We start from the raw sequence: 111647 nt of genomic DNA, 5'->3' as shown, positions 1-111647 counted from the left end.
CGGTGGCCGCCGTTGCCGCCTGGTACCCGCCCACTGACCTGGTCCACATGGGTGGACAGGCCCTGCCAAACGCCGTCGCCACCGCCGACGATCCCGGCTCCCGCGAGGCCCTCCTGCTCGGCGCGCAGCCCGCGGACGCCCCGGACAAGGCCGCAGCTGCCAGCCCCCTGACTTACGCGGGCGAGCACGCCCCGCCGTTTTTCCTGGCCCACGGCACCGCCGACCGGTTCGTCCCCGCGGCGCAGTCCACCACCATGGCCGCGGCGCTGGAAGCCGCCGGGGCCGACGTCGAACTTCTCCTCATTGAAGGCGCCGACCACATGTGGTCGCTGCCGGACCAAAGTCCGGCCGCGGCGCAGAAGGTCCTGGACGCCACCATCGATTTCTTCCGCAGGCAAGCCCAGGCTTCCTGACTCCTGAACCCGCCGGGCCGGCCTTCGCCGTGTCCGGGCAGACCTGAAAGGCTCCACATGCAGTACATCGGCATCAACCACAGCGGGGAATCCTGGGCAGCGGCCCTGGTGGAATCGCGTGTCTTCCCGCTGGCCCCCGTCGCTGAGTTCTGGGCGGACGCCGCCGGCTGGCAAGACAAGTCTGTCTCCCTGACGTCCGGCGCCGCCGGCGATTCAACAGCCAGTGCCTCGGCGTCCGACGCCGGCAGCTGGCTTGAGCGCGGCAGCGTCACCGAGGTGCCTCTCGTCCCCGCTTCGGCGCGGGTCATCTGCGTCGGCCTGAACTACAAGGCGCACGTTGCAGAAGGCAGCTACAAGGACCAGGAACTTCCGCCGTACCCCACGCTGTTCGGCCGCTGGACCGCATCCCTGTCCGTGGGCAACGTGCCGGTCCCGGTCCCTGCCGGTGAGGACGGCCTGGACTGGGAAGGCGAAGTGGCGGCGTACATCGGCCAGCGCGTGGAATCCGCGGACGGGGCTGAAGCCGGCGACGCCGTGTTTGGCTACTCCACCTTCAACGACATCACCGCCCGCCGTGCCCAGAAGCTCACGTCGCAGTGGACCCTGGGCAAAAACGGCGACTTCACCGGCCCCCTGGGCCCGCTGGTCAGCCGCGACGAAGTGGGCGACCTTCGCGACGGCCTCCAGGTGCGCACGCTCGTGAACGGCGTCGAAGCCCAGAACGGCAACACCCGGGACATGATCTTCTCCGTGCCGGCCATCATCTCGCTCATCAGCCAGACCCTGACCCTGCACCCGGGTGACGTCATCGCCACCGGGACCCCGGAAGGCGTGGGCTATGCCCGGACCCCGCAGTGGCTGCTTCAGCCGGGCGACACTGTCGAGGTTGAGATCGAGAAGCTCGGTACCCTGACCACCCCCGTCGGCGACATCTCACTGCGTGGCCGTGCCTGATGGCCACCCAGCAACAGGCTTCCCCTGATGCGCTGCCGGGGGAGGCAGAAGTACTGATCGCAGGCGGCGGTCCCAGCGGGCTCTTCCTCGCGCTGGACCTGGCCTCGCGCGGCATCCCCAGCGTGGTGATCGAGCCCCGGACGTCGGTGGATCCCACCCGGCCGCGGGCCAAAACCACCAACGCGCGGACCATGACGCACCTGTGGCGGCTGGGGCTCGCCGACGCGCTCCGGAACGCCGCCCCGCTTCCTGTGGACTACGCCCAGGACGTCACCTTCTGCACCGGCCTCACCGGCCCCTCAGCCCACGAACTCCGTACTTTCCGCAACGCGTTCCAGCTGGTCCCGGGCCGTTATGGTCCGCAGCCCGAGTGCGGCCAGCAGGTCCCGCAGCCGGTCCTGGAGGAGGTCCTCCGCGCCGCGGTTGCCGAGGCGCCCCTGGTCACGCTGTTGACAGGCTGGCACGTCCAGGACGTCGCTATGCATTCCGGCAGCCCCTCCACCGTTACTGCAGCGGACGACGCCGGAAACACGGTCGCCGTCACCGCCCGCTTTGTCGTCGGGGCCGACGGCGGCTCATCGGCCGTGCGGCGCAGCCTGGGCATCCGCCTCGACGGCGGCTCCGCGGCCCTGTCCAACATCAGCATCATGTTCCGGTCCAGGGACCTGGGCTCCGCGATCACCCTGCCGCCGGCCGTCCAGTACTGGGTGGTGGGCACGGAGGCCGCCGGGATGGTGGGCCGGATGGACCTTTCCGATACCTGGTGGGCCATCATCCAGGGCGTGGACGCCTCCGCGGCGGAACAGGCTGCCAACAGCTCATCGGCGGACGGCGCTGTTGCCATGGTCCGCCGGCTTGTCGGAGCAGACGTGGACGTCGACGTCATCGCCACGGACCCATGGACGGCGCGCATGCTGCTGGCCCCCGGCTACGGCCGGGACGGAGTCTTCCTGGTGGGGGACGCCGCGCACCTGAACCCGCCATGGGGCGGGCACGGCTTCAACACCTGCATCGGCGACGCCGCCAACCTGGCCTGGAAAATCGCTGCCGCCCTCTCCGGCTGGGGCGGGCCCGGGCTCCTGGACAGCTACGGGCTGGAACGCCGCCCCGTAGCGGCCAGGACCATCCGCGAGGCCGAATCCAACGGCAAGGCACTGGCCTACCACTTTGCCGATCCTGCCCTGCGCAGCGACGGCGACGACGGCCACCGCGCCAGGAAGGCCGCCCACCAGGCGCTCGCGGTGAAGCAGAGCGAGTTCGACTCGCTGGGACTGGTGCTTGGCTACGCCTACGGCGATTCCCCGCTGGTGGTGCCGGACGGGTCACCCGTGCCCGCCGAAGACCCCATCCGCTACGTGCCGTCGGCCACCCCGGGTGCCCTGCTCCCGCATGCGTGGCTGGACCCGGCCACGTCGGTGTACAGCCTCCTTGGCGCCGGCTTCACGCTGCTGGCCGACGCCGGTGCGCTGGGCTTGGTGCCGGAGTCCCAGGCCTTTGCGCCGGTGCTCGACGCCGCGGCCCGGCAGGGCATCCCGGTGACCGTCGCCGCCGTCGGGCCTTCCGACGACGGGACGCCGATGGCCGACCTGTGGGGCGCAGACGCCGTGCTGGTCCGTCCGGACCAGCACGTGGCCTGGCGCGGCAGCTCGGCCGAAGCCGCAGCGGCTGCGCTCGCCGTAGCCGCCGGCTGGGGCGCCGCCGGCCAGCCTTCTCAGGACGCGCCTTCACAGCCCGCCGCGACGCAGCCGGCCACATCCCAGGACACCGAAAGGAACGCCCGTGTCAGCGCCGTCATTCCGTGATTTCCTCTTCGCCCCGGACCACCCGCGGGTGGCCGAAATCCGGGGCCTCAACGCCCGCGAGTATGCCCAGGCGGCCACAACGGACTCCTTTGCCGGCCCCATGATCGAAGGCTGGAAGAAGCTGTACCCGCAGCCTTTCAAGGGCATCACCAACGACGGCGTCCTCCGGCCCGGGCTGTATCCGCTTGGGCCTGCGCGGGCCGGCGAAGAAGCCCCGACGGCGGCGATGGTGGCGGCTGCACGGAAGTTGCTGTCTGCCGCGACCCTGGATGAGGTGTCCCGCGTGAGTTATCCCGTGGACGCCCCCGAATGGCAGAGCTGGGCCAACCCGGAGTTTATGCAGCACGACACCGGGCTCCGCCTGGACGAACTGGACCCCGCAGTCCGCGATGCCGCCCTTGCCGTGGTGGAGGCGAGCCTCAGCCCGGCGGGGTTCGGGCTGGTCCGGAACCTCATGCGGATCAACGGCTTCCTGGGGGACCTCGTGGAACTGCCACTGCTGATGAACGAGTTCAGCTACAACTTCGCCCTGTTCGGCGATCCGTCCGAAACTGCGCCGTGGGGCTGGCAGCTGTTCGGCCACCACGTGGCCCTCAACTGCCTCGTCGCCGGCACGCAGCTGGTGATCTCGCCCGTTTTCCTCGGCGCGGAACCGGACGGCATCGACGCCGGACCGCACCGGGGCGTCAAGGTCTTCAAGGAGCGCATCGCCCTCGCCCGGCAGCTGATGGGCGTCCTGCCCGACGGCCTGCGGGGCGAAGCCACCGTGTACGAGTCAATGGTGGACCCGGCCATGCCGGACGGGCGGATCCACCCCGGCGATGAGAGGCACCTGGGTGGCTGCTTCCAGGACAACCGGGTGATCCCCTACGAGGGCATCCTGGTCAGCTCCATGCCGCCTGAGGCCAGGGCTGTCCTCGATGACGTGGTGGAGGACTTCATCGCGTACCTGCCGGACGGTCCCCGGACGGCCCGCCGCCGGGAAATCCAGGAGCACTACGGTGACACCTGGTTCAGCTGGATCGGCGGCTGGGCGGAGCCGGAAGCGTTCTACTTCCGGCTGCAGAGCCCCGTGCTGGTCCTGGAGCTGGACCACCACACCGGCGTGTTCCTCAGCAACGACGAACCCGCGCCGTTCCACATGCACACGGTGGTCCGGACCCCCAACGGCAACGACTACGGACGCGAACTGGTGAAGCAATTCCCGGCCCACTAGAAACGGCAACGCGGGGTCACTTCCGGCCCATCAGAAGTACTTCTAAGGGCCGGAAGTGACCCCGCGTTGCATTAAAACCAGGTGGCTACTGCTTGCCGTACTTGCGGTGGACCGCCTGCTTGCTCACGCCCAGGCATAGGGCGATGGCTTCCCAGGACAGTCCTGCCTGCCGGGCCTTGCGGACCAGCGATGCCTCGGTCCTGCCCACTTCCTTCTGCAGCTCGGCCACGGCGTACAGTGCCTCCGCGGGTCCTTTGCCGTCCATCGACGCAACGAGTGTTTTCATCCGTTCCACCTCCATTCGTCAACATTAGTTGACGCCGAATGGTCCGTCAACATATGTTGACGGACCATTCCTGTTTCACGCTATGAGGGTCTGCGGGCTAGGAGATTTCCAGGGCAGCCCGGCGTTGCGGCGGCGGGCCCACCACGGTGAGGTCCATCTCGGCCTGGGCGCGGCCGAAGCCTTCCATGTCCATGTACGGCGTGCCGCCTTCGGTGTACATGTAGTCCTCGGTGGGCTTGTTGAAGTACTCGAAGAAGCCGTTGAAGACCGACGGCGTCAGGAAGCCCACCATCTGGGTGTTGTGCGAGTCGAAGGCGAACGAGTGCACGGTGCCGGCCGGGGCATGCACAAAGTCGCCCTTGGTCAGCAGCATTTCGCGGCCGTTGGCGTACAGCCACATCCGGCCCTCGGTGCACAGGAAGTTCTCCGTGTGCTCCGAGTGGAAGTGCAGCGGAATGTACGGCGACTTGGCACCCTTGGTGTGCACCGCGAAGTAGTTCGAGCCGGTGTTGGGCGGGCGCGACAGGTACGTGAACATGGTCTGGTAGCTGGCCAGGCGCTCACCCTCGTGGGCACTAAGAAAGTAGGGGCTCTGGGTGGCGGGGAGGCCGGCGTCGTGCTTGAACGTGGGCGTGACGCGCTCCACGTCGGGGAAGGTGATGCCGAACTCGGCGCCCACCTCGGCCTGCTCCTGGAGGCTGGCGGAACGGCCCGCGTGGACCGGCGGAACATGCGAATCGATGGGTGTACCCACGCGCTCGTAGTAGGCCTCGGCGCCGCCGGGTGTCATCCAGTTCAGGAAGCGGGTGTAGTGGCTGGCCATGCGGTAGGCGTGCGGGGTTCCCGGCGGAATGACCACGGAGTCGCCGGGGGTCAGGATGCGGCTTTCGCCGGGCAGCCAGACGTGCAGGATGCCGTCGAACACGTAGAGCGTCTTGTGCTCCACCTTGTGGCTGACGAACGGCGATTCCGCCCCCATGCCGCCGGAGATGTAGGCAGCGCTGAAGATGCCCCCGGTGTCCGCGGCGCGGGCGATGACGGTCACCAGCTGGCCGTTGATCTCGTAGCGGGCACCTTCCCCTGAGGCCATGTAATACGGCACGGCCTCGCCGGGCAGCGCATTGGCCACAGGGAGCTGCTTGGTCATTTCCTCAACGCTGAGGGACATTGGTTCCTTCTTTCCTGTCAGTCTGCTGCGACCAGTCTGCTGCGCAGAAGCGTGGTCACCAGCATGACTGGCCCGGGCAGGCCGCCGCGAGCCCGGTTTTCATTGGATGAAAACCGGATTCGGAGGCGTCCGGGCTGGGCAGTCGGCTCAGAGCACGACGGCGGCGGCCGCTGCCGCCCGTTCGCTCACCTCAGCGTTGCTCATTTCGGTGTTGCTCACCTCAGCGTCGTCAAGGTTCGCCGCCAGCTCCGCTGCCGTGGGTGGATTCGCGCCAGGCCGGCGCACGGTGATGGCGGCTGCCTTCGACGCCGTCTGCCCGATGGAGGTCAGGACGTCCCGTCCCAGGCCCTCGGTGCGGCGCGACAGCAGGCCGTAGATCAGGGCGGCCATGTAGGAGTCGCCGGCGCCGATGGTGTCCGCCACAGTGGACCGGATGGCGGGGATGAAAAGCTGGGTGGCGGGCGTCGCCAGCAACGATCCTTCCCCGCCGCGGGTCACCACCGCCAGCCCGGCGCCCAGGGTGAGGATCCGTTGGGCGGCGGCCTCGAGGCTGACCCCGGGATACAGCCAGGCGGCGTCCTCGTCGCTGAGCTTGACCACATCGGTCAGCGGAACCAGGTCCTCGAAGATGTTCCGTGCCTGCGCCTGGCTCCCCAGCAGCGCGGGCCGGATGTTCGGATCGTAGGTGACCAGGCACTCCCGGTGCGACTGTTCCAGCAACGTCCGCACCGCCGTCGCGCCCGGTGCCAGGAACGTGGCGATGGAACCAGTGTGGAGCACCCTGGGCAGGTGGGCGGGGGCGACCGCCGGCAGGTCCCAGCTGATGTCGAAGTCGTAGGTGGCGGAGCCGTCCGCGGCCAGGGTAGCCGTGGCGGACGCGGTTCGCGCGGCGGACTTTGAACCCGGCAGGAGTTCGACGCCGGCACGTCGCAGGTGCGCCTCGATCGCCTCGCCGCGGGCGTCGTCGCCCAGGGCCGTCAGCAGGGCGGTGGACACTCCGAGCCGCCCCAGGCCGTAGGCCACGTTCATTGGTGAGCCGCCCGGATGCTCGATCGGGCCAGCGGGGGAGGCGACAACGTCAACGAGTGCTTCGCCGATGACGATGACGTCGGGGGCAGACGGCGGCGTCGCGGACAGGGGGCTGGGGGAGTTGCTGTGCACGGGGGAGCCTTTCATGGGGCCGTCCGCGGGCCTGGTGCAGGCCCGCGGACGGAGGGTGGGGATATATCGGGTGGTGACCCTGGGTGGTGCTGGGTCAGGCGGTACGGTCAGGCGGTGGCCGCACCGGTCATGATGGCCACTGCGTCGGTCATGGTGTGGGACTGCGGCGTGATGGTTGCCGCGCACTTGCCCAGGCGCTGGATGTGGATCCGGTCGGCCACGTCGAACACGTGCGGCATGTTGTGGCTGATCAGGATGACTGGCAGTCCGCGGTCCCGGAGGTCCCTGACCAGCTGCAGGACCTGGTTGGACTCCCTGACGCCGAGCGCCGCCGTCGGCTCATCCAGCACCACAACTTTGGAGCCGAACGCCGCGGCCCGGGCCACTGCCACGGCCTGGCGCTGGCCGCCGGAGAGGTTCTCCACCGGCACCGTGACGTCCTGCAGCGTGGAGATGCCCAGCCGGGTCAGCTCTTCCTTTGCCTTGCGGCGCATGCCCTTGGTGTCCAGGACCCGGAAGATGCTGCCGAGCGGTCCGGCCACACGTTCCTCCCGGCCGAGGAACAGGTTGGAGGCGACATCGAGCGCCGGTGAGACGGCGAGGTTCTGGTAGACGGTCTCGATGCCGTGGACGCGGGCGTCCTGCGGGCGCTTGAAGTGGACCGGCTGTCCGGACACAAAGAGCTCGCCGGAGTCTGGAACCTCGGCGCCGGTGAGGCATTTGATCAGGGTGGACTTGCCGGCGCCGTTGTCGCCGATGATCGCCAGGACCTCGCCGGGGTAGAGGTCCAGGCTGACGCCGTCGAGCCCCACCACCCGGCCGAAGGTCTTGACCAGGTTCCTGGCCTGCAGGATGGGCTGGCGGACCTCGGTGCCGGTGGGTTCCAGCTGGGAAGCGGTCATGATTTCACCTTTCGGATCCACTGGTCGATGGACACAGCGATGATGATGAGGACACCCACGGCGAGGGTCTGGTACAGCACGTCCAGGCCGGCGAGGGAGAGCCCGTTGCGGAACACGCCGACGATCAGCGCGCCCAGGAGGGTCCCCCAGACCGAGCCGCGCCCGCCGAAGAGGCTGGTTCCACCGATCACGACGGCGGTGATGGAGTCCAGGTTCAGGTCGACGCCCGCGTTGGGGCTGGCTGCGTTGGTCCGGCCGATCTGGATCCAGGCGCCGATGGCCAGGACGGCGCCGGCGGCGAGGTAGACGCTCATGAGCACTTTGTTCACGGCGATGCCGGCCAGGCGGGCGGCTTCTTTGTCATCGCCGACTGCGTAGACGTGCCGGCCCCAGGCGGTCTTGCCCAGGATGAACGCGATGGCGATGTAGAGAAGCAGCATCACCACGACGCCGGTTGAGATCCGGACCGGGCCCACCGGGAAGGTGCTTCCTGTCCAGGTCAGCAGGTCCGGCATTGCCGAGCCGCGGACTGTCGCTCCGCTGGAGTAGAGCAGAGTCACGGCGATGAAGATGTTGAGCGTGCCCAGGGTGACGATGAACGGGGGGAGCCGGAACCTGGTAACCAGGAACCCGTTCAGGGCGCCGGCGGCGAGCCCGACGATCAGGCCTGCGAGCAGCGCAACGGGTGCCGGCAGGCCGTTGTTGACGGCGAGCTGGGCCACGACCATTGAGGAAAGGATCATGACGGCCCCGACGGACAGGTCGATGCCGGCGGTGAGGATGATGAGGGTCTGGGCGATGGCGAGGGTGCCGACGACGGAGACCTGCTGGGTGATCAGGGACAGGTTTTCAACCCGCAGGAACCTGTCATTGAGCAGTCCAAACACAACGACGGCGATGAGAAGGACGAGGGCGGGGCTGACGGCGGGGTAGCGGTGCAGGATGTTGCGTATCCGGCTGAGCGGCGTCCTGCGGTCGAGGAATTCTTCTGCCAGGTCCGTCTGCTTCCCTGCGGCGGGCGGACCGGCGGTCTGTTGCTGGGTCACGGCTTCTCCTGCGATCGTTCGGCCCTCTTACTTGCCCCAGCAGATGTTGCTGGCTTCAGTCGTGGTGATGCTCTTGACGCCGTCTGCGGGCTTGTCCGTGACCAGCTCAACGCCGGTGTTGAAGAAGTCCAGGCCCGCGGAGTTGGCAGGCTTCTTGCCGGTCTTGGCAAGTTCGACGATGGCCTTGACACCCATTTCGGCCATCTTGACCGGATACTGCTGTGCGGTGGCGCCGATGACGCCGGACTTCACGTTGTCCACGCCGGCGCAGCCGCCGTCTACAGAGACAATCAGGACGTCCTTCTCCTTGCCGGCGGACTTCAGGGCTTCATACGCGCCCGCTGCGGCAGGCTCATTGATGGTGTACACAACGTTGATGTTGGGGTTCTTGGACAGCAGGGTCTCCATGCCGGTACGGCCACCGTCCTCGGCGCCCTGGGAGGCCTGGCTGCCGACGATCTCGTACTCGCCGCCCTTGCCGCCGGTGTACTTGCCGGTCTTGGCTTCGTCGCCGTTCTTCTTCTTGTCGGCGGTGTCGATGCCGAGTCCGGTCAGGAAGCCCTGGTCGCGGTTGTAGTCGACGGAGACAACCTTGTCGTCAAACAGGTCCAGCAGGGCGATGGTGGCCTTCTTGCCGGCAAGCTGGGTTGCGGTCCACTTGCCGATCAGCTCGCCGGCAGCGAAGTTGTCGGTGGCGAAGGTGATGTCCGCGGCGTCGGCGGGGTCCGGCGGGGTGTCGAGGGCAATGACAAAGAGTCCGGCGTCCTTCGCCTTCTTCAGGGCATCCACCACGGACGGGCCGTTGGGCGTGATCAGGATGCCCTTGTCGCCCTTGGAGATGGCGTTTTCGATGGCCTGGATCTGGGTGTCCTCGTCGCCGTCTGCCTTACCGGCGGCGAGCTTCAGGTCAACGCCGTCTGCCTCGGCCGCCTTCTTGGCGCCTTCCTGCATGGAGACGAAGAACGGGTTGGACGTGGTCTTGACGATCAGCGATACGCCCACTTTTTCACCGGAGGCGGTACCGGACGTGGCGGGGGAGTTTCCCCCACAGGCGGTGAGGCTCAGGGTGCCGAGGGTCAGGACTGCGCCGATCGCCAGCAGGCGGTGCGACAGGGCGGGTGTGGCTTTGGAAGTCAACATTGAATCTCCTGTGTTCGTGGCACATCCCGTGCCTGACAACGATGTCAGGCATCATGTAATCAGCGTCACAGGGTAGAGTCAAGACAAATTCGATGATGAAGGGCGAGTTAATGACAACGATGTCGAATCGTTACCAAGCGGACTCCGCGAAGGGCCGGCCCACCATGCGCCATGTCGCAGCACTGGCCGGAGTGGGCATCAAGACTGTCTCCAGGGTGATGAACGACGAGCCGGGTGTTTCCGAGGCCACCCGGCAAAGGGTGCTGGGGGCATCCCAGCAGCTGAACTACCAGTTGGACATGGCGGCCGGGAGCCTCCGCCGCACAGGCCGCCAGACGCTCTCCATCGGGCTGCTTTTGCCCAGCGTGGCGAACCCGTTCAGCAGCGAGATCCACCGCGCAATGGAAGACACGCTGGCCGCACGGGGCATCGCTGTGTTCGCGGCCAGCCTGGATGATGACCCCGAGCGGGAGAAGTCGCTCGTGGCTGCCTTCCTCGGCCGGCGCGTGGACGGCCTGGTGCTGACTCCCATCGCCCGGAGCCAGTCGTACGCCATCCCGGAGCATTCCCGGGACCTGCCCATGGTCTTCATTGACCGCGAGCCGGTGGGTATCGATGCCGACGCCGTGGTGACGGACAACGCCGTCGGTGCGGCTCGCGCGGCTGCCCACCTGATGGCCCGCGGGCACACGAAGCTGGCCTACCTGGGCGACCGGCCGGACATCCAGACCGCCCGGGAACGGCGTCGCGGCTTCATCGAGGAACTGGGCCGGGCGGGGCAGTCGACCGCCGGCGTGCCGGTCCGCGAAGGACTCCACGACGAGGAATCAGCCCGGCTGGCAGCCTTGGAGATTCTCACGGGGGAGGACCCGCCGACGGCGATCTTCTCCAGCCAGAACCTCATCACGTTCGGCGTAATGCGCGCCCTGAAGGAACTGGGCGCCAGCCGCCGGGTGGCGCTGGTGGGCTTTGACGACTTCACCCTGGCGGACATAATGGAGCCCGGCATCACGGTCATCGCCCAGCACCCGGAGCGGATCGGCAAGCTCGCCGCGGAACGGCTGCTGGCCCGGATCGACGGCGACGGCGGCGCACCACAGACGTACGTCGTTCCGTCCGAGCTCATCCAGCGCGGCTCCGGTGAGCTCCCGCCGCCCGCGGGCTGAGCCCGGTAACTCAATCCATAGCAGGCCCAACCACCAGCAGATCCAAGCACCAGCAGACCTACCACCGCATATCCAAACGAATCCAGAGGGGACAACAATGACTAAAACGCTCTACGCCGAATTCACCGTCAAGCCAGGCAGCGAAGACCGGGTGGCGGAGATGATGCGCCAGTTGACCAACGAAGTCCGGCAGGAACCCGGGAACCAGCTGTTCCTGCCCTACACCCGGGAAACGAATCCCCGTGAGTACTTCGTGTTCGAGGTCTATGAGGACGACGCCGCCTTCCAGGAGCACATCAGCGCCGATTATGGCGCACGGTTCAACGGCGAGCTCGCCGACCTGATCGAAGAGGACGGCTCCATACTGACCTGGCTCCAGCCGGTCCACTGACCTGCACGGGCACCAATCCTGGGCTTGTCCGCGATTCCCAACCTTCAAGGAACGGATCCGCGGACAAGCCCGGGACGGATCAGGCTACTTCTTGACCGGCTTGGCTAACGTGCTGAACATCGACTGCGCCAGCGGCGTGACCGTGATCGACTTCAGCTGGGCCGTGCCGCCGTCGGCAAAGAGCGCCACCTGGCCAGCCCCCGCTGCAGGGAACACCTGGTCTGTGATGGTCCGCTGCCCGCCCTGGGTGAAGACCTCCACGGATGACCTGTCGAGGTACACGCGCAGGGTTACCGTCCCGTCAGCGTCCAGGGTGACGGGCGCCGAGTCCACCGAGGTGAACAACGGGTGGAAGCCGATGTCGCCTGAGTTCTGCCTGTCCACGTACACCTCGCCCGTGGTCCGGTCGTAGCCGATGACGGTTGCGGCGCTGCCGTTCCCCAGCACGGTGATTCCAGCCCGTGACGCGGTGCCCGGTGCGAGCGTGACGTCGATCCGCTGGACCTGGCCCCAGGCGGCCGCCGGAAGCGCGGCTGTTCCCGGTGCTATGTCCCGGGTGCGTTTCTCGGCGTAGCTGGGCTTGGCGGCAAGGTCATCTACCTGCTTGACAGCCTTCTGGGTCAGGCGCGGTCCTGCCGGAGTCTGCGTCAGCGCGACTTCCCTGGGCAGCGACATGGCGCTGCGCCACGGCGCGGTGGGGATGGCCTGCGCGTAGTCCCAGTTGTTCATCCAGCCCAGCATCACGCGTTTGTCCTGCGGCATGTTGGCGAAGGAGACGGAGGCATAGTAGTCCCGGCCGTAGTCCAGCCAGTCGTAGGTCTGGATCCGCGGTGTGGCCGCCTGCCCGGATGCTACGAACTCGTCCGCCAGGATGTGGCCCCAGCCGAAACGGTTGTTGTCCACCACCCTGATGCTGGCCTGCCGTCCCTTGAATTCGGCAACGTGCCAGGACGCCCAGTCCAGGACCTCACTGTTCGCGCCGGTGGCGGTCCGGACCACCTGTCCATCCACCACTAGGTTCACGGTGGTCTCATCCGACCGCGGCACCGCTGCCTGGTCGGTGAGCATCACGTGGTCCAGCGTCAGGTGGCCCCAGCCGCCGGTGGCCTGGTCCACGATCCGCAGCTGTGCCTCCTGACCGGCGAACTCGGAAACGTCCCAGCCCTTCCAGTTCAGCGCGCCGGCGTCGTCCCCGGCCAGGCTGCGCACCACGTTGCCGTTCACCAGCAATTGGACCTCCAGCTGCTGGCCCGTGCCTGCGGCCCGGTGTCCGCCGCCCACCACCATGCTCATGAAGTCCCGTGAGAGCGTGAACGACGGCGACGTCATGGTTCCCTGCCTGTCGTCGCCCGGTGCGCCACCGGTATCAAACGTGTTGATCCGCTTGGCGCCGATATAGAAGTCACCGCCGGACGTGGCGGGCTGGAACGAAGGTGCGAGGTCGGCGGTACCGGTCCAGCCGGCGTCGGCCATTGACGTTCCGTCCGGAACCTCGAAGCCGTTGAACAGGAGGTCGCCGGCCGGCGGGGTGTTATCCAGCTTGTCGGAGACGCGGGGGTGCTGGCCGCCGCCTACCAGGAAGTTGAGGTAGTCGCTGGTGACGGTGAACTGCGGCGATTCCGCGGTGCCCACGGGCCAGTCGCCGTCGTTGAAGGAGTTGATCAGGCCTGCCCCGGCAAATCCGCTGACCGTGTTCTGTCCAGGCAGCGATCCGGTGGCCGGAGCATCGCCGAACGGGCCGTTCTTCCAGTTTCCGGGCTCGTTGGCCACGGTCCAGCCGTCGTAGGTGCCGTTGTTGAAACCCGCGAGCGGGGTTCCGGCGGGGAGGGCATCGCTTGCCTTGGTTGTGTCGGAGGTGAAGGTGGTGCCGTCGAAGTCGCCAACAAAGTACTGCCCGGCCGATCCGCCCGCGACGCCGCCGGGGTTGATGTTGACCACCATGACCCACTTGATGTTGGCGGGGTCGCCGTCAACAGCCAGCGGGAAGAGGTCCGGGCACTCCCAGAGCCCGCCCGTGGCGTTCGCGGGCCCGAACTCGCTCAGGAGCGTCCAGTCCTTGAGGTTCCCGGATTTGTACAGCAGGACCTTGTGATCGGTGGCCTCGACGGCGGCCATCACCCAGTAGCCGCCGCCATCCGGGGTGCTGTACCAAAAGACCTTGGGGTCGCGGAAGTTTGCCGAGTTCCGGTTCAGCACCGGGTTGGCAGCGTACTTGGTCCAGGTCTGGCCGTCGTCCAGGCTGTAGGCCAGGGACTGGGCCTGCAGTCCCTGGTGGGGCGAGCCCGGCTTGTACGCGCTGGTGAACACGGCCACCAGCGGCGGGTTCTCCGCGGTTCCGAACCCTGAGGTGTTGTCCTTGTCCACCACCACGCTGCCGGAGAAGATGTCCTGCTGGTCATCGGTGGCGATGGCCAGCGGCTGCTCCGTCCAGTGCGTCAGGTCCTTGGACGTGGCATGCCCCCAGGACATGTTGCCCCACGCGTTTCCCGAAGGGTTGTGCTGGTAATACAGGTGGTAGACGCCCTTGTGGAAGACCATTCCGTTGGGATCGTTCATCCAGTTCTGCTTCGGTGAGTAGTGGAAGGCCGGCCGGTACTGTTCCCCGCCGAGGGGCGTTCCGGAACCGGCGGCGTCGGAAACGGTCCGTGCGGCCGGTGCGTGGGTTTCAGCAGCAGTAGTGGCCGCCGTGCCCCAGGCCGGGCCGGATCCGGCGAGTGTTGCGGTGAGGCTGAGGCCAGCCAGGGTGAGTGCCGAACACGTACGGACTGTTCGGGATGTGTTGATCTGCATGGATAGGGGTTGCCCTTCATCGCGCGTGCCTATTGGATAGACAACGTTGTCAGTGACAGGAACGGTATGGGATGTCCACAAGACAAGTCAACGGTGTAAAACAGTCATGTCCCGGTCTTGAAGCGGTCCGGCGCCGGCCCCTGCAATAATCGGAACCAACGTGTGTCCGGGTGCAGCGAAGCCCGGCGCGCAAGCAACAACGTGCAAAGCATCAATGTAAGTTCGGGCCCATCACACCAGGCGAGGCGGACATCCATGAAGGCTCCAGACCAGCAGTACGCGCAGTTCTCCGAAATGCCGGGTTCCCCCGGCGGCGGCGGGGCGGCCGGTCGTGGGCCAGTGGATCAGCACCTCCTGCAGCGCCTCGCGGACGCTCACGGCGTGGGTACGTCGTTCCATGGCTGGGACGGACTGCCGCACAGCGTCGCCCCGGCCACCCTGATCAAGGTCCTGGCCGCGCTGGGGGTCCCGGCGCATTCCGATGAGCTGATCGAGGCTGCCCTGGCCGAGGCGGAACTGGCGCCGTGGCGGCGGATGCTGCCGCCCGCCGTCGTGGTCCAGCAGGGTGAAACCGCGCTGGTTCCCGTGCACGTCCGGGACGGCGCCACTGCCCGTCTGCACGTGGAGCTCGAAACGGGCACCGGCGGGCCCGTGGACGCCGTCCAGCAGGACATCTGGGTGCCGCCGCAGGACGTGGACGGCATCGCCACCGGGCGCGCCACGTTCGCCGTGCCGGAGGGTCTGCCGCTGGGCTGGCACACGCTGCATGCCGAGTCCGACGGCGTCACCGCCCAGGGTGCGCTGGTGGTGGTTCCGGCCCGGCTCACCACCGCCGCGCCGCTGTTGGAGCGCCGCGGCTGGGGCCTGGCCACGCAGCTGTATTCCGTGCGGTCCAAGCGGTCCTGGGGGATCGGCGACTTCGCGGACCTGGCGGACCTGGCCACCCTCAGCGGTGCCCGCGGCGCCGACTATGTCCTGGTCAACCCGCTGCACGCCGCCGAGCCCGTCCCGCCGGTCCAGCCCTCGCCTTACTCTCCGTCCACGCGCCGGTTCTTCAACCCGCTCTACATCCGGGTGGAGGCCATCCCCGAGCTTGCCTACCTGAAGCCGCGCAGGCGGGCCGCGGTGGACCGGCTCCAGGAACAGGTCCACGGACTGAACAGGGACGCCGAGAAGCTGGACCGGAACGCCGTCTACGCGGCCAAACTCCAGGCTTTGGAACTGCTGTACCACGCCCGCCGCGCCCCGGCGCGGCAGGCGGCGTTCGACGAATTCTGCCGGATCTCCGGCCAGGGCCTGGACGACTTCGCGCTGTGGTCCGCCATCCGCGAGGACCTGGCTCCGGAGGATCCGCTCTGGGCCGATCCGGACTGCGCCCTGGGATCCCCCGAGGCCGAATCGCTGAGGGAAAAGCTGGCGGACAGGATCGGCTTCCACCGCTGGCTGCAGTGGATCTGCGACGAGCAGCTGGAGAACGCGCAACAGGCGGCACGCCGCGCCGGGATGCGGCTGGGCGTGGTCCACGACCTGGCTGTCGGCGTTGACCTGAGCAGCGCCGACGCCTGGACGCTGCGCGGTGTCCTCGCCCCCGGCGTCAGCGTGGGCGCGCCGCCGGACATGTATAACCAGCTCGGCCAGGACTGGAACCAGCCGCCCTGGCATCCCACCCGGCTGGCTGAGGCCGGCTACGCACCCTTCCGCAACATGCTCTCAACGGTGCTTCGGCACGCGGGCGGCATCCGCGTGGACCACGTGCTTGGCCTGTTCAGGCTGTGGTGGGTCCCCGCCGGCAACTCGCCGCGGGACGGCGCCTACGTCAAGTACGACCACGATGCCCTGATCGGCATCCTGGCGCTTGAGGCCCAGCGCGCCGGTGCCGTGGTGATCGGCGAGGACCTCGGCACGTTCGAGCCGTGGGTCCGTGACTACCTTGCCGCGCGCGGCATCCTGGGGACGTCCATCCTGTGGTTTGAGAACGACGGCGACTCGCCCCTTCCGCCGGAAAGGTACCGCACGCAGGCCCTCGCCAGCGTCAATACGCACGACCTGCCGCCCACCGCCGGCTACCTGGCCGGAAACCATGTGGCGCTTCGCAGCAGGCTGGGCCTGCTGGAGCGTTCCGAGGCGGAGGAGCTGGCGGAGCACACGGCCACGCTGGAAAAGATGATGGGACTGCTGCGCGAACGCGGGCTCCTGCCCGGAAGCGACGCCAGCGAGGAGCGCACCATTGTGGCGCTGCACCGCCTGCTTGCCCAGTCGCCGTCGGTCCTGCTCGGGGTGGCACTGGTGGATGCGGTGGGGGAGCGGCGGGTGCAGAACCAGCCCGGCACCACCGAGGCGCTGTACCCGAACTGGCAGGTCCCGCTGGGCGGTCCGGACGGAAAGCCGGTGTTCATTGACGACCTCCCCGCCAACGAGCGGTTCAACACTTTGCTGGCCGCAGTCTCGGAGGCGCTCTCATGAGCGCGGGGCCTGTACTCGTAGTCGGCGGCACCGGCATGCTGGGCAGCCAGGTTGCCACGGAGCTGCTCAAACGCGGAAAGCAGGTGCGGGCGCTGGTCCGTCCGGGCTCCGACGCGTCCCGGCTCGAAGCCGCCGGAGTGGAGATCGCACGGGGCGACATGATGGACGCCTGGTCGCTGCTGCTGGCAATGGAGGGCGCCGACGCCGTGATCACCTCCGCGGCCGGCTACACCCGGCACCGCAAGGGCGACACCCCTAAAACCGACACCGTGGGCAACACCAACCTTGTGGAGGCAGCCAGCCGCACGGGCATCCGGCGCTTTGTCCTGACCAGCATCCTCACCTGCGACCAGACGCCGCAGGTTCCGCACTTCTGGCACAAAAAGCTCACGGAGGACCGGTTGGAGCAATTGGGCGTCCCGTTTGTGGCGCTCCGACCCGGCGCATTCCTGGACCAGGTCACGCGGTTCGGCGGCGATCCGTTCAGGAAAGGACGGCTCACGTGGATGGGATCGCCCCGGATCCCGTTGACCTTTGTGCTCACGTCCGATCTCGCCGGCTACCTCGCGGAGGCAGTTGACCTTCCGGATCTCGAAGGCCGGCGCATCGACATCGGCTGGGACCGGCCAGTGGGCATGCAGGACGTCGCGGACATTGCCGGGCGGCTCACCGGCAAAACCCTCAGTGTCCGCACCGTGCCTGCCGGCATTCTGCGCGCGGCGGGAACGATGCTGGCACCGGTCAGCCCCATGGCCAAGGACCTCGCCGCCATGATCGAGTGGTTCCAGACCGGCCGCTATGTCGCGGACACCACCCTCCAGCGGCAGTTCTTCGGTGAGCCGCCCACTGCCGAGCTCGCCATCCGGCGGTTTGTCACGGGCCTGGGGCAGCCACTCAAGGGCTGACACTCGTCTACCACTGCCCCATCAAGCAACGCGGGGTCACTCCCTGCCCTTCCAAGGACTCATATTGGGCAATAAATGACCCCGCGTTGCTCTATGAAGGGGTTAGCCCGCCGTGAGCAGGTGGGTGACGTGGTCGTACCGGAAGGTGACCGGGCCGCTGTCGTGCGTGTAGGAGATGTCGCCGCCGTTGGCCATGCCGTCAGCGCCGTAGTTCAGTGTCCAGCTGCGGTTCAGCGCAGCCTTGAACTGATACGTGCCGGCCGGCAGGTCAGGCACAGCCAGTTTCCACACCATGGTTGCCGGGTCCAGGGTCAACTGGGCCTGGTCGCAGGCGGGATCCCAGTCGGCAGCGCAGCCGAGCTCGCTGTCCAGGCTGCCGGCGATGGCAACCGCCCCCGGCTGTTGCGAGGCGTATACGGCACTGACGACGTGCGTGCTGTTGTCGTAGCGGAACGTGACGGCCCCGCCTGGGTGGTCCAGGACGATGTCCGGCCCGTTGAGGACCCCGCCGGCGCCGTAGTTCACATCCCAGGTGCCGTTGAGCGCGGCCTTGTATTTGTACTGTCCGGCGGGCAGGTCAACGGTCAGCCGCCAGATCCTGTCCGCCGGATCGAGGGTCATCATGGCCTGCGGGCAGGCAGGATCCCATTCTGCGCACGCCATCTGCAGGTTCAGGTCCCCGGCCACAGTCACCGAGCCGGGCTGCGGCGCTTCCCCCACGAACACCGTCCGCGCTTCGCTGGCCACGCTGAAGCCGGGCCCCGTCATGGTGGCGCGGTACTGCACCCTCGTGCCGTCGGCCAGTTCCAGGGCCGCCAGGTCATCCACCACCGAATACACCGGCGAGGAATCGTCCGAGCCCACGGCCGTCCACTCTCCGCCGGCCACGCTGCGCTCGAAGGACACCACGTGGCTGGATTTCTCCGGATCGGCTGTGGCGCTGAGCTCCACGGAACCCTCCACGCTGCTGCCCTCAACCGGCTTCTGAATGGTCAGGACCGGCGCCGGAACCGACGCTGCCTTGGACGCGCTGGTGGCTGTGTGGCCGCCGTTGTCCAGGACGGTGGCCCGGTATTCGAGGGCGGTACCGGCATCCAGGCCCGCGACGTCGTGGAACACCTGGTAGGGGGCGGTGTCGTCGGTGCCGATCGGCGCCCAGCCACCGCCGGCTGTTTTCGCCTCGAAGGTGACCTCGTAGAACGAAGCACCGCCGACGTCGGCCGTTACCTTGATCCGGCCGTTGTCAGCGGGTGCCGCGGCAGGTTCCTGGAGCGCGACGGCGGGAGCGGCCTTGGAGTGCGGAATGCGGCCCGAGGACTGGTAGACGACGGCGGACAGCGGCGGTACGGTGACCGTCAGCTTCCCGTCCGCTGAGGTCTTGGCTTCCTCGGCGGCGGCGCCGTAAATCCGGGTGTACGTGCGCTTGTCGATGTAGGTGGGCACGTCCGCCGTCTGCGGCTGCTCGCTGTTGTTCAGGGCAACGACGTATTCGCGCTGGTCTTCGGAGTCCGTGCGCGAGAAGGCATAGATCCCGGGACCATCGGAGGCGTAGCGGTGCTGGTGGGCGCCGTCGCGCAGGGCCGGGTGTTCCTTGGTCAGGGCCGCGAGCTGGCTGATCTTGGCGTACAGCGGGTGGCCGGCGTTGAAGTTGTCGGTGGCGTGCGTGGCGTCGGTTCCCAGCAGGTCGTCGTCGAGGTACTCCGGAACCTGGCTGGCGAAGAGTGTCTGCCGGGCATCCTGGTCCCCGCCCGGGCCGGTGAAGCCCTGCTCGTCGCCGTAGTAGATCACCGGGTTGCCGCGGGAGAAATACATCAGTTCGTGGGCGAGCTGGTCGCGGGCCACCTGCTCAGTGTCGGTTGCCCCGGGGTTGTCGGCCGCGATGAAGCTGCCGATGCGGCCCATGTCGTGGTTGCCCAGGAAGGTGGGCAATTGGTAGACGTTGGAATCAGCGTCCGTATACCAGTCGTCTCCGGCGAAGAAGGTCTCCAGGGAGCGGGTGGCCTGGCCCTTGGAAGCGAAGCTGCGCGCGGCGTCCTGGAACGGGAAGTCCAGTACGGCCTGCATCTGGTTGCGGGTGGTGAACTGCGAGGTGAATGACTTGGACGTGTCGAAGACTTCGCCGAACATAAAGAACTCGTCCTTGCCCTGCGCCTTGGCGTAGCTGAGGACCTCCGGGCCGAATTCCTGCCAGAACTCGTTGTTGACGTGCTTCATGGTGTCGATCCGGAAGCCGTCCACGCCGAAGTCCCCGATCCAGGTCTTGTAGATCTCCTCCATGCCGTCCACCACTTTGGGGTTCTCGGTGAAGAGGTCATCCAGGCCGAAGAAGTCGCCGTAGTAGGAGTCCTCGCCCTGGAAGGTAGTGTCGCCGCGGTTGTGGTAGAGCGTGGGATCGTTCAGCCAGCTGGGGACTTTCAGGTTCTGTTCTGCCTCATCCAGGACAGGTGTGTACGGGAAGGACGTTGCTGCGTCGAGTGCCGGGAAAGCGTCAGTGCCGGCGAAGTCGCGGTCGTCGAACGCCTCACCTGCCGCGGTTTTGTAGGGCTCGGTGTCCTTGGAGACGTAGGGCTGGCGTGCGCCCTCCTGGTAGCCGATCACGTCCGCGGTGTGGTTGGTGATGATGTCGAAGTAGACCTTCATGCCGCGCAAGTGTGCCTCGTCAATGAGGGCCTGCAGTTCGTCGTTGGTGCCCAGGTGGGGATCAATCTGGGTGAAGTCGGTGACCCAGTAGCCGTGGTAGCCGGCCGACTTGTCCTCCGGCTGGACCGCCTTGTTCTTGAAGCTCGGCGTCAGCCAGATGGAGGTGGTGCCCAGGCCCTGGATGTAGTCGATCTTGTCCAGCAAACCGGTCAGGTCTCCGCCGTTGTAGAAACCCTTTTTGGTTGGATCGAAGCCGGACACCATGGGGTCGGTGCCCAGCCCGCCGTCGTCATTGGCTGTGTTCCCGTTGCTGAAACGGTCCGCCATCACAAAATAGAAGTTCTCGTCCGTCACCGGGGCGCGGAGTGAATGAAGGGCCGACGCCGACCCCGGGTCCTTGGGGCCCGGCGCCGCCTGCGCAGGGAGCACAGCAGTGGCGGCGGCCACGGCCGCGGCCAGGATGCCGGCAGCGGCGCGGAAGGGCACGGTGCGCAGGAGCCTTGTTCGGCTGGGCGGTGGGCAGGCTTGGGTGGCTGGATCGAGGCCTGGGGTGGAGCTTCTGGGGGTGCGGGAGTTCACGTCAGGAGACCTTCCTGGGTTAGCGGCGCTGCTGTACAGGCTTGCTGTAGGCAAGTGAATACTGCTCGGTGGTGGTCGGTCCGGCAGGATCCTCGAGGGGTGCTCCCGTGAACCAAGTCACAACTGTAAGCGCTTGCACTGAATAAATCCAGTGTTTAGGGAAGGTCGGAAAGCTAGTTCGCGGGCACCAGCGCGGTGGGTGACGGCGTCTTGAGGAGCTGAAGAACCGGCCCGGGCAGGCCGGTGGCCGGGTCCAGTTCGAAGGTTGCAACGTCGCCGGAGCGCTCGTGCGCCACGTGCAGCCACCGGCCGAGGACCAGGTGGTGCCGGGGCCAGTCGCCGCCGCTGGCGATGTTCCCGACCGGCGAGAGACCGGTGCCGTCCGGGCCGACCTCCAGGACGCTGATCCGGTTGGAGCCCCGGACTCCCACGTAGGCGTAGGTGCCGCCGGGCCCCAGGCAGATCTCCGCTGCGGAATCGCCCGGGAGCGCTCCGCCGGACGTTGCTGACCCGGTGTTCAGCAGCGTGAACCTGCCGTCTTCACCGGCGGCCACCACGAAGACCTCGATCGAGTATTCCGACACTACAAAGACGCTCCCGCTGGGGTGCTGGACCAGATGGCGTGGGCCGCTGCCCTCCGGGAGGACAACCTCATGGTCCGGCGTGAGCCCTTCTCCGGGGACGTAGTTCCAGATCCGCAGGGTGTCGTGGCCCAGGTCGGTGGTCATGGCCCGGCCGTCGGCAAGCATCAGGCTGGCGTGCGCCCGGCTTTGCCGCGGCTCGTTGGTGCTGAGGCTGTGGCTTTCGCTGTGGTGGGGATCAACCGACGGTGCTGCCTGGAACCGCCCTGTTATGCCGCCGTCGTGATCCAGTTCGTAGAGCAGTACCTGCCCGTCGCCCCAGCACGCGGCCATGAGGAAGCGGCCTGCGGGGTCAACGGCGACGTGGCAGGTGGCAGCACCGGCAGGCTGCGGTTCGCCGATCGGTTCCAGGCCAAACTCTCCGGTGCGTCGGAAGGCGCGGACCATCCGGCGCTGCTCGGCGACGGCGTAGACCACCGGCAACGTGGGGTGAACGGCAACGAACGACGGCGAATCGGCCGTGACTGCCGTCCCCAGCCATTCGAGCGTGCCGTCGTTGCTGGCCGCGATGGCGCCGATACCCTCTGCCTGGCCGCCGCCGTCGGCTGTGTACGTGCCGGTCCAGATGAGGGTCTGCTGCTCCGCGGAAGTCATGCGTTCCATCCTGCCAACATTTTGCTTCTGCGGCTGGATTGCGACGTCAGTTAGCATGGGAGTTCCAGTCAAGGCAGAAGGAGGTGAGTGAGATTACCGCTTCATCAGTTTCGGGTACTCCATCACCCTGCCGTTCGGGCCGCCAGGCTTAAATGACGCGCGGAGTGCCCCATCGGCTCACCGAAAGGCGTCCCATGCCAGCTCCTGAACTATTCTCTGATTCCCTCACATTTGGCCATGTTGTCTCTGCGCTGCGGGCAGCCGGCTGCGTTTTCGCCGAAGATGAGGCCCGCTTGCTCCTGTCCGAGGCCACCAGCACTCTTGAACTAGCCGAATGGGTGGATCGCCGCGTTGCCGGCGAACCCCTGGAATACATCCTCGGCTGGGCTGAGTTTTGCGGACTACGGATAGCGGTGGATCCCGGCGTTTTTGTGCCACGCCGGCGCACCGGGCTGCTGGTCTCCGAAGCGGTGACGCTTCTGCAGGAAGGTATCGCAACGGTTGGTTTCGCCACGGTTGATCCCACGACGGAAGCCCTCGCCGCACCGGCCGGCCCGCCGGCCACGCCGCGCACGCCCGGCACGCCGCTCACGCCTGCAGGAATTGTGGTGGATCTGTGCTGCGGATCAGGGGCAGTTGGGGTGGCGATTGCCTCCCGGGTGCCCGGCGTCGAACTCCACGCCGCGGACATTGACCCCGTTGCCGTGAGCTGCGGGCGCCGGAACGTCACCAGGGTAGGCGGGCAGATCTATCAGGGCGACTTGTACTCGGCGTTGCCTTCCAAGATCCGTGGGCGTGTTCGGCTCCTGGCCGTGAACGCTCCGTATGTTCCCACTGGCGCGCTGTACACCATGCCGCTAGAGGCAAGGAATTACGAACCGCGTATATCGCTCGACGGCGGCACCGACGGATTGGACCTCCACAGGCGGGTGATTGCGGAGGCCGCGGAATGGCTGGCTCCTGGCGGGCATCTCCTGATCGAAACGAGTGAACGGCAGGCGGCCGGAACCGCCGCGATTATGGCTTCTGCGGGTTTCGCCGCCCGGACTGTCCACTCGGATGAACTGGACGGAACGGTAGTCATCGGCTCGGCGCCGCGTCGTAGTCCGCGCGCGCCCGGCCACCATCTTTCCTAGGAGACTGCTGAATAAGCGGGATTGTGGGGCGGGCGGAACGCCACCAATGGGCCGTCTAGCGGCGTGTTCTGGTCAGTACCCTTGGGTGCGATAACGGGGTCGTTCCGCCCGCTTTGCGTACATTCTGCCCCTGATATGGGACGTCATCCAGTGGTTATTGAGTCGCCGGGGTCCGGTCGGTTTATCCCAGCGTCCATGATCCCTGGTTCACTCTCAGTCCCAGGGCGAGTAGGCGGCGCAGGTTTAGTCCGGCTATCCGTAGTTGCAGCCACGCGTTGTTCCGGCTGGTGCCGCGGTGCCGAACGCGTCGGTTGCCGCGGGTGAGCCAGGCGATGGACCGCTCGACCATCGGCCTGTGCCTGCGGTAAGCGTCCCGGAAGGCCGGGTCCGCGGCGCGTTGACGGTGCTCGCGCTGCAGCGCGTCGTGTTCGTGGAGATCGAGCTTGCGTCCCCGCGGTGAGGCGGTGCACCGGTGCCGGAGTGGGCAGCCGGTGCAGGCGGCACCGAACGTGACCCGCCGCTTGGCGGTGATCTTCCTGGTGATACCGTTCGGACAGGTCGCGGTGCCGGCTGCTTCATCGACGGTGAAATCGTCGAGGGTGAACCCGCCTTCGACGGCCGGGCGCAGCGGCCAGGGTTTGATCACCGGGGTATGCCCGGTGCGGGCAAGGGCAGCGAGCATTTCCCCGGAACCGTAGGCCGAGTCGGCCAGGACGTCCACGCTGTTGCCGGCGATCGTAGGATCCATGCCGATCAGCCGCGCACCGACGGCACTGTCGCTGTTCTCCGCTCCCGAGGCCTTGGTCAGCTCCGCAGCGGTGATCAGCCCGGTATCGGGCTCGATGACAATATGGGCCTTGAACCCGTCCTGCTGCCGGGACTGGGTTTTGTGCGCGTGCCTAGTGTCCGGGTCCACGGTGGAGATCATCCGGTCCGGGGCGACCTTCCGGGCGATACGCCACCGACCGTCGGTCCCGTCCGAGTCCTCGGCCGGTTCCACGTCCTGCCCGGCAACCAGTGCAAGCAGCGCGTACGCATCGGCCGCCCTGCCGTCCAAGGTCTCGGGACCGACCGCGGCCAACAGAGCCAGCGCATCCGTGATCAGCGCGGAAACCAGCCCGTCTTTGGCGTCCTGGTCATCCCAGACGATGTCCGGTTTGCCGGTGCGCGTGTAGTCATAGCCCGTGGCCTGGGCGGTCAGGAGTTCCTGCCCGCCAGGGACATCACGGCCGAAGCGGCGTATCCCCGCGATCAGCTGCGTAATGGTGTCCTGCCTCGCGACCGCGTCATCAAGAACCGTCGAATCCACAGCCCTCCGGCGCCTGCCCTTCAGCGCGCCGGTCTCGGCGACGACCTCCGCAATCGCTTCCATGATCCGGTGCGGATTCCCGGAACCGGCCAACCGCCTGCGCCAATACGTCAGCGTGCTCGGGTGTAACGCGGTATCAGTCAGCCCGTACCCGCACGCGGCCTTCCACCGCAGATCAAAGGTCAAAGCCTCCGCGGTCTCCCTGTCAGAGAGGCCCTGCAACGCCTGCAACACCAGCACCGACCCGATAACCGGCGCCGGAACCGACTGCCGGCCACGCCGCGACGGAAAGAGGTCCTCCATCATCGAATCCGGAAACAACCGCCCCCGATGCCTGGCCAGAAAAGCGAAGACACTGCCCGGAACCAACAACTCCCCGGCCAGCGCCTCCACATCCAAATACCCGCGTTGCGCATCCTCGCGTCCCTGCATAAGACCAGTCTTAACCACCAGGCCCGCGAGTCCAGCCGACCCGCCCACCCCGTGACTAATTCAGCAGTCTCCTAGGCCTTCCCGTTCCCGATTTCCCGCGCGGCCCGCGCCGCGCGCCCGCCGGGCACGGGTCGCACGTCTGGCACTGCCGGTGTCGACCGATCCCGGTTCCATTCTTGTTCGGGCGTTGCCGTTTGTTGCTGTGGGTGGTTATTCGCGGGGTGGCGGTGGGGGTTTGAAGTAGTGGTTTTGTTGTGGTTTTTGGGTGGGGTCGATGTGGCGTGGGGGTGTGTACCAGGGCACGCCGTTTTGGTTGGTGATGGTCCATTGTTCTTTGTGGACGAGGTGATGGTGGTGGGTGCATAGGAGTGCGCCGTTGTTGAGATCGGTGGGGCCGTCGTGGGACCAGTAGGTGATGTGGTGTGCTTCGCACCAGGGCGCGGGGGTGGTGCAGTTGGGGAAGGTGCAGCCTTGGTCGCGGGCTGTGAGGGCGGTGCGTTGGGCTGGGGTGAAGAGCCGGGTTTTACGGCCGAGGTCCAGGATTTCGCTGTGGGTGCCGAGGAGGGCGGGGATGATGTCGGCATCGCAGGCGATTTTGCGCAGTGTGGTGGCGGCGACGGGGCCGGTGAAGACGAAGGTTCCGGTCCCGGTGGCTGTTTCTTCAGGCGCGGCGTCGGTGCCGGGGTCGGGGAAGAGGTCTTGGTAGTTGATGGTGGCGATGATTTGGGGGCGGTTGCCGCCGGTGGTGGGCAGGGTGGTGGTGTTCAGGCCGGCTTTGACGGCGCCGATGATGCCGTCGAGTTGTTTCTGGGACCGGGTGCGGCGGTCCAGGTCTATCTCGTTGTCCTGCCAGATGTCCCCGGCGCCGGAGCCGCTGACGGTGCCCTTGTCAGCCCCGCTTGTGTCTGGGCTGGTGGTGCGGGGGTTGGTGGCGGTGTTCATGACGGTGAGGAGGTGTTCGTATTGGTCGGTGGTGGCGAAGATTTCGAGGTGGTGCAGGCCGTGGCGGGGTTTGCGGATGAACGCGCCCTGGGTGTGGCGGAGGGTTTCTTCGCTGGGTTCGGTGCCGTCGGCGTCGAGGGTGTCTGCCCAGCGGCGGGCGACGCGGGTGAGGAAGTCCGGGTCTGCGGTGGCGGCGGTGCGGGTGAGGTCCTGCTCGATCCGGGCGAGGGTTTCGGGGGTGGTCTGGTGTTGGAGCCGGTTCAGGGTGAGGCTGATGATCGTTCCGGCCCGGGATGACACAGCCGGGCTCGCGAAGGAAACGTCCGGCCCGCTTTCGTCCGTGTCTGTGTCCGGGGCAGTGCTGGTGTCCGTGCCGGTAGCCGTTTCGCTGTCGGGGGTGGTGCTGGTTGTTGGTGCCAGTCCTGCGGCGAGGTGTTCGCGGAGCGCGGGTGTGGTGTCGCCGGTGAGGGTGGTGGCGGGCAGGACGCAGTGGGCGAGGTGGAGGCGGCGGCGGGCTTCGCTGACACCGATCCGGAGCCTGACGCGGAGGAATTCTTCGGTGTTCTTGCACCCGTCATCGGCCGGTGACGGCGGAACCGTGCGCGCAGGGACCGGCGCCGTCCTGCCACCCGCGGAGGCGGCGGGCCAGGAGGTGTCGGTTTCGTTCAGGGTTTCGGTGCCGTTGTCCCAGCCTGTGACCCAGGACCGGGCGGATCTGGAGCGGGCGGTTGCTGCGTCGGTGATGGCCTGGGTGCGGGTGTGGTCCACGGCGCCGGCGCTGAGGATCTGCAGGTATTCCACGGTCCGGGAGAGTTCCTCGGCCATGCCGGCGTATTGCGCGGCTTCGGCGTAGTCGGCCATCGCCAACGCCCCGGGAGCCGCGATCGCCGCAGCGTTCACCACCGCAATGGCGTGGAGGAGTGCGCCGGCCCCGGCCCCGTATCCGCCGGATCCGGAAGCTTCGGCGGCCGCAATACTCGCGGCCGGTGCGGCAGCCTCAACGAGCCCGGGGGTTTCGGCGGTGTCCCGAAGCCCGACAGCCTCCGTGAAAGGAGTGCAGCTGACGCCCAGCCGTTCAGGCCGGTCGGCCCGGGCACCGCCGCCGAAACCGCGGCCGCTGGAAGCGCCCCCAACAGGCGAATCAGCACGATTTCGCACGCCGGCATGGCCGCCGTGCCCCGCGCGCTGAACCCTAAGAGCTTCCATAGAAACACTCTTCCAGAGGGGTACGACAATTAAGGTCCGCACCGATTCCGGTCCGGAGAACCCATCGGCGGGAAACGAAAAACCAGGCCGCAACTGGCCCGGCGCCGGCGCTGCCGTCGAACGTCAGACTCTTGGAAGCGCCCCCAACAGGCGAATCAGCACGATTTCGCAGGCCGGCATGGCCTCCGCGCCCCGCGCGCTGAACCCTAAGAGCTTCCATAGGAACACTCTGCCAAAGGGGTACGACAATTAAGCCCAGCACCGATTCCGCGCCCAGGAACCAACGGCGGGCCGGGCGACCCACCCGGGCGCCGCCGTCGAACGCTCCATGCGACTCAGCCCCGCCGCGGGAACCGGCACGCGAAAGTACGGCAGTTGAACCGCTGTGCTCCGCCTGCTGATCCGCAATGGCCTCCATAGGAATACTCTGCCAAGGGAGTACGACAGTAACGGCGCAGCACGAACCCGGGTCAATCCCGCAGCAGGTGTCCGGCCGCTCACCTGGGAATGGAGTTATATACGGAGGACATCAGCGCCGACATTTTGATGGTGCTCACCACGAAACTGAGGAAGACAACCCCGATCAGCACCCAAATTGGCGCGAGCCCCCGTCCCGGAGCAACCTTGGCCACGATCACCGAGCGGCCGATCACGTACACCGGGCCGCTGAGGAAGCTCCACGCCCAGTGGAACGGCCTGGTTACGCCGTCGCGTTTGAGCCGTTCGCTGTCGAAATAGGCCAGGAGAACAGTCGCCGCGTATGTCAGGAAGCCCGAGAAGACGAGGAGGAAATAGACCGGCGTGAAGATCGACGACGGGTCCACCGTTGGCCTCTGTTGACTTCCGACGTAAATAACACGGAAATCCGGGTTCCAAAACAGCAGCAGCACCATAGTCAGCAACGGGAGCAGCGTGATGATCCAAATGAGCGGATTATAGACCGGGGTTTCGCGGCTGATAAGCGGACGTTGGGGTGCGTATGGCGTATTCGCGTACGGATTGGTGTAGGCAGTCGGAACATGCGGCGTGCTGAACTGGTCGGTCCACGCCGAACCGTCCCACCACCGGAACCGCCCCGTCCCTGCAGGATCGGGATACCAGCCTGAAGGAACAACGGGGGCGCCGCCCGAAGTGCTCATTTTTGCCTAACCGTCCCACGCCTCGCGCAACGCACGGACTATCTGACTCTCATCACAGCACTCATTCAGCGCTTTGGCGAGAGGCAAAAAGGAGCTGCAGCTTGGGCTCCCGAAATGTGCCGTGCGGCATTGGAGCGTCCGTTGCGCCTACCAGCGGAAGCGCGGACGATGATTCCATGAGCGGAAAGTCGGCGAGCGAAAAGCCCGGTCCTTCACGACGACGGAAATGGACTATCGCGACGGTCGTTGCAGCGGTAGCGCTCGTGATTGGGTTTGTGGTGTTTAAGCCGTGGCTGCTCTTTGTGGACGTGCGGGTGGACGAGCAGCTCCCCATCGTTGCCAGCGCTCCCGCGCAGGCACAACCGACCCCGCCTACGCCCCTAACCTCGACGCCGGGCACGTCAACGCCGGGCACCCCACCATCAACAACTACGACGCCGACACCCACTCCCGCGGGCCCGGTACAGCTTGCGGCGGGCACCCTGATCAGCCATGAACACACCACCACGGGCACCGTCCGGATCGTCCAGCAGCCGGATGGTTCCAGGGTGCTCACGCTGGAGAACCTGGATACGTCGAACGGACCGGATGTGCATGTTTGGTTAAGCGCAGCCCACGTGGTGGAAGGGACGGCGGGATGGTTCACGGCCGGCTCGGCGGACTACTACGACCTCGGCATGATCAAGGGAAACCAGGGAAATCAGGTGTACCCGATTCCGGCCGACGTAGACCTCTCGAAGTACCCCGCGGTGGACCTGTGGTGCGTCCAGTTCAGCGTGTCGTTCGGGGCTGCCGAGCTGGTCACCTGAGCCCGCGTTTCGCGGCCACACCGTGAAACGCCGCCGGCCGCCGCGTCCCCCAAGGATCGCGACGGCCAGCAAGGTCAATCAGTTTTAGCACAGTTATGCCAAGAGCCTTCTACGCGGAGTAGAAGCAGCGTAACTTTTCGTCCGGAACGGTCCGGAACCGGGGGATCAGTCGCGCTTCGGGTCCACGTTGGTGGCCGCACCTGCGGGGGTTGCGCCGCCTTCATCGGACCAGTCCTGGCCCGTGGCGTCGTTCAGCGCGGGGTCCGAATGAACATCGGACGTGCCCAGGTTGACCGTTTCCGGATGCGTGCTGTGAGCCGGGACGTGGTCGCCGGTGCCGGGCGCGCCGGTGGAGGCGCCGACGTCGGACGTTTTGGCTTTGCCGTTGCTGGACGCTGTGTCGTGGTGCATGGCTGAGCCGATCACGGTTCCGGCGCGGCGGGCCGCCTCACCCAACTGGTCCGCCACCTCCGGAGCCTTTTCCTTGATGGCTTCCGTGGCGGCCGCGACCTTGTCCTGGACGGGCTTGCTGTCCCAAAGACCCGCTGCCTGGGCCTTCAGCTTGTCGTAAGCCGCCCGGCCGGACCGCGATCCCAGGACGTAGCCCGCAGCGATCCCGATACCCAAAAGAAGTTTGTTTTTCATGATGAACTCCTGCTCCGTGAGAAGGTTTTCAATCCGGTCCAGTGGCCGGGGGAAAAGAGAACCGGCCCGGGGATGTTCTCCCCAGGCCGGTCTCCTGGCTGGTGCCGCAGTTAGCTACGGACGCTGCGCTTGGTGATCATGCCATAGACGAGCAGCACGATGACCGCTCCGCCGATGGCCAGCAGCCAGGTCTGCAGCGAGAAGAACTCCTGCAGGCCGGTACCGAAAATCATTCCGCCAATCCAGCCGCCGAGGAATGCTCCTACGACGCCCAGGAGCAAGGTGATGAAAATGCCGCCACCCTGCTTGCCCGGGAGGATCGCCTTAGCGATCGCACCAGCAATAAGGCCGAGAATCAAGAATGCGAAAAAACCCATTTTGTCGTTCCTCTTCCTACATAAAGGAGGTACCCGGATCCCGGGGACGCTTCATCCTTCTGCCTCAATAGTAATCATGCTTACTATTGATTTGCCAACCCCATGGTTCGGAAGAGGGCTACTCCAAGCATGGTTCAGTGCCCGGTTAAGTCCGAATCGTTGCCCGCGCCGGGCCCCTCGTCCAGGATGGCTAATTCCGCTAGATCCTGCGGATCCAGGGCGAAATCGAACACGTCCAGGTTCTCCCTCATCCGCTCCGGATCGCCCGACTTTGGAATGACCACAAGTCCGTTCTGAACATGCCACCTCAATACGAGCTGCCCCGGCGTTTTGTCGTACTTTTCACCCAGTTGGGAGAGCAGCGGGGCGCCCAGCAGGCTTGCCCCGGAACCGCCCAGCGGGCTGTACGATTCGGTAACAATTCCGTGCCTGGCGTTGAACTCGCGTTCGGCCACGCGGGTGATCGCCGGGCTCAGCTGGATCTGGTTCACCGCCGGCACCACGTCCGTCTCGGCCAGCAGCCGCTCCAGATGGGCCGGTTTGAAGTTGGAGACGCCGATGGACCGGACTTTCCCCTCCGCCTGGAGCCGCTCGAACGTCTTCCACGTCGAGATGAATTCGTCACGGGAGGGGAGCGGCCAGTGGATCAGCAGGAGATCCACGTAGTCCAGCCGCAGCCGCTTCAGCGACCCCTCCAGCCCCGCAGCAGCCCGGTCGTGGCCCTGGAACTGGCCGTCCAGCTTGGTGGTGACGAACATTTCGCTGCGGTCCACCCCGCTGGCCCGGATGCCGTTGCCCACACCTTCCTCGTTGCCATATTTCACGGCGGTGTCGATGTGCCTGTACCCGGCTTCCACGGCGCTGACGACGGCGGCAGCCACCTGATCGTCGTCCAGCGGCCAGGTGCCGAGCCCCAGCTGCGGGATGCTGTAACCGTCATTGAGCGTGATGAGCGGTGAAAGAGTCATTTCAACAGTCTCTCGTGCTTTCGCCCTTCCTAGCCCTCGAATGCCCGGAGAATATTTCCGGCGCCAGAACGTGCCCCATGGGTTCTCCCCGCCCCGCGGTCTATTCCCCCACGCGATTCCAGGGGAAATGACCGCGCGGCGGGGAGAAGTTGCGCGCGACGCACCGTCTCACGCTCGCCCTGAACTGCGGGCCCAGCCGGTCAGCCGGTCGCTGAGGTCCATGAACTGCTGGTCCACGGCCTGCAGCTCAGGGTGGGCGTCGTACCAGTCCACGATCTCCCTGGCTCCGTCCGCGAACGGAATGGTGGCGGTGTAGCCCGGGACAAGGGACTTGATCTTGGTGTTGTCGAAAACCACCGAGTGGGACCGGTCGCCCAGCAGGTTGGCCCCCAGTTCGGCGCTGTGCGCGGCGATAGTTTCCGAGGCAACGTGGACCAGCTCGGGCTCGGGAACCCCGGCCGCCCGGGCGAACAGCCGGTAGATCTGGTTCCACGGCAGATATTCGTCCGAGGTGATGGTGTAACTCTCGCCCACGGCCTGGGGTCGGCCCAACAGCCCCACAAAGGCTTTGGCGAAGTCTCGGCTGTGGGTGAGGGTCCACAGCGAGGTCCCGTCGCCGTGCACCATGACCGGCAGCCCGGCCCGCATCCGGTGCACGTCCGTCCAGCCGCCCACCATGGCGATCTTGGTGCGGTCGTACGTGTGGGACGGGCGCACCACCGTCAGCGGAAAGTCCTCCGAACGGTACGCCGCAAACAAAAGGTCCTCGCACGCGATCTTGTCGCGCGAATACTGCCAGAACGGGTTCTTCAGGGGAGTGGACTCGAGGATGGGCAGCCGGGTGGGCGGCTTCTGGTACGCCGAGGCCGAACTGATAAACACATACTGCCCGGTCCGGCCGCGGAACAGCTCCATGCTGGCCCGCGCCTGGTCCGGAGTGAAGGCAATAAAGTCCGCGACGGCGTCGAACTCCCGTCCGCCCAGTACCTCCCGGACGGCGGACGCGTCACGCACATCCGCGTGCAGGACCTCGGCGCCGTCCGGCACCGGCCTGCCGGTCTGCCGGCCGCGGTTGAGGATGGTCAGCCGGTGTCCCAGCGCGACGGCGCGTTCTGCCGCCGCCGCGCTGATGACCCCGGTGCCGCCGATGAAGAGTATGCTCCTCGGCGCCACCGTGTCGGCCTCAGGTGCGAGTGGGGTCACCACGCGTAGTCTTCCGGGGCCGGGCGGTGCCCCGGGAAGATGTCATCGAGCCGCTTGAGCGCATCGGCGTCGAGCGTGACATCCAAAGCCCGGACGGCGGCGTCGAGCTGTTCCTGCGTACGCGGCCCCACAATCGGCGCGGTGACCGCCGGCTGGTGCAGCAGCCAGGACAGGGCGACGTCGCCCGGCGCGTGGCCCAGGTCGTCCGCGAAGTCCTCGTACTGCTGGATCTGGTCCTGGTGCTTCTTCAGGGTTTCCAGCGCGCGGCCCTCGGCGCGGCGGACTCCCTGGCGGACTCCCTGTTCCTGCTTCTTCAGCACACCGCCGAGGAGTCCGCCCTGCAGCGGCGACCATGGAATGAGGCCCAGGCCGTACTGCTGGGCGGACGGGATGACCTCCAGCTCCACCTCACGGCGGAAGAGGTTGTAGATGGACTGCTCGCTGACCAGGCCGGTGTAGTTCCGGCGCCGGGCAGCCTCCTGTGCCTGGGCGATGTGCCAGCCGGCGAAGTTGCTGCTGCCGGAGTAGAGGATCTTGCCCTGCTGGACGGCAACTTCGATGGCCTGCCAGATCTCGTCCCACGGGGTATCGCGATCGATGTGGTGGAACTGGTAGACGTCGATGTAGTCCGTCTGCAGGCGCTTGAGGCTGGCATCCAGGGCCCGGCGGATGTTCAGCGCAGAGAGCTTGGACTCGTTGGGACGGTCCGTCATGGTGCCGTACAGCTTGGTGGCCAGGACGGTCCGTTCGCGGCGCTCGCCGCCCTGCGCGAACCAGCGGCCGATGATCTCTTCCGTCCAGCCGCGGTGGCCGGTGCCGCCGTACACGTTGGCGGTGTCGAAGAAGTTGATGCCGGACTCCAGGGCCGAGTCCATGATGGCGTGCGCATCGGCTTCCTCGGTCTGGGGGCCGAAGTTCATGGTGCCCAGGCAGAGGCGGGAAACCTTCAGGCCGGAGCGGCCAAGGTGGGTGTACTGCATTGTGTGGTCCTTTGGTTTTGTCGGGGTGTTAGAGCTGGGTGAAGGAGGCGACGGCGGGATCGGAACCGATGCGCGCACCGGACTCCAGCGCCGTGATGGCCGCAAGTTCGTCGTCGCTGAGCGTGAGGGATGTGGCCGCGAAGTTTTCGCGGATTCGGGACGGGTCCACGGACTTGGGGATGGCGATGGTGCCCGCGGCGAGGTGCCAGGCGAGCACCACCTGGGCGGTGGTGGCGTTGTGCGCCTGCGCGACGGCGGTGACGGCGTTCCCGTTCAGGTCGCCGCCCTGCCCCAGCGGGCTGTAGGCCTCCACCGCGATGCCCAGCGAGCGGCACTTGGCGGCAAGCTCCGCCTGCTGGTAGCTGGGGTGCAGCTCGATCTGGTTGACCGCGGGCGGAACTTCCGCGGCTTCCAGCAGGGTGTCCAGGTGGTCGGCGAGGAAGTTGGAAACTCCGATGGCGCGGATCTGCTTGTTCTCGTACAGCCGCTCCATCTCCTTCCATGCCTGGACGTAGAGCCCCTGCGACGGGACCGGCCAGTGGATGAGGTACAGGTCCACATAGTCCAGGCCCAATGCCTTGCGGCTGTTCTGGAAGGCCTCCTGCGCGCGGCCCTGCTCGCCGTTGCGGAGTTTGGTAGTGACGAAGATTTCCTCGCGGGCAAGGCCGGAGGCGGCGATGGCCGCGCCGACGCCTGCCTCGTTGCGGTAGCCGGCTGCCGTGTCGATGTGGCGGTAGCCCGCAGCCAGTGCGTCCTCGACGATCCGCTGCGTGTCCTCCGGCGGAACCTGGAAGACGCCGAGGCCCAGCCGGGGGATGGTGACGCCGTTGTTCAGTGTTGTCTCCGGTGTCAGCTCTGACATGGGTGGCTCCTTTGCTGAAGTGATAGGTGAGAAAACGCTTTCGGAAGGGCTCTCCCATGAGCCTATGCACTTTTCCGCCGATAGTCAGCCCTTGACCCTGTCCCTGTTTTTCCTAGGACTGGCAGTCCTACCTTCGTTGTAGAAAGTGCCTGCCCGGGCCGTGCAGAATAGGGTGCATGGGTCAGAGCGCCGAGTTCGGAAAATTCCTGAAGGCCATGCGGTCCCGGCTGAGTCCTGAAGACGCGGGAGCGACAGGCACTTCCGGCGCGCGCCGCGTTCCCGGCCTCCGGCGCGAGGAAGTGGCGCAGCTGGCAGGCGTCAGCACGGACTACTACATCCGCCTTGAGCAGGGGCGGAACATCCACCCCTCCCGCACCGTGCTGGATTCGGTGTCCCGCGCCCTCCGGCTGGACACCGGCGAGCATGCGCACATGATGGACCTCCTGGAAAACTGCGCGGCCAGCACGCGTTCCCCCGGACCTGCGCAGGCTGTCCGTCCGGCGCTGCGCCAGCTCCTGGAGGCCGTGGGCGACGTCCCGGCCATGGTGCTGGGCCGCCGGACCGACGTCCTCGCCGGCAACCGGATGGCATTCCTTCTCTTCGCAGATTTCCAGGCCCTTCCGCCCCAGGAACGCAACCTCACCCGCTGGCTGATCCTCGACCCCGGCGCCCGGGAGCTCTTCCGCGACTGGAAGACCGTTGCAGCGGAAGCGGCCGGAGCGCTCCGCGTGGACGTGGGGCGGCATCCCAATGATGCGCAGGCCAACCAGCTGGTGGGCGAGCTCGCGGTCCACAGCGAGCACTTCCGCCAATGGTGGGCAGGGCACCGCGTGGCCACCCGGTCCGCCGGCAGCGTCCGGCTCCACCACCCCGCCGTTGGAGACCTGGAACTGAACTTTGAAAACCTTGTCCTGCCCGACGATCCCGACCAGGCACTCCGGGTGTACTCGGCAAAACCCGGCTCGCCGTCGTCGGACGCCCTTGCCCTGCTGAGCCTTGGTGCCCATGCCGGCGACGGTGCCGGGCCTGCGGAGCAGCCGGGGACTGCGGCCGCGGCGCCGCCCGCTGTCCCCGAAAACCGGCAGTAACTGCAGCCCTGTATCTCCAGGGCTGTACATTTGGCCAGCACAACAACAGGATTCTGGCCAGGAGCCCATTGGGATCGGATCGCGCCGTTCCTAGGCTGGAGGAACAAACTTTTCTCCACCAAGGATGGTCTCAACGATGAAACGCATCGCACTGCTCAAGGAACGCCAGGCCACCGCCGCCAGCAACGGCCGCACCGCCACAACCGGCTCCCACTGCCCCGCGTCCGGACTCTGGAGCCCCGAAGCTGACCCGCACACGGTCCTGTCGTTTTTCGAGGGCCACGTGTTCCCCGCGTTCGACGGCGTTCCCACCATCTGGCGCCGGCGCACCACAGGCATCGTCTCGTCGAACTGAAGTTAAAGAGTGATGGCCGCGTCCAAAGGACGCGGCCATCACTCTTAATACTCTGGCTGGTCAGCTTTCGTGGCGGAAACCGAGCTTGATCCGCACCTGCCAGTCGGCAACTTTGCCATCTTCGAGGTGACCGCGGATTTCCTTGACCTCGAACCAGTCAAGGTTGCGGAGCGTCTTGGCGGCCTCGGCGATCCCGTTGCGGACTGCAGCGTCCACGCCTTCTTCGGAGGTGCCGACAATTTCAGTAATGCTGTACGTGTGGTTGGACAACTTCGCTCCTCGTGATCGCCTTCGATTCCCGGTTGCGGGCCGTTCTCGAAGCCTAGTAGGACTTCAAGAACGTTGACCAGCCCCTAGCCGGATGTTCCGTTGAGAACCGCCACGTTGGCATAGCTGACATTCCGCCCGGTGGCACGGATGACATCGCCGTCCTGCGGGGTGTCGGAAGTGACGGTCAGGTCCCGCACCGTTGAACCGTCGGCAGCCACGACCAGGGTGACGCCTTCGCTGTTGGTCAGCACCACGTCCGCGGCATTTCCCGTTGCCCCGGCCAGGGTGACGTTGCGCCGGTCGCCCCAGATCATCGAGGGCTCGTGGTAGGTGCCGGGCTGGAGCAGCACGGTGACCGGGCCCGGGTTGTTCGGCGGGATCGCCCCGACGGCAGCCCGGATGCTGGCGAAGTCCCCGGTGCCGTCGAGCGCCACCGTGATGACCCTGCCTGGCGCAGGTTCCGTTCCGCCCAAGGGTCCGCCGAAGGCGCGGACCAGCGCAGGAACCGCCGTCGTGGGTGTGAGTTCGTAGGCGTACGCCGCGGCCGGATCGAAGGACTGGCCCCGTTGCTGGCCGGTGTTCCCGGTGCACTGTTCGTAGATATTGTCCCGGGCCACCAGCTCGCCTCCCGGGCCCTGGTGGTGGAGCGGATTCCGCACGTCCCGGAAGTAGTTGCCTTCCACCACCAGCAGGGCTGCGTTCCGCCCCAGCATGCCGTAGCTGGAGATGTTTTCGAGGTAGTTGTTGTAGACGTGGGACGCCGCGGTGTTGTCCAGGCTGGCATTGCGCTGGTGGGTGTTCCGGATCCAGTTGTGGTGCAGAGTCAGCCGGGTGACCACGTTCTGGGTCCAGCCCTCGCCCAGGGCCTTGTTGTGGTCCGCGAAGACGTTCCAGGACAGCGTGATGTTGTCGCAGTCCTTGCGGATGTCCACCAGGCCGTCGCCCAGGCGGGTGAAATACATGTGGTCCACCCAGACGTGGGTGCTGGTGTCCATCTGGATCCCGTCCCTGTCGTTGTCCGGGCGCTTCCCCACGAAGTCGCCGGGGATGTACGAGTCCCGGACCGTGAAGTTGCGGAAGATGACGTTGGAAACGTTGATGAGCTTGAAGCCGGCGTTCACCACCGCGGCTCCTTCCCCCGCCCCGAGGAAGGACTTGTTGGCAGTGACCGCCAGCTTTTCGTACTGCGGGAACACCAGCTCGCCGTGCAGGATCACCACCAGCGGCTCAGTGCTCCTGGCGAAGGCCCGGAGCTGGTCCGGGGTGCTGGCGTGGACCAGCCTGCCGCCCGCCCCGCCGGTGGTGCCGGCGCGGCCGTACGCCGCAACGCCGGCGAACCCCTGCGGCGCCTCAGTCCACGCCGTGCCGGCAGATCCGCCGCCGAGTGCGCGGTTGACGGGCAGTCCCGCTTCTGCAGAGCCGTTACTTCCGACGGCGGGACTCACGCCGCCGGTGTCCGCCGCCGTCGCTGCCGGGCTGAGCAGGCCGGACGCAACCAGCGTGCCAGCCGTCAGTCCCGCCGCGAGGAGGGTTCGCCGTCGGATGTCCAGGTCCGGTGACTCTGATTGTGCCTGCGCCATCTCAGCCACGTCCCGCCGGTGTCCAGTCGCCCAGGAAGGCTTCCTTGGTGAACGTGAGGGCATCCTCGGGTGTGAGCTGGGGATGGAACTCGTTGACGTAGGCGCCCGGTCCGCTGTTGTTGAATTCGGCGAACCGGCCCTCGGTCCAGGAGTGGCCGCTCATGTCGGACCAGCCCCGGACTGCGATGTGGCTGCCCAGGACGGAGTCGCGGATGACGGCCATCGGGTGGGCGTCCGGGTCGCTGCTGGCGAACCAGGGGCGGCCCAGGCTGACGGTCCCGGGGGCGGCGTCGGACGTGAGCGTGCTGTCCACGATCAGGAAGCCGTACGGGTTGGAGTTCTTGGTGCTGGGGGCCACGATGTAGCCGTTGTTGGTGTCACTGCCGCGGTCCAGCGAGTGGATGGTGCAGCCGTCGAAGACCGCGGTGCCGCGGCCGTAGATGAAGTCCACGTCCCCTTCGATGTAGCAGTTTTTCAGGTAGGTGCGGGCCGTGGCGTCGCGGCCGGTGGTGTCTGCGAGGTAGGTGTCCTGGTTGCCGAGGAACCGGGTGCCGTCAAACGTCACGCGGTCTGCCACGGATCGGACCGCGAGTGCCTGGCTGCCTCCGTTGGCGGCCTCGTCGTAGGCGTTTTCCACGGTGAGGTTCCGTACCGTGGTGCCCTCTGCCAGGACGTTGAGGGTGGCGCTGCCGCACGATCCCCAGGTGCCGCCGAAGAATTTCACGCCGTTGGCCGGGAGGTCGTAGCTGATGACGACGTCGGCCGGGTTGGCTGTGGCGCCCTGGATGGTGAGGTTGGGACGGTCTGCCCAGATGTTCACCGATTCGCGGTAGGTTCCGGGTTTGACCGTGATGGTGCGGGGCAGGGTGCTGCCGCTGGGGACGGATCCGATTGCTGCCTGGAGGCTGCCGAAGTCGCCGGTGCCGTCAAGGGCAACGGTGATCTCAGTGGTGTTGTTCGGGGCGTTGTTCTCCAGCGGCCCTGCGCCGGCGGCAACGAGCTCCGGAACCCGGGCGGCGTCGTCTTTCTGGTAGGCGTAGTACTGGGTGGGGTCGAAGGCTGCTCCGACGTTGTCCTTGCGGCCGCGGGTGCCGTTGAAGACGTTGTCCCGGTTCACCACTTCGGTGGCGGGGTCTTTGGCGACGACCGGGTCCTGGACGGCGCTGAAGCTGTTGCCTTCGAGGACCACCTTGGCGGCGTTGCGGCCCATCATGCCGTACTGGCCGATGTCCTGCAGGTAGTTGTTGTAGACGTGGGCTGCGGCCGTGTTGTCGATGCTGAAGTTGCGCTGGGTGGTGTTGCGGATCCAGTTGTGGTGGATGGTCATCCGGGTCACGGCATTGGCGGTCCAGCCGACGCCCAGGGCCTTGTTGTTGTCCGCGAAGACGTTCCAGGAGTACGTGATGAGGTCGGAGTCCTTGCGGGTGTCGATCAGGCCGTCACCCATGCGTTCGAACTTCATGTGGTCCACCCAGACGTGGTGGGTGGTGTCCAGCTGAAGGCCGTCGCGGTCATTCTCGGGGCTCTTGCCGTCCCAGTCACCGGGGATGTAGGCGTCCCGGACTGTGAAGTTCCGGAAGATGACGTTGGAGACGTTGATGAGCTTGAAGCCGGCGTTCACCACTTCGGCGCCGGCGCCCACCCCGATGAAGCTCTTGTTGGCGGCGACGGGAATCTTGATGTAGTCCGTGGCTTTGAGGGTGCCGCGGATGAAGATCACCAGCGGTTCGCTGGCTGCTGCATAGCCCTTGAGCTCTTGGATGGTGGAAGCGGTGACGATCCGGCCGGACTGGCCGCCGGTGGTTCCTGCCAGCCCGTAGCCGGGTAGGGAAGCGAAGCCGTCAGGCGTTTGCTTCCACATCGCCTCCGGGTTTCCCGCCGCGTCCGGGGTTGTCGCGGGAACCGGGGCCCCGGTTTGCTGGGCGGTACTGCCGGAACCGGCTGGTGCCGCGTGGGCGGCCGGGAGTGCCGTGAGGCTTCCCAGCATTACGACGGCGGTGGCCGCACCTAATAGACGTCGCAAACTCATGCAAAAACTCCTTTGTTTTTGTGCCCGGGCAGCCTCCAGCCCGGGCGCGTTCAATACGGGATGTTCACTAAGCAGTGTTCAGTCGGCGATGCGTGCGGAAAGCGTTGCGGGCGTTACTTGAGCCCGGTGGTGGCGATGCCGTTGATGAGGTACTTCTGGCCTGCGATGAAGAATCCGATGATGGGGGCGATGGACACCACGGACATGGCGAACATGGGGCCCCACATGCTTTGGCCTTCGGAATCCATAAAGGCGCGCAGCGCCAGGGGAACCGTGTAAAGGTCCTGGTTCTGGATGTAGAGCAGCGGGCCGAAGAACTCGTTCCAGGTGGAGATGAACGTGAAGATGGCGGTGGTGGCCATGGCCGGTACGCACAGGGGCATGATCACGCGCAGGAATGTCCGGAACGGTCCGCAGCCGTCGATCTGGGCGGCGTCGTCGAGCTCCTTGGGCAGTGCCTTCATGAACTGCACCATCAGGAAGATGAAGAACGCGTTGGTGGCCATGAAGTTCGGCACGATCAGGGGCAGGTACGTATCAAGCCAGCCCAGCTGGGAAAAGATGATGTACTGCGGCACCAGGAGCACGTGGCCGGGCAGCATCAGGGTTCCCAGCATCAGGGCGAAGAAGAGCTTCCGGCCGGTGAACTCCATCCGGGCGAAGGCGTAGGCGGCCAGGGCACAGGAGAAGATGTTTCCGATGATGGAGAACACCACCACGATCAGGGAGTTGATCAGGTAGACGTGGAACGGCTGGTTCAACGCCGTCCAGCCCTGTTCGTAGTTGCTGAAGTCCCAGTTTTCGGGCCACAGCCCCAGCTGGCGGAAGATGTCGTTGCTGGGTTTGAAGGAGCTGGAGATCAGCCACAGCAGCGGGTACAGCATCACCAGGCCTACCAGGCACAGGACCAGGTGGCGGGAGAAACGGGTGCCGGGGGTGCCGGTCAAGGCATCTTCCGGGGCCACGTCCTTCTTTTGCTTGTTTTTGGTGGGTAGTTCGAGGAGAGCCATTGCGGTTGCCTTAATTGTCGTAGAAGACCCAGAACTTGGACGCGATGAAGTTGATGGCGGTGAAAATCGCAATGATCATCAACAGCAGCCACGCCATCGCGGAGGCATACCCCATCTCGAATTCGGTGAAGCCCTTTTGGTAGAGGTACAGGTTGTAGAACAGCGTGGAATCAGCCGGGCCACCGGTGCCGCCGCTCATCACGTAGCCCTGGGTGAAGGTCTGGAAGGACCCAATGAGCTGCATGATGAGGTTGAAGAAGATGATGGGGCTGATCAGCGGGAGGGTGATGCTGCGGAATTGCCGCCACTTGGAGGCGCCGTCGATGGAAGCGGCCTCGTAGTACATTGCCGGGACCTGACGCAGGCCAGCCAGGAAGATCACCATCGGCGAGCCGAACGTCCACACGTTCAGGACGATCAGGGTGCTCAACGCGAACTCGGGGTCCGTGACCCACGCCGGTCCCTGGATGCCGAACAGTCCCAGGAAGCCGTTCACAATACCGTCGTTGCCGAAGATGTAGCGCCACAGCATCACGATGGCCACGCTGCCGCCCAGCAGGGACGGCAGGTAGTACACGGAGCGGTAGATCGACAGGCCGCTGAGGCCCCGGTTCAGGACCATGGCCACCAGCAGGGCGATGGCCAGGGAGATGGGTACGGACACAAAGGTGTAAATGAACGTGACCTTCAGCGACTGCAGCAGGCGCGGGTCCTCGAACATGGCCTGGAAGTTGGCCAGGCCAACGAAGTTCGGCTCCGTGAAGAGGTTGTAGTCCGTAAAGGCCAGGTAGAGCGAGGCAAAGAACGGGATGATCGTGAACAGCATGCCGATGAACCACGGCAGCAGGAAGAGGTAGCCGCTGCGCTGGTTGGTGCGCCTCGACAGGCCCCGTTTGGGTTTACCGCGCCCCGGTGCGGCCAGGGTGGCGGCCGCGCCGGGGGCTTGCTTGGTCAGCACTGACATGGCGTCAGGCTCCTATCTGCGTTTCTGGTGTCCGGGCGTGGTGGTGGCGTCTACTTGTTGATGGCCGCATTGCTTTTCTCGATGAAGGTCTTGGCGGCGTCCGCGGGCGTGACGCGGCCGAACTCCACTTCGGTAGCGAGCTGTTTGAGGGTGTCAGCCACCACGCTGGCCCCCTTGGGGTAGACGTAGGCGGGCGCCAGTTCGTCCTTCTGGATGTCGGCCACCATCTGCACGAACTTCGTGTCATCCGCGCCGAGCTTGGGCATGATGGCTTCTGTCACCTCGGGGTTGATGGGCACCCCGCGCTGGGTCAGGGTTTCTGCGGCGCCGTCGACGTCGTTGATGAGGAAGTTCAGCAGCTTGGCGGCTTCCTTGGGGTGCTTGGACTTGGCGGCAACGGACCAGAGCATGCTGGGGTCCGCTGAGTAGCCGCGGCGCTGCTCCGTGGTTTCGCCGGGCATGCGGAGCAGGACCAGGTTCCCGCCGGATGCTTCGTTGTAGCCGCGGAAGTTGTTGATGGGGATGATCTGGGAAGCCACCGTTCCCTTGGCGAGGTAGGACTGCGCCGGCGAGCCGCCGATCTGCTCGAAGAATCCGGCCGGCGGGTAGCCGCCGGCGTTGCGCAGGTCCACGCTGTACTGGAACCACTCGCGGATGGTTTCCTCGCTGACGCCAAGCTTGTTGTCCTTGGTGTAGAAGTCCTCGCCGCGCTGCCGGGCCAACAGGATGGGGCCGGTCTCCGTGGCCACGTCGTAGCCGGCGCCGTAAATCTTTCCGCCGGTCTTCTGCGTCACCTCGGTGGCGAACTTGGCATAGTCCTCCCAGCTCCAGGTCTTGTCGTCCGGGATGGTCACGCCTGCCTGGTCCGTGATGGTCTTGTTGACCACCATGCCGATCAGGTTGACGCCGGTGGCCAGGCCGTACAGTTTGCCGTCGACTTCGCCGCGGCTTTGGATCGTCGCCGGAATCTTGTCGAGGTTGATCTCGGACAGCGTCTTCAGGTCTGCCAGGGTGCCGCGCTGCGCGTATTCCAGCAGGGTCCGGTTGGCCATGTTCAGTACGTCCGGAGGATTGCCGCCGGCGAAGCGGGTGGCCAGCTTGTCGGCGTAGGGCCCGCTGTCCTGGTATTCGCTCTTGACCGTGATGCCGGGGTTCTTCTCTTCGAAGATCTTGATCGCGGCATCTGTCATCTTGGCGCGGTTGGAGTCACCCCAATACACGAAATTCAGCTCGACGTTGCCGCCGGAGGACGGGGAGGTGGCTCCTCCGCAGCCGCTCAGGGCCAAGCCGGCCGCGGTCAGTGCAGCACCCAGGATGATCCTGCGCGGAATAGGGGTGCTCGTGGTCTTCTTCATCGAATGACGCCTCTCTAGCGGGGTATGTCGGGCTTCTTCCGGCTACTGGCCAATATTCCGGTAGCAAGGAAACTTTCTGGGATGGATCCGGCGCTCGGGGCACCATCTTCGGGGTGGATATAGGTGAAAGCTGCCAAAAATTTGTGAGTAAACGATTTCTAGCAAGAAAACCCTGTGACTGTCAACACAATTTTGAAACTCTCCAGAGCGGATTGCGCAGAAACTTTCTGTACTACTTGCCGAAGATTTCTGACATGGCTATGCTGATCCACACATCCCGGACTCGCCACCCAACCAGGAGGTCTGCTTGGCCATCCACACGCCGCCGTCGGCTGCGGCCCCCGGTCTTGCCGACCCGGTCCCGACACTTGCCACCCACTGCACCGGACGGGAGCAGCCCGCCACCAGTGCGCCCCGGCCCTACCTTCACCCGATCCGGTCCCTGGCCGGCGCCACCGTGACGGAAGCCGCGCCCGCCGACCACCCGCATCACCTGGGGCTTTCCGTCGCCTTCTCCGACGTCAACGGAACCAACTTCTGGGGCGGGTCCACCTTCACTGCCGCCAGCGGACCGGTGCTCCTGGCAAACCACGGAACCCAGGTGCCGCAGGGCTGGGAGTCAACCGCAGGTGAAGAATCCGGCACAGTCTCCTGGCGGTCGGAATCAGGTGGCGAACTCGCTGTCGAGCAGCGGCACCTTGAGTACTTTGGCCACCCGGAGCCCGGCACGTGGAGCCTCTCACTGTCCTCGGTGATCCGCCCGGCGGCGGGCGTGGAGCAGTTGGAGGTGTCGTCGTCGGCCGTCAAGGGCCGGGCAGGCGCCGGATACGGCGGGATCTTCTGGCGGTTTCCCCAGGGCAGCGCCGACCCCCTGGTCCTGTCCGACGCCGGCAGCGGCGCCACTGCGGCGCACGGTTCGCGCTCGCCGTGGCTTTCGGTCACCATCCGGATTGACGGCGCACCGGTCAGCGTTGTGCTCGCCCAGGACCCGGAACGCCCGCTCCCGTGGTTCATCCGGGCGGAAGGCTACCTGGGGGCCGGACCCGCAGCCGCATGGTCCGAACCGGCGCGCGCAGGCCACAACACCCCGCTCAGGCTGGGCCTGCACGCCGTCATCCACGACGGAGCTGTGCAGACTCCCGCCCGCGCCCTCGATTTCCTCCAGCAGCACCCCCGACTCAGCCGCCCCGGCTCAACCGACAGGACATCATGACAACCCGGCCTCCCATCCCCGTCTACACCAACCCCATCCTCAACGGCGACTGGCCTGACCCCGATGCCGTCCAGGTGGGCGGCACCTACTACCTCATCGCGTCGAGCTTCAACAGGGTGCCGGGGCTGCCCGTGCTGAAGTCCCGGAACCTCGTGGACTGGGAACATGCCGGCCACGCCCTTCCCGAACTGCCCCAGGGCAGCCACTACTCCCTGGTGCGCCACGGCAGCGGAGTCTGGGCACCGGCCCTCCGGTACCACGACGGCCGCTTCTGGATCTTCTATCCGGACCCGGACCATGGCATTTTCGTCCTGAGCGCGGAGCGGGCAGAAGGGCCGTGGACCGCTCCGCACCTGCTCTACGCCGGCCGCGGCATCATCGATCCCTGCCCGCTGTGGGATGACGACGGCGAGGCCTACCTGGTCCACGGCTGGGCGCACAGCAGGGTGGGCGTCAAAAACCGGCTGACCGTGCACCGGATGAGCCCCGACGCGAGCCGGCTCCTGGACCACGGAACACACGTGATCAACGGCGCCGACCTCCCGGGCTACACCACCCTTGAAGGGCCGAAGTTCTACAAGCGGGACGGCTGGTACTGGATCTTCGCCCCGGCCGGCGGCGTGGCTACGGGCTGGCAGTCGGTCTTCCGCTCACGGTCGCCGTTCGGCCCGTACGAGGGGCGTACGGTGCTGGAGCAGGGGAGTTCCGACGTCAACGGCCCGCACCAGGGCGCCTGGGTCACCACACCGGAGGGCCAGGACTGGTTCCTGCACTTCCAGGACCGCGGCCCGTACGGACGGGTGGTCCACCTCCAGCCCATGGGGTGGGGCGAGGACGGCTGGCCGTGGATGGGAACTCCCGCGGACGACGGCGGCCCTGGCACCCCGGTGGCCAGCCACCCTTATCCGGCGGGAACCTCGCAGAAGGACGTGGCGCCGCCGGCAAGCGACAGCTTCGATTCGCCGTGGCTGGGCCCGCAGTGGCACTGGCAGGCGAATCCGCGTGAGTCCTGGTCTTTCCAAGGTGGGGGAGGGCAACTGGTCCTGCGCCCGCAGGCCAACGATCCGGTCAACCTGCGCGAACTTCCCAACGTGCTGGGCCAGATCCTGCCCGGCACCCCGTCAACCTTCACCACCACGCTGGAACTGGACGATGTTCCGGTGGGTACCCGGGCCGGCGTCGTGGTTTTGGGCCAGAAATACGCCTGGCTCGGGATCATCCGGACCGCCGACGGATTTGTGCTGGGAAGCGGCGCCGGCGGGGAAGGCCCGCATGAGGAGCGGCCCGGACGCCAGGTGCCCCTGCCCAGCGCAAGGATCGAGCTTCAGATCCGGACGGACGGAAGGCCGCGCTCCACCTTCGCCTGGCGCACCGGGCCGGGCGAGCCGTGGGAAGTCCAGGGCTGGCACTTCGACGCCGTGGAGGGCAAGTGGATCGGCGCTGAACTGGGCATATTCACCGCCTCACCGCTGGGTTCGCAGGAAAGCGGCAGTGTTATCGTTGGACCCGTGCGGGTCGAGACTGCGCCGGTCCGCCGGGCAGTCGTGCCGCACTTTGCCGCCACCGCTTCCAGATGATCGCAAGGACCCAGCCGTTGACCGCCACGCCGCGCCCCAAGATCGCAGATGTGGCCGCAGCGGCAGGCGTCTCCGTTCCCACCGTGTCGAAAGTGCTCAACGGCCGTTCGCACGTCTCCGAGGCCACCCGGGCCAAGGTGCGCCAGGCCCTGGAGGATCTCGACTACACCAAACGGAACGCCCCGGCTGACCAGCCAGGACTGCTCCAGCTGGTGGTCAACAACTTCGACTCGCCCTGGGTGCTGGAAATCATGGAAGGCGCCGAAGCCGCTGCGGCCCGCCTCGGCTACTCGATTGTCTACTCGCGGGCAGAGCATGCCACCGCCGAGAACTGGCGGAAGCTCCGGGAATCCTCGGCCAACCGGCTTGCCGGTGTGGTGCTGCTCGCTCCGCGGCGCGGCTCCCGGCTGGTCACCACCCTGCGGAGCCTCAACATCCCCGCGGTGGCGGTGGATCCGGAAGGAACCGAGGGGCTCACCATCCCCAGCGTCAGCCCGGCGTCGTTCTCCGGAGCGCTCGCCGCGGTGGGCCACCTGCTGGAACTGGGCCACCGCCGGATCGGCATCATCACCGGCCGGGGACACGGTTCCGGACACAGCCGTGCGCGGTACGCAGCGTATGCTGCCGCCCTGCATGAAGCGGGGTTGCCGGTCCTGCCCGAACTGGTGCGCGACGGCGACTTCAGCATCGAGTCCGGCGTCCGGCACGGCGGGGACCTCCTGGACCTGCCGGAACCTCCCACCGCGATCTTTGCCGCCAATGACCTCCAGGCGCTGGGCGTGATGAACGCCGCCGCCGGGCGCTCGCTGAAGATTCCGGGGGATATCAGCATTGTGGGCTTCGACGACATTGCGCAGGCCGCGCTGATGTCGCCGCCGCTGACCACCGTCCGCCAGCCGCTGGCACAGCTGGCGTCCATGGCAGTGGGCATCGTGGCAGAACAGCTCGAGCAGCAGGGGCCGGCTGTTCCCGCTGCGCTGGAGGTTGCCACCGAACTGGTGGTCCGCGGCACCACGGCCCCGCCGCGCGTGCAGTAGCAGGTCCCGCAGGCCGCGACCGCCGGACGGCTACTGCGCCTCGAGCACCAGGTTTTTGAGGTCATCCAGGGTCTGCTGCATGTGCGCATCCATGGCTTCACGGGAGCGCGAGGCGTCGCGGGACTCCAGCGCCTCCGCGATGTTCTGGTGGTGCCCGATCGCGTGTACCTGGATTTCGCGCACCGCTGACGTTTCAGTGCGGCGCTTTTCCAGCACCCGGTGCAGCGGCTCGAAAAGGACAGCCACAAAGACGTTTTCCGAGGCATGCAGGATCAGGTCATGGAACGCCAGGTCCGCCTCAACAAAAGCGGCAACATCGTTGACCTCGTGGGCGGCGCGCATGGCGGCCACATATCCGTAAAGCGTCTGGACGTCAGCGTCGCCGATCCGGCCGGCCGCAAGTTCGCAGGCCCCGGTCTCCAGCATGCGGCGGAGTTCGATGAGCTGCACCGAGGCCTCTGCCTCGTTCTTCCCCTCGGAAGCCGCGCGGAGGACGGCCTCCAGTGAGGCCCAACGGTTCAGCGGGTTCACAAAAGTGCCGCGGCCACGTTCGACGCTGAGGATGCGCTGCGCCTCGAGGGTCTTCATGGCCTCGCGCACGGTCATCCGGCTGACTTCGTGCGCGGCACTGAGTTCCAGTTCGCCGGGCACGCTGGCCCCCGGCGGGAATTCCCCCGCGATGATGCGGTCCAGAAGCTCGTCAGCGACTACGCCTACCAGTGATTTCCGTGCCATTTTCCCCCGTCCAAGCCCTGCGGCCGATATGTCAGACAAGTCTACTTGCGCGTTTGTATGTCCTATGCCACACTAAATTCAAATGTTAGATGTCAGACATCTTACAGATATCTACATCGCCACCGATTACACCCACAATGGAGTGCAGCATGACGCTTGAAGCAGAAGTCCTGGCCGCCTTTCCGGCCGAAGTCCGGATCCCTGCAGCGATGGTGGCCGACGCCGTCGCCGCGTCCAGCGCCGAGTCTCCCCGCATGCTGGTGGTGCTCGACGACGACCCCACCGGAACGCAGTCGGTTGCGGACCTGCCCGTCCTCACCCGCTGGGACGTTGAAGACTTCATCTGGGCCTTCGGCCAGGCCAAGCCCGCCGTCTACGTGCTGACCAACACCCGCAGCCTGGACCCCGCCGAAGCCGCTGCCCGCAACGAGGAAGTGGTCCGCAATGCGCTCGCCGCCGCCGGTTCCAGCATTGATTCCGGCCTCCGGCTCGGCTTCGTGAGCCGCAGCGACTCCACCCTCCGCGGCCACTACCCGCTCGAACCCGACGTCATTGCAGCAACCGTGGCCGAGGTCAGCGGCGAAGCAACCGACGGCGTGGTCCTGGTTCCGGCGTTCCCCGACGCCGGACGCGTGACCATCGGCGGCGTCCACTACATGCGCGGCACCGGTGAGGACGCCGGCAGGCTCACTCCCGTGGCCGAGACCGAGTTCTCCAAGGACGCCACCTTCGGCTTCGCCAACTCGGACATGGCCAAGTACGTGGAGGAGAAGTCGCAGGGTCGCTTCGCTGCAGAGTCCGTGATCGTGCTGGACCTGAACACCATCCGCGCCTCAACCGATCCCCAGGTCACCGCCAACGCCATCGCCGACGCCATTGCTCCCGCGACGAACTCCACCCCGATCGTCGTGGACATCGTCACCGAGAACGACCTCCGCGCCCTGTCCCTGGGCCTGGAAGAAGCCGAACGGCGCGGCAAGAAGCTCCTCTACCGCGTGGGCCCGCCGTTTGGACGTGCCCGCATCGGGCAGGAAATCCGCGCCGAGCTCAGCGGCGCCGAAGCCTACGCCGGCAACACCCCGTCCACCGCGGGCGGCCTGATCGTGGTGGGCTCGCACGTGGGCGTCACCACCCGCCAGCTCAACGCCCTCACCGAACAGCACAGTGCCGCACGCATCGTGGAGATCGACGTCGAGAAGCTGCTGGGCGAGTCCGCCGACGCCTACCTGGACCAGACCGTGGGCACCGTCGTGGACGCGCTCCACGGCGGGGACGTCATCGTCCACACCAGCCGCCTGCTGATTAAGACCGACAACCCCGCCGAAAGCCTGCGGATCGCGCGCACGGTGTCTGCCGCCGTCGTCGCCGTGGTGAACCGGACCCTGAAGACCTTCCCGCCGCGCTTTGTCATTGCCAAGGGCGGCATCACGTCCTCCGACGTCGCCGCGCACGGCCTGGAAATCCGGCACGCCATTGTCCGCGGCCCCATGCTCCCCGGAATCGTCTCGCTCTGGGAGCCGGTGGACGGCCCAGCCAAGGGCATCCCGTACATCGTGTTCGCCGGAAACGTGGGCGACGACCAGTCGCTCGCCGACGTCACCCGCAAGCTCAGCAACACCTTCTAATCCCCCGCCCGCCAGTCTTCAAAGGAGAACACCATGACCAGCAACTACACCATCACCGTCCTGGGCCTCGGCGCCATGGGCCTGCCGATGGCCACCCGCCTGGCCAGCGAGCTGACCGTCCACGGCTTCGACATCGCCGAACCGCGCCTGAAGCTCGCCGAGGAAGCCGGCATCCGCACCTTCGCCTCCGCCCGGGAAGCCTCGAAGGGCGCCGACGCCCTGCTCCTGGCCGTCCGCAACGGCGAGCAGCTCAACGATGTCCTCTTCGGTGAGAACGGCGTGGCCTCCGTGCTGGAGCCGGGCGCCGTCGTGATCCTGGGCAGCACCGTGGGCACCGAAGCAATCCCCGCCACTGTTGCCCGCCTCGCCGAATACGGCGTTGAGCTCGTGGACGCACCGCTGTCCGGCGGCCCCAAGCGCGCCGGCGAAGGCGACCTGCTGATTGTGGTCGGTGCGTCCCCCGAAGCCCAGGAAAAGGCCCGCCCCGCGCTGGAACTCCTCGCCTCCACCCTGACCGTGGTGGGCAACAAGCCCGGCGACGGCCAGGCCCTCAAAACCGTCAACCAGCTCCTCTGCGGCGTCCACATCGCCGCCGCCGCCGAGGCCCTGGCACTGGCCGACGCCCTGGGCCTGGACCAGGAGAAGACCCTCAAAGCCCTCGAAGCAGGTGCCGCGGGTTCGTTTATGCTCTCCAACCGCGGACCCCGGATCCTCGAGGCCTACACCGAGGAAGGCGCCGAGGTCCTGTCCCGCCTGGACATCTTCGTCAAGGACATGGGCATCGTGGGCAAAGCCACCCGCGCCGCCGGACTTGCGGCCCCGGTGGCCGCCGCGGCCGAGCAGCTGTACCTCCTGGGCCAGGCCCAGGGCCTCGCCGCCGCCGACGACTCCGCCGTCATCAAGGTTGTGGCGCCCACCAGGCGCACCGCCTAGGCGCCCCTGCTTCACCACCGCCAAAGCACCTCCCCGTAAAGCCCGACGACGGCGGTCCCCCCTCCGCCGTCGTCGTACCTCCCAGCGTTCCCCAACAGAAACAGTTAGCGCCTGATTGCCCGTCTTCTGGAAGACTGGCTCGTCAAAGGAGACACCGTCATGAACCACCTGATGAACCCCCTGATAGTGCGGGCGGCCGACGCCCCCGCCATCAAACCCGCAGTAGAACTTGGCACTCCGCTGCTCCTCACCATCGCCGCCGTTGGCATCGCCATCCTGCTGGTGATGATCATCCGCTTCAAGATCCAGGCGTTCGTGGCGCTGCTGACCGTCAGCATCCTGGTGGCCGTTGCCTCCCAGATCCCGCTCAAGGACGTCTTCACCGTGGTGGCCACCGGCGTGGGCGGCACCATGGGCAAGGTGGCCCTGCTGATTGCCCTCGGCGCCGTCCTGGGCCGGATGATCGAGGTCTCCGGCGGCGTCCAGTCGCTCGCCGCGCACTTCACCGAGAAGCTTGGCGCCAAGCGCGTTGCGGTGGCGCTGACCGCCGTCGGCTTCCTGGTGGCCATTCCGGTGTTCTTCGAGGTGGGCATCATTGTCCTGGTCCCCATCGTCTATGCCTTCGCCAAGATCGCCAACGTCCACCCGGTCAAGTTCGGCCTGCCGATGGCCGGCATCATGCTCTCCATCCACGTGGCCGTCCCGCCGCACCCGGGCATCGTCGCCGGCGCCGGCGTTTTTGGCGCCGACATCGGCCTGATCACCCTCATCTCGCTGCTGATCTGCGTCCCGCTCGGCTTCCTGTCCTACTGGGTTGCCAGCATCATGAACCGTAAAGAGTACGAGCTCCTCCCGGGCGTCAAGGCACAGGTGGACGAATTCGGTTCCGACTCCCTGGTCAAGGTTGGCCACGAAGGCCCCGGCGCCGTCGGCATCGCCCCGCCGCGTCCGGCCCTGATCATCTTCCTCATCGCCGCCCCCATTGTGCAGATCCTCATCGGCACCCTGGGCACGCTCACCATCCCGAAAGACAACTCCTGGTACGGCCTGGCTGCGTTCATCGGCAACCCGTTCTTCGCCCTCCTCGTTGCTGTCGCGCTGTCCTTCTTCCTGCTGGCCGTCCGCCGGAACTGGTCCCTCAAGGAAACCGGTGAAATCTTCGAAGGCGCGCTGCCTCCCATCGCCTCCATCCTGATGGTGGTCGCCGCTGGCGGTGTATTCGGCGAAGTGCTCCGCACCTCCGGCATCGGTGCCGCACTGTCCCAGACCCTGGACCACCTTGGCCTGCCCGTGATCGTGCTCGGCTTCGTCATCTCCCTTGCACTGCGCGCAGCCCAGGGTTCGGCCACCGTCGCCATCGTCACCACCACCGGCCTGCTGACCTCTGCCGTCATGGAAGGCGGCTACTCGCCGGCCCAGATCGCCGTCATCGTGATCGCCATCGGCTTTGGCTCCCTGGGCCTGTCCCACGTGACCGACGCCGGCTTCTGGACCGTGGTGCGCTACTACGGCCTCACGGTCTCCGACGGCCTGAAGACCTGGACCGTGCTGACCACCGTCCTTGGCCTGGCCGGCTTCATCCTCACCTTCGTCGCCTGGATCCTGGTGGGAGGCCTGGGCGTCTGATGCGCACCCGACTCGACCACCTCGTCACCTCCGCCCTCCAGCAAGGCTCCGCCGTTCCGGCGTTCACCTGCTACGACTTCACCACCGCACTGGCGGTTGTGGGCGCGGCCGAGGACGCCGGCCACGGGATCATCCTGCTGGTGGCCCCCAAAACGGCCGCCACGGCCAACGGCCTGCGGCTGATCGCCGCGCTCCGCGGCCTGGCAGACGCCGCGTCCGTCCCGGTGGCGGTCCAGCTGGACCACGCCTCGGACCTCACAGTGATGGCCGACGCCGTCGCTGCGGGGGCGGATTCGGTCCTCGCCGACGGCTCGTCCTTGCCGTATGAGGACAACGTTGCGCTCGTCCAGGCGGCCCGCGCACTGTTGGGTGCCGACGTCGTGCTCGAAGCGGAACTGGGCGGCCTGGCCGGCGACGAGGACCGGGCCTTCGGCGCGGATGAAGCCGGCGTGGCCGTGGCCGGCCTGACGGATTCCGCCCAGGTGGAGGACTTCGTGGCCCGGACCGGCGCGCAGCTACTGGCAGTGGCCGTGGGTAACGTGCACGGCAAGTACAAGGGCGAGCCGCAGCTGCGCTGGGACGTCCTGCAGGACATCGCCGTGCGGACGCACATCCCGCTGGTGCTCCACGGCGCGTCCGGCATTCCCGCCGGCGAGCTGGTCAAGGCTGCCGCCATGAACGTGGGCAAGGTCAACTTCAACACCGAGCTCCGCACCGGGGTGCTGTCCACGCTCCAGGAGCAGCTGCCGGCGCACCGGGCCGACGGCGAAAACCTTCAAGGCCTCCTGGGCCACTGGAACACCTCGGCCAGGGAGTTCGCCACCGCGGCGCTGGGCATGCTCACCCGCTGACGCTCTTTTGAGTTTTGGGGAGGCTAGGATCAAGCCATGATCCTGGCCTCCCTCCTTTTTGCGTTCCTTGCCGCAGCCCTGCACGTCTACATCTTCACGATGGAATCCCTCACCTGGACCAGGCCGGCCACCTGGAAACGCTTCGGGCTCGCTTCACAGGCCGATGCCGAGACCACCAAGCCGCTCGCCTACAACCAGGGCTTCTACAACCTGTTCCTGGCCATCGGGGCGTTCATCGGGACCGGCTGCGTGGCATTCGCCGCCGAAGGGTCGGCGCCATCCGTGGCCGGCTGGACCCTGCTCTTCAGCTGCTGCGGATCCATGCTGCTGGCCGCTGTGGTGCTCGCCCTGAGCGGGAAAAAGTACCTCCGCGCCGCCGCCACCCAGGGCACCACGCCGCTGCTCGCCGTCGTACTGGGCCTGCTGGCGCTGAACCTGTAACGCACAATCTCCAGCGCGGCACCTTCCCGCAGCCGGACCGTCCGGGCGGACAATGTACATAACAAAAACATCCGGCGTTTGTAGGGACCGTACGTGAGTGGTGTGCAGGAGCAGGGGGCAACCCCGCAACGCGGACCCGCCAGTCGGCGGGACGCTGAACGCGACCGGGTCATTGACCTCGTCCGGTTCTTCTGCCTGGCACTGGTGGTGGTGGGGCACTGCATGATGGTCAGCCCGGTGCTGCACCGGGACGGTACCGTCACCACCGAAAACACCCTCACGGAGCAGGGCTGGTTCGTGCCCGTGATCTGGATCTTTATGGTGATGCCGCTGTTCTTCGTGACGGGCGGAACCACCGGCCTGCAGTCCTGGCAGCGGCTCAAGGCCCGGGGCGGCACCGGCTTCGAGTTCGCCCAGGCCCGACTGCTCCGCCTGGTCCGGCCGGCGACGGCGCTGCTTGCGTGCATGTTCGTGGGGCTGTCGGCGGCCCTGCTGCTGGGCGTCGACCCCCAGGTCATCCAGCTGATGACCGCCGGCGCGGGAATGCCGCTGTGGTTCCTGGCCGCGTACCTTGCCGCGCAGCTGAACATTCCCCTGCTGGCCCGCTTCCATGACCGCGCGCCCTGGCTGACGCTGGGTGCGCTGGCCGCGCTGGTGGTGGCCGTGGACTGCTTCCGCGGCGTGCTGCCCCTCTTGGCCTACGCCAACCTGGTGTTCCTGTGGTGTGCCGTGCAGCAGCTCGGTTTCCTGATGGCGGACGGCCACTTTGCCCGGCTGTCCCGGTCCGCCCTGGTGGGGCTGGCCATCGCGGCCAACCTGCTGCTGGGCGTGGTGGCGGGGCTGGGCCTGTACTCCGGGAACATGCTGGTGAACCTGAACCCGCCCACCTTCTGCCTGCTCCTGCTGGGCGTGTCGCAGGCGGCCTTCCTCCAACTCGTCCGCCCCGCGCTCGGCTGGGTTGCCGGCGTGCACTGGGTCAGTGCGCTCGTGGCTGTCGCCGGGCGTCGGTCCATGACGGTCTATCTCTGGCACCTGCCCTTGCTGGTGGGGATGTCAGGGCTCCTGCTGCTCACGGACTTCCCCAAGCCGGCCGCCGGAACCGCTGGATGGTGGTGGGCGCGGCCGCTGGTGCTCCTGGGCGTGGTTGCCCTGCTGCTTCCAGTCCTGGCCGCCTTCGGGCGGCTGGAGGAACGTCCGACGGCGTCAGTCCACACCCGCGGCCGGCCCGCCGGTGCGGTGGTGACGGCCGCCGTCGTGGTCTTCATTCCGGTGGCCGATGCCGCCTTCAACGGGCTCACGCTGGGCCTCCTGGGCGGGGGAGCAGCGTGCTTTGCCCTCGCCGTGCTGTTGCTGGGCAGGATGCCGGAGCGGGTGCCGGAGCAGCCCGGGGTGGTGCGTGGCGGCCAGGCGGGCGGGCCATTGCCAGCTGGGCCAAGTAGTGCCAGTGTCGAACCATGACCGAGAACATGATTTCCACCGAGGACGAGTTCAGCCCCGACGTTTCACTGGCACGGAACGACGCCCACCATTGCTACGAGCTGCGTGTCGGCGGGAAGGTCGCGGTGCAGTCCTTTTTCCGGGACCGGCCGGGGCATATAGATTTCACCCACACCGAAACGGCCGAGGAGTTCAAGGGCCAGGGCCTGGGCAAGGTGCTGGCGCATTTCGCGCTGGATGACGTGGTTGCCTCGGGGAAGCGGATCATCCCGCATTGCCCCTTCATTTCCGGCTACCTCCGCCAGCATGAGGGGTACGAGCAGTACATCGACTGGCCGGAGGACGTCTAGCCGAAGTTCTGAGTGAGCTGCCTAATCGAAGTGGGTGAACGGTTCCTGGCTGGAGATTGAGGCGACCAGGTTCTCGGCCAGGGTCCGGAGCTTCTGGTTCCTGCCGCTGGAGGCCTTGACCAGGATGGCCATGGCCTCCTCCTGCGAGCAGCGGTTCTGGCCCATGATGATGCCGGCGGCGAGGTCGATCGCTGTCCGTGATTCCATGGCGGCCTTGAGATCCGCTGCCAGCTGCTGGCCGGCGGCAACACGCACTGCCAGCCGAAGCGAACTCTGCGCATGCCCGGCGAACAGTTCCGCGTTGCTGATGGACTCTGACCCGAAGGCGTTCACCTCCGCGGCGAAAATATTCAGCGCCGCCCGGGAGTCATTGTCCAGGGCCAGGGGTACGGCCAGCACACTGAGCTGGCCCATATTGGCGATTGCCTGCCCGTATTCGGGCCAGCGTGTGTCGTGCCGGGTGTCAGGGACGAGGACCGTGGTGCCGCTGTTCATCGCCTGCAGGCACGGTCCGGCGCCGTAGTTTTGCTGTATCTCGTCCATCAGCCGGGCCTGCGGATCACTCCAGGCCGCCGTGGTGGTCCGACGATGCCGGCTGAGCGTCACCGCGCACATCACAGGAAGCTCCATTGCTTCGGAGATGGCACGGGCCGAATAATCGCAGAATTCGTGCAGGAATTCGTTGACGTCCCGGCTGTCGACTACAAGGTTCTGGAGCTGCTCGGCCACGACCTCGTCAGCGCGGCTCTGCGCCTTAAACGCTGACTTGTCCATAGCCCCAGTTTAGGCCTGCCCCCATGAAAAAGGCCGGGGAGTGCACCCCTTGTCAAGCGTTGGTCAAGCCACCGCGCCGCAAGGTTGCCTCGCAGTATTGTGAGCTGCGCAACATTTTTATAAAGTCGATGGTGGGCCATGCAGTGTGCCCACGGGCACCTATGCGGAGATCGCCATGAGCCACAAACTTTCCCATCACAAGCTTCGGATTGTTGTCCACGTTGATGTGGACCGCGGAAACATCAGCGTTGATGTCGGCGGCTGCCTGACGCAAAACAATTTTCCGGCACTGCTGCACCTGCTCCTCCGGGCGCAGCGCCTGGCCTCCGCCCCGCAGATAGCCCTTGACCTGCGGCACGCCATCCACCTCGACGCCGGAGTGCTGGCGCATCTTCGCCATGTCGCCAGTCCGGGCTCGCACCGGGCCGGGCAGCACGCGGCCATCCACCACGCGATGGGGCTTGCTGCGGCAGCGGCGCTGGAGGAGGCGGGCGACTTCCGCCTGTCGCTGCTCGAGCCGGTCTACCTGCCGGTGTGCCCCATCCATTCGGCCGCCGACTTCGAAGCGGCCCGGCGGGACGCTGCCGACGCCGCGGTGGTTGGACACCCCAACCAACCCACTGACCAGGCCCATCCAGTGCGCCCGTCCCGCGCTGCGGCAGCCAAGCGTTCCACGCACGAACGTGCAGTTAAGGCCCTCCGCGTCCATCATTGAGGTCCTTATCTGCACGTTCGCGCGGGTATTTTGCCCCTAATCATCCACGTGCGCCAGTCAATGACGCGCTCGGGACCCTCAACATGCCCGCATTCCCGCGGTTTGGATAAATAGGTCACAAAAGTTTGACGAAAAGGCAAGCCTAAGTAAGGCTTGCCTTGCTAAGACCCCCGACGTCAAAACTAAGGATGACCACCGTGCCGCTGCTGCCCCGTGTTGATGAGATGTACATGGATGAAAATCGGGTGAGCGAAACCCTGCCCGGGCAGGATTTCGGCTCCCGCGTGGAGCTTGCCCTCGCTGCCACCAACCATCTGTTCAACACCCGGAACTCCAACCGTTACGTGGCGCAGGTGCTGCAGGGCGTCAACGCCGTTGCCACCAAACTGGACCGCACCGCCCGGCCGTTCACCGGCGTCGGGCCTGCCGAAATGAAGGCGCGCATCGGCGCTGTTGACCTGGACCGGCCGCTCCCGGACACCGCCGCGGCCCTTGAGGAGCTTGAGTCCGTCTATCTCCGGGATGCTATCTACTTCCACGATGCCAAGTACGCCGCCCACCTGAACTGCCCGGTGGTGATCCCGGCCCTGGTTGGGGAGGCCATCCTCTCTGCGGTGAACTCCTCGATGGACACCTGGGACCAGAGCGCCGGGGCCACCATGATCGAGCGCCGGCTCATCGACTGGACCGCCGAGCGGCTGCAGCTGGGGGCTGCGGCCGACGGCGTGTTCACCTCCGGCGGCAGCCAGTCCAACCTGCAGGCCCTGCTGATCGCCCGCAACCACGCCGTCGCCGGCCTGCGTCAGGAACCGGCCAACACCGGCCATCGGCTGCCCGCCCTGCTGGAAAAGCTGCGCATCTTCACGTCCGCGGACAGTCATTTCAGCATCCAGAAGTCCGCGTCGATGCTGGGGATGGGATTCGACGCCGTCATCTCCGTCCCGTGCGCCGCTGACCACAAGATGGACCCCGCCGCCCTCGCCGAGGCCATGGCGGAAGCGCACGACGCCGGGCTGGTGCCGATGGCGGTTGTGGCCACCGCCGGAACCACCGACTTCGGCGCCGTGGACCCGCTCACGGAGCTTGCCGCCCTGACCCGCGCCTACGGCGCGTGGTTCCACATTGATGCCGCCTACGGCGGCGGGCTGATGGTTTCGAACCGCTACCGCCACCTGCTGGACGGCACGCGGCTGGCCGATTCGGTCACCGTGGACTTCCACAAAACGTTCTTCCAGCCCGTCAGCTCCAGCGCCCTGCTGGTCAGGGACCGTGGCATGCTGCAGCACGTCACCTACTATGCGGACTACCTGAACCCGGAAAGCGCCGCCCTGGCCGAGATCCCCAACCAGGTGGACAAGAGCATCCAGACCACCCGGCGCTTCGACGCGCTCAAGCTGTGGCTGACCCTGCGCATCATGGGCGCGGACGCGATCGGCGCCCTGTTTGACGAGGCCATCGACCTTGCCACCCGGGTGGGCTCCGTGCTGGCGGCGGACGACGACTTCGAGCTCGCGGCAGACCCGCAGCTGAGCACGCTGGTCTTCCGGTACCGGCCGCTGGTTGGCCGTTCCCGGCTCTCCGAGGAGGAGGCAGATACCCTCAACCCGGCCATCCGCGCGGCGGTCTTCGCCTCCGGCCAGGCCGTAGTGGCCGGCACCAAGGTGGCCGGCCGGCACTACCTGAAATTCACCCTCCTCAACGCCGAGGCAACCCTGGAAGACATCAGCGAGATCATCGGACTGCTCCGCCGCACCGGCGCGCAACTGCTGGCCAACACCGCCACCGACACCGCCACGACGGGAGCATCCGCATGAGCACGACGGACTTGGGCACTACTGCAGAACCGCGCATTTTCGACTTCGCCGGCATCGGCGTCGGACCCTTCAACCTGGGCCTCGCCGCCCTCAGTGACCCGGTGGACGGGCTGGACGGCGTCTTCCTGGAACAGCGGGACTCCTTCGACTGGCACCCCGGCATGATGCTGGAGCCGGCCCACCTCCAGGTGCCGTTCATGGCGGACCTGGTGACGCTGGCCGACCCCACGTCGCCGTATTCGTTCCTGAATTTCCTCAAGCAGACCGGGCGCCTCTACCGCTTTTACATCCGCGAAAACTTCTATCCGCTGCGGGCGGAGTACAACCAGTACTGCCAGTGGGTGGCCGGCCAGTTGCGGTCCGTCCGTTTTAGCACGGCTGTGCTGGATGTAACGTACGACGCCGGTGTGTACCGTCTTTCGGTGCAGGGCCCGGCTGGTCCGGAGGTTCTGCTCGCGCGTCGCCTGGTGCTGGGCACAGGCACCTCGCCCTATGTGCCGGCCTCCTGTGACGGAATAGTCGACGCGGCGGCCAACGGCGGCGGGGGACTCGTCCTCCACAACGCTGACTACCTGTCGAGGAAGGGTGAGCTGCAGGCCAGGCGCAGCATCACGATCGTGGGCAGCGGCCAGAGCGCCGCGGAAATCTACTACGAGCTCCTGCAGGAGATCGACGTCCACGGCTACCAGCTGAACTGGGTCACCCGCTCGGGGCGTTTCTTCCCGCTGGAATACACCAAGCTCACGCTGGAGATGACCTCGCCCGAGTACGTGGACTACTTCCACGGGCTGCCGCAGGACCAGCGCGACGGCCTGATCAAGAGCCAGAAGAACCTGTACAAGGGCATCAACTCCGAGCTAATCGATGCCATCTACGACCTCCTCTACACCAAGAGCCTTTCCGGCATGGTGGACACCCAGCTCCTCACGCACTCCTCGCTGACCGGCGCCGCGTGGGATCCGGCCGCCGGTTCCCACACCCTGCAGCTCAGGCACGAGGAACAGGGCAAGGACTATGCGCTGGACAGCGAGGCCGTGGTCCTGGCCACCGGCTACACCTACCGGGAACCGGGCTTCCTGGCCGGCATCCAGGACCGGATCGCCAGGGACACCGCCGGCCGGTTCGCCGTGGCACGCAACTACAGCACCGGCGTCGAATCCGGGGAAATCTTCGTCCAGAACGCCGAGCTGCACACGCACGGCTTTGTCACTCCTGACCTGGGCATGGCTGCCTACCGCAACTCGTGCATCCTGCGTGAGATCACCGGCCGCGAGGTGTATCCCGTGGAGCGCAGCATCGCGTTCCAGCAGTTCGGCGCGCCGGAACCTGTTCCGGTGGGAGCAGGCCCCGCCAGGAAAGAGCAGGCGGAAAAAGTGGAGGTGTCCGCGTGAGCTTCACGTTCCGCTGCGTGGATGCCGTTGCTGACGCACCCCTCCTCCACAGCTGGGTCACCCAGCCGTACGCGTCGTTCTGGGGGATGCTGTCCGCCACAGTTGACGGGGTTGTGGAGGAGTACACCAAAATCCAGTCCAGCGGGCACCACCATGCCCTGCTGGGGCTCGATGGCGGCGTCCCCGCCTTCCTGATGGAGGAGTACCGTCCGTCCGCCTCACCGCTGGCCGCAGCCTATGCCGTGCAGGACGGCGACATCGGCATGCACCTGCTGGTGGCGCCGCCGTCGGGAGGTCCCACGCCGGGTTACACCGCCGCGGTGATGGACGCCGTCCTGGACCGGCTGTTCGAGAAGCCGGGCGTGGAACGCGTTGTGGTGGAACCGGACGCCCGTAACACCAAGATCCATGTGCTCAACGGGCGGCTCGGATTCCAGCCGGCAGGAGTCGTGACGCTGCCGGACAAGGAAGCGCTGCTCAGCTTCTGCACCCGCCAGGACTACCTTGCCGCCCGCGCAGCGCTCCGAAACCCCCAAGACCTTTCCCACGAACTTTCCGCCCCGATCCACCAGGGAGCCACACTGTGACCACTATCGAGCTGGACCCAACCGCCGCCGCCATGGCCGGAACCACCGCGGACACCGTCCCGCATCTCGCACCGGAGCGCTGGGCCACAGCCAACCGCCACCTGGTCCGCAAGGCACTTGCCGAATTCCTGCACGAACGCATCCTGGCGCCGCAGCGACTGGGCTCCGGCGCGGGCGCCGCAGACCCGGCTGAGCCCGCGGTGTACGTGGTCCGCAGCGACGACGGCTCCACCGCGTACTCGTTCACCGCCCGCATCCTCGAGCTGGAACACTGGTCGGTGGACGCCGCGTCTATCCGCTGCACCCGGAACGGCGGGGATGCCGCCCCCGACGCGCTGCATTTCATTACCGAGTTCAAGGGCACCCTGGGGATCCGCGAGGAAATGCTCCCGGTCTACCTTGAGGAGATCAGCAGCACCCTGGCCGGCCACTCCTACAAGCAGTGGCTCGGGCAGCCCTCGGCCCGGGAGCTTGTTGCCGGCGTGACCGGCGGAACCGACCCCGCGGCGGATTTCCAGGCCATCGAGCGCAGCATGACCGAAGGCCATCCGTGTTTCGTGGCCAACAACGGCCGGCTGGGCTTCGGCATCAGTGACTACCGGGCGTTTGCCCCGGAAACCGGGGCTCCCGTCCGGCTGGAATGGATCGGGGTGCACAGCAGCAAGGCTGTTTTCACGTCCAGCGCCGGGCTGGACTACCGGGCCCACCTCGAGGCCGAACTGGGTGCCGGGGTCCTGCAGTCATTTGACGCGGAATTCACGGCCCAGGGCGTTGACCCGGCCGAGTACTTCCTGATGCCCGTGCACCCCTGGCAGTGGGAAAACAAGCTCACCGTCACGTTCGCGGCCGAAATTGCCCAGCAGCACATCCTCCACCTCGGGACGGGCCCGGACAGCTACCAGGCCCAGCAGTCCATCCGCACGTTCTTCAACACCAGCGCCCCGGCAAAGAGCTACGTCAAGACGGCGATGTCCGTCCTGAACATGGGCTTTATGCGGGGCCTCTCGCCGCAGTACATGAAAGCCACCCCGGCCATCAACGACTGGCTGCAGGACCTGATCCGTTCGGACGAAGCCCTGCAGAAGCGCGGCCTGGCCATGATCAGCGAGATCGCGGCCATCGGCTACCACAATGGCTACTATGAGGCCGCGTCCGCCAAGGGCTCGCCGTACCGGAAAATGCTGTCGGCGCTGTGGCGGGAGAGTCCGCTTCCGCTGCTGGAGGACGGCCAGCAGCTGGCCACGATGGCATCGCTGCTGCACGTCGATTCTGCCGGCAAGCCGATGGTGTCTGCCCTCATTGAGCGCTCCGGACTGGAACCGGCCGACTGGCTGCGCCGCTACTTCGAGGCCTACCTTGTTCCCCTGGTCCACTGCCTCTACCGGTACGAACTCGCGTTTATGCCGCACGGCGAGAACGTGATCCTGGTGCTGGATGACGGCGTGCCCGTCCGGGCGGTCATGAAGGACATCGCCGAGGAAATCGTGGTGATGGGGGACAGGCTGGACCTCCCCGAAGAGGTGTCACGCATCCGCGCGGACATTCCCGACGGCGAAAAGGTCCTGGCCATCTTCACCGACGTTTTCGACTGCATCTTCCGCTTCCTCGGCGCGCTGCTGGTGGAGGACGGGAAGCTCAGCGAGGATCAGTTCTGGGGTACCGCAGCCCGGGCCATCCAGGATTACCAGGCCGAGAACCCGGAGCTGGCAGACCAGTTCGCCCGCCACGACCTGTTCGCCGCCGACTTTGAACTGTCGTGCCTTAACCGGCTGCAGCTGCGGAACAACCAGCAGATGCTTGACCTGACCGACCCGTCCGGGGGGCTCCAGATGGCAGGCCGGCTGAAGAATCCGCTGGCAAGGTTCGCCACCGCCGGCTGACCCTCCGCAACCCTTAGCGCGAACGTACAGTTGGGGCCCTTTAGGAGGGCCTCAACTGTACGTTCGCGCTTTGGGGCGGGCGTTAGGCTGGGGGCATGACGCCTCGGGACGCTAAGACCACAGCCCTCATCACCGGAGCCAGCGCCGGGCTGGGGGCGGAGTTCGCCCGGCAGCTGGCGGCCCAGGGACACAACCTGGTGCTGGTGGCCCGGGACCGGGCCCGGCTCGAAAAGACGGCGGCGGACCTGGAACGGCGGTACGGGATCACGGCTGAGGTGCTCCCCGCGGACCTGACGGACGACGACGGGGTGGCCGCCGTCGTCGGACGCCTTAGCGCCGCGGAAAATCCGGTGGGTGTCCTGGTCAACAACGCGGGCATCGGCCTGCTCCACAACTTCGAGCAGAACCACATCGACGAGGAGAAACGGCACCTGAAGCTGCACGCTGAGACCGCGATGGAACTGACGCACGCGGCGCTGCAGGGCATGCTGAAACGCGGCTCGGGCCGGATCATCAACGTGGCCAGCGTGGCGGCTTTCCTGCCGCGCGGCACGTACTCGGCCGCGAAGGCGTGGCTGCTCAGCTTCAGCCGCTGGGCCAACCTGGCCTACTCGGCGCGGGGCGTGAAGGTTACGGCGGTATGCCCCGGCTTCACCCACACCGAGTTCCACGACCGGATGGGCATGGACAAGTCGGTTGCCCCTGCCTGGACCTGGCTGACTGCCGAGCGAGTGGTGCGTGAAGGCCTGGCCGACAACCTCCGCGGCAAGGCCGTGTCCATCCCGTCGAAGCGCTACAAGGCCCTGGCTGCTGCGGTCCGCGTGCTGCCGGACCGGCTAGTTACCGGACCGGCGCGCAAAGCGAAGTAGCGGGTTCTGCCCCGGCAGGGTCCTGACCGTCACGACGACAAGGATTCCCACGAGCGCGCCCACAAATGTTTCCACACCGCGTTCCAGGATGAGCACGGAGGGGTCGGTCGGTGCCGCCAGTTGCGTCATCAGCAGGATCACGGGCGTGAAGGAGACCATGGCCAGGCCGTAGTGCCGGGCCATAAAAAGCTCTGTGGTGAACTGGAAAACGATGACCAGGACGGCCAGGACCGCCACCTGCTGGGCTGCGAACAGCGGCGCCAGCGACCACGGGGCCTGGACAAGGACGACGGCGGTGACGGCCAGTCCGAGGAATGTCCCCACAATGCGGTGGATCCCCCGCCGGACCCGGCTGGGGAGGTCGGCCCCGGCCAGCGGGACAGCGGCGGCCGCCATGGCCCAGTGCGGATGTCCGCTGCCGCTGATGACCCCGATGGCTCCGGCCAGGCCGACAGCCAGGGTGTACCTGGCCGCGTGCACGGCGGCCGCCCGCCCTGCCGCACCGCGGAGGGACACGACGTCGCGCGCGGCTCCCGGCTGCCATGCCCGGACGCGGACCCAGCCGCCGAAGCCCACCACCAAGGAGAACGCCGCCGCTCCTGCGGCGATCAGCAGGGCGGCATGCCAGGGGACGGACATGGGTACCGAGGCGCAGGCGCCCAGGGCCAGGATGCCGAAGAACGGGCCGTTGGGCTTGAGCTTCACCCGGTCCGAATACACTGAACCGACTCCGGCCAGCACCGCCTCCACGGCCACCAGCCACCACGACTGGAGGTGGTTAACGGACAGGAAGATGCCCACAGCCACCCCGCTGAGGAGGACCAGCGCAGCCTGGGACTGGTGCCGGAGCCGCAGCTGGTGCGGTTCGGACCGTCCGTACATCCCTGTCAGGGCTCCGAACACCGCGTACATGATCAGGTCTGCGCGCCCCAGGAACAGCAGGAGGAGCGAGGGGACAGCGACACTGAGGGCAACGCGGAGCGCCGCCAGGTGGTCGTTGTTCGCGGGTTCCAGCCGGTGGAGGGCATGGACCTGCCGCAGCACTGGCTTCACGCGTCGACACCCCTCATGTGGTTGGCTGCCCCCGGGCGGGGCCTTTCAAAATTATCTCCCGGCGCACGGCTAAGGCCCGCCCTGCGTGCTTCCCCCAAGGAAAGAACGCGGGACGGGCCTTTGAGCGGGCCGGACAAACAGCGGCTACAAGACGGCCCTGGCAGGCCGGTTTGTTCTCAGACTCCGGCCGGAACCTTAGGCGCCGAGGCGTCGGTGATGTCCTGGGTTTCGAACGGCATGTCGTCCAGGTCGATCAGCGGGTTCTCATCCTGGGTGGCAACCAGTTCCCTGGCCTCCGCCGGGGTGTCCACGCTGGGCATGGAGCCGGGCAGGGGCCGCTGGGCTGATTCCTTGAGGAAGTAGATCGCCACTGCCCCGATCACGGAGGTGCCCATCAGGTAATAGGCCGGCATCATGTCGTCGCCGGTTGCGCCGATGAGGGCTGCGACGATGAACGGCGTGGTGCCGCCGAAGATGGCCACCGAGAAGTTGTAGGCGATGCCCATCGCGCCGTAACGGCTCGCCGTCGGGAACTGCGCCGGAAGGGCGGAAGCCAGGTTGGCCACGTAGAACGTCACGGGGAAGGCGATCAGGGCCAGGCCGGCCAGCGTGGACCAGACTTCGCCGATACCGATCAGAAGGAAGGCCGGGATCGAGAACACCACGGTGCTCACGGCGCCGATCCACAGTACGGGCCGGCGGCCGATCCGGTCGGAGAGCTTGCCGGTCAGCGGAATGCAGACGGCCATGATCACCAGGACGGGGATGGTCAGCAAAGTGCCATGGACGGGGTCGTAGCCCTTGGACTCGGTGAGGTACGTCGGCATGTAGGACGTCAGGGCATAACCCACGGTGTTGGCCGCTGCGGCAAGGATCATGGCGAGCACAATCTGGCGCCAGTAGGCCTTCACGATGCCGATCGGGCCCTTGGCTACGTCCGCATCGGCTGCGGCAGCATCCTTGCCCAGGGCTTCCTGGGCGTCCAGGGTGGCCTGGAACTGGGGGGATTCCTCGATCTTGTTCCGGAAGTACACGGCGATGAGGCCCAGCGGTCCGGCGATGAGGAACGGCAGCCTCCAGCCCCATTCCTCCATGGCGGACTGGCCAAGCGTCAGCTGCAGTACGGATACCAGTGCGGCACCCATGGCGAAGCCGATGTAGCTGCCCATGTCCAGGAAGCTGGCAAAGAAGCCACGGCGCTTGTCCGGCGCGTATTCGCTGACGAACGTGGTGGCGCCGGCGTATTCACCGCCGGTGGAGAAGCCCTGCACGAGCTTCAGCAGCACCAGGAGGGCCGCGGCCCAGATACCGATCTGCGCGTAGCCGGGGAGCAGTCCGACGGCGAACGTGCTTGCCGCCATCAGCATCAGTGTTGCTGCCAGCACCTTCTGGCGGCCGATCTTATCGCCGAGCCAGCCGAACACAACACCGCCGAGGGGGCGGGCGATGAAGGTGGCCGCGAACGTTCCCAGCAGGAACAGCGTCTGGACCGACTTGTCTGCCTCGGGAAGGAAGACGGGTCCCATGGTGGTGATCAGGTAGCCGAACACGCCGACGTCGTACCATTCCATGGTGTTACCCACGATGGTTCCGCCGAGTGCTTTTTTCAGCATGGGCTGGTTGACTACATTCACGTCGGACTCCTTGAGCCGGCGACGTGCAAGAATCTTAGGTTTCCGCACACTGGGTGGTGCGCTTGGTGGCATTACATTGTTGGTTCCGCTGGCGGTGTTAACGCCTGCTGAAGAGTCGGTCGTGCTTCGGTCTGTGGGCATTTGGGCAACTCCTGTGGAGGTCATTTGCTTGCGACTTGTAGCTGCCCCGCTCTGGGCAGGCCTTCAATTTTACGCGAATTCCGTGGCAATTGAGAGTTCGATGCCGTAGGATCACCCGTTTCAGGGCGTTTTCGGCCATTGTTGTCTGATTTCTTTTCGCCGCTTTGGCCGCGCCATCACTGGGAATCAGCCTCGGCAGGGCCATCGTTACGCAATCTTTTCCTTCCAGGCCGCTTTTGGGCTCCTTTTGGCAGCCCGTTCAGGTCCAATCGTGACGCCCGCCACGGCCCGTCCGGCCACTGCAGGACGTCCCCACCGGCCCAAGACAGGGGTTCACAACCGAGGCGCAAGCTGCCTATTGTTGTGCCATGGGAACACTGATTCTTGAGTAGGCGGACGCCTGCGGCCCGGACTGCCGGCCCCCGTCCACGCTGATCTCGTCAGACACGCTGATCCTCCTCAGAAAGGTTCCACCCAATGACTGAACAAAACACTCCCAGTGAGCCGGCCACCCCTGGCGAAAAGCCAGAAGCCAAGGGCATCAGGGCCGGGCTCACCGAAGCGCAGCGGGCCATGCTGGCCAGCAAGTCCCGGGGTGGCGACTCCGGGCTGCAAAGCGTTGGCAAGAACCACAAGCCCACGCATGCAAGCGGCAAACAGGGGCCGGTCGAGAAGAAAGTCCGCTGGTAATTCCAGCCCCGGAAAGGCACTCCAGTCTTACTGCTGGTAAACACTTCATTTCATTGCGGAAAGGAAGAAAAAATGGCTGAAAAACATACTGGGTCCAAGGTCGCACCGGAGGTCGCGGAACATCTCGCGGCAGCCATGAACGCGCCGTCAATGCCGGGGCCGGCCACCATTGCCGTGAGCACTGCCATGGCGGGGATGCAGCGCTGGCCGGACGGAAACGGCAAGCGCCGCCATCCCAAGGAACGGGGTTCCTCCCACGGACGGGCCGGCCAGGAAGCAGCGGTCACGGCCGTGCACCGGACCGGCCGCCCGCAGATGCCGCACTCATCCTAGGAATCCTGGGCCGGACGACGCGCATCTGACCTGTCGACACGCAAAATACCTGGCGACACCCATATACGGGTGTCGCCAGGTATTTTGTGTGTCGCCAAGGAATTCGCACGTCGCCGGCGCTATGACTCGTCGACCACTTCGTCCGCTTCCTTGTCCAGCCTCCAGCCCCGCCACACCGGATGCCGGAGCTTCCCGCTGCCGGTCCATTGGCCGAAGGTCACCTCGCCCACCAGCCGCGGCGTCACCCAGTGGGCGTCGGCGGCGTCCTCACGGGGCACGTCGTCGAACGGGGAGGTCTTCCGGGCCAGGCCGTCCACTGTCTGCCGCAGTTCCTCCAGTTCGCGCAGGCTGAACCCGCTGCCCACGCGGCCCACGTACCGCAGCCTGTTGCCGTCGGGGATGCCTACGAGGAGCGAACCCACCGAACTTTGCCGCCCGCCTTTGCCCGGCCGCCAGCCGCCCACCACCACTTCCTGGGTCTGCTCCAGCTTGATCTTGATCCAGGTCCTGGTCCGCTGCCCGCTGACATACCGGCTGTCCGTCCGCTTGGCCATCACGCCCTCAAGCCCCAACTCCTGCGCGCTCTCCAGGATGTCCTCGATCCGGTCATCCAGGACGGGGGACAGCTCCACGGGGGCGGCCGACGGATGGTGGAACTCCTCGAGCCGCTGCCGCCGCTTGCCGAACGGAAGGCGGCGGAGGTCCTTGCCGCCGTCGGACAAAAGATCAAAAAGCATCAGCCGCACCGGAATGGCGGCCCTGGCCTTGGCGACGTCGGCGGGCCGGGTCAGCTTCATGCGGCCCTGCAGTACGCCGAAGTCGGGTTTCCCGGAAGGCCCGACGGCGAAGATCTCACCGTCGGCAACGAACGACCGGTCCGGCCAGCAGGCCCGGTCGGTCAGTTCGGGGTAGGTTGCGGTGACGTCGTTGCCGTTGCGGCTGAAGATGCGGACCTTCTCCTGGTCAGCGACGATCACGGCCCGGACGCCGTCCCACTTGAGTTCGTACTGCCACTCGCTGCCGTGGAGGTCGGCGGCGGTGCCGGCGGTGGCCATCATGGGCCTGAGGTCTTCAGCGGCAGCCCGAGACGCCGGCCCGGGCTCCTGTTCGCCGTTTTCCTTCCCGTCGGGTCCGGTATCGTCCCCGTCGTCCGCCGGGGCCTTTCGCGGGTGGAACGTGTGGTGGTCCTTGTCCATCAGGTGGATGAGCCACTGCCCGTCCGAATCCTTGCCCTGCCCCCGGCCGGTGTTGATCAGGGCGAACTTCCTGGTCCCGCCCAGGCCTCCGCCCTCGGAGCCGGTGAGCGTCGCAATGACCTCCCGGCCGTTGATCCACTTCTCGAGTTCGTACGTGCCGTGGTCCCAGATGGTCACCTCGCCTGCGCCGTACTGGCCCTTGGGAATGGTGCCCTCAAACGTGGCATAGTCCAGGGGATGGTCCTCGGTCTGGACCGCCAAATGGTTCTTGCCGCCTGAGTCGGGCACCCCCTTGGGCAAGGCCCAGGACACCAGCACGCCGTCATGCTCCAGCCGGAAATCAAAGTGCAGCCTGCTGGCGTGGTGCTCCTGGATGACAAAGGTGTCGCCGTTTCCTTCGGCGCCCGTGAACGGTTCGGGCGTCGCGTCCGGGTCGCGCATCGAACGGTACTTTTCGAGCCGCGGGTGAGTGCCGCCGTCGTGCTTGGTCCCGCCTGGGTTCCCGGAACCGCTGGCGACGGCGGCGAACGGGTCCTTGCCTGCCTTCACCCGGCGCATCACGGCCTGATAGTCGAGGTGCTCGAGGCTGGGGGAACTGAGCTCCCGCCAGGTCCGTGGCGCCGCAACCATTGGCGTAGGCCTGCCGCGAAGCGAGTACGGCACGATGGTGGTTTTGGCCGCGCTGTTCTGGCTCCAGTCCACCAGGACCTTGCCCTTGCGCAGCGTTTTCTTCATGTCGCTGACGGCGAGATCCGGGTGGTCGGACTCCAGGGCGCGGGCCAGTTCGTGGGCAAAGTCCGAAATCTGGTCGAAGGTCTGGAGTCCGTCCAGGCCGGCGTAGAGGTGGATACCCTTGCTGCCGCTGGTGACGGGGATGGGGTCCAGGCCCACGTCCTGCAGGATGGCCCGGGCCAGGAACGCCACCTCAACGCATTGCGGAAGCCCGGCGCCGTCGCCGGGGTCCAGGTCCAGCACCAGGCGGTCCGGATTCAGCTGCCTGCCGTGGGAGTCCACCTTCCACTGCGGCACATGGATTTCCAGCGAATTGATCTGGCCGAACCAGGTGAGCGTGGCTGGATCGTTGACCATCGGGTAATAGATGGTGCGGTCCTTGTGCGTGATGGCCGCGCGCGGGAGCCAGCCCGGCGCCGAATCCTCCAGGTTCTTCTGGAAAAACACTTCCCCGGGGCTGGCCGCCGTGCCCACACCGTTGACCCACCGCTTGCGGGTGGCGGGACGATTGGCGGCTGCCGGGATCAGGACATGTGCCACAGCGGCGTAGTAGGCCAGGACATCGGCCTTGGTGGTGCCGGTCGCCGGATAGATGATTTTGTCCAGGTTGGTCAGGGTCAGTTCCCGCCCCGCCACCCGGACACGCTCCTTAGCGCCGGCCAAAGGTCTTCACCTCCGGCCCTGCGTGCGGTTCACTTGAGGGATGAGAGCCATCTGGAAAGGTGCCATCGCGTTTGGCCTGGTCAACGTGCCCGTGAAGGTCTACAGCGCCACCGAGGACCATGACATCAGCCTCCACCAGGTCCACAACGCCGACGGCGGCCGGATCCGGTACCAGCGGCGCTGCGAGGTGTGCAGCCAGGTCATCGACTATTCGGACATTGACAAGGCCTTTGAGGACGGCGGCCGGACCGTGGTGCTGTCCAAGGACGAGCTCAAGTCCATCCCGGCGGAAAACAGCCACGAGATCGAGGTGGTCCAGTTTGTCCCCTCGGAGCAGCTGGAACCCATGATGTTCGAGAAGAGCTATTACCTGGAGCCGGACTCCAAATCGCCCAAGGCCTATGTCCTGCTGCGCCGGGCTCTGGAGGACACGGACAGGGTGGCCATCGTCCAGTTCGCCCTGCGTGAGAAGACCAGGCTGGGGGCGCTGCGCATCAAGGACGATGTGCTGGTGCTGCAGTCCCTGCTGTGGCCCGACGAGGTCCGGGAGGCCAGCTTCCCGGCCCTGGATGAGTCCGTCCGCATCTCCGCGCAGGAACGCGAAATGTCCGCTGCCCTCGTGGAGTCCATGGCCGCCGATTTCGATCCGGACCACTTCACCGATGACTACCAGATCCAGCTCCGCACCCTCATCGACGCCAAGCTGGAAAAGGGCGACTCCCTGGACACCGACGAGACGTTTGGTGTGGAAGCCGGCGAAGGCGGCAAGGGTGAAGTTATCGACCTGATGGAAGCCCTCAAGCGCAGCCTTGACCGGAAGCGCGGCGGTGGTGCCGCGGCGGCCGCCAAGGACACCGACGCCGACGAGGACGAAGCAGAAGAAGCTCCGGCGAAATCCGCTGCCGGGAGCAAGTCCGGACCAAAGAGCGCGGCTGGAACCAAGACTGCGGCTGCAAAGTCCAGCACGGCAAAGTCCACCGCCACAAAATCCACTGCCACCAAGTCCACCGCCCGCAAGTCCGCGGCAAAGGCGGACTCGTCGGCTGCCAAGCCTGCGGCGAAAGCCACCACCACGCGGGCTCGAAAGGGCGCGTGATCCTGCACGCGCGGCTGATGCTGTGGACCTCAGGGCCGGTGGTGAGGTGATGGCGGCCGCCTAGGAGTTCCGGAGCGCGGAGATAAGCTCGCTCTTTTTCTTGGCGGAGTAGCCGGTGAGGCCTATTTCCTTGGCCCTGGCTTTGAGCTGCGGGACTGTCCAGTCGTCGTAGTCGCCTGACTTTCCGCCCTTGCGGCCGACGGCGGAGCGGCCCTTTTGGGCTGCCGCATTCGAGATGCGGGCGGCCTTCTGTTTGGACGCGCCGTCCTCACGCAGTTCCTCGTAGAGCTCGGGATCCTTCAGGCTGGGGTTTTTCTTGCCTGGCATGTCATCCTCCTTAATACGGTGGCCCGTGCGCCGCAGCACTGTCTTCGCTGGTCAGGCTTCCACGCTATGTCCGGGCCTGCGCAAAAACAAGGAAACGCTAAGGCTGCTTGCTTTTTGGCCCGGCAAGCAGCGTCGGACGCTTTACACCCCGGCCCGGTGCGGCCACAATGGGTCGCATCGCAGCCCTGTTAGCGCAGCGTGCTGTCACTCAAAACCTGCCACAGGAGAGGGACACCGAAATGAATGACACAACGGACGTCACAGATGCCGACCGTGCACTGAAGCAGAAGCACCGGGCCATGTGGGCGTCGGGGGACTACCCCGCATTGGCCAGCGAACTGATCCTGGACCTCGGAGCTATCCTCGTTGATGCGTGCGGAATCAAGGCCAAACAGCGTGTCCTGGACGTGGCGGCCGGATCGGGCAACGCCGCAATCCCGGCGGCCATGATGGGCGCCCAGGTGATCGCCAGCGACCTCACTCCGGAACTGTTCGACGCCGGCCGGCACCAGGCAGCCGACCGCGGCGTAACGCTGGAATGGCGGGAAGCCGATGCCGAGTCACTGCCGTTCGGGGACAACGAATTCGATACGGTCATGTCCTGCCTGGGCGTGATGTTCGCGCCCCATCACCAGGCGGGGGCGGACGAAATCGTACGGGTATGCAAGCCCGGCGGCACCGTTGGCCTGCTGAGCTGGACGCCTGAAGGGTTCATCGGAAAGATGTTCGCCACCATGAAGCCGTTCGCGCCTCCGCCCCCGCCCGGGGCCCAGCCGCCGCCGCTCTGGGGCAGTGAGGACCACGTGCGTGAACTCTTCGGCGACAGGATCACCGACATCAAGGCGCAGAAGCGCACCGTGGCAATCCACAGCTTCCACCAGCCGGAGGATTTCCTGCGGTACTTCAAGTCCCACTACGGCCCCACCATCTCGGTCTACAAATTCCTCGCCGACGACGACGACAAGGTCAAAGCCCTGGACAAGGCCCTCACGGAGCTGGCGGATTCCTTCGGTGATGCCCACGGTGATGCCGCGTGGCAAATGGAATGGGAGTACCTCCTGCTCACCGCGAAGAAGGCCAAGTAGTGCCGGGGAACCACGTGGCAACGTCCACCATCACCATCGAAGCCCCGCCGGACAGGGTTTGGAAGGTCATCACGGATCCACGGGCGGTGAAGGAGTTTATGTTCGGCGCAGACCTGGCAACGGACTGGACCGTGGGCGGGCCCATCGCCTGGCGCGGGGAATGGGAAGGCAAGCCCTACGAGGATAAGGGGACGGTCCTCGAAGTTGACCCCGGACAAAAGCTGGTCCACACCCATTTCAGCCCCCTCGGCGGCGAGGAGGACAAGCCCGAGAACTACCACACGCTGACGTGGACGCTGGAGGACAAGGGCGGACGGACGCAGCTCACGCTCGCGCAGGACAACAACGCCAGCGAAGATGCGGCCGAACACTCCAGGGGCATGTGGGACATGCTCGTGGCCGACGTCAAGAAGATCACCGAACGCGGCTAGCCAAGCGCTAAAAAACCGGCGGCCGCCGTCGCGCCCGTTCCCCACAAGGGGAGGGGCGCGACGGCGGCCGCCGGCACTTTGTCAGTCGAACGACGTGCCTGCCTAGGCGTCGTGATCCGTTTCCAGGATCCTGACGAGGCTCTCGAGCGCGTCGTCCGCGCCGGTGCCCTCGGCGCGAAGCACTACAACGTCGCCGTGGGAGGCGCCCAGGCTCATCAGGGACAGGATGCTGGCGGCGTCCATGGCCTCATCGGCGGGCTCACCTTCGCGGGCGATGGTGATGTCGAGGTCGTACTCGCCGGCGGCTTCGGCGAAGATGGCGGCGGGACGTGCGTGCAGGCCTACTCGGCTGGCGACGGTTGCGGTGCGTTCTGGCATTTTTGCTCCTTTTGTCTTGCGGCGCCTGTTGGTTCAGCGCCGTTGATATGTAGTGGGTGAAGCCGGGTCAGACCGTTACGGGAACGGACTCCACGGTAGCAGCGGGCTTGGCGGCAGCCCAGCGCTTGAGGGCGATGACGGCCAGGGCGCTGACCACGGTTCCGGCCAGGATGGAGATAACGAACATCACCAGGTTGCCGATGGCGAAGAACACGAAGATGCCGCCGTGGGGTGCCTGCGAGGTGACGCCGGTGGCCATGCAGAGGGCGCCGGTGAGGGCACCGCCCACCATGCTGGCGGGGATGACGCGCAGCGGGTCGGCCGCGGCGAACGGGATGGCACCTTCGGAGATGAAGGAGGCGCCCAGCAGCCAGGCTGCCTTGCCGTTCTCCCGTTCAGCCAGGCTGAAGAGCTTCTTGTCGAGGACAGTGGCCAGGGCCATCGCCAGCGGCGGGACCATGCCCGCAGCCATGACGGTTGCCATGATCTGCCACGGCGCCTGGTTGGTGGCGCTGCCTGCGCTCAGGCCGGCCACTGCGAAGGCGTAGGCAACCTTGTTGACCGGGCCGCCGAGGTCGAAGCACATCATCAGGCCGAGGATGATGCCAAGGACGACGGCGGAGGCGCCGGTCATGCCCGAGAGCCAGGAGTTCAGTGCTGCAGTGAGGCCTGCGATAGGGCCGCCGAGGAGCAGGAACATCAGGCCGGAGGCGAAGATGGATGCGAGCAGCGGGATGATCACCACGGGCATCAGGCCGCGGAGCCAGCGCGGTACCTGCCAGGTCCCGATCAGGTGGGCCATGTAGCCGGCGAGCAGGCCGCCGACGATGCCGCCGAGGAATCCGGCACCCATGAAGCCCGACACCGCACCTGCGACGAAGCCCGGGGCGATACCTGGCCGGTCGGCGATGGCGTAGGCGATGTAGCCGGCCAGCGCGGGGACCAGGAAGCCCATGGACAGGGCACCGATCTTGAAGAGGACCGCACCGAGGTAGATGGCGAGGCCGCCCTCCGGGAGGTTCCCGAAGTTGTTCGCCACGACCACCTTGTCCGCGACGCTGGTGATGTTATAGCCGCCCAGGAGGAAGCCCAGGGCGATCAGCAGACCGCCGCCGGCCACAAACGGGATCATGTAGCTGACACCGGTGAGCAGTGCGCGCTTCAGCTTCTGGCCGATGTGCTCGCCCTTTTCGGACGCTTCCTTCTCAGCCTGTTCTTCGGCGCCGAAGTGCGGGACGCGGCGGGCGTGCGGGTCGTTGGCCGCGGCGAGTGCTTCCTGGACCATCTTGGCGGGCTCGTCGATGCCGCGCTTGACGGGAGCGTTGATGACGGGCTTGCCGGCGAAGCGCTCCTTGCCGCGGACGTCCACGTCCACCGCGAAGATCACGGCTTCCGCGGCGGCGATGACCGCCGGCTCCAGCGGCTTGGCGCCGGAGGAGCCCTGGGTTTCAACCTGCAGGTCCACGCCCATTTCCTGGGCAGCGGCGACCAGCGAGTCGGCGGCCATGTAGGTGTGGGCGATGCCGGTGGGGCACGCGGTCACGGCCACAAGGCGCCTCGGTCCCGCAGAACCAGCGGCGGGGGCGGCAGCAGCGGCGGCCGCGGCAGGCGCCGCATCAGGAGAAGCAGCCGCGTGGGCTGCCGGCTTGTCCGCCAGTGCGCCGTCCACCAGTTCCACGATCGCCTCACGGGAAGACGCCGCACGCAACGCTGCCGTGAAGTCCTTTTTGATCAGGGAGCGGGCCAGCTTGGACAGCAGCTTGAGGTGCTCCTGGTCTGCGCCGTCGGGGGCGGCGATGAAGAAGATCAGGTCCGCCGGGCCGTCCTTGGCGCCGAAGTCCACCTTCGGGTTGAGGCGGGCCATGGCCAGGGTGGGCACGGTGACCGCCGCGGAGCGGCAGTGCGGGATGGCGATGCCGCCGGGGATGCCGGTAGCCGTCTTCTGCTCGCGGGCGAAGGCGTCGGCGAAAAGGCCTTCAACCTCTGATGCGCGTCCGGTGGCAGCCACTTTGCTGGCCAGGTGCCGGATCACGTCCTCGGGCGAGGAGCCCAGGTTCTGGTCGAGCTCGACCAGTTCGGTGGTGATGAGCGCAGTCACTGTCAATCCTTTCGAAGGGCCGTGATGGTTACGGCATCCGGGGTGGTTTGGTGGACTGCCGGGACAGTGGAACCCGGCAGGGAGGCGGCGGCGGCACCGTGTGCCACCGCCTGACGGAGGCAATCGGCCGGGGCGGCGCCCTGGCCGTGGGCGAGCAGGTAGCCAGCCAGCGACGAATCGCCCGCGCCGACCGTACTGACCGCGGTGACCGGCGGATGCGTGGCCAGCCACGCGCCGTCGGCCGTTACCAGGACAGCTCCCTTGGATCCGAGAGTTGCCAGCACAGCACCCACACCGGAACGCACGACGGCGGCGGCGGCCGCTGCGGCAGCCTCCGGATCCGCTTCCAGTTCGTCTGCGGTTGACGCCGTGGCGAAGCCGGCTGCTGCAGCCAGTTCCGCCAGTTCCTCGGCGTTGGGCTTAAGGAGGTCCGGTTTCCCGGACATGCCATCCAGCGAGGTGCCGGATACGGCGGCCACGAGCGGCCCGCCGGAGGAGTCGACGGCGATGAGCGGCGCGCCGCCGTCGGCTCCGGTACCGCCGGCCTTACGCAGCCGCCGGGTGACGGTGGCGTAGAAGTCGGCCGGGAAGCCTGGCGGCAGGGAGCCGGCCAGGACCACCCAGCTGGCGCCGCGGGCGCGCTCCAGCAGCAGGGCGATCAGGGCTTCCTGCTGGTCTGCATCCATGACGGGGCCGGGCTCGTTGATCTTGGTGGTCACGCCGCCCGGTTCGGTGAGGGCGACGTTGGTGCGCAGCGGCTCGTCAATGGGCAGCGCGGCGAACGGTACGCCGTCGTGCTGCAGCCCGGCCAGCACGGGATCGCTGTCGCCGCCGGGAAGTACCGCGATGGTCTGCAGGCCTGACGCGACCAGTGCCCGGGACACATTTACGCCCTTGCCGCCTGATTCCTGGCTGACCGAGACGGCGCGCTGGACCTCGCCGCGTTCCAGCGGTCCGGGCAGGGCAACTGTGCGGTCCAGGCTGGGGTTGGCCGTGAAGGTGACGATCATGCGATCACCACGTCAACGCCGGCCTCTGTCAGGGCTGCCGCCAGTTCCGGGCTGGGCTCGCTGTCTGTAATCAAGGTGTCCAGATCTTTCAGTGAGGCGAACTGGACCAGGGTTTCTGCGTCCAGCTTGGAGGAATCGGCCAGCACTACGATGCGGCGGGCCGAATGGACGAAGGCTGCCTTGACGGCGGCTTCTTCAGGATCGGGGGTGCTGAGGCCAAAGCTGGGGTGGATGCCGTTGGTGCCGATGAACGCAATGTCCGGGCGCATCCGCTGCGCCGCCTCCACCGTTGCCTGTCCCACGGCTGCCTGGGTGAGGCCGCGGACCCGCCCGCCCAGGATCTGGAGGGCGATTCCGGGCGTGCTGGACAGCCTGGCGGCAATCGGAACGGCGTGGGTGATCACCACAAGTTCGGCGCCGGGTTCGGTGGCGGAAGGCTCGACGGCCGTGCGCCGGGAGAGGAGGTCGGCCAGGACTTCGGTGGTGGAGCCGGCGTCGATCAGGATGCTTCCGGAGGCCGCCTGCGGGATCAGGGCCATCGCGGCCTCGGCGATGCGCCTTTTTTGGTCGGGGCGCTGGATGGCCCGTTCGTTGATGCTTTCCTCGGTGGTGCTGAACCGGTCCGCGGCGACGGCGCCGCCGTGGACCCTGCGGACGGTCCCGGCGGTTTCCAGGGTGGCGAGGTCGCGGCGGACGGTTTCGGTGGTGATGCGGAAGCGCTCAGCTAGCAGGGTCACACTGACCCGGCCGCTGCCGGCAACAAGCTCGGCAATCTTCTGCTGGCGCTCTTCGGCGAACACGTACCCTCCGTTGCGTAAAGTCCTGCGGGATTCTTTGAGTGACTGGCATCACATGATGTGGAATTACTTGACTTTATCTTTGTTTATGTTGGTTTGTCAATGGAAACCCACACGAAACAAAGAGGGGCGTTCGCGCGTGGGCTGCCGGGCCGGGGTGTGCACCAAAAAAGCCGGGCCGGACCGCAGTGGTCCGGCCCGGCTTTTCGGGTTCATGTCGCTTTCCGCCCTGCGGTTACAGGCCGCCGTCGCGGCTTTCGTTGCGGGTGATGCGTTCGCCGGTGTTGGGGTCAACCACTGAACGGGTTTCACTGACCCGCCGGCTCCGGCCCGGCGAGGCCAGGATCAGCGAAGCGATGAGTCCGACCACGCCTACAGCCATCAGGATGTACCCGATCATGACCTGGTCGACGAAGGGGATCAGTCCCGGGGCGACTGCCCAGGCGAGGATGGCGCCGATGGCGATGAGGAAGATGGAGGAACCGATTCTCATGACTTGCTCCTTATTGTCCGCGGATTGGTGGGCGGTACTTCTGGAACTGCAGGACGTTGCGCGGTAGTGCCATGCGTTTGCTAAGCATGCTGTCTGTCTAGCGTCAGGCTACAGCGCCGTCATGGCCGATTCAACGACCGGGCGAAGGTGCGGCGCAATCGTAACCATGCGGCGCGGTGCCACTGCACCCCGCCCGATGGTTAGGCTGATCCGATGGAAACTGTTGTGTGGTCCAAGCCGGAGGAGGAGCGGGCCGGCACGCCGTTGCTGGTGATGATGCACGGCTACGGCACTGACGAGTCCCGGATGGTGCGGCTGTTTGACTATCTGCCGCCGGACTTCACCTGCGCGGCGTTGCGTGCGCCCATGGTCATCGGCGACCACTATGGCTGGTTCCTCCTGGACTACTTCCTCGCCAACGACTTTGCCGACGTCATCAGCACCACCAACACGGTCCATGACTGGATCAATTCGGTCAGGGGCCAGCACAGCAGCGTGAGCCTGCTGGGCTATTCGCAGGGCATGGCCATGGCCAGTACCCTGCTGCGGCTGCACCCAAAAAGCTATCAGGCCGTGGTGGGCCTGTCCGGCTTCGTGCTCGAGAACGACCTCCTGGCGCTGACTGACTCCTTCGAAGCCCCGCCGCCGTTCTTCTGGGGCCGGGATAAGGCGGACCTGGTGATCAACGAGGACGCCACCGCCCACACCGAAGAATGGCTGAACGCCAACACGCAGCTCACGGCCAGGACCTACCCCGGGATGGGGCACGCGATGAGCAAGGCGGAAATGGTGGATGTCAGCGCCTTCCTCCGCCACTACGTCCTCACCTAGCCGGGCGAAGGTCTCACATGCTCCGCGCCCGGATGGGATAGCCCGGACGCGTTGAGAGTCGCGTCACACTCCGGCGCGGAGAAAAAACAGTTGCACGCCAAATTTGTAAGCGCTTACACTCGAGTTCGGCCGACTCCACCGGCCCTTGAACTGGGCGGGAAGGAAGATCTGCCGCATGCACGTGTTTCATGGCCGGGCGCTGGTCGCGCCACCGGCCGTCCGCTGGTGGTCTGCCGTCCGGTTTGTCATGGCGCAGCAAGGCGCCCATGATGGAAGAAGGCATTCATCAGCGCCCCTCCGGCCCGCCGTGGCATTTCAGCCCACGCCCCCGCGCCGCGCTTGCTGATAGCAGCGGACACCGTCGCCGCTCCCCACCCCGCACCGCTATACCAGGCACCGCCCACCCCAAGCACCGCGCCCGCCGAGCCTGCCCGCCGTCTGAAAGGACACCGCACCGCGCATGACTGAACTTCTGAGCCACCCGACCAACTGGACCGGCGCCTCCGCCATTCTCTTCGACCTCGACGGAGTGCTCACCCCTACGGCCACTGTCCACGAGCAGGCCTGGCAGGAACTCTTCGAAAGCTACCTGGCAACGCAGCCTCAGGTCCCCGGCTACCGGGAGAGCGACTACTTCGACCACATCGACGGCAAGCCGCGGTTCGACGGCGTCCGCGACTTCCTCGCCTCGCGCGGCATTGTGCTGCCCGAGGGTCCCACCGACGACGATCCCGCCCACACCACGGTGCAGGGCCTGGGCAACCGCAAGAACCGGATTTTCAACGACATTGTCAGCTCCGGCGTGGAGCCGTTCGAGGGTTCGGTGCGTTTCATCGAAGCCGTGCTCGCGCAGGGACTGAAGGTCGCCGTCGTCTCCTCCTCCCGGAACGCCCCGGCGGTACTCAAGGCCGCCGGCCTGAGCGACCGCTTCCCGGTGGTGGTTGACGGCGTCGTGGCCGCCGCCGAGGGCCTGCCCGGCAAGCCCAGCCCCGCCACCTACGATTACGCTGCCCGGCTGCTGGAACTTCCCAGCGAGGAATGCGTGGTGGTGGAGGACGCCGTGTCAGGTGTGCAGGCGGGCCACGCCGGCTCCTTCCACTCCGTGATCGGCGTGGACCGCGGCGCAGGCAGGCAGACCCTGCTGGACGCGGGCGCCACCCTGGTGGTCAACGACCTGAAGGAACTCCTGTAGCCCGCTAACTCCCGGGTCCGGCTGTTCCCCCGATGGCCTGCTCCGCATGATTTATCCGCGGCTTCCTTCCCCCAGGGCAAACCGCACAACGAACCCCCACGCATGCCCGCCACGGGCACGCACAAAAGCGCCCTAAGCCGGATGAGACCCGGCTGCCCAGCACAACGCCAAAAGGACCCCAACACCATGGCTCTTATCACCGCGGACCGCGAACGGTTCCCCAACACCCCCTGGCAGCTTGTGGAGACCCGCCACGAGCCTGGCAACGCCGGTACCCTGGAGACCCTTTTCGCGCTGGGCAACGGGCACCTTGGCATCCGTGGCGCGCACTGGGCGGCCGCCGACGCCGACCTGCCGGGCAGCTTCATCAACGGCCTGCACGAGATCTGGGACATCAAGCATGCCGAGAACGCGTTCGGCTTCGCCCGGACCGGGCAGCGGATCATCTACATCCCCGATGCGAACAACTTCACGGTGATCATCGACGGCGAGACGCTGAGCCTTGCCGAGTCGGCGGTGCAGGAATACCGCCGGTCGGTGGACTTCTCCACCGGCATCTACGAATGCCGCATCACCTGGCTGTGCCGCTCCGGTGCCACCGTCACCACCACCGAGCGCCGGGCCGTAGGCTTCGCGTCCCGCGGCAGCCTGGGCATCTCCCTTGAAGTATCGGCGGACCGCGACGTGTCAGCAGACGTCACCTCCTCGGTCATCAACCGCCAGGACCAGCCGGTGGAGGACCATTCCGAGCACGACCCGCGCCGCGCGGGCCGCCACGCCGGCCGTGTCCTGCTGCCGTTGCGGCTCGACGGCGGCGACGGCTCGCTCCGTCTCTCGTGGGAGGCCGCGGAATCCAAGCAGCGCGTGGGGATCGCCGTTGACCACTGGACCTCCGCGGGCCACCAGCCGTTCGACACCCTCGTGGACCAGGACGACAGCAGCGTCCGGTACGTCCTCGCCGTTGGCGCCGATGAGCCGTTCCGGCTCGAGAAAATCGTCAGCTACGCCGCGGGCCGTGGCGTCCAGGACTCCGGACGGGACGCAGCGGAAGCCGCCGAAGAGGGGCTGCGCTCAGTGGAGGACATCTTCGCTGAAAGCCGCGAGCACTACCGGGACTACTGGGCAACGTCGGACATCGTGGTGGGCGGCGGGCCCGAACTGCAGCAGGCCATCCGCTGGAACCTGTTCCAGCTGGCCCAGGCCACCGCGCGTGCCGACGTCGCAGGCATCCCTGCGAAGGGAGTCAGCGGCTCCGGGTATGAGGGGCACTATTTCTGGGACCAGGAGGTGTACCTCCTGCCCTACCTGACGTACACGAACCCGGAGGGGGCCCGCCAGGTCCTGGAGTTCCGGCACGAGATGCTTCCCACCGCCCGGATCCGTGCCAAGGAACTGAGCGTGGACGGGGCGCTGTTCCCGTGGCGCACCATCAACGGGCTGGAAGCGAGCGCCTACTACGCTGCCGGAACCGCGCAGTTCCACATCGCGGCGGCCATCGCTTTCGCGGCCAACCGGTACGTCTGGGCCAGCGGCGACGCGGCCTTCCGCGACGGCATGGGTGCGGAACTGCTGATTGAGACGGCCCGCATGTGGATCTCCCTGGGCTTCTTCGGCAAGGACGGTCTTTTCCACATCCACGGCGTTACCGGCCCGGACGAGTACACCGCCGTGGTCAACGACAACCTCTACACCAACGTGATGGCCCGCTTTAACCTGCGCGCCGCCGCTGCCCTGGGGCACGCCGAAATCAGCGACGAAGAACGCCAGTTGTGGTCGGCCGCGGCCGACCGGATGCAGCTTCCGTTCGATGACCGGATGCAGGTGCATTCCCAGGACAACGACTTCATGACCCTCGAGCCGTGGGACTGGACCACTCCCCGGTCCAAATACCCGCTGCTGCTGCACTTCCACCCGCTGGTGATCTACCGCCACCAGGTGCTCAAGCAGGCCGACACGGTGCTGGCGATGTTCCTGCAGTGGCAGGACTTCACGGCGGAGGAAAAGCGCCGGGCCTTCGATTTCTACGACCCCATCACCACGGGCGACTCCACCCTGTCCGCCTGTGTCCAGGGGATCATGGCCGCCGAGGTGGGCTACCCCAAGGCGGCGCTGGAGCACTTTACCAACGCCGTGTTCATCGACCTGGACGACACCCACGGCAACACGATCGACGGCGTGCATATCGCGTCCACCGGCGGAGTGTGGAGCTCGCTGGTCTGCGGCTTCGCGGGCCTCCGTGACCAGGGCCCGGTGCCGTTCTTTGATCCGCGGCTGCCCGCGGAGTGGGAAAGCCTCGCCTTCCACCTCAAGGTCCAGGGCAGGCTGCTGCAGGTGGAGCTCGACGCCGGCTCCCTCACCCTTACCGTGTCCGGGGGTGAGCCGCTCGACGTTGACGTCCGCGGAGAGCTGTTCAGCGTGGGCAGCGAACCGGTCCGCGTGGCGCTGGCCCCGGTCCAGGTCCCGGAGCCCACGGTCTTCCCCAGCGGACCCCCGACGGCGAGCATCCCCGTCGTGCGCGCCCGCTAACCCCTGTGGCCTGACTCCTGCTGGCCTCAGCCGCGGTACGCCTGTTCAAGCGGCAGGGGCCGGCGCTGCGCGCGTCAGTCTCCTGCCGCCGTCGTGCGTTCCACCTCCGGCGCCCTGTCCAGCGGGTGGGCAATCTCGTCCTGGGGCATCTTGGCGACGATTGACGCGATCACGGCCACGACGGGGCACACGCCGCCGGCCACCAGGAAGATCAGCCAGATGGGGAGCACCTCAGCGGCGGGTCCGGCCAGGGCCATGGACACCGGCATCAGCGCCAGGGACACAAAGAAGTCCAGGCTGGAGACCCGGCCAAGCAGGTGGGGCGGGACGCGGCGCTGGAGCAGCGTTCCCCAGATGACCATGCCCACGCTGCCGGTGGCACCAAAGATGAACAGGGCCGCGGCCAGGGCCCAGAAGTTGTCCATGATTCCGACGGCGGCCAGCGGCAGGGAGCCCACGCCCCAGGACACCATCATCACCGTGAGATACCGCCGGGGCAGCCTCAGCGACGCGGTCACCAGAGACGCCGCGGCCCCGCCGACGCCCATGATGGCGAGCAGGAAACCGAACATGCTGGAGTCGCCGCCCAGCTGGTCGCGGACCACAAACGGGAGCAGCACTTCGATGGGCCCGATCAGGAAAAGCACCGAAATGCAGGCCCACAGCAGGGTCCAAAGCAGCCAGGGCGTGCGCAGCGTATAGCTGATGCCTTCGCGGAGGTCGTGGAAAAAGGACGACTTGGGCCGCCGTTTGCCGGTCATGCCGCTGTCGTGCCCACCGCCGGCCTCGGAGCCGTTGGCGGGCGCCGCCAGGGCGTGCTGGCCCAGGAAATTCAGGATGATGAACGCCATCAGGTGGCAGGCAGCCACGCCGGTGACCGCGTGCGCCGGTGAGAGCGCGGCCACCAGGATGCCGGCGACGGCGGGCCCGGCCGCCTGCTGGAGGGTAGGGCGCATGGTCCCCTCCATGCCGTTGGCCGCGAGCAGGTCCTCCGGCGGCAGGATCCGCGGCAGGATGGCCGAGTACGCGGGGAAGAAGAACGCGGCGCCGACGCCCAGCACAAAGGCGCCCACGGCGAGGTGCCAGATCTGCAGCCAGCCGGCGATGGACAGGGCGCTGATGCCTGCGATGACGGCCAGGTTGGCGCCTTCCACCGCGATGATCAGGAGACGCTGCGGGAAGCGGTCGGCCGCGATGCCGCCCGCCAGGACAAACGCCACCAGGCCCACGCTGCCGCCAGTGGCAACCAGCGAGAGCTCCAGCGGGCCACCGCCCAGGTGGATCACCTGGTAGACCATCGCGACAGCCCACATCCCGGATCCGAAGATGGAGATGGCCAGGGCAGCGATCAGGACCCTGTACTCACGGTGCGCAAAGGGCCGCAGGGCTTTGAGGGTGGGCATAGGGTAAGTCTAGGCTTTGGGGAAATCGGGGGGTACTGGAATGCAGCCTGCAGGGCAACTTGACGAGCAGCCGCAACGGCGCATCCACCGGCAGCCGCTTGCCGTAGTCACCGGCGCCGGCCGGGGCTTCGGTGAGGCGCTTGCCGGGGAGCTTTCGGCGGCGGGATGGCTGGTAGTTGCGGTGGTGCGGCAGGCCGCGCAGTCCGCGGCGCTGGACCTTTTGCCGGGGGTGCAGGCCGTGGTCCACGACGTCCGGTCCGAGGACGTGTCAACCGTTATTGACGCGGTGCGGGGGCGTCCGGTGGATCTCCTCATCAATAATGCGGCCCAGGGGGCGCCGCATCAGCCGCTGGGCGGGGTGGACGCGGCGGGTGTGCTGAACGCCGTGGACGTGAACGCGGCCGGTCCGCTGCGGATAGTGCAGGCGCTGCTGCCGCAGCTGCTCGACGCCGACGATCCGGTCATTGTGAACGTCACGTCCCGGCTGGGGTCGCTCTCGGCCCAGGCCCGCGGGGACTTCGCAGGCCTTTCCACGAGTTATGCGTACCGGGTGTCCAAGGCTGCCCAGAACATGCTGACCGTGTCCCTTGCCCAGGACCTGGCGGGCCAGGTCCGCTGCTGGGCGGTCCATCCCGGCAAGCTCGCTACCGGCATGGGGCAGGCCGACGCCGTGAAGCCACCCCGTGCTGCGGCGCGTGAGCTGCTGGAGCTGCTGGAATCAGACGAGCGCCGGTCGCCAAGCTTCGTGTCGCTCGGCGCGCCCGATTTGGACTGGTGAACCTTGGAAAGCACTCAGGCCGGGTCATGGCGGCGCAGCCTGGCTTTTGTAGGCGCCAACCATGGCCTCGCGCTCCATCCCGTGGACGCCAGCGGCGAACAGCTTCCGGGTGAGGCAGCCAGCTGCTTCGCCTCCTTCTGGATGGCGGAGTGGTCGCGCTGGGGAACGGGCAACGCCCTCATCGTTGCCACCCTGCAGGGCTGGCGGAGTTACGGAAGCAACGAGTTCTTCGCCGCCACGCTCGCGGCCGAACTGACCCGCCACTTCCCGGAGGCAGCCAGGTTCCCGCTCGACGGGATCACGCACACCCAGGACGAGTTCGACGTCGAACTGGACCTGGAGCGCGGATTCCGCGCCACCGGGCGCAAGGCTGAGCTGGAACTCGCAGGGATCCTGGACCGCCGGCCCTTTACGCAGCCGGAATTCCAGCTCGGGCCAAACTCCGCGGCCCTGAGCAATGTCTACCTGCCGTGCAGCAGCGGCCGGCTGGCCGAATTCGGAGTGGAATGGCCCGGCGCGCCGAGCGTTTATCCGGGACCGCGGGGGCCGTCGTCGTCCGGTTACATGGCCGTCGCCGAATCCTGGGTGATGTAGGGGACCTGCCGGTGATGTAGGGGAGCCGGGCAGGTTGGCCTAGTGTTAAGCAACCTTAGTATTTAGGTACGGCAGCGAAGGTTGCCGCGGACGAAAGCAGAGGTGACCATGGCCAAGCGCAGCAATCCCGCCGTGCGGATCGCACAGGAAACCGCCCACAACGCGGTGTTCGACGCCGAAGGAAAGCCCAAACCGGGAGTCCACAACATGCTGCTTCGGGCAGTGGAGATCCAGCGTCCGCTGGTGCTGGCCTACATTCGCCGGGTGCAGCGCAAACAGCCACACGCATCGGCTGCGCAGCTCGCTGTAAGAATTGAGCGGGACTACCTCGCGGCGGTGACCGGCGGCGGCGCGATCGTGGGTGCCACGGCGCTGGTTCCCGGCGTCGGGACCGTCGCATCACTCGGCCTTTCCGCTGCGGCCACTGTGGGATTCCTCGAGGCCACGGCCCTGTATGCCACGTCGCTCGCCGAGCTTCACGGCATCCGCCTGACCAACCCGGAAAAGGCCAGCACCATGGTCATGGCCATCATGCTGGGTGAAGAGGGCACCGCCTTGCTGGGTACGCTGAGCGGCCAGGCATTGGGCAAGGGTGCGAGTCCCACCAAAGCGTGGGGCAACGCGCTCTCGAAGTCGCTCCCCGGGTCCGGGTTCGGCGCCGTCCGGAACAGGATCCAGAAAGCCTTCCTGAAGAGTCTGGTGAAGCGCCAGGGTACGGCGCTGTTCGGCCGCGCCCTGCCGTTCGGCATCGGCGCTGTGGTGGGCGGCGCGGGAAACCTGATGATGGGGCGGGCTGTGGTGGCGAACGCCAAGGAGGCTTTCGGGCCGATGCCGGATACGATTCCAGGGGAGCTCAAAGCCGCCGGCGCGGGCCCGGACAACCTCACTCTGGAAGGCAACAACCTTGGACCTCAACGCTGACCTTGGCGAATCATTCGGCTCGTGGAATATGGGCGACGACGCCGCGATGTTCCGGCTGGTCACCAGTGCCAACGTGGCCTGCGGCTTCCACGCAGGCGACCCCGTCACCATGCTGGACAGCTGCCGCGCCGCCTTCGAACTTGATGTGACCGTCGGTGCGCACGTGGGGTACCGGGACCTGGCAGGTTTCGGCCGGCGCTCCCTGGACATGTCCTTCGATGAGCTTTTCGGCGACGTCCTCTACCAGCTGGGCGCCCTGGACGGCGTGGCTCACGCAGTTGGTGCCTCCGTTGACTACGTCAAGCCGCACGGCGCACTGTACAACCGCCTGGTCCACGACGCCGAGCAGGCTTCAGCCGTGGTTGCCGCCATCCAGGCTTACGACCCCGGGCTGCCCATCCTCGGACTGCCGGGCTCGCAGCTGCTGATCCAGGCCAAGGACGCCGGCCACCCCGTTTTTGTCGAGGCCTTTGTGGACCGCGCCTATCAGGCGGACGGCACGCTGGTCCCGCGCTCGCAGGCAGGCGCCGTGCTGCACGACGTCGATTCCATCGTCGAGCGCGCGGTGCGCCTGGCCGTGAAGGGCGAGGTCGTCGCTGTTGACGGGACAGTGGTGCAGGTCAGGCCCGACTCGCTGTGCATCCACGGCGACACCCCCGGGGCAGTGGAGATGGCAGCGGGAGTCCGCGCCGGCCTTGAAGCGGCAGGCGTGGAACTGGAGTCCTTCGCGTAGTCCGCCCGCCTCCTGCAACGCGGGGTCACTTAATGCCCATTCGGAGGCGTTTATCGGGCGTTAAGTGACCCCGCGTTGCTTTGGAGAGGGACGGGTCAGCCGAAGACCAGGTGCGCCGCGCTGAAGATGGCCAGCCCGGCCAGCGAGCCCACCACGGTTCCGTTGATCCGGATGAACTGAAGGTCCTTGCCCACCTGGAGTTCGATCTTCTGGGACGTTTCCTCAGCATCCCACCGCGCCACGGTATCGGTGATAACTCCCGCGATGTCCGAACGGTACGTCCGCACCAGGTAACCGGCGGCGTCGCCGATCCAGGCGTTGACCTTGCCGGCCAGTTCGGCGTCGTTCACCAGGCGTGAGCCGAAGTCCCGGACCGCAGCCTTGAACTTCACCGTCAGTTCGCTGTCGGGATCATCCACGGCCGTGAGCAGCGCGTTCTTCACGGTGCCCCACGTCCGGGAGGCCAGTTCGCGGACCTCGGGATCACCCAGGACCTGTGCCTTGATCTCCTCCGCGCGGGCAATCATGGCGGGATCATGCTGGAGGTCCTGCGCAAGGTCGGTGAGGTACTTGTCGATCTGCTGCCGCACCTGGTGGTTGGGATCGGACTGCACGGCACGGGTGAACTTGAGGATCTCCACATAGACCTTGTCGCCCACCAGCCCGTCCACGAACTGCGGAACCCAGGCGGGGGAGCGGTCCGACACCAGCCGGCTGACGGTTTCGTGGTTGTCGTCCACCCAGTCGGCGGCGCGGTCCACGAGCAGGTCCACGAGTTTGTGGTGGTGGCCGTCGGCGAAAATCCGCTCCGCCATCCGTCCCACGGGAGGTCCCCACGGCGGCGCCAGCAGATGCTTGCGCACCATTCCCTCGATAACTGCCTGGACGTCGTCGTCGTTCAGGACCTTAAAGGCGCCGCGGATGACGGCGGCACCTTCCTTTGCCACCCGCTCGGCACCACCGGGACCGGACAGCCATTCGCCGGCCTCGCGGGCGATGTTCACGCTGGCGAGCTTGTCCTGCACCACCTGCTCGGACAGGAAATTGGTCTCGACGAACTCACCCAGCGACGCGCCGATCTGGTCCTTGCGCCGCGGAATGATGGCGGTGTGCGGGATCTTGATCCCCATCGGGTACTTGAACAGCGCGGTCACGGCGAACCAGTCGGCCAGCGCACCCACCATGCCACCTTCCGCCGCCGCCCGGACATATTGCAGCCACGGGTACTCCTTCTGGAGGGCGAACGCGAAGACAAAAATGACCGCCATGGCGATCAGCAGGCCCAGCGCCAGCAGCTTCATTTTCCGCAGCGCTGCCGCCTTTTCGGCGTCACCCGCACTGAGCTGATGGCCGACGACGGCGGCGCCCCTTTGGGCGGGCACGTCGGGCCGGGTGGGGTCCTGCCGGGTAATTGGCTCAGAGTTCACCTGCATGTGCCCAGCCTAGTCCCGCCCACGGTCGCAGGGTCCGCTACCGTGTCTGCATGACCATCGACGCGTCTGCACCCCACCGGCCCCTGGTTTATGCCCACCGCGGCGCCAGCGCCGCCTTTGCCGAGCACACCCGGGCCGCCTACCTCCAGGCACTGGCCGACGGCTCCGACGGAGTCGAGTGCGACGTCCACCTCACCCGGGACCAGCACGCCGTCCTGCTCCACGACGCGAACCTGGACCGCACCTCCGACGGAACCGGGCCGGTTGCGGACCACACGCTCGAGGAGTTGAGGCTCCTGGATTTTTCGTCGTGGAAAGGCGTGCGGATTCCCGAGGAATACGGAGCCCGCTCGGAACAGTTCCTGACACTCAAGGAGCTCCTTGGCATCCTCCGCGGTGCCGGACGGCCTGTGGGGCTCGCCATCGAGCTGAAGCACCCCAGCCCGTACCAGCTGAAGCTGGAGGACCGTGTCCTGGACGTTCTCCGGAGCGAAGGCTGGGACCCGGCGACGTCAACCGTGGACAACGTCCGGGTGACGTTCATGAGCTTCAGCCCGGATTCGGTGAAGCACCTGCTCCACACCGTGCCTGCGGAGTTCATCTGCCAGCTGGTGGATGAGATAGACGTCGACGAAGTCCGCGAAGAGCTCGGCCTCGGTGCGCTCACCGGCAGCGCTGTCGCCAACGTCATGAAGGCTGCGCAGCTGGAAGGCGAACGCATCCTCGATGACTGCGAAGTGAGGCTGGCCGGGCCGGGCATCGATTACGTCCGCCAGCACGCCCGCACAGTGCAGCGGTGGCTGGAATCCGGCCGGCGCTTCCGGGTATGGACCGTGGATTCCGAGCGGGATGTGGCGCTTTGCCAGGGCCTGGGCATCCACGAGATCACCACGAACATGCCCGCCCGGGTTTTGGCCCAGCTCTAGGCCGCCCCTTGACCGGTTCATGCGCCGGACCGGGCTGTGGTTGAGTGGAACCATGCCTTTTCACTGGCCCGGCGCCGTTCATTGGTCCAGCACCGCCACCCAGGCCCTCTCCGCGGCAGCCCTGAGCGCGCTGCTGATGACCAGCGCCATGAAGCATTTCCGCGATCCGGGCTTCTACCGCCAGGTGGTCCCGGACTACCTTTGCCGCGACGAGCAGGGTTCCCCTGCCGCGCCTGCAGCTTCAGCTGCAGCCGCAAGCGCGCGGCCGCTCGCGGTGATGACCCGCGATGAATGGATCGCGCTGAGCGGCCTCGTGGAGGCGGGTGCCGCCGTCGGCCTCCTGATCCCCGTTACGCGACGCGTCACGGCCACCGGCGTCGCTGCCCTCTTTGGCGTGTTCCTGGCCGGCCACGTGGACGCAATCCGGCGTGCCTATGGCCCGGACGGTTCACCGGTCCCGCGCAAAGTCCACACCGCCCGTTTGCCCCTGCAGGCGCCACTGATTCTGTGGGCCTGGAGCCTGCGGAACGCCGGCCGGCTGGGCGGCTCATGAAGCTTCTGGCCTCCCCGGCGGTCAAGGTGGGAATCTCCATCAGCATCGCCACCGGGCTCTACGGTGTTTCGTTCGGCGCGCTGTCCGTCACCTCGGGGCTGGACTTCTGGCAGACCATGGCGCTGAGCCTCCTGCTGTTCAGCGGCGGCTCGCAGTTCGCGTTTATCGGAGTGGTGGCCGGCGGCGGATCCGGCGTCGCTGCGATGAGCGCCGCCACGCTGCTGGGCATGCGCAACGGCATCTACGGCATGCAGCTCAACGCGCTCCTGCACCCGACAGGCTGGCGCAGGTACGTGGCGGCACAGCTCACCATCGACGAGTCAACCGCTACCAGCACCGGCCAGACCGATCCGGACGAACAGCGTCGCGGCTTCTGGGCTGCGGGGATCGGCATCTATGTCCTGTGGAACCTCTTTACCGCAGTGGGCGCACTCGCCGGGGCGGGTCTGGGCGATCCGAAGCAGTGGGGACTGGACGGTGCCGCGGTGGCTGCCTTCCTGGCACTGCTGTGGCCGCGGCTGAAGGGGCGGGAGCCGGTGGCCATCGCCGTCGTCTGCGCCCTGGCCACTGTCCTTGCGGTGCCGTTCGTGCCGGCGGGCGTACCGATCCTGATCGCGGCCGTGGTTGCCGCGGTGATCGGCTGGTTCAGCCACGGCCGCAGCGACGAAGGCCTTGAGCCGGACGTTGACCCGTATGCCGAGCACCACCACCGCCAACACGGTCCCGCCGGTTCCACGAAGGCGGGCGCATGAGCCTCTGGATCTGGCTGCTGCTGGCGTGTGCACTGGCTTACGCATGGAAGCTGGTTGGCTATTTTGTGCCGGCCCGGCTCCTCAAAAATCCCCGTATGTCCCGCGTGGCAGGCACCATGACCATCGGCCTGCTGGCATCCCTCACAGTGGTAAATGCCGTGGCTTCAGGCCAGTCGCTGGCAGCCGACGCCAGGCTGGGAGCGCTCGCGGCGGCGGCCATCGCGCTGGCTTTCCGGGCACCGTTCCTGGTGGTGGTGCTGGCCGGCGCCGGGGCTGCGGCAGTCCTCCGGCTTCTGGGATGGAACTGAGGCACACGCCAGGACGCCTGCCTCTGGTGACGCGGAACACGGCGGCGGTACTATGAGTCTGGCTAAGCAGTTGGCCATGGATCGTCTTTGTTGGAGCGGTAGCCATGGAAAACCCACTGTACGTAGCTGGCGACAGATCCGGGACGCCAGTAAAAATGGCGTCCCCCAAACGACGCGCGGGACTACCCGTGAAGAGGTTCTTCTCCCGTTTCAGGTCGCTGTCAGACGTCCCTGCGTCGGATCTGGAAATGCTCTCAGAGCGAGTCACCTTGGCGCTGGATCTGGGGCACGAACCCCACGTCTCGGCGCTCCGTGCAGCGGTACGCCACGAACTGCGCATCCGGGAATCAGCCCTCAACGATTGAGCTTTTCGGGACTGAAGTATGGTCCACTGAAGAGGGGCCGCCGCCCAAGGCAGGCGGCCGGAAGGAGGAATCACCATGAACGAACAGCCGCAAACGCCGGCCCAGGATGATGGGGTGGAAGCTACGACGACCGGCAGCCACGCCAAGGTGCGTCCCGCTTATCTGGACTCCAGTGGCTCCGAGTCCACCCGCGAACTCCGCGACACGGCACGCCGCCGCCGGGATGCCGAAGAGAAGCTCCAGCAGCATCTGCTCGAGGCCAAGGACCACACTCCCAATGCGGACACACACCCGCATTCGGCGCCGGAAGACGCCGATCAGCGCGAAGAGGCCGGCCAGCGGGAAGACGCTGGCTAGAGGAGGCTCAACGCGGGCTCAGGCTACTCCGTGGGCCGCGCCGTCGGCCGAGCCGGCCCGGCGGCCGATTTCTTCGACGGCCAGTTCGTACCAGACCTGCGCGCCGAATTCCGGCGCAGCCGTATCAAGGTTCTGGAACAAGGCGTCCAGGAGGTTCGCCAGTTCTTCGGGGGACAGGTTCGGGAGTACCACTTCCGGTCCACGCGGGTCATTTATCAAATGCGAGAGCTGTGAACTGTTCATCGTGCGGTGGTTTCGTCGAATCGGATACGCAGGAAACTGCTCATGGGTCGCTCCATCTGGGAAATCGGAGGCTGGCTGCGTAACCCCAGACGATTCTAATCCAACGATTGGATGCCCACAATGGCTCCAGCCCGGGGCGCACGCACTGGCTGGCGTGCACCTGGCCCGAATCAGGTGAAGCGGTTCAGCTGAAGCGGCGTCCGGTGACGAAGTCGCCAGACAGGTGACCGACGGGCAGTTGGGCCGGAGGCAAAGGTACGTGGACGGGAAGTGGCCGGTGCGGCCGTTCCGAGCGGATGGCGTCCTCAATGAGGGCCACCGGACGGCGCCAGGCGTCGGAGCCCGGCTCCATGGTGTCCACCACGCCGATCAGCATGGCGAGCAGCCTGAAGATGTCCGTCATGGAGATATCCGGCCGCAGTGTGCCCTGCCCTTGCCCGCGTCCGAGCAGGATGCCGATGGAATCGATCAGGGAGCCGGTGATTCCGGTGAGGAGCTGCCTGCGCCCGGCGACGGCGCCGAGCAGGTTCGCGTCGGTGCTGGCCGCAGCCATGATCGCCTCGATGACGCGGAACAGTCCTGCGGCTGCATCGATGTCCGCCAGGGCGTCGTCGATGACCGGATCCACGGTCAGCCGGAGCTGCCGGTTGAGGGCGGCCAGGACCAGTTCTTCCTTGTCCGCGAAGTTGCGGAACAGGGTTGCGGGTCCGACGCCGGCCGTGGCGGCGATGGTCTGCAGCGGCACTTCCGGGCCAAATTCCTGGAAGCATTGCCGGGCCGCCGTAATGATCTTGTCCACGTTGCGCGCTGCGTCTGCGCGGAGTGGTTTGCGGGCGACTGCGATGCTCATGCGATCAGGGTAGCAACGCAGCCCGGGGCGATCACCGTTACTGGAGGGTAGGCGGTTATGTGACGTGCGCGGCGCAGGGCCGGCCGCGGGGCGTCCCTGCCCGGCGTGGCACACTTTCCTTATGTTGCTTGCATTTTCTGTTGCCCCGTCCGGCACGCCCAGCGGCGGATCGCGCCCCACCGACGCGTCAGTGCACGACGCCGTTGCCGCCGCCGTGAAAATCGTCCGGGAGTCGGGACTCCCCAACAAGACGGATTCAATGTTCACCACCATCGAGGGTGAATGGGACGAGGTCTTCGACGTCGTCAAGAAGGCCACTGAAGCGGTTGGCCAGTTCGGCAGCCGGGTCTCGCTGGTCATCAAGGCGGATATCCGCCCCGGCTACACCGGTGAGCTCACCGCCAAGGTGGACCGGCTGGAAAGCGTGCTCGCAACCGACTCTTGAGCAGGTAGCCGGGCAAACCCGGGCTCCTGCATCAGCCGGCCGTCCGTCAGTGGCCGTTCAGTTCATGGACCGCGTGGTCCAGGAGGTCGCGCTGAACGGGCCGCAGCATGTAGGACAGGTTCAGGTACGCGTCGATTTCCAGCTCGCCGGCGTCGCCTCCGATGCTGAAGTAGTGCAGCCACAGCGATTCCAGGGTCATGCCAGCCTTGCGGTAGGCCGCCGCTGTCCGCTCCCGCTGCTCCTCGGCAGTCTCGTCAACGTTCATGGCCGTTCGTGGTCAGGTTCCGCAGGGCGGTCAAGCACGCTGAGTGCGACGGCGAAGAGGGGAGCTCCTTCCTGGCGGGACCGGTCCATCAGTGCACGCAATGCCGTGCGCTCATCCAGGTTCAGGCGCTCCATCAACACCCCCTTGGCCATGTCGATCACACTCCGGCTGTGCAGGGATTCCTTGAGGGCAGCGCTGAGCTGCTCGGCACTTTCATGTGCCTGGATGTTGGCGAGCATGACGGCGGCGGGTGCTGCGAGGAGTTCGAGCAGGTGTTCGCTGCCGTCGTCGAAGGCATGGGGACGGTCAGAATAGACCTTCAGCGCGCCGATGGCCTCGGCCGGTCGCGTTCCATTGTGGCCGGGGAGAAGCAGGGGAACGCTGAGGCAGGACATCAGGCCGCGCTGCGCGCTGGCCTCGCTCCATCGCGGCCAGCGTGTTTCCGTGGCGGCGTCGTCCACCCGGACGGTGGCGGCTCCGGCCCAGGCTGCGAGGCAGGGCCCTTCGCCGAGCTCGTACTGGAGCTGGTCGGCCTCCTCCACCAGCGCGCTCGTGGCGGCCCTGCTTGTGGGGTGGCCCTGGGCATCAATGAGTGTGGCGCCGGCGCCGATGCTTGCGGGCATGCTCTGGTATGCGGCCTGGGCAATCTTGGCGATGGCCGGGCCGGCAACGGGTTCTGTGAGCAACAGGCCGGATACGCGGGCAAAGACCGCGTGGAGTTCTCCGCTCAAAGACTCTCTTCGCATTACGGGTCATCTCCTGGTTGCCGTGGAACCGGCAGGAGAAACGCAAGGACTGCCGCTGGTTCCAGCATAGACCGCATGACTGCGCCTAGTGCGGGGCCGCCGGAATGGCCGCTCCCCGGACGATGTCCATGGCCAATGCCGGCAGCCTCACCTTCCTGGTCCTGGCGGCTTCCGCGAGCAGCGCTATGGCCGCTTCACGGCTGGAGCGTGTATGTGCCATGACCAGCGCGAGCGCCGCATCCATGGTTGCCCGGGAACGTAGCGCCGCCCGCAGCCCATCCGGATAGCTTGTCGGCCCAAGTGACGGGTGAACGAGCAAAGCGAGCCGAAGAGGGCGGGACAGTGACTGCGCATACCATTCGATGTCGGCCACGGTCTCCGGTCCGAAGGCCGACGGCTGGCGGGCGTAGCAGTTCAACGCAGCCGACGCCCACTCTCCGGCGTCGATGGGCACTGCCAGCATCGACCTGACGCCTGAGTCCTTGACGGCATCGAGGTAACGGTTCCACCGGGAATCCTCAGCGAGGTCTTCCACGAGCACCGTGCGTCCTTCCCTTAAGGCCGTCAGGCAGGGGCCGTCGTCGAGCGCGTATTGTTCCTCGTCCATCGCCCGGGCGTCGGCGCCGCTGCTGGCGGCGGTGAAGGGTGCGCCGTCGCGCTGCACGGTAATGGCGCACAGCATGGGCTCGGGAGCTCCCAGCCGCGCCGCCGAGTAGAGCGTCAGGTCCAGGAGGAACGTTTCGAAGTCCTTGCTCTGCAGCAACAGGTCCTGGAGGTGGTCGACAGTAGCAGTAGGGGTGGGTCCGGAGGCCATGGCGGGCCTCGATTCTGGGGTTGTCCCTGTCCGTGCGGGCCGGGAGCGGCTGTGGATGGTAGGCCGCAGCCTGGGGCGCTCCGGAACTGGCGTTCTGGAGCCGAAGCCCCGTGTTGACGGGATGCTTGCGCACGAATCCTTGGATTGCGCTCTCATTTCGAGCCTACGCGCAATGGCCGGCACAAGATACGGCAGCCACCATGGGTCGGGGCGGAGGTGCCTAGACCCGCGCCTGCGGCCGTGCCAGACTGTGGCCATGTTTGAGCACAAGCCCCAGCCGGGCTGGATTGCGGTGGAGGAATTCCTGACGGACAAGGTGGTCCATCCCGACGGAGCGCTGCAGCGGGCGGTGCAGTCCGCCGTCGACGCCGGGATGCCGCCGATCGAAGTGGCGCCCAACGCCGGGAAGCTGCTCAAGCTCCTGGTGCAGATGTCCGGCGCGCGGCGGGTCCTGGAGATCGGCACGCTGGCCGGCTTCAGCACCATCTGGATGGCCCAGGGACTTCCCGACGACGGCCGGCTGGTCACGTGCGAATACCTCACCAAACACGCTGACGTGGCCAGGGCCAACCTGGATGCCGCCGGGGTGGGCCACAAGGTTGACATTCGGATCGGCGCCGCGCTGGATTCGCTCGCCGCCCTGGAGGCTGAGGGCCAGGAAGCCTTCGACTTTGTCTTCATCGACGCGGACAAGGAGAACGACTCCAAATACCTCGACTGGGCTGTCCGGCTGGGCCGGCCCGGCACCACCGTGATCCTCGACAACGCCGTGTGGGAAGGGGCCGTGCTGGAGCCGTCCATGGACCCGGTGAATGCGCCGGGAATCGTCAGCGCCCTTGAGCTGATGGGGAAACACCCCCGGCTTGATGCCACGGTGATCCAGACGGTCGGCTCCAAGGGATGGGACGGGTTCGCGCTGGCCGTCATCCGGTGACAGGCTGCGCCGCCGGTAACGCCGTCGGGCCCCAAACTTCAGCCTCCGAAAAATTGCTAAGTATGCTTAGAATAGTCTCCCGCCCGGATCCCCGGACGGGACGAAAGCTTGCAGCGGAGGTTTTGATGAAAGCGTCACCCACCCTGGCCAGTAACCTTCAGATGGTCCTCACCGACCTGATCGAACTGCACATGCAGGGCAAGCAGGCACATTGGAACATCGTGGGAACGAATTTCCGCGACCTTCACCTGCAGCTGGACGAAATCATCGAGGCTGCCCGGCAGTTTGCGGACGAGGCGGCAGAGCGGATGCGGGCCCTGCATGCCCTTCCGGATGGCCGGAGCCGCACCGTCTCTGCCGATACGAGGCTGGAGGAGTTCCCCGCGGGCCTGACGTCCACGAAGGACGCCGTCAAGCTGGTCACGGCAAGGCTGGAACGGACCGTCAAGACCATGCGGGACGTCCACGACGAAGTGGATGAGGAAGACCCCACCAGTGCGGACCTCCTCCACGCCGTCATCGAACGCATGGAGCAGCTCGCGTGGATGGTGAATGCGGAAACCATGACGCCGTCGGCCGCCGTCACCGAGCCGGCTGGCAAATAGGCAGCGGCAGGCAGGTCCGTGAAGGAACCCAAACCGCAGGGCGATCCCGCGGCACCTGAACATCGGGGGCCGCGGCCCGTCAGGTTCATTGAGCCGCCAGGACGTGACGCCGCCCTGGAAAGCCTGCTCGCCGCCGTGGCCCCGGCGGTGGGTGACGTGCCGGCGCTCCTTACGCTGGCGCGCGAGGCAGGAAGGGCGTGGCCGCAGCCAGGCCACGGCGGCACGGCGGAGCTGTGGGAGCTGCTTGCCTCCGTCACCGCCGTTGATGTCGCCACCGGCCGGATCTTCGAACCGCACCTTGATGCGCTGGCCATCCTCGCCCAGTCAGGGAGGGATCCGGGCAGCATAGAGGGCGCGTGGGGGGTGTTCGCTGCCGAAGGCCCGGGGGCAAAGCTGGAAGCCAAAGCGGGCGACGGCGGCATCCTCCTGAGCGGGTCAAAGCCGTGGTGCTCGCTGGCGCCGCTGCTGGACCATGCCGTGATTACCGCCTACACCGAAACGGGCGGCAGGGCTGCCTTCGTGGTGGACCTCCACCACCCGGGAGTGACCTGCGAGGAGCCGGCGTGGATCGCCCGCGGGCTGCAGGAAATACCCAGCGGGACCGTGCACTTCAACCAGGTCCCGGCCGGGCAGCTGGGCGGCGAAGACTGGTACTTCAACCGTCCGGGCTTCGCGTGGGGCGGCATGGGCGTGGCGGCCTGCTGGCTCGGCGGAGCCGTGGCCGTAGCCAGGGACTACGCGGACGCCCTTCGTGGAGCTGCGGACCGGGGCCGCGAACCGGACCAGATTGCGCTCGCCGGCCTGGGCGAGACGGACCGGATCCTGACGTCCACGCTCCAGTACCTGGCGCGGACAGCAGCCCTGATTGACGACGGCGGACTCGCCGGCGGCGATCAACCCGCCTCCGGCGGCGATCGCCATGGAGTTGCTGACCGTCCGGACACCGACCGGAGCGCGTGGAGCGAAGCGCTGCGCGTGCGCGGCACGGTGGCTGCCGCCGTCGAACGCGTCCTGTCCCTGGTGAGCAGAAACCGCGGACCGGGACCACTGGCGTTCGACGAGCCATATGCCAAGCGGATGGCTGACCTGGCGCTCTATGTACGCCAGCACCACGCGCAGCGTGACGACGCGCAACTCGGGGCGCTGAGCCTGAAGGGGGAACGGCTGTGGTGACGTTTTCGCACACGGATGAAGGGACCGATGAGGCCGTCTGGGCTGCCAGCGGCCTCGCCGCAATTGCTGAATTGCCCCTTGCCCCGCAGGCGCTGGCCGGTATGAGGTTTGTGGTCCTGGCGGCCCACCCCGACGACGAGACGCTCGGTGCCGGCGGCCTGCTGGCGCAGCTGCACACCCTTGAGGCCGACGTCGACGTCGTGTTGTGCACCGCGGGCGAGGGGTCGCATCCCCACTCGATAACAGTCTCCCAGGACCAGCTGGCGACCACCCGCGTCAACGAGTTCGGCGCAGCCCTGGCCGCGCTGGGGCATGCCGGGAACTGGAGCTACCTGGGCCTGCCGGACGGCGGGCTGGCCGGGCACGTCACCGAGATCACCGCCGGCCTGCGTGAGGCCCTTGGCCGCCACGGCGGCCCGCCGGAACAGCTGGTGATTGTGGCCCCGTACCGTGCCGACGGCCACACGGACCACAACGCCTTGGGTGAGGCCGCGGCGCAGGCAGCGCTCCACGGTGGCCACGCGCTGCTCGAATACCCGATCTGGTACTGGCTGTGGGCAACGCCGGCCCACCCTGAGTGGAAGTCCTGGGTGCGGTTCCCGCTGGACCGGGCAGCACAGGAGGCCAAGGCGGCGGCAATGGGCGCCCACGCCAGCCAGGTGCTCCCGCTATCACCCCAGCCGGGCGACGAAGCGTTGCTGAGCGCGGAGTTCCTCCGGCATTTTGACCGTCCCTTTGAGACGTTCGCGTGGACACCATCAGCCAGCGTTGCCTCTGCCCCGCACAGCAGCGCGGACGCCGAACGGATCTTCGACGAGGTCCATTCGGCTTCCGAAGATCCGTGGAAATACACCACCAGCTGGTACGAACGCCGAAAACGCGCCCTGACCCTGGCCGCACTGCCGCAGGAGCACTACCGTTCCGGCCTCGAGATCGGCTGTTCCATCGGCACGCTCAGCCTTGATCTTGCGGACCGCTGTACCAGCCTCCTCGCCGTGGATGCCAGCAGCACGGCGCTGGAGCACGCCGCCGCCAGGCTGGCCCCGTTCCCCGGCGTGGCCACCCGGCAGCTCACCCTTCCGGGGGAGTGGCCGGACGGTACCTTCGACCTGGTGGTGGTCTCCGAAGTGGGCTACTACCTGTCGCCGGCGGAGCTGATGCTGCTGCTGGATCGCATCGAGGCGTCGCTGGAGCCCGGGGGCACACTCCTGCTGTGCCACTGGCGGCACCCCGTCGCCGGCTGGGAGCTCGACGGCGAGACCGCCCACACGCTCGTACGGGACCGTCTGCGCTGGGCCGCCGCGGGCCTCTACCGGGAGCGGGATTTTGTGCTGGAAACCCTGGTGGCGCCGCGGGACTCCACCAGTCCGGAGCCGTGATGGACCGCATTGGGCAGGTTGCCGTCGTCGTGCCGGTCCACAACGAGGAGCAGCACCTGGCCCGGGCCCTCTCCGGCATCCGGGCCGCGGCCAACGCCCTGCAGGCGTGCCAGCCCGGCGTCGGGGTCACGATCGTGGTTGTCCTGGACACCTGTACCGACAACTCCCAGGAGATCGCTGCACGGGTCGCGGCAGCGGATACGCGGATCACCCTGCTCGAGGTTGCCTTCCGGAGCGTGGGGAAAAGCCGCCGGGCGGGCATCGGAACACTGCTGGCCGCTTGTCCACCATCCGCGGGTGCTGCTTCCCGGCGGCTGTGGCTGGCCAACACGGATGCTGATTCCTGCGTTCCCGCGGACTGGCTGCAGCGCCAGGTAGGGCTCGCGGACGCCGGGGCGGACGCCGTGCTCGGGTCGGTGGAACCGGATCCGGAGGGCATGGACCCCGAGATCCTGCGGCGCTGGCATGCCAGGCACCCGTTTGAGGAGAACCATAGCCACGTGTACGGCGCCAACTTTGGTGTGCGGGCTTCGGCCTACGAGTTGTCGGGTGGGTTTCCGCGCCAGCGCTCCCACGAGGACCGCGCCCTGGTGGAGAAGCTGCGCCGTCGCGGGTTCGTGGTCAGGGCCACTGACAGCATCCGCGTGCTGACGTCGGGCCGCATCCATGCCCGGGCGCCCCACGGGTTCGGCGCCTATCTTTTCGCCATGGGGCTGGAGCCGGCTGTGGCGGTCGAAGGCTGATCCGGCGGAACGGATTGAACTCATCAAAAGGGCCGGGACAGCAGGTGCATACCTGCCGTCCCGGCCCGTGGGTCAGGTAATCATAGGGTCAGTCCTTTTTGAAGGCGTCCTTGACCTTCTCGCCGGCCTGCTTCAGGTCCGCCTTGGACTGGTCCATTTGTCCTTCGGCCTCAAGGCGCTCATCGTCTGTCGCCTTGCCTGCGGCCTCTTTGGCCTTGCCGCCCAGCTTCTCGGCGGTGTTCTCGATTTTGTCATCCAAACCCATGGTGATTCTCCCTACGGCTTGTTTGCGGCGGCGGAATGCCACCGATGGTTCTTCCATGCTAGCCAGCAAGGGCGGCGGTCAACAGAGGCTCAAACGGCATGAGTGCGGGAGAAAGTGGAAGAAACCGGATCGAGGGGGCCGACGGCGACTGGGGGGACTGGCCTCGGTCTCAGAAGAGGCCAACTCGCCGCCGACCCCGCCTGACGCCCGTGCCCAAATGACACAAGCAAGCTAAATGGGGCCTGTCCTGTTTTGATTTTCCTCCAAGTTGGTGACCCTGCCTAGTCCTTCCGATTCGAGTCACTGTCGTGGCGCTCACGGAGTTCACGGCCGTGCCGGATGTCTTCTTCCTCCTGCTTCTGCAGCTTCTCGCTCTTCTTCGTGTCACGGGGCGGCAGTTGGATTGTTTCCTCAGCTTTGATGCCGGCCTGGAGCTGTCGTCCGCGTTCCATCTCGGCGTCGAACTCGGCCCCGAACAGCAACGACATGTTCAGGATCCACAGCCACAGGAGCATCACGATCACGCCGCCCAGCGCCCCGTACGTCTTGTTGTAGTTTCCAAAGTTGGCCACATAGAAGGCAAAGCCCAACGATGCCAGGACAAAAATGACCAGGGCAATCAGGGAGCCAATACTCATCCACTTGAACTTGGGCTGTTTTACGTTCGGGGTGGCGTAGTAGAGGACGGCGATGATCACGATGACCAGGGCCACGATCACTGGCCACTTGGCGATGTTCCACACCGTGAGGAAGGCTCCGCTCAGGCCGATGGCGCCTCCCACAGCCTCCGAGACCGGTCCGCTCAGGACCAGCATGCCGGCGAGAAGGGCGACGATAACGACGGCAAGCAGGGTGACCGCCAGCATGGTCCCGCGGAGCTTCAGGAACGGCCGGCCCTCGTCCACTTCGTAGATGCGGTTCATGGCCCGGCCGAACGCGCCCACATACCCGGAGGCTGACCACAATGCGGTTGCCAGGCCGAGGAAAAGGGTGAGGCCGGCGGCAGGGGAAGCGGCGAGTTCCTCCACCGGGCCGCTGACAGTATCAACGGTGTCAGCGGGAGCGATGCCGCGGACGATCTCCAGCAGGACCGCCGTCGTTTTCTCCGGATCGCCGAAAATCCCCACCAGCGAAACGAGGGCCAGGAGTGCCGGAAACAGGGACAGCACGGCGTAGTAGGTGAGGGACGCAGCGAGGTCGGGGCATTGGTCCTTGGAGAACTCCCGCAGAGTCTTTTTGGCGATGTACTTCCAGGATGGCTTGGTGACGTCTGTGGGACTGTCCGGCTTCCGGGGATCGTCCGGTGCCGGGGCCTGGGCTGCCTTGGCGGTGCTGGTTTCCTGGGCGTCATGAGGTGTCATGGGGTCCTCTCCCGCGCTGAAGGCGGAGCTGAAAACAGACAGGCCGGCGCCGCCGGGGGAGGCGGGAGCCGGCCTGTCTGCTGCTTAGGGGTCAGGCGTTCTGGACGTGGTCCTTGGCGTCTGTTGCCTTGTCGCGCACGTCCGCGGCGGCGTACTGGCCTTCGGTTTTGACGTGTTCGGCGGCGTCGGTGGCGGTGGCCTTGACGTTTTCCATCGCTTCCTGGGCTGGTTCCTTCAGGCCCTGGGCCACATCCTTCGCGGCTTCGGCCAGTTCGGTGGTCAGCGGTTCAGCGGCTGTCTTGAGGGCGTCGGCTGCCTCGCGTTCCTTCTCACTGGCGGGAATGAGGGAGGAGAGCAGCATTCCGGCGCCGAAGGCGATGAGGCCTGCGGCCAGGGGGTTGCCCTGGGTTTTGGCCTTGACCTGGGCCGGTGCTTCGCCGATCGCGTGGCCGGCGTCGCCGACGGCGTCGCCGATTGCGTTGCCTGTGTGGCCCGCGCCGCTGTGGATGTTGGCTGTGGCGTGGTCGGCTGCTCCCATGACTTTCTCCTTCACGCCGAAGACGGCGTCCCTGACCTTGTCGGTTTGGCGGTGGACGATGTTAGACGGGGTGACTTTGTCGGCCACGGCGTCGACGTTGGTGCCGAGCCTGGCTCGGGTTGCTTCTATGTCTGAACGGATTGCGTCCGGGTTGTCGCTCATCGTTTTACCTCACCGGGTTTCAGGGTTGGGGGGATTTCTGCGAGTGTTTCGCCTGTCTGGGGCAGGCCTTTGACCTGCTTAAGTTCGCTCCGGCCCATGGAGGCCAGGACCGCGGCGATGATGCCCCAGATCAGGGCGACGACGACGGCGGACCAGCCCAGTCCCATCAGCCCACCCAGGGCGTACCAGAGCGCGATGGAAAGGAAGAGCAGGACGAAGTGCCCGGCCACTCCGGCGCCGGCAAGCATGCCGCCGCCCTTGCCGGCTTTGGATGCGGACTGTTTCAGTTCGGCCTTGGCGAGTTCGACCTCCTGGCGCATCAGCGTGGACAGGTCACGGGTCACCTCACCGAGCAGATCACCCAACGAGGTGTTATCCGCCTTCGCATGCGCCGCCGACGCAGGAGTTTCCGGCATCTGCGTGCTCATCACGGCCTGCCAGTCTGGCCGTCCGTGGACCGGTCCCTGGTGAGGGGGTCGCTGCCCATGGGGTCATCGGCGAGCTCCCGGTCCCGGAGCGGATCGTCGGCGAGCCGGTTGCCCGACCACGGATCTTCTGCCAGTTGCGGGCTGTCCAGCGGGCTGGCTGCGCTGCTGGTGCCGGCGTAACTGGTTTCTCCGGCATAGCCCGGAGAGCCGCCGTCGAACCCTGCCGTTGTGGTGGCCGGCCCGGGAACCTGGACAGGGGGCGGTGGCACCGCGCCGCCGGAGGGGGTGTAACCGCCCGGGCCACTGCTGTAGCTGTTGCTCCCGTACTGGCTGCCGTACTGGCCGGGTGAGCCGTTTGCGCCGGAGCCGTAGTCACCCGTGCTGCGTGCCGCCGTCGTGCCCGTCTCCGGTGCGCCGGCGCTCAGGCTGCGGCCTAGCCTGCCGGCCAGGACTCCGGCGCCTGCTGCGAGAAGCAGGAACGTGCCCGGACGCTGCCGGGCAAAGGACTTTACTTCGTCCAGGAGGGATCCGGGATCGCGCCCGTCCAGCCATGATGCCACTGAGGAGGACCGGTCGGCTGCCTGGCGGACCAGGTCGCTGGCCACACCAGGCTGGTCGGATGCCCGGGCCATGGCATGCAGTTCATCAGAGATGGACCGAAGCCCGCTGGCAACCTTCTGCTGCTGGGCGCCGGCCTGGTGGGTGAGGTCGGTACGGGCCTGGGAGAGCAGGTCCTTGGCGTTGGACTTGACCTCGGAAGCCACATTTGCGGCCTCCGTCTTGGCCGTCTCAGCTACGTTCTGCGCCGAATCCTTTGCGGTGCGGGCAACGTCACCGGCCTCGTCCTTGACGGCGTCTTTCACGGCGTCCGTGCGGGACGTCCCGGTTCCGTTGACGTCGCCCGACGGATAGGGGGTGCCCACCGGGGAAGTGGGCTGCGCGGCGGCGGGGAACGTCGTGGCTCTCCGCTCTCCAGTGCTCAATGGATTGGCCGGCGGTACCGTATTGGTGCTGTCCGCGGGCCATTGGTTCTCTGTCATCTTCGCTCTCTCTTTCCAAGAAGGCCGGTTGTTGATTAAGAACCAGCGATACTGGCCGTAAAATAGTAAGCATGATTACCAACAGATAGTAAGTACCCTTGGTAAATAACTTTATGCACGTTCCGGAAGGCCAGTTTCTGTGGGCATCTGCCGGGCCGGCGTAACAACATAGGAAGAGGTGGGTGGCGTGGAACCATGGGTTTGGGTGGTAGTTGGAATCGTTGTGGTGGTGCTGATTGTGCTGGTTCTGGTGACGGGGCAGCGCCGTAAGGCAATCCAGCAGAAGCGGGACGAGTCGCACCGCGAGAAGGCAGCCGAGATCCGCCGCAAGGCCGAGGACATTGAACTGGATGCCCGCGAAAACGAGGCCCGGGCCACGCGCGCCAGGGCCGACGCCGAGCAGGCCCAGGTGGAAGCTGCCAGGCTGCGCCAGGAGGCCGAGAAGAGGGCCGCTGAGGCGGAGTCACTGCGCGGCGACGTTGCCGAGCACACCAGGAAGGCCGACGCCCTCGACCCGGATGTGCAGACCGGCAAGGTCCATGAGGCTGACGTACGGACGCGCCGGGACGCCCGCGACACACGCACCGATGGCGACCGCAACGATGACGTCCGCGCTGATGACGCCCGTACTGATGACGCCCGTGCCGCGGGCGTTCGTGCCGATGAGGCGCGGACAACTGACGCGCGTGCCGATGAGGCGCGCGCCGCTGAGGTTCGCGGGGACGGTGCCGCGGCCCGGGATGCGGCCCCTGAGGGAAGCCGCGCCGGGGACGCCCGCACCGACCGCGAGAATCCACGGTCGGGAATCTAGCGCTGCGTCGCTAGTCCCGCGAATCTAGCCGCGTGGCTTCAGTACGGGGGAGGGCGTAACGCCTTCCCCCGTTGCCATGCCGTCCAGCAGTTGTGCGATCGCATCGACGGACGACGTTTTGGGCTCCCAGTCGAGCAGCCTGCGCGCCCGCCCGGTATCCATGACGGGCGCGCCGGCGGCCATGTCAATCCAGCCGGCGTCCGTGGGCTGGATGCGGAGTTTCCACGTCAGCCAGGCCAGCCCGCGGAGCAGGGACATCGGGATGGGCAGGATCCGGTGCGCATGCAGGAGCCTGGCCAGCTCCTGCGGCGTGATTGCCGGTTCGGCGGCGATGTTGAAGGCCCCCGATGCGCGGCGGTCCAACACGCGCCAGTACGCCTCGGCAACGTCGTCGGCATGAACGGCTTGGAATATCAGGTCGTCCGGGGCCGGCAGGATGGGAATCTTCAGCCGCCTCGGCAGCAGCCTGGGGATCAGCGGGCCCAGGAAGTACTGTCCGATTTCGCTCCCCGCGTTGCGCTGGAAAGTGAGGCCTGGCCGGAGCCGGGCTACCATGACGCCCGGATGGTCGGCCTCGAACCGGTCAAGCAGGCTTTCCTGCTCGGCCTTGTGCCGGCTGTAATGCGAGCCGGATATCCCAGTGGCCGGCCAGGATTCGTCGGTCCTCCGGTCCTTGGGCGCCTTGCCGTATGCGCCCACCGAGGACGCGCAGACAATATGCCCCACTCCGGATTGCCCGGCCGCTTCCAGGACATGGGCCGTCCCAGTGACATTAGTCCGGCGCAACTGTTCAAGGTCGCGGTTGGGCTGGAGTTGCCAGGCCAGGTGAACCACCGCATCAACGCCCGCCAGCGCTGTCCGGAGCCGCGGGAAGTCGGCGTCGACGCCGACATCCAGGGTGCGCCATTCCACGCCCCGGTACGGTGCCCGTGAGGTGTCCGGAAGCCTCCGGCTGATACCCACCAGCTCCAGGGAGCCGGGCTTTGATTCGAGTTGCCGCTGGAGATTGTGCAGGAGTGCGGTCCCCACGTTTCCGCTTGCTCCGGTAATAGCGATTCGCATAGCAGGATTCTCCCTTCGCGTGGCCGTCTGCGCCACCAGGACACCGCGCCTATCTCCGGAACCATTGTTTAATAAGCAACCTTATGATTTCCTACTTCTAAGTCTTGCCGCAGGCTTTCGGACCCAGACCGAGGAATCCACGACAATGCACGACTTTCTTCCTGCTTTTGACTTGGACCATCCCCCAGTTGCGCCAAAGGAGGAGCTCAGCCACCACGCGCCGGATTCGGCGGGCGGACGGCTCCGGGAGGCCTTTGAACATGATCTCGTCCTGGAGTACCTGGACCTTGCCGAGTCGCTGGCTGCCCGTTTCGAGGCCCGCGGCAGGGAGCGTGCCGACCTGAACCAGGTCGCATACCTTGGCCTGGTCAAGGCCGCGAAGGGCTTCGACCAGGCCAAAGGACGCAGCTTCCCCGCCTACGCCGCCCCCACTATCAGCGGAGAACTGAAGCGGTACCTTCGCGACCGCGGCTGGGCGGTGCGGCCGCCCCGCCACGTCCAGGACCTCCGCACCCGCCTGTACCGGGCGGAGCCCGAACTGGCGCAGGCGCTCGGTCGGACGCCCAGCATCGCCGAACTCGCGAACCAGCTCACGGAGGACCCCGCCGACGTCCTGGAAGCGATCTGCGCCTCCAGCAGCATGCACCCGGACTCACTTGACGCCGTCAACCCCTTCGACGGTTCGCTGCCGGTCGCCGAGGTGCTTGCCACCCCCGACTCGCCGATTGAGCGCGTGGAGGACCTGGCCTGCCTGCGGGAGGCGATGCATGACCTTGCCCCTGCGGACCGCGAACTGCTGTACCGGCGCTACTTCTGTGAAGAAACCCAGGTGCAGCTGGGCGAGCGCCTGGGCATGTCCCAGATGCAGGTGTCGCGCCGGCTTGCCCGTCTCCTGGTTGTGCTTCAGCACGTGCTCCGGGACGCGGACGGCTAAGTTCGGCCGGGCCGGTCCTGCCCGTCGGCGTCAACTAATGTTGAACCATGACTGAAGCGGCGCACGGATAATGGCAAAACGCGGCAAGTCAGGCGGCCGGAACAGCCAGCGTCCGGCGGCGGGGGTCATCGAAGTGCCCAAGGGAACCCGGCCGGAGGGTCCAGTTGAGGGCGTCTACTACATCGACACGGGCGACTGCGAGCTCATCGCGGACCAGGACAACTCCAACGGCTGGCTCCTGAAAATTAACGGCGTTATGAGTTCGCACATCGACCTCGCCGATCCGCTCTTCCTCGATTTTGAGTACATGCGCTGGATGGCTGCGCTGATCGAATCGCGCTGGCCGGTGGTGTCCGGAAAAGGCGCGTCCGAACCGCACCGTCTCCGTGGACTGCACCTGGGCGGCGGCGCATGTTCCCTGGCCCGCTACTTCCATGCCGCCTACCCGGACGCGCGGCAGGTGGTGGTGGAGCTGGACGGCAAGCTTGCGGAGTATGTCCGGGGCTGGTTCGACCTCCCCAAGGCACCGCTGCTGCGGCTCCGCGTGGGGGAGGCCCGGGAGGTCACCGAGACACTCACGCCGGACACCCGCGACTTCATCATCCGCGATGTTTTTGCCGGTGCACTGACCCCGCGCCCGCTCACCACTGCGGAGTTCAACGGCCATATCAGGCGTGTCCTGGCCCCGGGCGGCATCTACGTGGTCAACTCCGGCGACGCCCCGGACTTGAAGAATGCCCGCGAGGACGCTGCCACCATCGCCGCCGCCTTCGAGCACACCATGATCATCGCTGACCCGGCCATGCTCAAGGGCCGCCGCTACGGCAACATGGTGATGGCCGGCAGCGACACCCCGCTCGACGGCGACCCGCAGCTGGCCCGCAGGCTCCTGGGCGGCGCGGTCCCGGCCCATATCTGGAACGACGCCCAGGTGCGCGCCTTCGCGGCCGGCTCGCCCGTGCGCCATGACCCGGCTAGCTGACCCTTCCCCGGCCTAGCAGCGCCTCCCGGTGCGCCGCCGTCTGGTCCCGCAGGGCCTGCACGACGGCGGCCACCGCCGGGCGGCGCATCGAATCCGGCCGCAGCACCATCCAGTAGGGGAGCAGCTCGGCGAAGTCTCCGGGGAGCAGTCGGACCAGGTCCTCGTGCAGGTCGCCCATAAAGCACGGCAGGAAGCCGATGCCCGCGCCGGCGCGGGTGGCCTCCACGTGGACAAAAACGTTCGTGGAAGTGAGCCCGTCGCGCATCGCCGGCACCAAGCGGCGGGGTGCATCGAGGTCGTCCACCTGCAGCATCGAATCCACAAAGTAGACCAGCGGATGTTCCGTCAGTTCCGCCACGCTGGCGGGCGTCCCGTGCTCGGCGAGGTAGGCGCGTGAGGCGTACATCCCCAGCATGTAGTCGCCCAGGCGGACGGCTTCGGCCCGGTGGACCTGCGGTTCGCCCACCACCACTTCGATGTCCAGGCCCGAGCGCTGCTGCAGTGCCCGCCGGGTCATGGTCACCACCTCCACGGTGAGGCCGGGGTGGTCGCGCCGCAGCCGGGCCACGGCCGGGGCCGCAATGTAGGCGCTGAAACCGTCAGTCGCCGTCATGCGCACGACGCCGGCAATGGGGTCGGGTGCCTTGCCCGCCGGTCCCAGCGCACTCACCGCAGCCTCCACCTGTTCGGCGACCCGGACAGCCTCCGTGCCGAGCTCCGTCAGTTCCCAGCCGCCGGCCGCCCTGGCCAGGACCCGGCCGCCGAGCGCCTTCTCAAGCGAGGCTATCCGGCGTGAGACGGTGGTGTGGTTGAGGCCCAGGGCCTGCGCCGCCGTCGTAAATTTTGCGGACCGGGAGACGGCGAGCAGGACCAGCAGGTCGTCGGGATTGGCATTCATATCTGCAATTGTGCACATGGGTGGTGCTGGATTGGCCATTGAACGTGCATGTTTGTGCAGTAATACTCAGTGGAGCCATTAGTGCTGGAGATCACAGCACGTGTCAGAGTGGACACTAAGGAGAAACCCCATGAGCGTAGGACAACGCTCGGCAGACAATGCCGCCGGATCCGCACCCAAAGGATCCGGACTGAAAAAGATTGTGGCCGCCTCAATGGTGGGCACCGTAGTGGAATGGTACGAATTCTTCCTCTACGCCACCGCAGCAACCCTGGTGTTCGGGAAGTACTTCTTCCCCGCCACCGGAAACGAGCTGGACGGCATCATCCAGGCCTTCCTCACCTATGCCGTGGGCTTCGTGGCCCGCCCGCTCGGTGGCATCGTGTTCGGTCAGATCGGCGACAAGCTGGGCCGCAAACCCACCCTGCAGCTGACCATCGTGATCGTGGGCGTCGCAACCTTCCTGATGGGCTGCCTCCCCGGCTTCGCCGACATCGGCTACCTTGCCCCGGCGCTTCTCGTGGCCCTGCGCTTTATCCAGGGCTTCGCGCTCGGCGGTGAATGGGGCGGAGCGGTACTGCTGGTCGCCGAACACAGCCCCAACGCCTCGCGCGGATTCTGGTCAAGCTGGCCGCAGGCCGCCGTGCCGGTGGGCAACCTCCTGGCCACGCTGGTGCTGTTCATCATGTCCACCACCCTGAGCCCCGAGGCGTTCCTCGGCTGGGGCTGGCGCGTGGCGTTCTGGCTTTCCGCGGTGATCGTGTTTGTGGGCTACTACATCCGCACCCACGTCACCGAGGCCCCCATCTTCCTGGAGGCCAAGGCCCTGGTGGAGAAGGAGCAGGCCGTCAGCTACGGCGTCTTCGAGGTTGTCCGCAAGTACCCCAAGGGCATCCTGCAGGCCATGGGTCTTCGGTTCGCGGAGAACATCATGTACTACCTGGTGGTCAGCTTTGCCATTGTCTACCTCAAGAGCGTGCACAAGTACGACACGTCCTCGCTCCTGCTGGCACTCCTGATCGCCCACGTCATCCACTTCCTGGTCATCCCGCAGGTGGGCCGGCTCGTGGACAAACTGGGACGCAAGCCCGTCTACCTCTTCGGCGCCATCGCCGGTGCGGCCTGGCCCTTCTTCGCCTTCCCCATGTTCGACACCCGCAACGCCGTGGTGATCGTCGCCGCCGTGACCATCGGCCTGTGCCTGCACGCCTTTATGTACGCCGGCCAGCCGGCCATCATGGCCGAGCTGTTCCCCACCCGGATGCGCTACTCGGGTGTATCGCTGGGCTCGCAGGTGACCTCCATCTTCGCCGGTTCGCTGGCCCCGCTCCTGGCCACCCAGTGGCTCAAGGACACCGGCTCCTGGCTTCCCACCGCCCTCTACCTGGTGGTGGCCTGTGCCATCACCACGGTGGCGGTGCTGAGCCTGAAGGAAACCAAGGGCATCGCCCTGGAGGACGTGGACAAGGCCGACGCCGCCCGCGAAGGACTCCTGCCGGCCGGCTCACGCTGAGCTGCTTGAGACGCTGAGGACCGGGCACGAAGGCTGACTGGCAGACGATGGGAAGTGCAATGGAAAACAGTTTGAACGGCCGCAAGGCCCTGGTGACCGGCGGTGCCAGCGGGATCGGCGCCGCGTGCGTCAGGGAGCTCGCTGCCCGCGGGGCGAAGGTGGTGGTTGCCGACGTCGACTCCGCCGGCGCCGCCGCGCTCGCCGATGAAGTAGGCGGCACTTCCTGGGCCGTTGACCTGCTGGACGTGGACACGCTCGCCACCCTGAGCCTGGACTGCGACATCCTGGTGAACAACGCCGGGATCCAGCGCATCAGCCCCATCGAGGAGTTCGATCCTGCAGAGTTCCGCCGGATCATCGCCCTCATGCTGGAGGCCCCGTTCCTGCTGATCCGGGCCGCCCTGCCGCACATGTACGCCAACGGATTCGGCCGCATCATCAACCTGTCCTCCGTGCACGGACTCCGGGCCTCCCCGTTCAAAAGCGCGTACGTTTCCGCCAAGCATGGCCTGGAAGGGCTGAGCAAAGTGACGGCGCTTGAGGGCGGGGAGCGCGGTGTCACATCCAACTGCGTCAACCCCGGCTACGTCCGGACGGCGCTGGTGGAGAAGCAGATCGCCGACCAGGCCCAGGTGCACGGCATCCCGGAGTCGGAGGTCCTGGCCAAGGTCATGCTCACCGAGTCCGCCGTCAAACGGCTGGTTGAGCCCGCGGAAGTGGCGTCACTGGTGGCCTGGCTGGCATCGGATCATGCCGGCATGGTCACCGGGGCCAGCTACACCATGGACGGCGGCTGGTCCGCGCGGTAGGTTACTGACCCATTTCATATCCCGCCACCTGGGACGGCTAATCCTGCCGCCTCAGGTGGCGGTGGTCGTAGAAGAAGACTCCCGTCGCGGTGCTCAGTTCCACGGACGAACCGCGGCTGGTCATGACGATCCCCTCGTGCCGGCCGTTATAGGGATCATCCCCCACCACGGCATCCCCCACCCGGTAAGGGCACTTTGGGCCGAGAATCATCAGGATCCGGTCACGGATCATCATGATGAGGGAGGAAAGTCTGACTGGCCGGCCCATGCTGGCCAGGTCCGGGACATGTGCTTTCACCAAACCACTCCTTGAAGGCGGCATGGAGCCGCCCACTGCGGTGCGGTTGCCGGAACGCTCCCAGCAGAGGATGGTCCTCCTATTCCTGGCGGGCACCTTACACATACGCTAGGCGCTATTCACACCAGTCACACCAGTAACAAGTACTCGTTTTGGCGGAGGCCCACTACTTAGGGACTGTTCAGCGCTGGAATTTGCGTCAGGGCTGGCCGTCGAGAATGTCGTCGGCGTTGTCGTACGCCCAGGTAACCAAGGGAACCAGCAGGGCGGTGAGTTCATGACCGCGGTCCGTCAGGCTGTAGTCCACATGTGGCGGAATGACCGGCTGGGCCTTCCGCAGCACCAGGCCGTCACGTTCCAGTGTCTTCAGGGTTTGCGCGAGCATCTTCTCGCTGATGCCTTCGGCCCGCCGCCGCAGATCGCTCCAGCGATGCTCACCTTCCGAGAGCGCCACGAGGATGAGCACTCCCCATTTGCTGGTGATGTGGTCCAGGACCGTCCGGCTGGGGCACCCGGCCTGGAATACGCCGTCGGCAGAGTCCGCGGGCAGGTGGGCCAACTGCGGGATGCGCAGTGTTTTCGCTTCCATGGCCATATCTTACCAAAAGGTCAGTACCTTACTTTTAAGTGCGTACTCTCTTCCAGGAAGTAATCGCCCGGCCTGCTGGTTGTGGATAGTGACCCCATACAAACGGTGAAAGGAAACACCCCATGAGCATCGTCATTACCGGAGCCACCGGACAGCTTGGCCGCCACGTCGTCGAGGCACTGCTGCAGCGCAACGTTCCGGCAGCGCAGATCGTGGCCACCGGCCGTTCCCTCGAAAAGCTGGCCGATTTCGGCACCCGCGGTGTCCAGATCAAGCCGATGGACTATTCGGACCCGGCGTCCGTGGCGAAGGCGTTGCAGGGCGCCAGCAAAGTCCTGCTCATCTCCGGGAGCGAGGTTGGCCAGCGCGTTGACCAGCACCGCACGGTGATTGAGGCTGCCAAGGCTGAAGGTGTGGAGCTCGTCGCGTACACCAGCATCGCCAACGCCGACACCACCACCATGAAACTGGCCGCCGAACACCAGGCAACCGAGGCCATCCTGAAGGACTCCGGCGTCCCGTTCGCCATCCTCCGCAACGGCTGGTACCTCGAAAACTACACGGACCAACTGCCGGGAACGCTGGCCCAGGGCGCCCTGGCAGGAAGTGCCGGCGAGGGCAAAGTCAGCGCCGCTTCCCGCGCCGACTATGCCGAGGCCGCCGCAGCCGTTCTGGTTGCCGACAACCAGGCCGGCAGGATCTACGAACTCGGCGGGGACCACGCCTTCACGCTCGCGGAACTGGCGCAGGAAATCAGCACCGCAGCCAGCAAGCCGGTGGCGTACCAGGACCTTCCGGCCGAGGAGTACGCCGGGCTGCTGGCCGGATTCGGGGTTCCGCAGCCGTTCGCCGAGATTCTGGCCGATTCTGACCTCGGCATCGCCCGCGGCGACCTCCTGGTCAGCGGCTCCGACCTCCGCACCCTGATCGGCCGGCCCACGACGCCGATGCCGGACGCAGTGCGGTCCGCCGTCGCCGCCGCCTGACGCACCACCCCCGACGCTCTCTCACTTAATGCGGCTTTTCGGCCATCGCTCTCTCACTTTCCTCAAGAAAGTGAGAGAGTGCGCTCGTCAAGTTTTTGAGACAGTTCTCGTTGTTGTTGGTTAGGCGGCCAGGGGTTCCTGAACGGTTGTTTGGTAAGCGGTGTGGGCAGTTAC

General features: G+C 66.6%; 108 protein-coding genes (1 of these 108 running past the window's edge). 57 read left to right on the top strand and 51 right to left on the bottom strand.

The genetic code is table 11. The features are described from left to right. The 4 genes in view from J2X42_RS03865 to J2X42_RS03850 are tightly spaced (at most 57 nt apart) and all read left to right on the top strand, a layout consistent with a single transcriptional unit that may run on beyond the window. Nucleotides 1-413, top strand: partial view of an alpha/beta hydrolase gene (locus J2X42_RS03865; RefSeq protein ID WP_310162394.1) — the end only. 472 nt of this gene lie to the left of the window's left edge; the window shows 413 of its 885 coding nt (coding positions 473-885); its start codon lies off the left edge, out of view; the stop codon is at nucleotides 411-413. A gap of 57 nt (nucleotides 414-470) precedes the next feature. Next, the gene (locus tag J2X42_RS03860) at nucleotides 471-1367 is read left to right on the top strand and encodes a fumarylacetoacetate hydrolase family protein (protein ID WP_310162391.1); all 897 of its coding nucleotides are present in this window, start codon (nucleotides 471-473) and stop codon (nucleotides 1365-1367) included. Then, nucleotides 1367-3169, top strand: coding sequence for an FAD-dependent monooxygenase (locus J2X42_RS03855; RefSeq protein WP_310162389.1), 1803 nt, complete (start codon nucleotides 1367-1369; stop codon nucleotides 3167-3169). The genes J2X42_RS03860 and J2X42_RS03855 overlap by 1 nt, the downstream gene beginning before the upstream one ends. Then, the gene (locus J2X42_RS03850; protein ID WP_310162387.1) at nucleotides 3147-4385 is read left to right on the top strand and encodes a DUF3500 domain-containing protein; all 1239 of its coding nucleotides are present in this window, start codon (nucleotides 3147-3149) and stop codon (nucleotides 4383-4385) included. Before J2X42_RS03855 ends, J2X42_RS03850 begins: the two co-directional genes overlap by 23 nt. An 85-nt stretch (nucleotides 4386-4470) precedes the next feature. Here the strand turns inward: J2X42_RS03850 and J2X42_RS03845 are convergent, their stop codons facing one another. The 6 genes from J2X42_RS03845 to J2X42_RS03820 all read right to left on the bottom strand — a co-directional run bounded on the left by J2X42_RS03845 (nucleotide 4471) and on the right by J2X42_RS03820 (nucleotide 10088). Further along, nucleotides 4471-4686, bottom strand: coding sequence for a transcriptional regulator (locus J2X42_RS03845; protein ID WP_104174334.1), 216 nt, complete (start codon nucleotides 4684-4686; stop codon nucleotides 4471-4473). Between the two features lie 82 nt (nucleotides 4687-4768). Then, nucleotides 4769-5839, bottom strand: coding sequence for a quercetin 2,3-dioxygenase (locus J2X42_RS03840; RefSeq protein ID WP_310162384.1), 1071 nt, complete (start codon nucleotides 5837-5839; stop codon nucleotides 4769-4771). Nucleotides 5840-5986: 147 nt separating this feature from the next. After that, entirely contained in the window at nucleotides 5987-7015 is a 1029-nt protein-coding gene (locus J2X42_RS03835) for a carbohydrate kinase (protein WP_310162383.1), read from the bottom strand. Nucleotides 7016-7107: 92 nt separating this feature from the next. Then, nucleotides 7108-7902, bottom strand: coding sequence for an ATP-binding cassette domain-containing protein (locus J2X42_RS03830; RefSeq protein WP_131134793.1), 795 nt, complete (start codon nucleotides 7900-7902; stop codon nucleotides 7108-7110). Next, nucleotides 7899-8948 carry an ABC transporter permease gene (locus tag J2X42_RS03825; protein WP_310162379.1) on the bottom strand — a complete coding sequence of 350 codons (1050 nt, stop codon included), beginning with the start codon at nucleotides 8946-8948 and terminating at the stop codon, nucleotides 7899-7901. Before J2X42_RS03825 ends, J2X42_RS03830 begins: the two co-directional genes overlap by 4 nt. Nucleotides 8949-8975: 27 nt before the next feature. After that, nucleotides 8976-10088, bottom strand: a complete 1113-nt coding sequence (locus J2X42_RS03820; protein ID WP_310162377.1) for a substrate-binding domain-containing protein — start codon at nucleotides 10086-10088, stop codon at nucleotides 8976-8978. A gap of 164 nt (nucleotides 10089-10252) precedes the next feature. Here J2X42_RS03820 and J2X42_RS03815 point away from each other — a divergent pair, with 164 nt between their 5' ends. Both J2X42_RS03815 and J2X42_RS03810 read left to right on the top strand, forming a co-directional pair. Continuing rightward, a complete protein-coding gene (locus J2X42_RS03815; protein ID WP_310163346.1) occupies nucleotides 10253-11254 on the top strand; it encodes a LacI family DNA-binding transcriptional regulator in 1002 nt (333 codons plus the stop codon). Nucleotides 11255-11351: 97 nt separating this feature from the next. Further along, a complete protein-coding gene (locus tag J2X42_RS03810; protein WP_310162375.1) occupies nucleotides 11352-11645 on the top strand; it encodes a putative quinol monooxygenase in 294 nt (97 codons plus the stop codon). 84 nt (nucleotides 11646-11729) lie between these two features. On the opposite strand, the gene J2X42_RS03805 is transcribed toward J2X42_RS03810, so the two are convergent. After that, entirely contained in the window at nucleotides 11730-14435 is a 2706-nt protein-coding gene (locus J2X42_RS03805) for a GH32 C-terminal domain-containing protein (RefSeq protein WP_310162372.1), read from the bottom strand. A gap of 255 nt (nucleotides 14436-14690) precedes the next feature. On the opposite strand from J2X42_RS03805, the gene malQ reads away from it, so the two are divergent. Beyond that, nucleotides 14691-16898, top strand: a complete 2208-nt coding sequence (gene malQ, locus J2X42_RS03800; protein ID WP_396134014.1) for a 4-alpha-glucanotransferase — start codon at nucleotides 14691-14693, stop codon at nucleotides 16896-16898. Continuing rightward, entirely contained in the window at nucleotides 16895-17803 is a 909-nt protein-coding gene (locus tag J2X42_RS03795; protein ID WP_310162370.1) for an SDR family oxidoreductase, read from the top strand. The genes malQ and J2X42_RS03795 overlap by 4 nt, the downstream gene beginning before the upstream one ends. A gap of 102 nt (nucleotides 17804-17905) precedes the next feature. Here the strand turns inward: J2X42_RS03795 and J2X42_RS03790 are convergent, their stop codons facing one another. Both J2X42_RS03790 and J2X42_RS03785 read right to left on the bottom strand, forming a co-directional pair. Next, nucleotides 17906-20929, bottom strand: coding sequence for an alpha-amylase family glycosyl hydrolase (locus J2X42_RS03790; RefSeq protein ID WP_310162368.1), 3024 nt, complete (start codon nucleotides 20927-20929; stop codon nucleotides 17906-17908). 266 nt (nucleotides 20930-21195) lie between these two features. Next, on the bottom strand, nucleotides 21196-22257 hold the full coding sequence (locus J2X42_RS03785) for a beta-propeller fold lactonase family protein (protein WP_310162366.1): 1062 nt from the start codon (nucleotides 22255-22257) through the stop codon (nucleotides 21196-21198). A gap of 194 nt (nucleotides 22258-22451) precedes the next feature. Here J2X42_RS03785 and J2X42_RS03780 point away from each other — a divergent pair, with 194 nt between their 5' ends. Continuing rightward, a complete protein-coding gene (locus J2X42_RS03780) occupies nucleotides 22452-23393 on the top strand; it encodes a methyltransferase (RefSeq protein WP_310162364.1) in 942 nt (313 codons plus the stop codon). Between the two features lie 181 nt (nucleotides 23394-23574). On the opposite strand, the gene J2X42_RS03775 is transcribed toward J2X42_RS03780, so the two are convergent. From J2X42_RS03775 to J2X42_RS03765, 3 genes are all read right to left on the bottom strand, one after another. Further along, the gene (locus J2X42_RS03775; RefSeq protein ID WP_310162362.1) at nucleotides 23575-25134 is read right to left on the bottom strand and encodes an IS1182 family transposase; all 1560 of its coding nucleotides are present in this window, start codon (nucleotides 25132-25134) and stop codon (nucleotides 23575-23577) included. A gap of 210 nt (nucleotides 25135-25344) precedes the next feature. After that, entirely contained in the window at nucleotides 25345-27282 is a 1938-nt protein-coding gene (locus J2X42_RS03770) for a DUF222 domain-containing protein (RefSeq protein ID WP_310162361.1), read from the bottom strand. Nucleotides 27283-27779: 497 nt separating this feature from the next. After that, the gene (locus tag J2X42_RS03765; protein ID WP_310162360.1) at nucleotides 27780-28421 is read right to left on the bottom strand and encodes a DUF2510 domain-containing protein; all 642 of its coding nucleotides are present in this window, start codon (nucleotides 28419-28421) and stop codon (nucleotides 27780-27782) included. Between the two features lie 176 nt (nucleotides 28422-28597). On the opposite strand from J2X42_RS03765, the gene J2X42_RS03760 reads away from it, so the two are divergent. After that, nucleotides 28598-29230 carry a DM13 domain-containing protein gene (locus J2X42_RS03760; RefSeq protein ID WP_310162358.1) on the top strand — a complete coding sequence of 211 codons (633 nt, stop codon included), beginning with the start codon at nucleotides 28598-28600 and terminating at the stop codon, nucleotides 29228-29230. A gap of 165 nt (nucleotides 29231-29395) precedes the next feature. On the opposite strand, the gene J2X42_RS03755 is transcribed toward J2X42_RS03760, so the two are convergent. The 6 genes from J2X42_RS03755 to J2X42_RS03730 all read right to left on the bottom strand — a co-directional run bounded on the left by J2X42_RS03755 (nucleotide 29396) and on the right by J2X42_RS03730 (nucleotide 34265). Further along, on the bottom strand, nucleotides 29396-29875 hold the full coding sequence (locus J2X42_RS03755) for a hypothetical protein (RefSeq protein WP_310162355.1): 480 nt from the start codon (nucleotides 29873-29875) through the stop codon (nucleotides 29396-29398). Nucleotides 29876-29985: 110 nt separating this feature from the next. After that, nucleotides 29986-30252 carry a GlsB/YeaQ/YmgE family stress response membrane protein gene (locus tag J2X42_RS03750; protein ID WP_131133295.1) on the bottom strand — a complete coding sequence of 89 codons (267 nt, stop codon included), beginning with the start codon at nucleotides 30250-30252 and terminating at the stop codon, nucleotides 29986-29988. A gap of 134 nt (nucleotides 30253-30386) precedes the next feature. Continuing rightward, nucleotides 30387-31220, bottom strand: a complete 834-nt coding sequence (locus J2X42_RS03745) for an aldo/keto reductase (RefSeq protein ID WP_310162350.1) — start codon at nucleotides 31218-31220, stop codon at nucleotides 30387-30389. A gap of 168 nt (nucleotides 31221-31388) precedes the next feature. Next, a complete protein-coding gene (locus J2X42_RS03740) occupies nucleotides 31389-32426 on the bottom strand; it encodes an NAD-dependent epimerase/dehydratase family protein (RefSeq protein WP_310162348.1) in 1038 nt (345 codons plus the stop codon). After that, a complete protein-coding gene (locus J2X42_RS03735; protein WP_310162347.1) occupies nucleotides 32420-33403 on the bottom strand; it encodes an aldo/keto reductase in 984 nt (327 codons plus the stop codon). The genes J2X42_RS03740 and J2X42_RS03735 overlap by 7 nt, the downstream gene beginning before the upstream one ends. A 28-nt stretch (nucleotides 33404-33431) precedes the next feature. After that, nucleotides 33432-34265 (bottom strand): aldo/keto reductase, encoded by an 834-nt coding sequence (locus J2X42_RS03730; protein WP_310162346.1) that lies wholly within the window; start codon nucleotides 34263-34265, stop codon nucleotides 33432-33434. A 176-nt stretch (nucleotides 34266-34441) separates the two neighbouring features. Between J2X42_RS03730 and J2X42_RS03725 the strand changes: the two genes are divergently transcribed. Next, complete coding sequence (locus tag J2X42_RS03725; protein ID WP_310162345.1) at nucleotides 34442-35353, top strand: helix-turn-helix transcriptional regulator; 912 nt, start codon at nucleotides 34442-34444, stop codon at nucleotides 35351-35353. Between the two features lie 136 nt (nucleotides 35354-35489). Further along, nucleotides 35490-35708, top strand: coding sequence for a hypothetical protein (locus J2X42_RS03720; RefSeq protein WP_310162342.1), 219 nt, complete (start codon nucleotides 35490-35492; stop codon nucleotides 35706-35708). A gap of 60 nt (nucleotides 35709-35768) precedes the next feature. Here J2X42_RS03720 and J2X42_RS03715 read toward each other — a convergent pair whose 3' ends face one another. The 6 genes from J2X42_RS03715 to J2X42_RS03690 all read right to left on the bottom strand — a co-directional run bounded on the left by J2X42_RS03715 (nucleotide 35769) and on the right by J2X42_RS03690 (nucleotide 42916). Then, a complete protein-coding gene (locus J2X42_RS03715; RefSeq protein ID WP_141139202.1) occupies nucleotides 35769-35978 on the bottom strand; it encodes a dodecin in 210 nt (69 codons plus the stop codon). Between the two features lie 83 nt (nucleotides 35979-36061). Further along, nucleotides 36062-37558, bottom strand: a complete 1497-nt coding sequence (locus J2X42_RS03710; protein ID WP_310163342.1) for a pectate lyase — start codon at nucleotides 37556-37558, stop codon at nucleotides 36062-36064. A gap of 1 nt (nucleotide 37559) precedes the next feature. Further along, complete coding sequence (locus J2X42_RS03705) at nucleotides 37560-39587, bottom strand: pectinesterase family protein (protein WP_310162339.1); 2028 nt, start codon at nucleotides 39585-39587, stop codon at nucleotides 37560-37562. Between the two features lie 113 nt (nucleotides 39588-39700). Next, a complete protein-coding gene (locus tag J2X42_RS03700) occupies nucleotides 39701-40597 on the bottom strand; it encodes a carbohydrate ABC transporter permease (RefSeq protein WP_310162337.1) in 897 nt (298 codons plus the stop codon). A 10-nt stretch (nucleotides 40598-40607) separates the two neighbouring features. Beyond that, complete coding sequence (locus J2X42_RS03695; protein WP_310162335.1) at nucleotides 40608-41561, bottom strand: sugar ABC transporter permease; 954 nt, start codon at nucleotides 41559-41561, stop codon at nucleotides 40608-40610. Nucleotides 41562-41611: 50 nt separating this feature from the next. Then, on the bottom strand, nucleotides 41612-42916 hold the full coding sequence (locus J2X42_RS03690) for an ABC transporter substrate-binding protein (RefSeq protein WP_310162332.1): 1305 nt from the start codon (nucleotides 42914-42916) through the stop codon (nucleotides 41612-41614). 307 nt (nucleotides 42917-43223) lie between these two features. Between J2X42_RS03690 and J2X42_RS03685 the strand changes: the two genes are divergently transcribed. From J2X42_RS03685 to J2X42_RS03675, 3 genes are read left to right on the top strand one after another with little or no spacing between them, the layout of a single operon-like run. Further along, nucleotides 43224-44129 carry a PmoA family protein gene (locus tag J2X42_RS03685; protein ID WP_310162329.1) on the top strand — a complete coding sequence of 302 codons (906 nt, stop codon included), beginning with the start codon at nucleotides 43224-43226 and terminating at the stop codon, nucleotides 44127-44129. Continuing rightward, the gene (locus J2X42_RS03680) at nucleotides 44126-45706 is read left to right on the top strand and encodes a family 43 glycosylhydrolase (protein ID WP_310162326.1); all 1581 of its coding nucleotides are present in this window, start codon (nucleotides 44126-44128) and stop codon (nucleotides 45704-45706) included. Before J2X42_RS03685 ends, J2X42_RS03680 begins: the two co-directional genes overlap by 4 nt. A 17-nt stretch (nucleotides 45707-45723) precedes the next feature. Continuing rightward, on the top strand, nucleotides 45724-46743 hold the full coding sequence (locus tag J2X42_RS03675; RefSeq protein WP_310162324.1) for a LacI family DNA-binding transcriptional regulator: 1020 nt from the start codon (nucleotides 45724-45726) through the stop codon (nucleotides 46741-46743). A gap of 30 nt (nucleotides 46744-46773) precedes the next feature. Here J2X42_RS03675 and J2X42_RS03670 read toward each other — a convergent pair whose 3' ends face one another. Then, the gene (locus J2X42_RS03670; protein WP_310162322.1) at nucleotides 46774-47478 is read right to left on the bottom strand and encodes a FadR/GntR family transcriptional regulator; all 705 of its coding nucleotides are present in this window, start codon (nucleotides 47476-47478) and stop codon (nucleotides 46774-46776) included. Nucleotides 47479-47627: 149 nt separating this feature from the next. On the opposite strand from J2X42_RS03670, the gene J2X42_RS03665 reads away from it, so the two are divergent. From J2X42_RS03665 to J2X42_RS03635, 7 genes are all read left to right on the top strand, one after another. Further along, entirely contained in the window at nucleotides 47628-49103 is a 1476-nt protein-coding gene (locus J2X42_RS03665) for a four-carbon acid sugar kinase family protein (protein WP_310162320.1), read from the top strand. A gap of 33 nt (nucleotides 49104-49136) precedes the next feature. After that, entirely contained in the window at nucleotides 49137-50036 is a 900-nt protein-coding gene (locus J2X42_RS03660; protein WP_310162319.1) for an NAD(P)-dependent oxidoreductase, read from the top strand. A gap of 159 nt (nucleotides 50037-50195) precedes the next feature. Further along, nucleotides 50196-51662, top strand: a complete 1467-nt coding sequence (locus J2X42_RS03655; RefSeq protein WP_310162318.1) for a GntP family transporter — start codon at nucleotides 50196-50198, stop codon at nucleotides 51660-51662. After that, nucleotides 51662-52513 (top strand): class II fructose-bisphosphate aldolase, encoded by an 852-nt coding sequence (locus J2X42_RS03650; RefSeq protein ID WP_310162317.1) that lies wholly within the window; start codon nucleotides 51662-51664, stop codon nucleotides 52511-52513. Before J2X42_RS03655 ends, J2X42_RS03650 begins: the two co-directional genes overlap by 1 nt. 36 nt (nucleotides 52514-52549) lie before the next feature. Beyond that, entirely contained in the window at nucleotides 52550-52954 is a 405-nt protein-coding gene (locus tag J2X42_RS03645) for a DUF1304 domain-containing protein (protein ID WP_310162315.1), read from the top strand. A gap of 102 nt (nucleotides 52955-53056) precedes the next feature. Beyond that, nucleotides 53057-54412: an acyltransferase gene (locus tag J2X42_RS03640; protein ID WP_310163340.1), complete on the top strand. Its 1356-nt coding sequence runs from the start codon at nucleotides 53057-53059 to the stop codon at nucleotides 54410-54412. Continuing rightward, a complete protein-coding gene (locus tag J2X42_RS03635; RefSeq protein ID WP_310162314.1) occupies nucleotides 54409-54741 on the top strand; it encodes a GNAT family N-acetyltransferase in 333 nt (110 codons plus the stop codon). Before J2X42_RS03640 ends, J2X42_RS03635 begins: the two co-directional genes overlap by 4 nt. A 21-nt stretch (nucleotides 54742-54762) precedes the next feature. Here the strand turns inward: J2X42_RS03635 and J2X42_RS03630 are convergent, their stop codons facing one another. Continuing rightward, nucleotides 54763-55515 (bottom strand): GAF and ANTAR domain-containing protein, encoded by a 753-nt coding sequence (locus tag J2X42_RS03630; RefSeq protein ID WP_310162312.1) that lies wholly within the window; start codon nucleotides 55513-55515, stop codon nucleotides 54763-54765. Nucleotides 55516-55690: 175 nt separating this feature from the next. On the opposite strand from J2X42_RS03630, the gene J2X42_RS03625 reads away from it, so the two are divergent. From J2X42_RS03625 to J2X42_RS03600, 6 genes are all read left to right on the top strand, one after another. Further along, complete coding sequence (locus J2X42_RS03625; RefSeq protein WP_310162310.1) at nucleotides 55691-56230, top strand: hypothetical protein; 540 nt, start codon at nucleotides 55691-55693, stop codon at nucleotides 56228-56230. Between the two features lie 230 nt (nucleotides 56231-56460). Continuing rightward, nucleotides 56461-58044 (top strand): aspartate aminotransferase family protein, encoded by a 1584-nt coding sequence (locus J2X42_RS03620; protein ID WP_310163339.1) that lies wholly within the window; start codon nucleotides 56461-56463, stop codon nucleotides 58042-58044. After that, complete coding sequence (locus J2X42_RS03615; protein WP_310162309.1) at nucleotides 58041-59435, top strand: lysine N(6)-hydroxylase/L-ornithine N(5)-oxygenase family protein; 1395 nt, start codon at nucleotides 58041-58043, stop codon at nucleotides 59433-59435. The genes J2X42_RS03620 and J2X42_RS03615 overlap by 4 nt, the downstream gene beginning before the upstream one ends. Beyond that, nucleotides 59432-60022, top strand: a complete 591-nt coding sequence (locus J2X42_RS03610) for a GNAT family N-acetyltransferase (protein WP_310162308.1) — start codon at nucleotides 59432-59434, stop codon at nucleotides 60020-60022. The genes J2X42_RS03615 and J2X42_RS03610 overlap by 4 nt, the downstream gene beginning before the upstream one ends. Nucleotides 60023-60054: 32 nt before the next feature. Further along, on the top strand, nucleotides 60055-61902 hold the full coding sequence (locus J2X42_RS03605) for an IucA/IucC family siderophore biosynthesis protein (protein ID WP_310163335.1): 1848 nt from the start codon (nucleotides 60055-60057) through the stop codon (nucleotides 61900-61902). Nucleotides 61903-61997: 95 nt separating this feature from the next. Further along, a complete protein-coding gene (locus J2X42_RS03600) occupies nucleotides 61998-62771 on the top strand; it encodes an SDR family oxidoreductase (protein ID WP_310162306.1) in 774 nt (257 codons plus the stop codon). On the opposite strand, the gene J2X42_RS03595 is transcribed toward J2X42_RS03600, so the two are convergent. After that, nucleotides 62739-63824 (bottom strand): FUSC family protein, encoded by a 1086-nt coding sequence (locus tag J2X42_RS03595; RefSeq protein WP_310162303.1) that lies wholly within the window; start codon nucleotides 63822-63824, stop codon nucleotides 62739-62741. The two genes, J2X42_RS03600 and J2X42_RS03595, sit on opposite strands and share 33 nt — an antisense overlap. Nucleotides 63825-64000: 176 nt before the next feature. Beyond that, nucleotides 64001-65599, bottom strand: a complete 1599-nt coding sequence (locus J2X42_RS03590) for an MFS transporter (RefSeq protein WP_310162302.1) — start codon at nucleotides 65597-65599, stop codon at nucleotides 64001-64003. 477 nt (nucleotides 65600-66076) lie between these two features. Here J2X42_RS03590 and J2X42_RS03585 point away from each other — a divergent pair, with 477 nt between their 5' ends. Further along, the gene (locus tag J2X42_RS03585; protein ID WP_310162299.1) at nucleotides 66077-66289 is read left to right on the top strand and encodes a hypothetical protein; all 213 of its coding nucleotides are present in this window, start codon (nucleotides 66077-66079) and stop codon (nucleotides 66287-66289) included. Nucleotides 66290-66361: 72 nt separating this feature from the next. After that, nucleotides 66362-66622 (top strand): hypothetical protein, encoded by a 261-nt coding sequence (locus J2X42_RS03580; protein WP_310162297.1) that lies wholly within the window; start codon nucleotides 66362-66364, stop codon nucleotides 66620-66622. A 119-nt stretch (nucleotides 66623-66741) separates the two neighbouring features. Here the strand turns inward: J2X42_RS03580 and J2X42_RS03575 are convergent, their stop codons facing one another. Beyond that, complete coding sequence (locus tag J2X42_RS03575) at nucleotides 66742-69213, bottom strand: ATP-dependent DNA ligase (RefSeq protein WP_310162295.1); 2472 nt, start codon at nucleotides 69211-69213, stop codon at nucleotides 66742-66744. Between the two features lie 40 nt (nucleotides 69214-69253). Here J2X42_RS03575 and J2X42_RS03570 point away from each other — a divergent pair, with 40 nt between their 5' ends. Continuing rightward, nucleotides 69254-70309 carry a Ku protein gene (locus J2X42_RS03570; protein ID WP_310162294.1) on the top strand — a complete coding sequence of 352 codons (1056 nt, stop codon included), beginning with the start codon at nucleotides 69254-69256 and terminating at the stop codon, nucleotides 70307-70309. 60 nt (nucleotides 70310-70369) lie between these two features. On the opposite strand, the gene J2X42_RS03565 is transcribed toward J2X42_RS03570, so the two are convergent. After that, a complete protein-coding gene (locus J2X42_RS03565) occupies nucleotides 70370-70636 on the bottom strand; it encodes a Rho termination factor N-terminal domain-containing protein (RefSeq protein WP_310162292.1) in 267 nt (88 codons plus the stop codon). 239 nt (nucleotides 70637-70875) lie between these two features. Here J2X42_RS03565 and J2X42_RS03560 point away from each other — a divergent pair, with 239 nt between their 5' ends. Together J2X42_RS03560 and J2X42_RS03555 are read left to right on the top strand one after the other, a co-directional pair. Then, nucleotides 70876-71721 carry a class I SAM-dependent methyltransferase gene (locus J2X42_RS03560; RefSeq protein WP_310162291.1) on the top strand — a complete coding sequence of 282 codons (846 nt, stop codon included), beginning with the start codon at nucleotides 70876-70878 and terminating at the stop codon, nucleotides 71719-71721. Between the two features lie 14 nt (nucleotides 71722-71735). Further along, nucleotides 71736-72152, top strand: a complete 417-nt coding sequence (locus J2X42_RS03555; RefSeq protein ID WP_310162289.1) for an SRPBCC domain-containing protein — start codon at nucleotides 71736-71738, stop codon at nucleotides 72150-72152. Nucleotides 72153-72254: 102 nt separating this feature from the next. Here J2X42_RS03555 and J2X42_RS03550 read toward each other — a convergent pair whose 3' ends face one another. From J2X42_RS03550 to J2X42_RS03530, 5 genes are all read right to left on the bottom strand, one after another. Continuing rightward, nucleotides 72255-72530 carry an HPr family phosphocarrier protein gene (locus J2X42_RS03550; protein ID WP_310162288.1) on the bottom strand — a complete coding sequence of 92 codons (276 nt, stop codon included), beginning with the start codon at nucleotides 72528-72530 and terminating at the stop codon, nucleotides 72255-72257. A gap of 67 nt (nucleotides 72531-72597) precedes the next feature. After that, nucleotides 72598-74628, bottom strand: coding sequence for a fructose-specific PTS transporter subunit EIIC (locus J2X42_RS03545; protein ID WP_310162287.1), 2031 nt, complete (start codon nucleotides 74626-74628; stop codon nucleotides 72598-72600). 2 nt (nucleotides 74629-74630) lie between these two features. Next, complete coding sequence (locus J2X42_RS03540; RefSeq protein WP_310162285.1) at nucleotides 74631-75638, bottom strand: hexose kinase; 1008 nt, start codon at nucleotides 75636-75638, stop codon at nucleotides 74631-74633. Continuing rightward, complete coding sequence (locus J2X42_RS03535; RefSeq protein WP_310162282.1) at nucleotides 75635-76438, bottom strand: DeoR/GlpR family DNA-binding transcription regulator; 804 nt, start codon at nucleotides 76436-76438, stop codon at nucleotides 75635-75637. Before J2X42_RS03535 ends, J2X42_RS03540 begins: the two co-directional genes overlap by 4 nt. A 232-nt stretch (nucleotides 76439-76670) precedes the next feature. Further along, nucleotides 76671-76928 (bottom strand): DUF6458 family protein, encoded by a 258-nt coding sequence (locus tag J2X42_RS03530; RefSeq protein ID WP_310162280.1) that lies wholly within the window; start codon nucleotides 76926-76928, stop codon nucleotides 76671-76673. Nucleotides 76929-77141: 213 nt separating this feature from the next. Here J2X42_RS03530 and J2X42_RS03525 point away from each other — a divergent pair, with 213 nt between their 5' ends. The 3 genes from J2X42_RS03525 (at nucleotide 77142) to J2X42_RS03515 (ending at nucleotide 81477) form a co-directional block, all read left to right on the top strand. Next, entirely contained in the window at nucleotides 77142-77759 is a 618-nt protein-coding gene (locus J2X42_RS03525) for a phospholipase (RefSeq protein WP_310162278.1), read from the top strand. A gap of 460 nt (nucleotides 77760-78219) precedes the next feature. After that, nucleotides 78220-78951, top strand: coding sequence for an HAD-IA family hydrolase (locus J2X42_RS03520; RefSeq protein ID WP_310162277.1), 732 nt, complete (start codon nucleotides 78220-78222; stop codon nucleotides 78949-78951). A 186-nt stretch (nucleotides 78952-79137) separates the two neighbouring features. Then, nucleotides 79138-81477: a glycosyl hydrolase family 65 protein gene (locus tag J2X42_RS03515; RefSeq protein WP_310162275.1), complete on the top strand. Its 2340-nt coding sequence runs from the start codon at nucleotides 79138-79140 to the stop codon at nucleotides 81475-81477. Between the two features lie 74 nt (nucleotides 81478-81551). Here J2X42_RS03515 and J2X42_RS03510 read toward each other — a convergent pair whose 3' ends face one another. Next, on the bottom strand, nucleotides 81552-82880 hold the full coding sequence (locus tag J2X42_RS03510; RefSeq protein ID WP_310162274.1) for an MFS transporter: 1329 nt from the start codon (nucleotides 82878-82880) through the stop codon (nucleotides 81552-81554). Nucleotides 82881-82920: 40 nt separating this feature from the next. On the opposite strand from J2X42_RS03510, the gene J2X42_RS03505 reads away from it, so the two are divergent. From J2X42_RS03505 to J2X42_RS03490, 4 genes are all read left to right on the top strand, one after another. Continuing rightward, nucleotides 82921-83658, top strand: a complete 738-nt coding sequence (locus J2X42_RS03505; RefSeq protein ID WP_310162272.1) for an SDR family NAD(P)-dependent oxidoreductase — start codon at nucleotides 82921-82923, stop codon at nucleotides 83656-83658. A gap of 3 nt (nucleotides 83659-83661) precedes the next feature. Continuing rightward, nucleotides 83662-84252, top strand: coding sequence for a hypothetical protein (locus tag J2X42_RS03500; protein ID WP_310162268.1), 591 nt, complete (start codon nucleotides 83662-83664; stop codon nucleotides 84250-84252). Nucleotides 84253-84360: 108 nt separating this feature from the next. Continuing rightward, the gene (locus J2X42_RS03495; RefSeq protein ID WP_310162266.1) at nucleotides 84361-85173 is read left to right on the top strand and encodes a hypothetical protein; all 813 of its coding nucleotides are present in this window, start codon (nucleotides 84361-84363) and stop codon (nucleotides 85171-85173) included. After that, nucleotides 85157-85906: a 5-oxoprolinase subunit PxpA gene (locus J2X42_RS03490; RefSeq protein WP_310162265.1), complete on the top strand. Its 750-nt coding sequence runs from the start codon at nucleotides 85157-85159 to the stop codon at nucleotides 85904-85906. Before J2X42_RS03495 ends, J2X42_RS03490 begins: the two co-directional genes overlap by 17 nt. A 95-nt stretch (nucleotides 85907-86001) precedes the next feature. Here the strand turns inward: J2X42_RS03490 and J2X42_RS03485 are convergent, their stop codons facing one another. Beyond that, entirely contained in the window at nucleotides 86002-87339 is a 1338-nt protein-coding gene (locus J2X42_RS03485) for a DUF445 domain-containing protein (RefSeq protein ID WP_310162263.1), read from the bottom strand. A 50-nt stretch (nucleotides 87340-87389) separates the two neighbouring features. Here J2X42_RS03485 and J2X42_RS03480 point away from each other — a divergent pair, with 50 nt between their 5' ends. The 5 genes from J2X42_RS03480 to J2X42_RS03460 all read left to right on the top strand — a co-directional run bounded on the left by J2X42_RS03480 (nucleotide 87390) and on the right by J2X42_RS03460 (nucleotide 90600). Continuing rightward, nucleotides 87390-88265 (top strand): glycerophosphodiester phosphodiesterase family protein, encoded by an 876-nt coding sequence (locus tag J2X42_RS03480; RefSeq protein WP_310162259.1) that lies wholly within the window; start codon nucleotides 87390-87392, stop codon nucleotides 88263-88265. Between the two features lie 52 nt (nucleotides 88266-88317). Continuing rightward, nucleotides 88318-88818: a hypothetical protein gene (locus J2X42_RS03475; protein WP_310162258.1), complete on the top strand. Its 501-nt coding sequence runs from the start codon at nucleotides 88318-88320 to the stop codon at nucleotides 88816-88818. Further along, nucleotides 88815-89570, top strand: a complete 756-nt coding sequence (locus tag J2X42_RS03470) for an AzlC family ABC transporter permease (protein ID WP_310162257.1) — start codon at nucleotides 88815-88817, stop codon at nucleotides 89568-89570. Before J2X42_RS03475 ends, J2X42_RS03470 begins: the two co-directional genes overlap by 4 nt. Continuing rightward, on the top strand, nucleotides 89567-89878 hold the full coding sequence (locus J2X42_RS03465) for an AzlD domain-containing protein (protein ID WP_310162256.1): 312 nt from the start codon (nucleotides 89567-89569) through the stop codon (nucleotides 89876-89878). Before J2X42_RS03470 ends, J2X42_RS03465 begins: the two co-directional genes overlap by 4 nt. A gap of 440 nt (nucleotides 89879-90318) precedes the next feature. Continuing rightward, a complete protein-coding gene (locus J2X42_RS03460) occupies nucleotides 90319-90600 on the top strand; it encodes a hypothetical protein (RefSeq protein WP_310162255.1) in 282 nt (93 codons plus the stop codon). Nucleotides 90601-90618: 18 nt separating this feature from the next. On the opposite strand, the gene J2X42_RS03455 is transcribed toward J2X42_RS03460, so the two are convergent. Both J2X42_RS03455 and J2X42_RS03450 read right to left on the bottom strand, forming a co-directional pair. Then, entirely contained in the window at nucleotides 90619-90792 is a 174-nt protein-coding gene (locus J2X42_RS03455; protein WP_310162254.1) for a hypothetical protein, read from the bottom strand. A 235-nt stretch (nucleotides 90793-91027) separates the two neighbouring features. Continuing rightward, nucleotides 91028-91693 carry a helix-turn-helix domain-containing protein gene (locus J2X42_RS03450; RefSeq protein WP_310162252.1) on the bottom strand — a complete coding sequence of 222 codons (666 nt, stop codon included), beginning with the start codon at nucleotides 91691-91693 and terminating at the stop codon, nucleotides 91028-91030. Between the two features lie 121 nt (nucleotides 91694-91814). Between J2X42_RS03450 and J2X42_RS03445 the strand changes: the two genes are divergently transcribed. Beyond that, nucleotides 91815-92138, top strand: a complete 324-nt coding sequence (locus J2X42_RS03445; protein ID WP_310162251.1) for a thiamine-binding protein — start codon at nucleotides 91815-91817, stop codon at nucleotides 92136-92138. 46 nt (nucleotides 92139-92184) lie between these two features. On the opposite strand, the gene J2X42_RS03440 is transcribed toward J2X42_RS03445, so the two are convergent. From J2X42_RS03440 to J2X42_RS03430, 3 genes are all read right to left on the bottom strand, one after another. Then, nucleotides 92185-92403 carry a hypothetical protein gene (locus J2X42_RS03440; RefSeq protein WP_310162249.1) on the bottom strand — a complete coding sequence of 73 codons (219 nt, stop codon included), beginning with the start codon at nucleotides 92401-92403 and terminating at the stop codon, nucleotides 92185-92187. After that, a complete protein-coding gene (locus tag J2X42_RS03435) occupies nucleotides 92400-93134 on the bottom strand; it encodes a GAF and ANTAR domain-containing protein (RefSeq protein ID WP_310162247.1) in 735 nt (244 codons plus the stop codon). The genes J2X42_RS03440 and J2X42_RS03435 overlap by 4 nt, the downstream gene beginning before the upstream one ends. Nucleotides 93135-93234: 100 nt before the next feature. Next, nucleotides 93235-93963: a GAF domain-containing protein gene (locus J2X42_RS03430; RefSeq protein WP_310162245.1), complete on the bottom strand. Its 729-nt coding sequence runs from the start codon at nucleotides 93961-93963 to the stop codon at nucleotides 93235-93237. Nucleotides 93964-94219: 256 nt separating this feature from the next. Between J2X42_RS03430 and J2X42_RS03425 the strand changes: the two genes are divergently transcribed. The 5 genes from J2X42_RS03425 (at nucleotide 94220) to J2X42_RS03405 (ending at nucleotide 98797) form a co-directional block, all read left to right on the top strand. Then, nucleotides 94220-94897: an O-methyltransferase gene (locus J2X42_RS03425; RefSeq protein WP_310162244.1), complete on the top strand. Its 678-nt coding sequence runs from the start codon at nucleotides 94220-94222 to the stop codon at nucleotides 94895-94897. Nucleotides 94898-95022: 125 nt separating this feature from the next. Continuing rightward, nucleotides 95023-95502: a DNA starvation/stationary phase protection protein gene (locus tag J2X42_RS03420; protein WP_310162242.1), complete on the top strand. Its 480-nt coding sequence runs from the start codon at nucleotides 95023-95025 to the stop codon at nucleotides 95500-95502. 18 nt (nucleotides 95503-95520) lie between these two features. Next, nucleotides 95521-96675, top strand: a complete 1155-nt coding sequence (locus J2X42_RS03415; RefSeq protein ID WP_396134013.1) for an acyl-CoA dehydrogenase family protein — start codon at nucleotides 95521-95523, stop codon at nucleotides 96673-96675. Next, the gene (locus J2X42_RS03410) at nucleotides 96669-98054 is read left to right on the top strand and encodes a bifunctional PIG-L family deacetylase/class I SAM-dependent methyltransferase (protein ID WP_310162240.1); all 1386 of its coding nucleotides are present in this window, start codon (nucleotides 96669-96671) and stop codon (nucleotides 98052-98054) included. Before J2X42_RS03415 ends, J2X42_RS03410 begins: the two co-directional genes overlap by 7 nt. Continuing rightward, nucleotides 98054-98797 (top strand): glycosyltransferase, encoded by a 744-nt coding sequence (locus tag J2X42_RS03405; protein ID WP_310162237.1) that lies wholly within the window; start codon nucleotides 98054-98056, stop codon nucleotides 98795-98797. The genes J2X42_RS03410 and J2X42_RS03405 overlap by 1 nt, the downstream gene beginning before the upstream one ends. 88 nt (nucleotides 98798-98885) lie before the next feature. Here J2X42_RS03405 and J2X42_RS03400 read toward each other — a convergent pair whose 3' ends face one another. The 5 genes from J2X42_RS03400 to J2X42_RS03380 all read right to left on the bottom strand — a co-directional run bounded on the left by J2X42_RS03400 (nucleotide 98886) and on the right by J2X42_RS03380 (nucleotide 102591). Beyond that, entirely contained in the window at nucleotides 98886-99062 is a 177-nt protein-coding gene (locus J2X42_RS03400; RefSeq protein WP_131133355.1) for a CsbD family protein, read from the bottom strand. A 281-nt stretch (nucleotides 99063-99343) separates the two neighbouring features. Then, entirely contained in the window at nucleotides 99344-100423 is a 1080-nt protein-coding gene (locus J2X42_RS03395) for a YihY/virulence factor BrkB family protein (RefSeq protein ID WP_310162234.1), read from the bottom strand. Between the two features lie 91 nt (nucleotides 100424-100514). Next, on the bottom strand, nucleotides 100515-101123 hold the full coding sequence (locus J2X42_RS03390; RefSeq protein ID WP_310162233.1) for a DUF3618 domain-containing protein: 609 nt from the start codon (nucleotides 101121-101123) through the stop codon (nucleotides 100515-100517). Then, the gene (locus tag J2X42_RS03385; protein WP_310162230.1) at nucleotides 101120-101551 is read right to left on the bottom strand and encodes a phage holin family protein; all 432 of its coding nucleotides are present in this window, start codon (nucleotides 101549-101551) and stop codon (nucleotides 101120-101122) included. The genes J2X42_RS03390 and J2X42_RS03385 overlap by 4 nt, the downstream gene beginning before the upstream one ends. Next, complete coding sequence (locus tag J2X42_RS03380) at nucleotides 101551-102591, bottom strand: hypothetical protein (RefSeq protein WP_310162227.1); 1041 nt, start codon at nucleotides 102589-102591, stop codon at nucleotides 101551-101553. The genes J2X42_RS03385 and J2X42_RS03380 overlap by 1 nt, the downstream gene beginning before the upstream one ends. A 187-nt stretch (nucleotides 102592-102778) precedes the next feature. On the opposite strand from J2X42_RS03380, the gene J2X42_RS03375 reads away from it, so the two are divergent. Continuing rightward, nucleotides 102779-103402, top strand: coding sequence for a hypothetical protein (locus J2X42_RS03375; protein ID WP_310162224.1), 624 nt, complete (start codon nucleotides 102779-102781; stop codon nucleotides 103400-103402). A 24-nt stretch (nucleotides 103403-103426) separates the two neighbouring features. On the opposite strand, the gene J2X42_RS03370 is transcribed toward J2X42_RS03375, so the two are convergent. Beyond that, on the bottom strand, nucleotides 103427-104464 hold the full coding sequence (locus J2X42_RS03370) for an NAD-dependent epimerase/dehydratase family protein (RefSeq protein ID WP_310162222.1): 1038 nt from the start codon (nucleotides 104462-104464) through the stop codon (nucleotides 103427-103429). Between the two features lie 145 nt (nucleotides 104465-104609). Here J2X42_RS03370 and J2X42_RS03365 point away from each other — a divergent pair, with 145 nt between their 5' ends. Continuing rightward, nucleotides 104610-105398 (top strand): sigma-70 family RNA polymerase sigma factor, encoded by a 789-nt coding sequence (locus J2X42_RS03365; RefSeq protein ID WP_310162219.1) that lies wholly within the window; start codon nucleotides 104610-104612, stop codon nucleotides 105396-105398. Between the two features lie 70 nt (nucleotides 105399-105468). Next, a complete protein-coding gene (locus J2X42_RS03360) occupies nucleotides 105469-106380 on the top strand; it encodes a fused MFS/spermidine synthase (protein ID WP_310162218.1) in 912 nt (303 codons plus the stop codon). Here the strand turns inward: J2X42_RS03360 and J2X42_RS03355 are convergent. After that, nucleotides 106373-107278, bottom strand: a complete 906-nt coding sequence (locus tag J2X42_RS03355) for a LysR family transcriptional regulator (RefSeq protein WP_310162216.1) — start codon at nucleotides 107276-107278, stop codon at nucleotides 106373-106375. The genes J2X42_RS03360 and J2X42_RS03355 overlap by 8 nt on opposite strands. Before the next feature lie 130 nt (nucleotides 107279-107408). Between J2X42_RS03355 and J2X42_RS03350 the strand changes: the two genes are divergently transcribed. Further along, nucleotides 107409-108791 carry an MFS transporter gene (locus J2X42_RS03350; RefSeq protein ID WP_310162214.1) on the top strand — a complete coding sequence of 461 codons (1383 nt, stop codon included), beginning with the start codon at nucleotides 107409-107411 and terminating at the stop codon, nucleotides 108789-108791. 59 nt (nucleotides 108792-108850) lie between these two features. Continuing rightward, nucleotides 108851-109600, top strand: a complete 750-nt coding sequence (locus tag J2X42_RS03345; RefSeq protein ID WP_310162212.1) for a 3-hydroxybutyrate dehydrogenase — start codon at nucleotides 108851-108853, stop codon at nucleotides 109598-109600. Between the two features lie 37 nt (nucleotides 109601-109637). On the opposite strand, the gene J2X42_RS03340 is transcribed toward J2X42_RS03345, so the two are convergent. Then, entirely contained in the window at nucleotides 109638-109898 is a 261-nt protein-coding gene (locus J2X42_RS03340; RefSeq protein ID WP_310162209.1) for a hypothetical protein, read from the bottom strand. A gap of 199 nt (nucleotides 109899-110097) precedes the next feature. Beyond that, nucleotides 110098-110487: a helix-turn-helix domain-containing protein gene (locus tag J2X42_RS03335; protein WP_310162207.1), complete on the bottom strand. Its 390-nt coding sequence runs from the start codon at nucleotides 110485-110487 to the stop codon at nucleotides 110098-110100. 122 nt (nucleotides 110488-110609) lie between these two features. Here J2X42_RS03335 and J2X42_RS03330 point away from each other — a divergent pair, with 122 nt between their 5' ends. Continuing rightward, complete coding sequence (locus J2X42_RS03330) at nucleotides 110610-111473, top strand: SDR family oxidoreductase (RefSeq protein WP_310162205.1); 864 nt, start codon at nucleotides 110610-110612, stop codon at nucleotides 111471-111473. Nucleotides 111474-111647: the final 174 nt, after the last annotated feature.

This window comes from Arthrobacter sp. BE255 (assembly GCF_031457335.1).
Taxonomy (GTDB): domain Bacteria; phylum Actinomycetota; class Actinomycetes; order Actinomycetales; family Micrococcaceae; genus Arthrobacter.
Note: the sequence above shows the minus strand (reverse complement) of the source record. Positions and strands in the feature narration are given on the sequence as shown.

What these genes read in the sequence shown, in the direction of transcription:
- J2X42_RS03615 (WP_310162309.1), top strand. Translation starts at nt 58,041, where the DNA reads ATGAGCACGACGGACTTGGGCACTACTGCAGAACCGCGCATTTTCGAC.
- J2X42_RS03425 (WP_310162244.1), top strand. Translation starts at nt 94,220, where the DNA reads ATGTTTGAGCACAAGCCCCAGCCGGGCTGGATTGCGGTGGAGGAATTC.
- J2X42_RS03730 (WP_310162346.1), bottom strand. Translation starts at nt 34,265, where the DNA reads ATGTCAGAGCTGACACCGGAGACAACACTGAACAACGGCGTCACCATC.
- J2X42_RS03505 (WP_310162272.1), top strand. Translation starts at nt 82,921, where the DNA reads ATGCAGCCTGCAGGGCAACTTGACGAGCAGCCGCAACGGCGCATCCAC.
- J2X42_RS03625 (WP_310162310.1), top strand. Translation starts at nt 55,691, where the DNA reads ATGAGCCACAAACTTTCCCATCACAAGCTTCGGATTGTTGTCCACGTT.
- J2X42_RS03670 (WP_310162322.1), bottom strand. Translation starts at nt 47,478, where the DNA reads ATGGCACGGAAATCACTGGTAGGCGTAGTCGCTGACGAGCTTCTGGAC.
- J2X42_RS03560 (WP_310162291.1), top strand. Translation starts at nt 70,876, where the DNA reads ATGAATGACACAACGGACGTCACAGATGCCGACCGTGCACTGAAGCAG.
- J2X42_RS03845 (WP_104174334.1), bottom strand. Translation starts at nt 4,686, where the DNA reads ATGGAGGTGGAACGGATGAAAACACTCGTTGCGTCGATGGACGGCAAA.
- J2X42_RS03835 (WP_310162383.1), bottom strand. Translation starts at nt 7,015, where the DNA reads ATGAAAGGCTCCCCCGTGCACAGCAACTCCCCCAGCCCCCTGTCCGCG.
- J2X42_RS03660 (WP_310162319.1), top strand. Translation starts at nt 49,137, where the DNA reads ATGACCAGCAACTACACCATCACCGTCCTGGGCCTCGGCGCCATGGGC.
- J2X42_RS03720 (WP_310162342.1), top strand. Translation starts at nt 35,490, where the DNA reads ATGAAACGCATCGCACTGCTCAAGGAACGCCAGGCCACCGCCGCCAGC.
- J2X42_RS03515 (WP_310162275.1), top strand. Translation starts at nt 79,138, where the DNA reads ATGGCTCTTATCACCGCGGACCGCGAACGGTTCCCCAACACCCCCTGG.
- J2X42_RS03510 (WP_310162274.1), bottom strand. Translation starts at nt 82,880, where the DNA reads ATGCCCACCCTCAAAGCCCTGCGGCCCTTTGCGCACCGTGAGTACAGG.
- J2X42_RS03750 (WP_131133295.1), bottom strand. Translation starts at nt 30,252, where the DNA reads ATGGGTTTTTTCGCATTCTTGATTCTCGGCCTTATTGCTGGTGCGATC.
- J2X42_RS03480 (WP_310162259.1), top strand. Translation starts at nt 87,390, where the DNA reads ATGACCATCGACGCGTCTGCACCCCACCGGCCCCTGGTTTATGCCCAC.
- J2X42_RS03370 (WP_310162222.1), bottom strand. Translation starts at nt 104,464, where the DNA reads ATGCGAATCGCTATTACCGGAGCAAGCGGAAACGTGGGGACCGCACTC.
- J2X42_RS03360 (WP_310162218.1), top strand. Translation starts at nt 105,469, where the DNA reads ATGGCAAAACGCGGCAAGTCAGGCGGCCGGAACAGCCAGCGTCCGGCG.
- J2X42_RS03830 (WP_131134793.1), bottom strand. Translation starts at nt 7,902, where the DNA reads ATGACCGCTTCCCAGCTGGAACCCACCGGCACCGAGGTCCGCCAGCCC.
- J2X42_RS03605 (WP_310163335.1), top strand. Translation starts at nt 60,055, where the DNA reads ATGGCCGGAACCACCGCGGACACCGTCCCGCATCTCGCACCGGAGCGC.
- J2X42_RS03655 (WP_310162318.1), top strand. Translation starts at nt 50,196, where the DNA reads ATGAACCACCTGATGAACCCCCTGATAGTGCGGGCGGCCGACGCCCCC.
- J2X42_RS03385 (WP_310162230.1), bottom strand. Translation starts at nt 101,551, where the DNA reads ATGAGCACGCAGATGCCGGAAACTCCTGCGTCGGCGGCGCATGCGAAG.
- J2X42_RS03700 (WP_310162337.1), bottom strand. Translation starts at nt 40,597, where the DNA reads ATGGCTCTCCTCGAACTACCCACCAAAAACAAGCAAAAGAAGGACGTG.
- J2X42_RS03345 (WP_310162212.1), top strand. Translation starts at nt 108,851, where the DNA reads ATGGAAAACAGTTTGAACGGCCGCAAGGCCCTGGTGACCGGCGGTGCC.
- J2X42_RS03710 (WP_310163342.1), bottom strand. Translation starts at nt 37,558, where the DNA reads ATGGCGCAGGCACAATCAGAGTCACCGGACCTGGACATCCGACGGCGA.
- J2X42_RS03495 (WP_310162266.1), top strand. Translation starts at nt 84,361, where the DNA reads ATGGCCAAGCGCAGCAATCCCGCCGTGCGGATCGCACAGGAAACCGCC.
- J2X42_RS03540 (WP_310162285.1), bottom strand. Translation starts at nt 75,638, where the DNA reads ATGATCGTCACCTTCACGGCCAACCCCAGCCTGGACCGCACAGTTGCC.
- J2X42_RS03565 (WP_310162292.1), bottom strand. Translation starts at nt 70,636, where the DNA reads ATGCCAGGCAAGAAAAACCCCAGCCTGAAGGATCCCGAGCTCTACGAG.
- J2X42_RS03450 (WP_310162252.1), bottom strand. Translation starts at nt 91,693, where the DNA reads ATGAGCATCGCAGTCGCCCGCAAACCACTCCGCGCAGACGCAGCGCGC.
- J2X42_RS03770 (WP_310162361.1), bottom strand. Translation starts at nt 27,282, where the DNA reads ATGGAAGCTCTTAGGGTTCAGCGCGCGGGGCACGGCGGCCATGCCGGC.
- J2X42_RS03645 (WP_310162315.1), top strand. Translation starts at nt 52,550, where the DNA reads ATGATCCTGGCCTCCCTCCTTTTTGCGTTCCTTGCCGCAGCCCTGCAC.
- J2X42_RS03765 (WP_310162360.1), bottom strand. Translation starts at nt 28,421, where the DNA reads ATGAGCACTTCGGGCGGCGCCCCCGTTGTTCCTTCAGGCTGGTATCCC.
- J2X42_RS03795 (WP_310162370.1), top strand. Translation starts at nt 16,895, where the DNA reads ATGAGCGCGGGGCCTGTACTCGTAGTCGGCGGCACCGGCATGCTGGGC.
- J2X42_RS03445 (WP_310162251.1), top strand. Translation starts at nt 91,815, where the DNA reads ATGTTGCTTGCATTTTCTGTTGCCCCGTCCGGCACGCCCAGCGGCGGA.
- J2X42_RS03775 (WP_310162362.1), bottom strand. Translation starts at nt 25,134, where the DNA reads ATGCAGGGACGCGAGGATGCGCAACGCGGGTATTTGGATGTGGAGGCG.
- J2X42_RS03380 (WP_310162227.1), bottom strand. Translation starts at nt 102,591, where the DNA reads ATGACAGAGAACCAATGGCCCGCGGACAGCACCAATACGGTACCGCCG.
- J2X42_RS03570 (WP_310162294.1), top strand. Translation starts at nt 69,254, where the DNA reads ATGAGAGCCATCTGGAAAGGTGCCATCGCGTTTGGCCTGGTCAACGTG.
- J2X42_RS03690 (WP_310162332.1), bottom strand. Translation starts at nt 42,916, where the DNA reads ATGAAGAAGACCACGAGCACCCCTATTCCGCGCAGGATCATCCTGGGT.
- J2X42_RS03725 (WP_310162345.1), top strand. Translation starts at nt 34,442, where the DNA reads ATGGGTCAGAGCGCCGAGTTCGGAAAATTCCTGAAGGCCATGCGGTCC.
- J2X42_RS03390 (WP_310162233.1), bottom strand. Translation starts at nt 101,123, where the DNA reads ATGAGCGACAACCCGGACGCAATCCGTTCAGACATAGAAGCAACCCGA.
- J2X42_RS03350 (WP_310162214.1), top strand. Translation starts at nt 107,409, where the DNA reads ATGAGCGTAGGACAACGCTCGGCAGACAATGCCGCCGGATCCGCACCC.
- J2X42_RS03600 (WP_310162306.1), top strand. Translation starts at nt 61,998, where the DNA reads ATGACGCCTCGGGACGCTAAGACCACAGCCCTCATCACCGGAGCCAGC.
- J2X42_RS03735 (WP_310162347.1), bottom strand. Translation starts at nt 33,403, where the DNA reads ATGCAGTACACCCACCTTGGCCGCTCCGGCCTGAAGGTTTCCCGCCTC.
- J2X42_RS03760 (WP_310162358.1), top strand. Translation starts at nt 28,598, where the DNA reads ATGAGCGGAAAGTCGGCGAGCGAAAAGCCCGGTCCTTCACGACGACGG.
- J2X42_RS03530 (WP_310162280.1), bottom strand. Translation starts at nt 76,928, where the DNA reads ATGAGAATCGGTTCCTCCATCTTCCTCATCGCCATCGGCGCCATCCTC.
- J2X42_RS03585 (WP_310162299.1), top strand. Translation starts at nt 66,077, where the DNA reads ATGACTGAACAAAACACTCCCAGTGAGCCGGCCACCCCTGGCGAAAAG.
- J2X42_RS03810 (WP_310162375.1), top strand. Translation starts at nt 11,352, where the DNA reads ATGACTAAAACGCTCTACGCCGAATTCACCGTCAAGCCAGGCAGCGAA.
- J2X42_RS03805 (WP_310162372.1), bottom strand. Translation starts at nt 14,435, where the DNA reads ATGCAGATCAACACATCCCGAACAGTCCGTACGTGTTCGGCACTCACC.
- J2X42_RS03400 (WP_131133355.1), bottom strand. Translation starts at nt 99,062, where the DNA reads ATGGGTTTGGATGACAAAATCGAGAACACCGCCGAGAAGCTGGGCGGC.
- J2X42_RS03705 (WP_310162339.1), bottom strand. Translation starts at nt 39,587, where the DNA reads ATGAGTTTGCGACGTCTATTAGGTGCGGCCACCGCCGTCGTAATGCTG.
- J2X42_RS03665 (WP_310162320.1), top strand. Translation starts at nt 47,628, where the DNA reads ATGACGCTTGAAGCAGAAGTCCTGGCCGCCTTTCCGGCCGAAGTCCGG.
- J2X42_RS03355 (WP_310162216.1), bottom strand. Translation starts at nt 107,278, where the DNA reads ATGAATGCCAATCCCGACGACCTGCTGGTCCTGCTCGCCGTCTCCCGG.
- J2X42_RS03330 (WP_310162205.1), top strand. Translation starts at nt 110,610, where the DNA reads ATGAGCATCGTCATTACCGGAGCCACCGGACAGCTTGGCCGCCACGTC.
- J2X42_RS03780 (WP_310162364.1), top strand. Translation starts at nt 22,452, where the DNA reads ATGCCAGCTCCTGAACTATTCTCTGATTCCCTCACATTTGGCCATGTT.
- J2X42_RS03430 (WP_310162245.1), bottom strand. Translation starts at nt 93,963, where the DNA reads ATGGCCTCCGGACCCACCCCTACTGCTACTGTCGACCACCTCCAGGAC.
- J2X42_RS03460 (WP_310162255.1), top strand. Translation starts at nt 90,319, where the DNA reads ATGAACGAACAGCCGCAAACGCCGGCCCAGGATGATGGGGTGGAAGCT.
- J2X42_RS03440 (WP_310162249.1), bottom strand. Translation starts at nt 92,403, where the DNA reads ATGAACGTTGACGAGACTGCCGAGGAGCAGCGGGAGCGGACAGCGGCG.
- J2X42_RS03695 (WP_310162335.1), bottom strand. Translation starts at nt 41,561, where the DNA reads ATGTCAGTGCTGACCAAGCAAGCCCCCGGCGCGGCCGCCACCCTGGCC.
- J2X42_RS03365 (WP_310162219.1), top strand. Translation starts at nt 104,610, where the DNA reads ATGCACGACTTTCTTCCTGCTTTTGACTTGGACCATCCCCCAGTTGCG.
- J2X42_RS03620 (WP_310163339.1), top strand. Translation starts at nt 56,461, where the DNA reads ATGGATGAAAATCGGGTGAGCGAAACCCTGCCCGGGCAGGATTTCGGC.
- J2X42_RS03485 (WP_310162263.1), bottom strand. Translation starts at nt 87,339, where the DNA reads ATGCAGGTGAACTCTGAGCCAATTACCCGGCAGGACCCCACCCGGCCC.
- J2X42_RS03785 (WP_310162366.1), bottom strand. Translation starts at nt 22,257, where the DNA reads ATGACTTCCGCGGAGCAGCAGACCCTCATCTGGACCGGCACGTACACA.
- J2X42_RS03525 (WP_310162278.1), top strand. Translation starts at nt 77,142, where the DNA reads ATGGAAACTGTTGTGTGGTCCAAGCCGGAGGAGGAGCGGGCCGGCACG.
- J2X42_RS03590 (WP_310162302.1), bottom strand. Translation starts at nt 65,599, where the DNA reads ATGCCCACAGACCGAAGCACGACCGACTCTTCAGCAGGCGTTAACACC.
- malQ (WP_396134014.1), top strand. Translation starts at nt 14,691, where the DNA reads ATGAAGGCTCCAGACCAGCAGTACGCGCAGTTCTCCGAAATGCCGGGT.
- J2X42_RS03475 (WP_310162258.1), top strand. Translation starts at nt 88,318, where the DNA reads ATGCCTTTTCACTGGCCCGGCGCCGTTCATTGGTCCAGCACCGCCACC.
- J2X42_RS03860 (WP_310162391.1), top strand. Translation starts at nt 471, where the DNA reads ATGCAGTACATCGGCATCAACCACAGCGGGGAATCCTGGGCAGCGGCC.
- J2X42_RS03550 (WP_310162288.1), bottom strand. Translation starts at nt 72,530, where the DNA reads ATGCCAGAACGCACCGCAACCGTCGCCAGCCGAGTAGGCCTGCACGCA.
- J2X42_RS03755 (WP_310162355.1), bottom strand. Translation starts at nt 29,875, where the DNA reads ATGAAAAACAAACTTCTTTTGGGTATCGGGATCGCTGCGGGCTACGTC.
- J2X42_RS03840 (WP_310162384.1), bottom strand. Translation starts at nt 5,839, where the DNA reads ATGTCCCTCAGCGTTGAGGAAATGACCAAGCAGCTCCCTGTGGCCAAT.
- J2X42_RS03635 (WP_310162314.1), top strand. Translation starts at nt 54,409, where the DNA reads ATGACCGAGAACATGATTTCCACCGAGGACGAGTTCAGCCCCGACGTT.
- J2X42_RS03855 (WP_310162389.1), top strand. Translation starts at nt 1,367, where the DNA reads ATGGCCACCCAGCAACAGGCTTCCCCTGATGCGCTGCCGGGGGAGGCA.
- J2X42_RS03465 (WP_310162256.1), top strand. Translation starts at nt 89,567, where the DNA reads ATGAGCCTCTGGATCTGGCTGCTGCTGGCGTGTGCACTGGCTTACGCA.
- J2X42_RS03680 (WP_310162326.1), top strand. Translation starts at nt 44,126, where the DNA reads ATGACAACCCGGCCTCCCATCCCCGTCTACACCAACCCCATCCTCAAC.
- J2X42_RS03815 (WP_310163346.1), top strand. Translation starts at nt 10,253, where the DNA reads ATGCGCCATGTCGCAGCACTGGCCGGAGTGGGCATCAAGACTGTCTCC.
- J2X42_RS03745 (WP_310162350.1), bottom strand. Translation starts at nt 31,220, where the DNA reads ATGACTCTTTCACCGCTCATCACGCTCAATGACGGTTACAGCATCCCG.
- J2X42_RS03580 (WP_310162297.1), top strand. Translation starts at nt 66,362, where the DNA reads ATGGCTGAAAAACATACTGGGTCCAAGGTCGCACCGGAGGTCGCGGAA.
- J2X42_RS03420 (WP_310162242.1), top strand. Translation starts at nt 95,023, where the DNA reads ATGAAAGCGTCACCCACCCTGGCCAGTAACCTTCAGATGGTCCTCACC.
- J2X42_RS03470 (WP_310162257.1), top strand. Translation starts at nt 88,815, where the DNA reads ATGAAGCTTCTGGCCTCCCCGGCGGTCAAGGTGGGAATCTCCATCAGC.
- J2X42_RS03520 (WP_310162277.1), top strand. Translation starts at nt 78,220, where the DNA reads ATGACTGAACTTCTGAGCCACCCGACCAACTGGACCGGCGCCTCCGCC.
- J2X42_RS03630 (WP_310162312.1), bottom strand. Translation starts at nt 55,515, where the DNA reads ATGGACAAGTCAGCGTTTAAGGCGCAGAGCCGCGCTGACGAGGTCGTG.
- J2X42_RS03650 (WP_310162317.1), top strand. Translation starts at nt 51,662, where the DNA reads ATGCGCACCCGACTCGACCACCTCGTCACCTCCGCCCTCCAGCAAGGC.
- J2X42_RS03395 (WP_310162234.1), bottom strand. Translation starts at nt 100,423, where the DNA reads ATGACACCTCATGACGCCCAGGAAACCAGCACCGCCAAGGCAGCCCAG.
- J2X42_RS03335 (WP_310162207.1), bottom strand. Translation starts at nt 110,487, where the DNA reads ATGGAAGCGAAAACACTGCGCATCCCGCAGTTGGCCCACCTGCCCGCG.
- J2X42_RS03820 (WP_310162377.1), bottom strand. Translation starts at nt 10,088, where the DNA reads ATGTTGACTTCCAAAGCCACACCCGCCCTGTCGCACCGCCTGCTGGCG.
- J2X42_RS03405 (WP_310162237.1), top strand. Translation starts at nt 98,054, where the DNA reads ATGGACCGCATTGGGCAGGTTGCCGTCGTCGTGCCGGTCCACAACGAG.